Source organism: Mesorhizobium sp. B2-3-12, from assembly GCF_006442205.1.
Taxonomy (GTDB): Bacteria; Pseudomonadota; Alphaproteobacteria; order Rhizobiales; family Rhizobiaceae; genus Mesorhizobium.
The window spans coordinates 1-111,566 of the sequence record NZ_VFVR01000010.1 but is presented as its reverse complement, the minus strand read 5'-3'; the positions used below and the strand labels follow the sequence as shown (position 1 = coordinate 111,566).

Sequence of the window (111,566 nt, the reverse complement as noted above, 5' to 3'; positions counted from 1 at the left end):
CGACCTCGATCTGGTGGCGGTCAACACCGCCATGCTGCTCTTCTCCTCGATCACCTATGGCTTCGCCATGCTGACCATGGACAAGGGCCGCGTGGCGGCTACGCAGGCCTGGCTTGCCGTGACCGGCCTGTTCGGCCTGGCTTTCCTGTCCATCGAACTCTACGAGTTTTCCCACATGATCCATGAAGGCGCGACGCCGCAGCGCAGCGCCTTCCTGTCGTCCTTCTTCACCCTGGTCGGAACGCACGGCCTGCACGTCACCTTCGGCATCGTCTGGCTGGTGACGCTGATGACGCAGGTCGCGAGATTTGGCCTCATCGAGGCCAACCGCCGCCGGCTGATGTGCCTCTCGATGTTCTGGCACTTCCTCGACGTCGTCTGGATCGGCGTCTTCACCTTCGTCTATCTGATGGGGATGTTGCGATGAGCGCTCATGATCATGCCGAGGGTCACGCAGACGTCCATGGTGGAGCGGCACATGGATCGTTCCGGGGCTATCTGACGGGCTTCCTTCTGTCGGTGATCCTGACCGCCATCCCATTCTGGCTGGTCATGACCGGCGCCATCGACGACAAGCAGGTCGCGGCCATCGTCATCATGGCCTTCGCGGTCGTGCAGATCGTCGTCCACATGATCTTCTTCCTGCATATGAACACCGCCTCGGAAGGCGGATGGTCGATGCTGGCGCTGATCTTCACGCTGATTCTGGTCGTCATCGTGCTGACGGGTTCGCTCTGGGTGATGTATCATCTCAACGCCAACATGATGCCGGGACTACACGACATGCGCGAGATGCCATGAACCTGACGTCGGGCTCGGGGAGGACCATTGCCGAGGCGGTCGGAGAGGCCGGCATCGCTCGGCGCCCCGCGCGGCAGGAGAGCGCAGGCAGGTCGTCCGCGTCGCGCATCTTCCTGGTGCTGCTCGGGCTCCTCGGCGCGCTGGTGTTTGTCGGGCTTGGCATATGGCAGTTGGAAAGACGGGTCTGGAAGCTCGACCTGATCGCCCGTGTCGACCAGCGCATCCATGCCCCGGTTGTCGACGTACCCGGTCCGGAGAACTGGAAAGCCATCAACGCGACCGGTCATGAATACAGCCATGTGCGATTGGCCGGGCGGTTCCTCGGCGGTGCCAACACGCTGGTGCAGGCGGTGACGGAGCTTGGCGGCGGCTACTGGGTGCTGACGCCGATGCAAACCGACCGTGGCTTCGTCGTGCTGGTCAATCGCGGCTTCATCCCGCCGGAACGCAAGGCGGAATTTGAACGGGAGCGCGCAAGCTCCGCCACGCCGTCCGTGATCGATGGTCTCTTGCGCATGAGCGAGCCCGGCGGTGGCTTCCTGCGCAAGAACGACGTGACGGGCAATCGTTGGTATTCGCGAGACGTCGCCGCCATCGCAACCGCCCGTGGCCTGGCAAAGGCCGCTCCCTATTTCGTCGATGCGGAAGCATCAGGTACCGATAGCTGGCCGCGCGGCGGGCTGACGGTCGTGACTTTCCGAAACACCCACCTGGTCTATGCTTTGACCTGGTTCACGCTCGCCGCGATGCTCGCCATTGCCTTGGCCAGGCCGATGATCGGCCGCCGGCGGCGGCCAGCAAGATGAGCCTGCCCACGCAAACGTTTCGCCATAACATGTCCCTGGGCGCCGCATCCCTTGCTGGCAACAACGGCGCGGCCCCCAATCCCGAAGCGACGAACAGGAAGAACCTGTTATTGCTCATCCAACTGCGTTGGCTGGCGGTGGCGGGCCAGGTGCTCACCATCCTGGCGACGCAATACTGGTTCGCCATTCCGCTGCCTCTGGCGGAGATGGCCGGCGTGGTGCTTTTCCTGGTCGGCTTGAACATCTTCAGCCTGCTGGTCCTGGGCGGCATAAGGCCGATCACCAACACCCAGCTCTTCGTCGCGCTCATCTTCGACATGGCGGCATTGACGACACAGCTTTACCTGAGCGGCGGCGCGTCCAATCCGTTCGTGTCGCTCTATCTCCTGCAGATCACGCTCGGCGCGGCGCTGCTGACGCCACGGTCGACCTGGATCCTGGTGGCGGCGGCCTCCGCCTGCTTCGTCTTCCTCATCTTCCTCTTCCAGCCGATCGCCATCCCGCATCATGGCAGCGATCTCTTGTCCCTGCATATCAGGGGCATGTTCATCTGCTTCGTGCTGGCGGCCGGGCTGATCGTGATCTTCATGACGCGCATCAACCGCAATCTGCGTGAGCGCGACGCCTATCTTGCCGATCTGCGCCAGCGTTCGGCCGAGGAGGACCACATCGTGCGCATGGGCCTGCTGGCTTCCGGCGCCGCGCACGAACTCGGCACGCCGCTTGCCACCATATCCGTCATCCTGTCCGACTGGCGCCAGATGCGCAGCCTTTCGCGCAACCGCGAACTGGCGGCCGATGTGGCCGAAATGCAGGCCCAGATCGAGCGCTGCAAGCACATCGTGTCCGGGATACTGATGTCTTCCGGCCAGGCCAGGGGCGAGGGAACGATACGCACGACCATCCGCGGTTTCCTCGACGATCTGGTCGAGGAATGGCGCACCAGTCGCCAACCCTTCAGGCTGGAATACAACAACGATTTCGACCCGGACGAGCAGATCGTGTCCGACACGGCGCTCAAGCAGGTCATCTTCAACGTGTTCGACAATGCCCAGGAAGCATCGCAGCATTGGGTCGGCGTCACCGCCGAGCGGCAGGGCGACAAGCTGGTGATCTCCGTGCGCGATCGCGGGCCGGGTTTCGACGAAGGTATTCTGGCGGCGCTCGGCCAACCCTATATGTCGAGCAAGGGGCGGCCTGGCGGCGGCCTTGGTCTTTTCCTCGTCGTCAACGTGATGCGGAAACTGGGAGGCGATTTTTCGGCGCGCAACATGGAGCAGGGCGCCTGTGTTACGCTTTCGCTGCCGCTTGCGGCGCTGACCGATGGAGATGACCATGAGGCCTGATCGATCGCTGTTCATCGTCGAGGATGACGTAACCTTCGCCAAAACGCTGAAGCGTTCCTTCGAAAAACGCGACTACGACGTCATGGTCTGTCACGACAGGGAGGAACTGCTCCGTGCCCTCGAAACAGCCGTTCCGGCCTATGCCGTCGTCGATCTCAAGCTCGGGGCCGGCGGCTCCGGGCTGGAGTGCGTCAAGTTGCTCGGCGCCCGCGATGCTTCGATCAGGATTGTCGTGCTGACCGGGTTTGCCAGCATCGCCACGGCTGTCGAGGCGATCAAGCTCGGCGCCAGCCATTACCTGGCCAAACCCGCCAACACCGATGATATCGAAGCCGCCTTCGGCAGGGCCGAGGGCGATGTTTCGGTGCCTCTTTCCTCGCGTCCCACCTCGATCAAGAATCTGGAATGGGAGCGCATCCACGAAACGTTGGTCGAAACCGGCTTCAACATCTCCGAAACGGCGCGCCGCCTTGGCCTGCATCGGCGCACCTTGGCCCGCAAGCTCGAGAAGCGTGTCGTGAGATAGCGGGAATTCGAGTCGAGCCGCGGTCTTCTTCGCGGCGTCTACCATCGTTCCTCGGTCTCATGGTGCGGCAGGTCTATTCCGCAGCAGACCCAGCCAAGGCGCTGGCTCGATCCATAATTGTAACGAGGCTGCAATGGCGCCGGATCATCGAATGTGCCGACATGCAGCGCGATTTCATGGGGCGATGCGTCATAGGCGAGGCTGAGCGGCGAACCGCAACTTGAGCAGAATCCCCTCAAGGCGATCGGCGACGATCTGCGATAGGCCGGTTCGGCGGCGGTCCAGGCCAGGCTCTGGGACTGTACCCACGCCAGAACCGCGAACGCGCTCCCGGTTGCTCGCCGACACATGTCGCAATGGCAATAGTGAACCCTTGGCTCGCTATCGACAGTGAAGCGAATCCGACCGCAGAGACAACCGCCACTTAACGTCATCCCGGTGACATCCCTGGAATAGCGCGGCCCGATAGTCCCGACAGTCTCATGCCAGCCCTCCCTTCAACGCAGCCGAAACGTCAACCAGCTGCGTCGGTTCCAGCGAACGGCCAGGAACGAGTTCCTTGATCCCACGTTCCAAATCCGGGATGGGAATGCGAGAGGTCACGATGAACTACCGTTGGTCGGAAATGCCCTGATGTCCATGCCGGGACTGGCATATGGCCCGCTGGGGCAGCGATGCATGCATGTCTGCGTGGATATGCAGAAGCTGTTTGCCGAGCCGTCGCCTTGGGCGACGCCTTGGATAACCCGTGTCCTCCCGCGGATCGAGAAGCTTGTGGAAAGGCGGGCGGAACAGACGGTCTTCACGCGCTTCCTGCCTGCGCAAAGACCAGGGCAGGGCGTTGGTACATGGAAGCGCTATTATGAGCGCTGGGCTTCGATGGCCATCGACAACATCGGGCCGGACATGATCGAATTGTTGCCGCCACTGGCCGCTTACTGTCCACCCGCATCAGTTATCGACAAGCACATCTATTCCCCCTGGTTTGAAGGTCGCCTCAGGGCTTTTTTGATGGAGCGCGAGATCGACACGCTGGTCGTCACGGGAGGCGAAACCGACGTGTGCGTCCTGGCCACCGTGCTCGGCGCCATCGATTTCGGCTATCGCGTGGTTCTCGTCACCGACGCCCTGTGCAGTTCTTCCGACGCGACGCATGACGCGCTGCTTACCGTCTATCACCAGCGTTTCGCACAGCAGGTCGAGACGGTCGATATGGAAACGGTTCTCTCGAACTGGGCTTGAGACGCCGGCCCCGGGTGCAGCACCAGCCTTCCCTGCGGGGCTCGTAGTGCTTATCTGTCACCAATCGCGGACACTGGAGCAGGCAAAGGCGTGGCGCAACGATCGGGCAGTGCGGATCTTCCCCTTCACGGCGGACGCGTGCCGAAATGGCTGGGCGACCGCATGACACGCCTTGGCGCCGTCATGTGCGAGGCGATCATCCATCACTATGGCCGCAACGAACTGCTGCGGCGCCTGGCGCATCCGTTCTGGTTCCAGTCCTTCGGCGCCGTCATGGGCATGGACTGGCATTCGTCAGGCATCACCACCAGCGTCGTCGGTGCCTTGAAACGCGGCCTCACGCCGCTGTCGGGCGAACTCGGCATCCATGTCTGCGGTGGTCGTGGCGCGCATTCGCGCAAGACCCCGCACGAGCTCGCGGCAATAGGCGAGCGCATTGGCTTCGACGGAGCGCGCCTGGCTACCGCCAGCCGGCTTGTCGCCAAGGTGGACAGCGCCGCCGTCCAGGACGGTTTCGACCTCTATCTGCATGGCTTCATCGTCACCGATGACGGCGACTGGGTGGTGGTGCAGCAAGGCATGAATGGCGACAGCAAGGTGGCGCGTCGCTACCATTGGCTGTCCGAGGGTTTGAAGAGTTTCGTCGACCAGCCGCATGCGGCCATCGAGGGCGCCAACCAGGGCGAGATCGTCAACCTGACCGACCGGCGCGCCGAAGCCTCGCGCCGGGGGCAGCTGGATCTTCTGCAGGATCTCGGGCCGGACCGTATCCTGCGGGAATTCGCCGCTCTGGAACCCGGTGCCGCGCCGGCTCCGGCGCAGCCGCTGCTGCCGCATCTGGTCATGCCGGCCCACCACGATGTCCGCGAGAGCGATGTCGTGATGCATCGCCTGCACGGCAACATGGCAGCCGCCGCCGAGCGGGGCCCAGCCGATTTTGCCGAGCTTCTTCTGGTCCCCGGAGTCGGCGCCCGCACGGTGCGCGCTCTGGCCCTCGTCGCCGAAGTGGTGCATGGCGCGCCGTGCCGGTTTTCGGACCCCGGCCGTTTCTCGCTGGCGCATGGCGGCAAGGACAGGCATCCGTTCCCTGTTCCGCTCAAGGTCTATGACGAGACGATCGGCGTGCTGAAATCCGCCGTGCAGAAAGCAAGGCTTGGTCGCGAAGAGGAAATCGGCGCCTTGAGGCGGCTCGACGATCAGTCGCGCCAGGTCGAGCGATACGTCACCGGCCCCAGTCTCAAGGAAATCGTCGCCGGCGAATTCGACCAGTCGCATCTGTTGGGTGGCCGTAGCGTCTTTGGTTGGGAACCGGCACCGGACAAGATGCCCGCCGAGCAGAACAAGAAGGCATGACGGTCCGCTGACGGCGATCACGCCACGCGACGGTACCTGTGGTGGTCCTTGATGAATTTATTGAAGAAGCGGCCTTTCGAAGGGGCGCGCATGAACGCCGCATAGGTGGCCGGGGCGACTTCCTCATAGTCGTAGCGGTTGCCGTGCGGCACGAACCAGACCGAGAGGATCCTGGTCGCGGGATCGTATTGCGTGTTGCGAATAACGGTCGACGGCATGGTGGCACCTGACGGGTCATCCGGATAAACCCGCCACGCATGGCCCGGTTCCGTACCGCCCGAAGTCGCTACCTGTCGCGTGGATTGCCGAACTTCGCGTCGCGCTGCCTCGAATATCGATCGATGCGCGGCAGCTCGTCGGCAAAGTCGACCCAAGGCAGCCTGAGGTCCCAATAGGCGTGCGCCTGGGGCCGCAGCCCTTCGGGTTTGTCGAAGAAACCGATCGTAAGATAAAGCTCGTCAGGCAAGCCTTCGTCGCTATAGCCTATCGAACTCCCGCAATCGGAGCAGAAAGTGCGGACAACGCCCGGTGTCCTGGAAAAGGCCTTTGGCGTGCCCCTCAAAAGGCGGAACTGGCTCGGCCGATATCCGACCCAGATGGTCAGTGGACCGCCGATCGCCTTGCGGCAATCATCATCGTGATCATAGCATATCCAGAAGGGCTCACCGTCCATGGCGGCTGCAATCGCCCCGCAAAAGCAGGCCCCCGTTTCAACGCGCAGCATCCGGTACTCCAAGGCTAGACCATGTCCGACGGCATCCGACGGGGCCGCCCTTTCCTAAACTTTCACGCCGCTCCGGCGTTCCGTTGCGCCGTTTGGCGACGTGTCCAGGAGGCAAGCGCGGTTCCTATATTGCCTTGTGGTCCGGCCCTCACCATCTAGGCACAATGTCGCCGCTCAAACCGAAAACCGCCGGCCGTGTGGCCCAGCACGATCTCTTCGGCGCCGTTCAGGATGAGCTGCCGGAGGGTTTCGCCTACCAGCCGGAACTGATCACGCCGCAAGAGGAAATCGAACTCGCCCGGCATATTGAGGAACTGCCCTTCAAGGCCTTCGACTTCCATGGCCATCTAGCGAACCGGCGTGTCGTCGGTTTTGGCCTTCGCTACGATTATGACCGGCGAGAAGCGGTCGAGGCGCCGCCGATACCTGATTTTCTTTTGCCCTTGCGCGAAAAGGTCGCGGCTTTTGCGGGCCGGCCCGTCGAAACTTTTGCGCAGGTCCTGATCAATGAGTACCGGCCCGGCGCCGGTATCGGCTGGCACCGCGACAAGCCTCATTTCGAGGACGTCGCGGGCGTTTCCCTGCTGGCGCCCTGCGATTTTCGCCTTCGGCGCAAGAACGGGTCTAAATGGGAACGTCGGACCATCACCGTCGAGCCGAGATCGGCCTATCTCATGACAGGGCCGTCGCGGTCGCAATGGGAGCACAGCATCCCGCCGCTCGCCGAGCACCGCTACTCGATCACCTTGCGGACATTGCGGCCTCACAATCCCTGAGCATGCGCTGAGGTTTGCACCGGGAAGCTTTCCGCATCATCTCGACATCAGTGCTCAACCCGACCCGCGTGCAACGGGGCGGGTTGAACGATCTTGTGCTTTAACCCTTGTTAGTGGACAATAATTTAGCGGAAGCGCTACGCACTCTTCCGTGGAATTGCCCTAGGTCAGTACCAGCACGATCTTGTATGTATCCGGATCCACGATGACGATCCGGCCGTCGGCGAGGACGAAATACTCGTATGCCTCGTAAGCCGGGACGAGCTTCACGATGCGAGCCGGCAAGCGATGCAGCCTGACCTTATGACGCGGAACTTCGATGCCGACGGAGACGTCGAAGTCGATGTTGGTCACCGGTTCGACCTTGGTTTCCCTGATCACATGGGTGATCTCGGTCTTCTGTTCGACCGTCACATTGTTGATGGACGCGGTCGAGGTCTTGTCCTGCGTCGAGGTTTTGCCCTGAGCCTGCTGGTCGGTCTGGACCTTGGTCTTGTCCCGGGCCTGCTGGTCGGTGGTGGCGCCGGCCTTGCCCTGGGCCTGCTGGTCGGTCTGGACCTTGGTCTTGTCCTGGGCCTGCTGGTCGGTCTTGGTGCCAGCCTTGCCCTGGGCCTGCTGGTCGGTCTGGACCTTAGCCTTACCCTGGGCCTGCTGGTCCGTGGCGGCGCCGGCCTTACCCTGGGCCTGCTCGTCGGTCTTCATCTTGGCCTTGCCCTGAGCCTGCTGGTCAGTCTGGGACTTGGTACCCTCTGCCTGGCTCTTCATCTTCGAACCGCTCTGGCAGTTGGTCGCCCCGGAAGCGCAATTGGTGTCCGCTCCCGATTGGCTTTCGGCGGGCTGCTGCGTCTGAGCCATCGCCGCCCCGCAGCCGAGTCCGATCGCCAGCATGCTGGTCATGAGAACATGTTTCATAGGAAATCTCCTTCGGAGAGTTCGTCCCTTCAAGGGGGAGAACTTCGACCAAAAAAGATTGTTCCGAACTGGATGCGTTGATGTCACCACGCCCGATGGAGCAGAGACCGGACTTCATGGCCCTATTTCACGCCGATGCCGGCGGTGAGGCCGCCATCAATCTTGTAGTCGGCGCCTGTGCAGAAGCCGGCCTTCGACGAGCACAGGAAAGCGATGAGTTCCGCCACTTCCTCCGGTTCGCCTATGCGGCCTAGCGGATGGGCCGCGCCGAAGCGCCTGTAGGCTTCTTCGACATCGGCGTCGCTGCCGCCGGCCCCACGCGCGGCCTTTTCGAGGATCGGTGTACGGATCGAACCCGGGCTGACCGAATTCACCCTTATGCCTGATGCCGCGTAGTCGAGCGCCAGCGACCGCGTCAGCGTATGGATGGCGCCTTTGGTCGTGGCATAGGCGGCGACGTTCTGCTGGCAGGCGAAGCCCTGCACCGAAGCGACGTTGACGATGGCGCCGCCGCCGCGTTTGATCATCTCCGGAATGCCGAAATGGGCGGTCAGATAGATCGAGCCGACATTGACCGTCATCGCCCGGTTCCAAGTGTCCCAGTCGGTCGTCGTCGCGGTCCCGTAGGGATGGACCGCGGCGGAATTGACGATGACATCGATGCCGCCGAATTTCGCTACACCGGCCGCGACAGCATCGCGAACCTGCTCGGAAACGGAGACGTCAACCGTCTGCACGAGCGCATCCGCTCCGGATTTGGCGAGGCTCTCCTGCATGGCGGCATTGGCTGCCCGGTCGATGCCGCAGGCGATGATCGCAGCACCCCCAGCCGCCAGGCGTTTGGCGGTTGCCAGGCCGATACCGGTCGTCCCTGTCACCAATGCCACTTTGCCGTCAAAATCGTGCATCGCGGAAGCTCCTTCATTCGCTATCGAAACCAGCTCTCAGTTTGACACTCATCGTGGTCGAACAATAGGTTGCCGTTCTCTCGTAAGAAGGAAAAGCTGCAATGGAACAGTGCTGGCGCTGGTACGGACCTGACGACCCGGTGACACTCGATTATGTCAAGCAGGCCGGCGCCACCGGCGTGGTTTCAGCCCTTCACCAGATCTATGACGGCAGGGCCTGGCCTGAAGCCGATGTGCTCGAACGCAAGAGGATCATCGAGGCGGCTGGGCTGACCTGGTCGGTTGTCGAGAGCATCCCGGTCCACAATTCCTTCAAGATCGGCGCGCCGGAGCGCGAGCGCTATGCCGGCTATTATCGCGACAGCATCCGCGCGCTCGCCAAGGCCGGCATCCAAACCATCTGCTACAATTTCATGCCAGTGGTGGACTGGACCCGCACCGATCTGGCCTACCGGCTGCCGACGACCGGTTATGCCTTGCGTTTCGACGCCATCGACTTCGCCGCCTATGATCTCTTCGTGCTGCGGCGCAAGAACGGCGCGGCCAGCTACGCGCCGGCGCGCATCGCCGAGGCCGAGCAGCGGCTGAAGGTGCTGACGCCGGAGCGGATCGACGAGATCGAGCGCAACCTGATTGCCGGCCTGCCGGCAACCGAGCGCAAATATGACCGCGACAGTTTTCGCGAAGCCCTGGCGGAATACGATGCGATCGGGCCAAAGGAATTGCGCGACAACCTGGCCTGGTTCCTGCGCGAGATCATTCCGGCGGCTGAAGAGGAAGGGGTGCGCATGTGCATCCATCCCGACGATCCGCCGTTCTCGCTCTATGGCCTGCCACGCGTCGTTTCGACGGCCGAGGATGCGCGTTTCATCCTCGATGCCGTCGACAGCCCCGCTAATGGACTGACCTTCTGCACCGGCTCCTATGGCACGCGCGCCGACAACGACATTGTCGCCATGGTCAAGGAATTCGCCGACCGTATCCATTTCGTCCATCTGCGCAACATCACCATCGAGGCGGACGGCTCGTTCTATGAGGCCGAGCATCTCGAAGGCGGCACGGACATGGCGCATGTCATCCTCGCCTTGATGCAGGAAGAGAAGCGCCGCCGCGAACAGGGGCGGGCCGACTGGCAAATCCCGATGCGGCCCGACCATGGCCATCTGCTCGCCGACGACATCGGCAAGAAGAAGATCAACCCCGGCTATTCGCTCATCGGCCGGCTGAAGGGCCTTGCCGAATTGCGCGGCATCATGCGTGCGGTGGAGCGATTCGGATTGGCCTGAAGCCGTGAAGCAAGCTGCCTATCGCTGCCGTGACCTGGGTCTCGAAGGCTGCGTGCGGCGACGAGAAGCTGCCCGACGGTGGTCAACAGTTTGATCGAGCTGGCACGCTGGATTTCGAGGCTGGCCGTGTAGTGCTCGTCGACACATCATGGCTGGCCAGCCTCCCATGAAAGCGGGCGACTTCGCGCCCCCGGGCATGGGCGAAGGGTAATGCTTATGGAAAAGGACATCCTTTGACGACCTTCCCTTTCACTGAAGCCAGTCCGATCCAGTTTCAGGCTCCGCTGCCGAAGACGTCGGATGTGGTGATTGTCGGCGGTGGCGTCATCGGCGTCACCACGGCGCTGTTCCTGGCCCGGCGCAACATATCCGTGACATTGCTGGAAAAGGGCCGCATCGCCGCCGAGCAATCCTCGCGCAATTGGGGCTGGATCCGCCAGCAGGGCCGCGATGCGGACGAATTGCCTATCGTCATCGAGGCACAGCGTCTATGGCGCCAACTGGCCGAGGAATGCGGCGAGGACATAGGCCTGAAGCAGACGGGCGTGACCTATCTCGCACGCACCGACAAGGAGATGGCTGATTTCGCCAAGTTCCTGAAGATCGCACAGGCGCATGGCGTCGACACGCGCCTCCTCGACCAAGGCGAGACCGCCAAGCTGATCCCGGCCATGTCCCGCCCCTTCAAGGGCGCCATGACCACGCCGTCGGACATGCGTGCCGAGCCCTGGGTCGCCGTGCCGGCCCTTGCCCGCCTGGCCGCGCGTGCGGGTGTCACCATCATCGAGAACTGCGCGGCACGCATGCTCGACATCTCGGCCGGACGCATCAGCGGTGTCTGGACCGAGAAAGGCCGCATCGCGACGTCGAGCGTGCTTGTCGCCAGCGGCGCCTGGACATCGCTGTTCCTGCGCGCGCACGGCGTCTCGATCCCGCAGCTCAGCGTCCGCACGACCGTCGCGGCGACGGCGCCGATGCCGGAAATCCATGCCGGTGCCGCCGCCGACGAGCGCATCGCCTTCCGGCGCAGAAAGGATGGCGGGTACACGCTTGCCGCGGGAGGCAGCCACCTGCTCTATGTCGGGCCGGATGCATTGCGCCACGCGCCGAAATATCTGCCCGCCCTGAAGGCAAATCCCTTTGGCACACGCTACCTGCCGGTGGCGCCGCGTGCATTTCCGGACAGCTGGTCAACGCCGCGCAAATGGGACGCGGACAAGGAAAGCCCGTTCGAAAGGATGCGCGTTCTCAATCCCGCCCCCGAGGCCAAGGCTCTTCGCGCCATCGACCGTGGGTTCAAAGGGCTGTTCCGGCAATTCGCCGCAGTGCCGCTCAAGGCCAGTTGGGCGGGCATGATCGATGCGATGCCGGATGTCGTGCCCGTGGTCGATCGCGCCGCCACGGTTCCGGGTCTCGTTATCGCGACGGGAATGAGCGGCCATGGCTTCGGCATAGGCCCTGGCTTTGGCCGCCTCCTGTCCGATTTGATCCAGGGCAACGAGACGGGACACAAGCTTCACAGGTTCCGCCTATCCCGGTTCAGCGACGGCAGCCCTATCCTGATGGGGCCATCGCTTTAGCGAGATTGCCCTGCCGCCGGTTGGGACGGCAGGTCGGGTCGGGAGGCCTAATGCAGGGGCCATGTAAATGGCCGCGATCTTTCGATCGAGGCGCTACTGCAAACCGGCGTGCTGCCGGGCATGAAGGCGGCCTTTCCCGTGATCGGCGTCGATTGCGGTCCGACCCGCGCGGATGGCGCTGGCGGGTCCCGATGCCGAGCATCGCATGCGCGCCGTTCTCGCAGCCCGGCGATCAAGAAGTGGCTGGCGTGAGCCGCGGCTTCGTTACCCATCATGCGAGCGCCGCGCTGATGGCGAGAAGCGCGGCTTGCCGACCTACACGATGGTCGCGGCGTCACGTCCACGCCGGCTGAGATGCCTCCGCTTCATGCGCGGGCAGTGCCGCCACCAGCCGGTCCGCCCATTCCTCGATGCCGGAGCGGTTCGCCAGCAGATCCTGCCTTATCTCGACAAGCACGGCTGGGATGCCGCGATCATCGCCATGGATGGGCACGGCGTAATCGGCGTCGCGGCTGATCACATAGGGCACGTTGGCTTCGACATTGAGTGACGCGTCGGTACGCAGGCCCGAAAGGATCGCCGCGGCGAGATCGGCCGCATGGTCATGCAACACGCCCGCATGCCATGGCCTGGCGACACCGAGGAACACGGGCGTGAAGGAGTGGATGGTCACGATCCGTGTCGGCCTGGCCTCGGCCATCCGACGGTCGAGAAATGCCGCCACCCGGTCATGGAACGGCGAAAACATGATTTGCGCGCGTCGGTTTCGTTCCGCCGCGCCGATGCCGGCATTGCCGGGAATATCGGTATCTTCCGACAGCACAGGGATGCTGCCCGGGCTGCCCAGCGGCCGGTTGAGATCGATCAGCAGCCGGGAATAGCCGCTCAGGAACGCCGCCGCATCGAGCCGGGCCGACAGCAGACGCGTCACCTCCGCGGCACCGATATCCCAGGCGATGTGGCGTTGCAGATGGCTGGCATCGAGCCCGAGCTGGTCATACTCGGTCGGCATATGATTGGACGCATGCTCGCACAACAGCACGATGTCGCTGCGGCCATGCTCGTTGAGAACCTCGACGGCGTCGGGCCAATCTTTTTCAGTCCGCGCGGTCATCAATAAAGCGTCCGGTAGAGATCGCAGATGGCAGCGGGATCAAGGCCGGCCAGGCGGTCGGCTTCATGCCGCTTCAGCCCGACGAAGGTCTCGATGAAGATCGGCGCGAACCAGCCCGTGACGGTGTTGTCGGCCAGCAGTGCGTCCAGCGCCGCCGGCAAGGTCTCGGGCAGCCGCACCAGACCGAGCTTTGCCCGTTCCTCCTCGCTCATCAGCGTCGGGTCGTCGGTGACCATCGGCGGCGAGGGCAGATCCACCTTCATCCCCTCCAGCCCGGCGCGGATAATCGCCGCCAGCGACAGATAAGGATTGCCGGTGGCGTCGGCCGCCCGGTACTCGACATTGTACTGCCGTGCCGGATCGCGCCCGCCGATCGTCACCGTCGGACAGATGCGCAGCGATGCCTCGCGGTCGCGGTCCGCGAGCCAGGTATAGGACGAGCTCCAGCTATGCGGCTTCAGCCGGTAGAAGGACGACACGCTCGACGCCGTCATGGCGGTGATCGCCGGCAGGTGACGCAGCACGCCGGCGCAGAAGGTGCCGGCCTTGGTGGACAGGCAGCCGGGTTGCGCCGCATCGTAGGTCACCGGCTTGCCGTCTTGATCGACGAAGCTGAAATGGATGTGCACGCCATTGCCGACGGCATCGGGGGCGATCTTGGGCGCGAAGCTCGCGCGCCAGCCGACGTTGCGCGCCACTTCGCGCGTGATCTCGCGGATGGCGACGGCACGATCTGCTGCGGTGAGCGCATCGGCCGGCTCGTGCGTCACTTCGAACTGTTCACTGCCGAATTCGGCGATGACCACTTCAGGCCCGACGCCTGCCTCTTCGAGCGCGGCCATCAGATTGGGGGCGAACGGATCGGTGCGGCGCAGCGCGGCGAAGGACATCGAATGCGCCGGCGCGAAGCTGCCGTCGGCAATGTGGAATTCGTGCTCGAAGGCAGCGATGACGGAAAGGCCGGTGGCCGCCTTGAGTTCCGCCAGCGCATCCCGCAGCATGGTGCGCGTGCAGCCGAGCCAGGGGCTGCCGTCGAGCTCGACGATGTCGCCCACCACCATGTCGAACGGCGTCGCCGCTCCCGTCCGTTCGGTGCGGAAGCGCGCCTTGAGGTCGGGGATCAGCCGCAGGTCGCCGGACGAGCCCCAGGGATTGGGATCGACGATCGAATTGAACGGCGTCATCGACAGATTGGCCTGCAGCCAGCCGACGCCGGTCGTGGCGGTCTTCTGCAGCCTGCTTTCGACGACGAAGCGGCCCCGTGTGATGGCGGCGAGATCCGTGGTGACGACGGCGACGAGGGGCTCGACGGCAGATGTCATGCAATTTTTCCCAAAGCGTTGAAGCGGTCGACGACGGTATCGGTGTCCGTGACCCAGCAATAACCGCCGAAGGCCTTCAGCGCGATGTTGTGGCGCTCCTGGGTGATGGTGGCGCAGGCGTCCGACACGCAGGTGACGAGGTAGCCGCGGTCGGCGCCGTCGCGCACCGTCATGTCGACGCACTGGTCGGTCAGCACGCCGACCACGACGAGGTAGCGGATGCCGAGGTTCTTCAGGAGATAGTCGACATTGGTCGAGTTGAAGATGCCCGACGAGGTCTTCGGTAGCATGATCTCGTCGCCGACCGGCGCCAGCGAAGCCACCGGCAGGCCTTCGGGAAGGCTGGGCGCGACATGAATCGGCGTCAGCTTGTGGTCGAGCGAGCGGTCGCGGCCGTCTTCGGTCAGGCTCTGGATGATGGTGTGCAGCACTTCCACGCCATTGGCCCGCGCCGCCGCCAGCAGGCGCTCCTGGTTGGGGATCGTCCGCGAGGCTGTCTGCCGATAGAAATAATGATCGGGGCCGCGCTCCGGATGCGAGGGGTCGGCACCCGGCTCCAGCCAGATACGCTGCATGTCGACCAGCAGTAGCGCCGTCTCGCCGGCACGGAAGGCTTCGTCTCGCTTGGGTAGGGCCTGTTTGGATGAGGCTTGGGTCATGCTTTGTCGTCCTGCTTTGCTGCTTTGGGTCCGGGTGTCTTGCGTGGGCCAACTGTCTGGCGTGCGCCGTTCCCATCCGGATCGTTGTCGAGCGTCACCGCATTGGCGTGTCGCACTTTCTCGATCCGCTCGATGCGAGCCCGTGCCTGGTCGTCCAGCGTTGAAACGATATGGGCGGTCAGCGCCTCCATCTGTGCGATCGCCGGCGCCAGTGTGTCATAGGGCGATGCGACTTCGAGCGGGCTGACGATGTTGACTTCGGCGAGATCCGATATCGGCGACAGCCACTGGTCGGTGAAGAGAAGAATGCGCACGTCGAGTGCCGAGGCCTGGCGTGCGTAAGCCATCACGTCGAGCTGGTAGCGGCGATAGTCGAAGACGACGAGCACGTCGCGGCGGCCGAGATCGGCCAGCGTGTCGAACGCCTGGGGAGAGAGCACGCCGAGATCGCGGACCCCGGAGCGGAATTGCCCGAGATATCCGGCCAGCATACCGGCGATATGGCGGCTGAACCGGCCACCAACCAGCACGATCTCGCCCTTGGCCTCCATCAGCAGGCGCGCGGCCCGCTCGTAGGTCCGGACCGGTGTCGCTGCGGTGGCTTTCTGCAGGGCCGCGGTGACGGAATCGAGATAGGCGAGCACCGCGCTGTCGCTGGAGCCGCTTTGCCGCTTTGCCTCCATCATCAGCAGCGGTGAATGCAGCCGGGCCTCGACCTCGGCGAGCAGCTTTGCCTGGAAGTCCGGAAACCCCTCATAGCCGAGTTTGACCACCAGCCGGACCACGGTCGGATCGCTGACGCCGGCGCGTCGGGCAAGCGACGAGGCGGTGCCGAGGCCTGAGGTCGGATAGTCCGTCAACAGCAGCCGGACGATCTTTTCCTCCGACGGTGTCAGCGCCAGATCCCCGCGCATCAGAACATCGCGTATTGCCATTGGCCTCCCCGAAAAGCGTGTTGGGTTCTCAGCCTCGTTGTGTCGAGTCTATTACAGGGATTTTAAATCTGGTCAACAATGAAGAGATGTTGACATAGTTGGAAGAGTAGCCTTAGCTTGTCGGAAAGCAGCCAAGAGGACCGCTGGCGCATGCGCGAGCTCGGCCCCGGCGGCATGGAGCGGCGCATACCTCACATCCTCGGCTTCGACCTGCCGATCGAACGCCTCGAAGCCAAGTTCAAGATGGGGCAGGATGAGCGCCGCTGCGACACTTCGGGCGCGATCGACGCGCTGGAGCACGACGATCCGGCGCTCGCCGCGATGATGAAGGCGCACAACGCGCATCGCCAGGACTGACTGGCGCGGCAATGCGGGCAAGGACCAAGACATGATTCCCAATCTCAACATCGTGCCGTTCGTCAGCGTCGACCATATGATGAAGCTTGTGCTGAAAATCGGCGTCGAGCGGTTCCTGGTCGAACTCGCCTTCTATATCGAGGACGATTTCCGCCGCTGGGAACTGTTCGACAAGACGCCGCGCGTTGCTTCGCACAGCGCCGAGGGCGTCATCGAGCTGATGCCGACCAGTGACGGCGAGGTCTACGGCTTCAAATACGTCAACGGCCATCCCAAGAACATGCGCGAGGGCCGCCAGACCGTGACCGCTTTCGGCATGCTGGCCGACGTCCACAACGGCTATCCCGTATTGCTGTCCGAGATGACCATCCTGACGGCGCTGCGGACGGCTGCCATGTCGGCCCTTGCGGCAAAACACCTGGCGCCGGCCGGTTCCCGCTGCATGGCGCTGATCGGCAACGGCGCCCAGGCAGAGTTCCAGGCGCTGGCGTTCAAGGCACTGCTCGGCGTCGACAGGCTGCGGCTTTACGACATCGGTTCGGCGACACAGAAATGTATTCGCAACCTTGCCGGCCTCGGCTTCGAGATGGTCGCCTGCACCACCGCGCAGCAGGCTGTCGAGGGGGCCGACATCATCACCACCGTGACCGCCGACAAGCAGTACGCCACCATCCTCACCGACAACATGGTCGGCCCGGGCGTGCACATCAACGCCGTCGGCGGCGACTGTCCGGGCAAGACGGAACTGCACCGCGACATCCTGCTGCGCTCCGGCATCTTCGTCGAATACCCGCCGCAGACGCGTATAGAAGGCGAGATTCAGCAGCTTGCGCCGGATTATGAGGTGACCGAGCTGTGGCAGGTGCTCACCGGCGCCGTCAAAGGCCGCCGCGATGCCGGCCAGATCACGCTGTTCGATTCCGTCGGCTTCGCCATCGAGGATTTTTCGGCGTTGCGTTACGTCAGGGACCAACTGACCTCGACCGGCCTCTATCAGGAACTCGACATGCTGGCCGACCCCGACGAGCCGCGCGACCTCTTCGGCATGCTGCTCAGGGCAGCCCAATAGGCCGGAGCCGCGCGCCTGCCGGTGGTTCATATCTGCCGAATGATCGGGGTCATTGTCGGCTTGCCGGCGCGCGTGGAAAAATTGTTCGTCGCGGCCGCTTCGAAGGGCCGATCGTTTCTTTCTTGGCAATCTGGAGTCGATGAGACTTGCGGGCATTGCTGGCGGTTGTGACCGCCGAAAAGTGCACGCATGTCCAACAGGCCTGGTTCGCGGATGGGCACACATCCGCAAGAAACCGGGAAAGGAGCCTGATATGCCCAGAATAGTACCCGTGCTCGATTTGAGCCGCTTTGAACAAGGCGTGTCGGAACGTCGGACGTTTCTGGCGGACCTGCGCTCCGCCTCGCGCGACATCGGCTTTTTCTATCTGGCCGGACACGGGATCTCCTGGGCGGAAATCAGCGAGGTGCTGACCGCGTCCCGCCGCTTCTTTGCCTTGGCCGAGGCCGACAAGCTGGCGATCGAAATGGTCAAGTCGTCGCAATTCCGTGGTTATACCCGGGCCGGCGGCGAATTGACCAAGGGCAAGGCGGACTGGCGCGAGCAGCTCGATATCGGCGTCGAGCGCCAGCCCATAGCGCAAGGCCCCGGAATTCCGGCCTGGACGCGGCTGCAGGGGCCGAATCAGTGGCCGGCTGCGTTGCCGGAGCTCAAACCCGCCCTGCTGGCATGGCAGGCCAAGGCAACGGCGGTGGCCATCCGGCTGTTGAAAGCCTTCGCGCTGTCGCTCGACCAGCCCGAGGATGGCTTCGACCCGATCTACCGCGGAGAGCCCAACCACCGTATGAAGATCGTGCGCTATCCCGGCCGCGAGGCGACAGGCGGCGACCAGGGCGTCGGCGCGCACAAGGATGGCGGATTCCTGACGCTGTTGCTCCAGGACGACAATAAGGGGTTGCAGGTCGACTATGACGGAAGCTGGGTCGATGTGGACCCCATTCCCGGGACGCTGGTCGTCAATATCGGCGAATTGCTGGAGCTGGCCTCGAACGGCTATTTGCGTGCGACCGTGCATCGCGTCGTGACGCCGCCTCCCGGCATCGAACGCATCTCGGTGCCGTTCTTCTTCAGCGCCAAACTCGATGCCACGATACCGCTGCTTGAACTCCCCGAGGAATTGGCGGCGCAGGCACGCGGACCGGCCAGCGAACCGGACAATCCGCTGTTTCGCGATGTCGGAACCAATGTGCTGAAAAGCCGGCTGCGCTCGCACCCCGACGTCGCGCGACGTCATTATGCGGACCTGCTTGAGCCGCAGATCCGGGCTGGCTGAGTCTTTTGGGAGGGAAAGGACAGGATTTTCGCTGTCCTGCCTCATCTTTAGAAAATCGTTCGTCGTATCTGTCCGAAAATCGGCCCAAAACAGAAAAATCCGTTCGGTGTTTTCCTCCCATTTCACTGAGCGGTGTTCCCCTCTGAAGGTTGTGACCTTCTTTTTTGGCCGGGCCGCTTTCGCGCCCGGCCATTTTTCTTGCCGCCGAGCGCGTTGCCGGCGCCGCTCTGATCCGGCAAGCTTCAATGGGGGCGGCGCCAGTCTTTGGCTGCAATCAATGGAAGAAGGAGAGATCCCATGACATCCAACGTTGCCGTCATTGCGGGGGCGGGCTCGGGATTGAGCGCCGCGCTCGCGCGTCTTCTCGCCAGGGAAGGCTTCCAAATCGTCCTGGCCGCCCGCAACATCGAGAAGCTCGGGGCATTGCAGGCGCAGACAAGCGCGCAAGCCGTGGCGACGGATGTCTCGGACCCGGCGTCGGTGGAGCAGCTGTTTGATGTCGCCGACAAGGCCGGTCCGCTTTCCCTGGCGGTTTTCAATGCCAGCGGCCGCGCTCGCGGCCCGATAGCAGAGCTTGATCCCGAGGCGGTCCGCCAGGCGCTGCTGGTTGGGGCCTATGGCGGGTTCCTGGTGGCCCAGCAGGCGGCCCGCCGGATGCTGGCCCTGGGCTCGGGATCGATCCTGTTCACCGGCGCGACGGCAAGCGTGAAGGGGTTCGCCGGCTCCGCCGGCTTTGCCATGCCCAAATTCGGATTGCGCGGGCTGGCGCAATCCATGGCCCGTGAACTGGCGCCCAAGAACATTCACGTCGCGCATTTCATCATCGACGGCGCCATTGCCTCGGCCGCGTCAGGCCAGGACGCCGAGCCGCGGGATCGCCGGCTGTCGCCGGACGCGATCGCGGAGGCCTATCTTGCCATCCATCGCCAGCAACGCAGCGCCTGGACCTGGGAAATGGAGCTCAGGCCCTGGGTCGAGACCTTCTGACCTCTGGTGATCGATGTGACTTTCGCATGGCTCGTATGCACGACCTCGAGGAGAGTCGACATCGCATGAGGATATCACTATATACCGGCGGCTTCGCGGGCTCACGCCTTGAAGCGCAACGTCACAAGGCGGCTGTAGCGACAGCCATTGAGATTAAGAAACGGACTGGAAGCCGTAACAGGTAGAAGCAATTGCTCGGAGCGGGCCGATCCCGCCAACGGTACAGTCCTTCAGAATCAGAAAATGTTCTTTACCCCTCGATTTCCTTCGGCTCTGTGGACCCTGGACGGCATTGACTTGCCGGCTGGCCGCGACTCGGCTGGAATGGGAGCATGCATCCTTTGCGGGATGCCGACGTTTATGATTACCAACCGGCTTTGCCGCCAGGGAAAAGCAGTATGAGTGAACATGCGATCGAGTTCTTGCGGGGTTGGATCGGCGAAAAGGTCCATTGCCAGTCCCACGCCAGAATCGAGAAGCAGGCCGAGACATTGGCCCGCGAATGCGCCGCCAAGGCGGCCGAGGTCGGCATACCGCTGGAGGACATCCAGGAGGAAGTCGGCGATATCCAGGAATTGATCGCTTCCCGGCTCGAGGAAGCGGCCGAGGCCGACGAAAACCAGCAGGCTTCCAGCAAGGCCGCGGAATAGATTTTCAGGGCAAACCCTGTCTGAATGCGCGGGCCTTTCGGCCCGCGTTTTCGTCTCAGCCGAATTTTTCTTTCAGCCACGCCTTCGGCAGCGCCGGCACGAAGTTGCCGTCGCGCCCGATCATGTCTTCATTGGCGACCAGAGCGTTGAGGATCGATTCCTCCACGGTCCGGATCACGGCGTCGAAGAACGGATCGATGTCCGTATCGGGAATGAAATCGGCACTGGCGATTCGACCCGACGGGGCCAGCGCCGCGGCGGGATTGGCTGTCGAGAAGGCGAGGAAGATGTCGCCCGAACTGTGATAGCCGAAGCCGCCGGTCATGGCGACGCCGAGCGGCACGCGGCGTGCCAGCCGCTTCATCTGGTGCGGCAGGAACGGCGCGTCGGTGGCGATGACGGCGATGATCGAGCCCTTTTCCGCGCGCGCCGTGGCTTCGCGGATCGCTGGTTCGGTGAGTTCGGGATCGGCGCGCCGGCCACGAATGGTGAAATTGTGCCGCTTGCCGAAATTCGACTGCACGAAGGCGCCGACCGTGTAGGCGCGCCCTTGCCATGCGACGATGCGCGAGGCCGTGCCAGAGCCTGCCTTGAAGCCGAAGGTGATCATGCCTGTGCCGCCGCCGACACTGCCTTCCTCGACCGCTCCGCCGGCCGCGCCGTCAAGCGCCTCGGCGACATGCTCCGATGTCAGATGATGCCCGTTGATGTCGTTGAGGAACCCGTCATAGGTCTCCGCCGCCACCGGTAGCCCCCAGGCGCTGTCGAGCGCGGCCGGCAGCACCCGGTTCATCCATCGCAGCGTGCCGTCGCGCGAAACACCGCAGGAATGCGTGTTGGTGATGGTGATCGGGAAGTTGAAAGCGCCGGTTTCCTCGATGATGTGCGAGCCGGTCAGCTCGCCATTGCCGTTCTGGCTGAAGATGCCGGCAAAGACTGGCGTCGCCAGCTCGGCGCGCGGCCTGGGCAGGATGGCGGTGACGCCGGTGCGCACTGGTCCCTTGCCGACGACAAGCGGACCATCGCCTGATATCAGCGTCGCATAGCCGACCGCGACGCCGGGCACGTCGGTGATCGCGTTGAACGGCCCGGGCGTTCCGTCGAAGCCGATGCCGAAATGTCGTGCGCGCGGCTTGCCGGATGGCGTTGCCAGATGGTGCGGATTGTCGGTCATGCTCTTAGAACAAGGATCCCTGATTGCCGGGTTCTCTAGCCTTGGCCGCGGTCCTGGCGGCGGGCTTTGGCCGCGCCGCGCCGCTGGTTGCCACCGCATCGGCCGTGCCGTCGGCGAACTCCAGCGAAAGCGCCATCCCCGACGCCACGTCCGTGGCCTGCTTGATGACGGCGCCGTCGGCATCCTTCACCAGCACGAAGCCGCGCGCCAGGACGGCCTTGTGCGACAGTGTCGCCATCAGCCGCTCGGCCTGGACGATGCGGCCGCGCAACCGTTCCAACCTGAGCAGCATCGCTTGGCCGCCGCGTCTCGTCAAAGCCGTCAGCAGATCCCTCTGGACACGTTGCCGCCGGGCTGTCGGCTCGATCGTGATGCGGCCCTGCAGCAAAGCCAACTGCTGTCTGTGCCGCTGCAATGACGCCTTGGCGCATTTTGGCAACTGATCCGCGGCACGATTGAGCTCCGCGCGCCGGGTTCTCGCCAGAGTGCGCAGAGCCCCCTGCGCCCGCAAAAGATTACGGTCATTGGTGCGCCGTGCCTCGGCAATCCGTTGCGAAAGCATTGTCGGGGTCAATTTTACGGCGAAGAATCGTGCCCGCTTGCGCTCGGTGGAGACCATCAGGCCACGTCCGAGCCTCGATGTCGCCTCGTCGAGACGCCGGCGCGGCAGCGCCAGCAATTGATCGGGCGAGGGCAGCGCGCGCGCCGCCGCACGGGCGGCCTGCCGCTTGCGCTCGAAATTGCGCAGCACGGCGGCCTTGAGCCGCGCGCCGAGGCTGGCCAGAGTCGCTTCGAGGTCGGCTTTGACCGGCACGGCGATTTCGGCCGCGCCTGTCGGCGTCGGCGCCCGTACATCGGCGACAAGGTCGATCAGCGTCCAGTCGGTCTCGTGGCCGACCGCGGAGATCACCGGAATGCCGGAGGCGGCGACGGCACGGGCGAGTGCCTCGTCGTTGAAGCCCCACAAATCCTCCAGGCTGCCGCCGCCGCGCGCCACGATGAGCAGATCGGGGCGCTGGATGGGGTTGTCCCATGCCAGCGCGTTGAAACCGGTGACGGCATTGGTCACTTCCGCGCTCGCCGTATCGCCCTGTACGCGAACCGGCCAGACCAGCACATGCAGCGGAAAGCGGTCCTTGATGCGGTGGATGATGTCGCGGATGACCGACCCGGTCGGCGAGGTGACGACGCCGATGACGCGCGGCATGAACGGCAGCCGGCGTTTGCGGCCGGCATCGAAAAGCCCTTCCGCCTGCAGCCGCCGCTTGCGCTCTTCCAGCAACGCCATCAACGCGCCGGCGCCCGCCGGCTCCAGATTGTCGATGACGATCTGGTAGTTGGACTTGCCGGGATAGGTGGTGAGCTTTCCGGTGGCGATTACCTCCATCCCTTCCTCGGGACGGAATTTCAGCCGGCTCATCGTGCCTTTCCACACCACGGCGTCGAGCCGCGCGCGGTCGTCCTTCAGCGCGAAATAGGCGTGGCCTGAGGAATGCGGCCCGCGATAGCCCGATATTTCGCCGCGCACCCGCACATTGCCGAAGACGTCCTCGACCGTGCGCTTCAGCGCGCCCGATATTTCGCTCACCGTATATTCGGCGGCGTTGGTGCGTGATTCGGATGCTGCTTCGCTCATTGGCCGATTGGGGGGTGGTTGGGAGCCTACGTCAAGGCGCCCGTGTCGGGCTTCATGACCTCGCTACCAGCCCGGCAGGATCTGATTGGGCCTTGTCCGCTTCATCTTGGCGAAGGCGAGGGCGGCGAAGTCGAACGTTCCCGTCTCCTCGCCAAGCGGCACCGAGATGTTGTCCAGGCTTTCCGAGATGTGGCGGGCAAGCGCATCGACGATCTCCGGCCGCGAGGTCTGGCCGCGCATGATGCCGATGCGGCAATCGGGCAGGGCGCCGAAGCCGTCGGCCTCGCCCAGCACCCGCATGCCGGGCCTGAGCGCGCATTCCGGCAGCACCGAGATCGCCAGGCCGGACAGCACGGCCGCGGTGATCACCGTCGCCGAGAAGCTGGTGAACAGGATACGGTAGTCGCGGTTCTGCTGGTCGAGCACGTCGACGGCGGCGCGCCGCCAGATGCAGTTCGGCCGCCCAAAAGCCATCGGCAGGATTTCCTGCTCGTGCGTCGCATGATTGGCCGAGGATACCCACAGCAGCGGTTCGCGCCGCACGACCTCCGACTGGCCGCGCACATCATTGTGCGTCACCAGCGCCAGGTCGAGATTGCCGCGCTTGATGTGTTCGACCAGCCCCGGCGTCGGCTCGCAGATGACGGTCAGTTCGACGCGCGGATTGGAGCGGGTGAAGCGTGCCATGATCTCGGGCAGGAAACGGTCGGCATAGTCGTCCGGCGTGCCGATGCGGATCGTGCCTTCGAGACGCTGGTCGTCGAAGGCGGCGAGCGTCTCGCGATTGAGATAGAGCAGCCGCCTTGCGTAGGAGAGCAGCTTGTCGCCTTCTTCCGTCAGCCGGTTGGTGCGCCCCTCCTTCTCGAACAGCGGCTTGCCGATCCGCTCCTCCAGACGGCGCATCTGCATCGACACCGCCGACTGGGTCCGGTGCACCTCTTCCGCGGCCCGGGTGAAACTGCCGGTGTCGGCGATCGAGACGAAGGTCTGCAACTGATCGAGATCGAGCGGCGCTTTCATCGGCGTGATCCATCACTAGTGTTGATGCCAAAGATTAAAAACATTCGTTGGATTAATCAATCCGGCGATGGCAAATTGGCATTGTCCACATGAAGGCATGTGTATTGAGACCGGAACGGCGCTTCTCCCGGGCGCCGATTGCCTGGTTTCGTCCGCTCGACTCCGAAGGAGAGACTGACATGACCACGATCGATTTCGCCACCGAGACCTCGCGCATCACCTCGCGTCCGGCCGTTGCGACGCGCGTGGTCAACGCCGCCTTCAACATCTACCGCGCCTGGAAAAACCGCCGTGCTTTCTACCGCCTGGGCGAGATGTCGGATGCCGAGCTTGCCGATATCGGCCTGACGCGCGCCGACCTGCATGTTGCCATCGACGTGCCGTTCGGCCGCGATCCGACGGCAATCCTGCGTAAGATCGCCAGCGACCGCGTCGAAACGATCGAGGACATAGCCCGCAAGGTCGCCTGATTGGCTCGTTTTCGGTCCTGTTGAACCTTTCTGCGGTTCAGCGCGACCAAGGTTCATGCAGGCTCCCACTCCCTGCCGGTTCCCCGCCGGCCAGCCTGCACGCTGCCCGGTCCTCCCAAGGACCGGGCTTTTCTTTTGTGGTTAGGCAAAAGCCAACTTGCGCGACGGCCTTGGTATCGATCTGCCGAGTTCGTGCGCAGCTTCTATCCAGGATGCAATGGCGTCTTGAACGTTTGCGATGGCTTCTTCGGGAGTTTCACCGTCGCTCAAGCAACCGGGAAGGTCCGGTACAAGGGCGGAAAACCCACCTCCGTCCTCCATCGCAAGCGGCGCGATGATGACCGGATATTCAAGTCTGGCCGTCATGTCTCTTTGCCTCGTCGATGAATGTTACCAGGTTGAAAGGCGCGGTGGCTCGGACGCTTGAACTGCTATCGCCGGTCCATGTCCCGCTTGAACTGGTCGAAGATCGTTTCCACGCCCTTCTGGTAGTCGTCGCGCTGTTGGGCGCCGGTCTCGAACATCTTGCCGAAAATGTCGTCGAACGGGTTCCTTGGCCGGCCGCTCGGATTGGCCTGCGGCTGTGGCGCCTGGCGCGGCTGCGGCTGCGGCGCTTGAGGTTGCGGTGCCGGCGGCCCGCCCGGCATCCCGAAGCCGCCTCCGCCGCCTTGCCGCAGCATCTCCTCGAAGATTTTCCCCAGCGGGTTGTCGCCGTAGGGGCTCTGTGTCTGCTGGGGCTGGGGTCGGCTTTGTGGCTGCTGCGGCGCGCCGCCGCCGAACATGTCCTGCAGCACCTTGCCGAGCGGATTGTCGCCATAGGGATTTGGTGCCGGTCGCGGCTGGCTTTGTGGTTGCGGTGAGCCGCCGCCGAACATGTCCTGCAAGACCTTGCCGAGCGGGTTGTCCATGGGGTTCTGAGGCGGCGGTGCCTGGCGCTGTTGCGGCGCCGGCGCCTGCATGCCGCTTTGCCGCATCATCTGCTCGATGATCTCGCCCAGTGGATTGTTGCCGCCGCCGAAGGCCTGCATCTGGCCCCCTGTCAACTGGTTTGTCGTCTGCTTGGACAGGCCGCCCATGACCATCGAGGCGATCGCGGGCAGCATCTGCTGCAGCACCTGCTGGCTGACGCCGCTCGCCTGGGCCGCCTGGCTGGCCACGGCGCGCGACAGATCCTTCGAACCGAACAGGTGGCCCAGAATGCCGTTGCCCTCATCGACGCCTTGCGGGGAGAAGGCGCGCGTCGCGTCCTCGAAATATTTGGCGTGCTGGCCGCTCGCCATCGCCGTCATGAAGGCGCCGAGCCCGTAGGGATCGGCGGTGTTGCGTTGCAATCCTTGTGAAAAGGCAGGCAGCAGGGCCGCGACCGCCGCCTGCGTCTGCTGCAGCGAAAGCCCGTATTGCTGGGCAAGCGCCTGCATGCCGTTGCCGTTCTGGGCCTGCGTCAGCATGTCGAACAAGGTGGGCATCGGCTTCTCCTCCGGGAAATCCTCGAAGCGAGCCTAATTCGTTTCAACGCCCGATTGAAGCGGCTTTTGCCGCTCCTGGTGCGCGGGGTTAATAGGCGTATTCCATGAACACCGGCTCGATCGAACCGCCCCAGCGCGTGTGGTAGGCCGACAGCATCTCCTCGGCGCTGGTCGTGCCGCGCGCAACCACTTCGTCCAAAGTGTTCAGGAACGAGGTTTCGTCGTAGCCGTCGCGGTTCTTCTTGCCGCGGTTCTTCAAGCCGGTGCGCGAAATGGCCATGACGTCGCGGGCGACCTCGCGCAGCGTGGTGTTGCGGAAGGGCGCGGAAATTCCGAGCTCAGGCACGGCATTACGCATCGCCAGCGTTTCTTCATAGGTCCAGCTCGAGGTCAGCGCCTCGGCCGCGTCGAGCGCCGCCTCGTCATAGAGCAATCCAACCCAGAAGGCTGGCAGCGCGCAGATGCGCCGCCAGGGCCCACCGTCGGCGCCGCGCATTTCCAGGAAACGCTTCAGCCGCACGTCAGGGAACAAAGTCGACAGATGGTTCGCCCAGTCGCCCATCGTCGGCAGCCCGTCCGGCACTTCATTGCGCGCGGCCCCGGCCATGAACTGGCGGAAGGTGACATGCGTCATGTCGTGATAGTGGCCGTCGCGAATGACGAAATACATCGGCACGTCGAGTGCCCATTCGACATAGTCGGCGAAACCGAAATCGGGCGAAAAGCAGAATTCGAGCAGGCCCGAGCGCTGGTTGTCAGTGTCGCGCCAGATGTCGCCGCGCCAGCTCTGCAGCCCGTTTGGCCGGCTGTCGGTGAAAGGCGAGTTGGCGAACAGCGCCGTCGACAGCGGCTGCAGCTTCAGCGACACCTGCATCTTGCGGCGCATGTCGGCCTCGCTCTCGAAGTCGAGATTCACCTGGATCGTACAGGTGCGGTACATCATGTCGAGACCCTTGGTGCCGACCTTGGGCATGTAGCGCGTCATGATCTCATAGCGCGACTTCGGCATTTTCGGCGTCTCGGCCAGCGACCATTTCGGGCTGCCGCCGAGGCCGAGGAAGCGGATGCCCATCGGCTCGGCGATCTCGCGCACCTGCGCCAGATGGGCATTGCCCTCGCGGCAGGTCTGGTGGATCGTTTCCAGCGGCGCGCCGGAAAGCTCGAACTGGCCGCCGGGCTCCAGCGAGATCGCGCCCTGGCCGGTTGGCTCGACCAGGCCGATGATGCGGCCGTCGTCGATGATGGGATCCCAGCCGAGCTTGTTCTGCATGCCTTCGAGGATGGCGCGGATGCCCCGCTCGCCGCCGTAAGGCACCGGCGCGTTGCCATCGACATAGAACGGAAACTTCTCGTGCTCGGTGCCGATCCGCCATTTTTCGCGCGGCTTGTTGCCCTCGGCCAGGTGCTCGACGAGTTCGTCTACGCCTTCGATGGGCCGGAAATCGGTTGTATCGCGCGCCATTTTTCAAGCCCTCAAAGGCGGTTGGACCACCGCCGGCGCTAAATGGACGAAATGTCAGGAGACGATCAAGCGAAAAATCCTGAGCCAGAGGTCAAGAGGAATTGAACGGCTTCTTCGCTACCAGTCGCCAATTGTTGCCTGCATCACCGCGAGCGCTGCCACGGCCGCCGTGTCGGCACGCAGGATACGCGGCCCGAGCGGAATGGCGCTCACGAAGGGGAGCGCCCGCAGCATCATCCGCTCCTCGTCGGAAAAGCCGCCCTCGGGCCCGACCAGCAAGGCGAGCCTCTTTCCCTCTACCGCCTGCAAGGCTGGCAACGGATTGTTGGTCGAGGCATCCTCGTCGCAGAAGATCAGCCGCCTCTCCTTGTCCCAGCCGGTCAGCAGGCGTTCGAACTTTTCCGCCTCGCGCACTTCCGGCACCGCCAGGATGCCGCACTGCTCGGCGGCCTCGACGACATTGGCGCGCAGGCGCTCGATGGACGGCTTCGCTACCTGTGTATGCTGGGTGATGACCGGCTGCAGGACGCCGGCGCCCATCTCGACCGCCTTCTGCACGAGATAATCGAGCCGGCCCTGCTTCAGGGGCGCGAAGCAGTAGATGAGGTCGGGCAAAGGCGGCTGCGGTCTTTGCGGCGCCAGAACCTTCAGCCGCACCGACCGCTTTGACTTCGCTGATATGGCCGCCGACCACTCGCCGTCGCGACCATTGAAGACAAGGACCTCGGCGCCTTCGGCGAGCCGCAGCACATGCAGGAGATAATGGCTCTGCTGCTGGCCGGGCTCGAACTCGATGTCTGGTCCGAGGTCGTCGGGCACGAACAGGCGTTGCATCTTGTAGTTGGCGCGCATGGCCGAGGAATGGGCGAGCCGGCCGCCGCCGTCAAGCCTCGGCCGAAGGATGCCACATGGGTTGAAAGCCGTGACGCAGGACGGCAAGGGTCGTTTCCGGGGTCAGCAGCACAAGCGACTTGGCCTCGAACCGATCAAGGCTGGTCGGCGGGCCGTATCCGGCAAAAGCCCACGGCAACATCTTGCCGTGGCGCCAGGCATAAGCGCTGCCGCCATCCGCGATCATCGCGCCGTCCGGCAGGCGGGCAAGCGCATCCGCTGCGATGGCGGGCCGTCTGCCGCCGGAAGCCAGCCGCTCCTTGTGCAACCGCTTGTCGACGTGCGGGGCGCGCGGCTCGGCAATGCCGAAGGCTTCGCCGAAACGGCCGACAAAATCCCTGGCCCGTTCGCGCTGGCAAAAGAAGCAGGGCCGGTGCCCGGCGGCGAGCGCCGTCACCTCGTCGAGGAAGAACAGTTCGGTCCAGCCGGCCTTGCCACCGGGCCGGTTGCGGCCCATCGGCTCGCGCCGCACGTCGCGGAATTGACACACGCAGATGATCCAGGCCTGGAGCGCCCAGCGCTTTCTCAGGAGCGTCTTCGTTGCCGGGTCGTGGATGATGCCGCGATTTCCGGTGAACAGGCCGCGTTCCGGCACGGCGTGAATGGCGCCGAACGGATCGACCCGGTTCCGCAGTGGCATAGTTTTCTCCTGGGCACGCATCTTGGCTGAAATGCTGGCGCCATGATATCGCTTGTCGCATCGTTTTCATGTCAGCAGCGTTTTTCCATGCGGGTGCTGGTGGTCCAGAACTACGACAATACCGGGCTCGGCCAGGTCGGCGCGGCACTGGCGGAAGCCGGTGCCGACCTCGATATACGCCTGCCCTACAAGGGCGATCCGCTGCCGCGGGACGCGGCCGGCCATGATGCCATGGTGGTTCTCGGCGGCGGCCAGAATGCGCTGGCCGACGATGAATGTCCCTATTTTCCGGCGCTGCTCGAACTGACCCGCGATTTTGCCGGCAAGGACCGCGCCGTGCTCGGCATCTGCCTCGGCAGCCAGCTCGTCGCCCGCGCCTTTGGCGGCGAGAACCGCATCGGCGGCGCCAATGAGTTCGGCTGGCGCGGCGTGTCGCTGACGCCGGATGCCAAGGCCGACCCGGTGATGGCCGAGCTGCCGGAAAAGTTCCCGATCTTCCAGTGGCACGACGACACGTTCGAACTGCCGGAAGACGCCGTGCGGCTCGCCGGCAACGACATCGCCGAAAACCAGGCGTTTCGCGTCGGCCGCGCCGTCTACGGTTTCCAGTTCCATTTCGAAGCCGACCGGCCGATGGTGCAGGACTGGAGTTCCTCCTTCGCGCCCACCATTGCCGCGCGCCATCCCGACTGGGCTGGCAAGCTGGACGGCGAAATGGCCCGCAACGGACCCGACGCCGATGCTGCTGGCCTTGCCATTGCCCGTGCCTGGGTAGCGACGATCTAAGCGTCCGTTGATGCTCTGCGTGGCATAATTGGCACGCGGCCAAGAATCCGTCCGGGAAAACCCCTTTCATCCTTGGCTTGTGTCCGCCCGCTATCCTAGAAGGCGCGCGCCCTGCATCGGCTGTGCAACCGCGGTGAACCTTTTGTGTGACCCGTGCGACACACCGCCGATACAGAACGCGCCTAGAAGCGCGAAATCTTCGAAACTTTGAAGCGAATTATCCATTTCAACGCATTGGTAACCGCCTGGTGCACAGATGCAGAGAGCTCAACAAGAGATGACGTCCGTGAAAGCAGCGCTTCTGTCCTTTGCCATGTTGTCCGCAATCGTGCTTTGCGGCCTGGGTATCTATGCCGCCGACGCCGCCAACAACCACAATGCGGTCGACGGCTACGGCGTCACCGCCTCCCTGCGCTGAGCCAGGGTATCCTCGCGTCCTCGGACCGGGGGCTCAAGGCTCCTTTATCGACATTTCCAGGATGCGTTTGTCCGCGCCGTCCACGACGAGCGCGGTGAGCATGCCTGATTGCCAGGCGAGCGTGTCGACATTGACGCGGTTGGCCATCACTTCAGCCTCGGGGACCGGCGTGTGGCCGTGCACCACGATCTTCGGGAAGAGACCTGTGTGATCGTGGAAGACGTCACGGATCCAGATCAGATCCTGCGGGTTCTGCTTCTCCAGCTCAATGCCCGGCCTGATGCCGGCATGGCAGAAGAAGAAGTCGCCCGACGTCACCGAGAACGGCAGCGACCGCAGGAAGTCGACATGACTTTGCGGCACGGCCTCGAGCAGGGCCTGGTGTCCCTTGCGCATGGCTGACTCGGCCTTGCCGAACCAGACGCCGCTGCCGTTGTTGATCGCCACCCCATAGGATTGCGCGGTCTGGATGCCGCCGTAACGGATGAAGAGCCCTTCAGGGTCGGGCGTCTTGAGAAAGTCGAGGAAGCCGATGTCGTGGTTGCCGGCCAGCATCAGGTTTCGCGCATCGCGTTCACGCGCCTCGATCAGGAAGTCGATGACGCCTTTGGAGTCCGGTCCGCGATCGACATAATCGCCAAGATGGATGATGCGCCAGTCCGCGACACGGTCCCTGGCGATCTCGGCCGCGATCTGGCCGTGCATGGCGGCCAGCAGGTCGAGCCGGCCATGCACGTCGCCGATTGCGTAGAGACGCACGCCTTCCGGCCCGTATGCGTCGAGGAAATGGATGCCTGGTTCCGCCAACGTCTGGATATCTCCATGGTCAGATGTCACGGATTTAGCGCCTGAGCTGGTCCTTGCCCATGTCGGTGACCAGACGCTTTCCGCACAGCGCCAGCGTGATGTCCATCTCCTTGCGGATGATTTCCAACGCTTTGGTAACGCCTTCCTTGCCGAGTGCGCCCAGGCCGTAAAGAAATGGCCGGCCGATATAGGTGCCCTTGGCGCCCAGGCAGAGCGCTTTCAACACGTCCTGGCCGGAGCGGATGCCGCCGTCCATATGCACTTCTATTGTGTCGCCGACCGCGTCCGCGATCTCTTCCAGCGCCATGATCGAGGACGACGCGCCGTCGAGCTGGCGCCCGCCATGGTTGGAAACGATGATCGCGTCGGCGCCGGTCTTGGCGGCCATCAGCGCATCCTCCTTGTCGAGGATGCCTTTCAGGATCAGCTTGCCGCCCCAGCGTTCCTTGATCCAGGCGACATCCTTCCATGACAGCTGCGGATCGAACTGCTCCGTCGTCCAGGACGACAGCGAAGAGACGTCGCCAACGCCCTTGGCGTGGCCGACGATGTTGCGGAAGGTGCGGCGCTTGGTGCCGGCTATTCCCAGGCACCAACGCGGCTTGCTGGCCAGGTCGATGATGTTGGCCAGCGTCATCTTGGGCGGCGCCGACAGCCCGTTGCGGACGTCCTTGTGGCGCTGGCCAAGGATCTGCAGGTCGAGGGTGAGCACCAGCGCCGAGCACTTCGCCGCCTTCGCCCGGTCGATCAAATCGAGCACGAACTCCTTGTCGCGCAGCACGTAGAGCTGGAACCAGAACGGTTTCTTCGTCACCGAGGCGACATCCTCGATCGAGCAGATGCTCATCGTGGAGAGCGTGAACGGCACGCCGAATTCCTCCGCCGCCCGCGCCGCCAGCATCTCGCCGTCGGCATGCTGCATGCCGGTCATGCCGGTCGGCGCCAGCGCCACCGGCATCGACACTTTCTCGCCGATCATGGTCGATTCCAGCGAGCGGTTGCTCATGTCGACCAGCACACGCTGGCGGAACTTGATCTTCTGGAAGTCTTCCTCGTTCGCCCGGTAGGTGCTCTCGGTCCAGGCGCCCGAATCGGCATAGTCGAAGAACATCTTGGGCACGCGCCGGCGCGCGAGATCCTTGAGGTCTGCGATGGTGAGAATGTCGCTCATGATGGTCCCCGCTTGATCGAATGATTAGGAGCGTCCGCGCGCTGGTTCGCTGTCGCCGGCGTCCGAGCGCTGCCGCAGCCGCAGCCGCGACACACGTTGCCAGTCGCCGCTGCGTTCGGCTTCCGCCATCGAACGCTCGACATAGGTCATGTGCTCCATGGCCGCCTGGCGGGCGCCGGCCGGGTCGCCGGCCTTGACCGCGGCGTGGATCGCCCGGTGCTGCGCCAGCAGCGCCTCGCGCGCGCCGGGCACGGTGAACACCAGCAGCCGGTTCTGGAACACGCCTTCCGACAAGAGCCGGTAGCAGGAGCGCAGCGTGTGCAAGAGCAGGATGTTGTGCGCGCATTCGCAGATCGCGTGATGGAATTCGACGTCGATCTCGGCCTCGTCGTCGAAATTGCCGGTGCGATGCGCCTCGTCCATGCGCGCCATGATGCGGTCGAGCAGGGCGATGTCTTCCGGTGTGGCGCGCCGCGCCGCGTATTCGGCCGCTATGCCTTCCATTTCGCGGCGATACTCCAGATAGTCGGCGACCGCCTTGCGATGCGTCGAGATCAGATCCGCCACCGGCTTGCTGAACAGCTGGCCGATAATGTCGGCGACATGCGTGCCGCCGCCGGCCTTGGTCGTCAGCAGCCCGCGTCCTTCGAGCGCCTTCAGCGCATCGCGCAGGATCGGCCGCGACACATCGAACTGGCGCGCCAGTTCGCGCTCGCCCGGCAGCCGGTCGCCGGTGCGCAGCACGCCTTCGAGGATGAGGCTTTCGATCTGCTGCACCACCTCGTCGGCGGTGCGCGAATGCTCGATCCTGGAGAAAATGTCGCTCAAGGGAAGCGCCTGGGGAACGGAATGAATGTCGCGCAGATTAAAGCCACTGTCGCCAACTGGTCAAATTATTTATCCAATTCGTCTCGACCCGTCGATTTCCGCGCCGCGCCGGCATATCGCCCGGCGCTAAACTTTGCTGTTTACCTCCCTTGCCGATTGCCGCAAGACGGCGCGATTGCACGAAGGGTCGAAACCAGGGGGACCAGACGTGTCGGACGAGCCGTCCAATCTTGAATTCCAGCCGCGCAGCCAAGGCAGCGTCATGGGCTTTCCGGCGCACGAAGGCCGGCCCGGCGCGCTCGGCGAGGTTCACGCCCGCCCGCATCCGCTGGTCGAGAAGCCGCGCGTCCTCGTCCAGCTCTCCTTCATGACCGAAGGCGGCTCCGCGGTCGACCATGCCGTGCTTTCGGAACTGTCGCGCCGTCTTGGCATCGCCGCCCCCGAGCGGCATGCCCGCCACCACGCCATGAAATGGGGCAAGGGCACGCTGCGCTGGGAGCGGCATACGGAGTTCTCGACCTACCTTTGGGAAGGGCCGCTGGCCGAGAACGGCCGGGGGCAGGAGGATTCGCCCTTCGGCAACGGCTTTTCCCCGCCGGGAACCGTCATCTCGGGCATCCGGCTCGAAATCCGCAAATGGACCCAGACGAGTGAGAGGCAGGTCGCCGGCTTCGACCCGACCAGCCTCTGTTACTCGCTGGTCGAGCGCGGCAGCGCGGCCATCGTCACCGACTTCCGCCAGGATGGCGACGGCATGACCCGCATGCTGGTGCTCGACCGGGGTCTGACGCCGGCCAGCACCGGCGCGCTGTCGCAGCGGCTGATCGACATCGAGACCTACCGCACGCTTGCCATGCTCGGCCTGCCGCTGGCGCTTACCTTGTCCGGCCGCGCTCGCCGCATCGAGGACCGCCTGGCGCAGACGACACTGGAAATGAAGGTCGCCGAGACGCGCGACAACCAGACGCTGCTCGCCGGCCTGACCGAACTCGCCGCCGAGCTGGAGGCGGACGCCGCTTCCAGCCTTTACCGCTTCGGCGCCAGCCGCGCCTATGACGGCATCGTCACGGAAAGGCTGGAGGCGCTGGATGAGGAGCCTGTGCAGGGCTACGACACCTGGGCGGGCTTTCTGCTGCGGCGCATGGCGCCAGCTATGCGCACCTGCCGCTCGGTCGAGGAGCGCCAGGCCAACCTGTCACGCAAGCTGACCCGTGCCACCACGCTGCTGCGGACCTGGGTCGACGTCGAGGTCGAGAAGCAGAATCGCGACCTGCTCGCCTCGATGAACAACCGCGCCCGCTTGCAACTGCGCCTGCAGCAGACCGTCGAAGGGCTCTCGGTCGCCGCCGTCTCCTATTACGTTGTCGGCCTCATCGGCTATGTCGCCAAGGGGGCGTCGGTCTTTGGCCACGCCTTCGCGCCCGAGGTCGTCACCGCGGCGTCCGTGCCGGTTGCCATCCTGCTGGTCTGGTGGGGCGTGCGCAGGGTGCGACGGATGCATTCCGAGCCGGCCAGACATCCGGGCGAATAGTCCGCGCCATGTTTCGGGCGCGACAGATGTGTAGCGGCAGATTGCCGCTGCGGAAGCTTTGCCTGCGTCCGCAGCCTGGCCGCCACCAAAGCAAGGTTTGCAACAAATGCCGCTAGCTGGTAAATCATTTTTACCAGTTGAGTGGAGGAAGCGCCGATGTCCGGCCTTGCCATGCCCAAGCCAGACGCCGAGACGCTGCGCCGGCGCAGCGAAATCGTCGCCGACATGCGCATCATCGTGCCGGGCGAGGGTGTCGTCGACGCCGCCAACGCCATGCGCGCCTTCGAGAGCGATGGCCTGACCGCCTACCGCCAACTGCCGCTGGTCGTGGTGCTGCCCGAGACGGTCGCGCAGGTTTCGCGGGTGCTGAAATACTGCAACGACCGCAACATCCGCGTCGTACCGCGCGGATCCGGCACCTCGCTGTCGGGCGGCGCCCTGCCGCTCGAAGACGCGGTGCTTTTGGTGATGAGCCGTTTCAATCGCATTATCGAGATCGATTTTCCCAACCGCATTGTCGTCGCCCAGCCCGGCGTCACCAATCTTGGCATCACGTCAGCCGTCGAGCAGGAGGGCTTCTACTACGCCCCCGATCCATCCTCCCAGATCGCCTGCTCGATCGGCGGCAATGTGGCGGAGAATTCCGGCGGCGTGCACTGCCTGAAATACGGCCTCACCGCCAACAATGTGCTGGGCATCGAGATGGTGCTGATGAATGGCGAGGTGGTGCGGCTCGGGGGCAGCCACCTCGACGCGGAAGGCTATGATCTGCTCGGCGTGATGACCGGCTCGGAAGGTCTGCTCGGCGTCGTCACCGAGGTCACGGTACGCATCCTCAAGAAGCCGGAGACGGCGCGCGCCTTGCTGATCGGCTTTCCGACCAGCGAGCAGGGCGGCCAGTGCGTCGCCGACATCATCGGCGCCGGCATCATTCCAGGCGGCATGGAAATGATGGACCGGCCGGCGATCCACGCTGCCGAGGATTTCGTCCATGCCGGCTATCCCCTCGATGTCGAGGCGCTGCTGATCGTCGAACTCGATGGCCCCGGTGTCGAGGTCGATCATCTCATCACCGCGGTCGAGACGATCGCTATTCGCAACGGCTCGACCACGTGCCGCATCTCGCAGTCCGAGCAGGAGCGGCTGAGTTTTTGGGCCGGCCGCAAGGCGGCCTTCCCCGCCGTCGGCCGCATCTCGCCCGACTATTACTGCATGGATGGCACCATCCCGCGCAAGGAGTTGCCGCGCGTCTTGGCCGGCATGCGCGAGCTGTCGGAAAAATACGGTCTCGGCGTCGCCAACGTCTTTCACGCCGGCGACGGCAATATGCATCCGCTGATCCTCTACGATGCCAACGTGCCGGGTGAACTCGACAAGGCCGAAAGCTTCGGCGCCGATATTTTGCGGCTCTGCGTCAAGGTCGGTGGCGTGCTCACCGGCGAGCATGGGGTGGGAGTCGAGAAGCGCGACCTGATGCCGGAAATGTTCAATCAGGTCGATCTCGACCAGCAGATGCGCGTCAAATGCGCCTTCGACCCCAACCATCTGCTCAACCCCGGAAAGGTGTTCCCGCAACTGCGCCGTTGCGCCGAGCTAGGGCGCATGCATGTGCATCGGGGGCAGGTGGCGTTTCCGGACATTCCGAGGTTTTGAGTTGCATGTTGGTGCCTGAACACCCCCCTCTGTCCTGCCGGACATCTCCCCCGCAAGGGGGGAGATCGACTCCGATAGCCCCCTTCGCCAACTACCTACGTTGGGCAGCGGGCGCGACATTGAAGCGGCCAATCTCCCCCCTTGCCGGGGAGATGTCCGGCAGGACAGAGGGGGGTGTGAAGGAACTCGACGTCTCTGCACTTGCAAGTGGCATGTCACGCCAATGACCACCTTCACCCCGACCACGTCAGACGAAGTCCTCTCCACCGTTGCCTGGGCGGGGGCGGAGGAAACGTCGCTCGAAATCGTCGGCCACGGCTCCAAACGCGGCATCGGCCGTCCGTTGCAGACCGAGCACACACTCGACCTGTCGAAACTCTCCGGCGTGACCCTCTACGAGCCGGCCGAACTGGTGCTGTCGGCCAAATCAGGCACGCCGCTGGCCGATATCGAGAAGCTGTTGGCGCAAAACAGCCAGCAACTGGCGTTCGAGCCGATGGACTACGGCCCGTTGCTCGGTGGCGAGCCGGGCAAAGGCACCATCGGCGGTGTACTTGGCGCGAACCTGTCCGGCCCACGTCGGCTGAAGGCGGGCGCCGCGCGCGACCATATCCTGGGTATCAACGTCGTCTCCGGCCGGGGCGAGGCCTTCAAGTCCGGCGGCCGCGTGGTCAAGAACGTCACCGGCTACGATCTCTCCAAGCTGATGGCCAACAGCTGGGGCACGCTGGCCGTGTTCACCGACGTCACCTTCAAGGTGCTGCCGGCCGCCGAGACGGAGGTGACGCTCGCCGTCCGTGGGCTGCTCGACGATGCCGCGGCAAGTGCCATGGCCCTGGCGCTCGGCTCCAGCGCGGAAGTATCGAGCGCGGCCCATCTGCCGGAGCGGATCGCCGCGCGCGTCGCCGGTGGAAGTCTTGGCAGTGAAGCCGCCACGCTGCTGCGCGTCGAAGGCTTTGGCCCGTCCGTTGCGTACCGCATCGCGGCGCTGAAGGCACTGCTCGGCAGGGCGGGGCCGCTGGAGGAGATTTCCGGTGAGGCCTCGAAGGCGATCTGGCGCGACGTGCGCGATTGCAAGCCATTCGCCGATGGCAGCGAGAAGCCGGTCTGGCGCGTGTCGATGACGCCCGCGCAGGGGCACCAGATGGTCCTGACGCTGCGCATGCAGGCTGCCGTAAGCGCGTTCTACGACTGGCAGGGCGGGCTGGTGTGGCTGCGCATGGAGGAGGGCGATCCCGAAGCCGGCCTCCTGCGCGGGCTGTTGCGCAAACATGGCGGCGGCCACGCGACGCTGGTGCGCGCCGCGCCGGCCCATCGCGCCGCGCTGCCGGTGTTCGAGCCGCAGGCGCCGGCGCTGGCGGCGCTGAGCCAGCGGCTGAAACAGGAATTCGACCCCAAGAACATCCTCAATCCCGGCCGCATGGCCTAGAGCAATTCCAGGAAAAGTGTGAAACGGTTTTTCGTCCGGAATTGCGTCTAAACAGAGCGTCAGAGATGCAGACCAATTTTTTGCCCGAGCAGCTTGCCGATCCAGATGTCGCCGAGTCCGAAAAGATCCTGCGCAAATGCGTGCATTGCGGCTTCTGCACCGCTACCTGCCCGACCTATGTGACGCTCGGCAACGAACTCGATTCACCGCGCGGGCGCATCTACCTGATCAAGGACATGCTGGAGAACGGCCGTCCCGCCGACAAGGAAATCGTCACCCATATCGACCGTTGCCTGTCGTGCCTCGCCTGCATGACCACCTGCCCGTCGGGCGTCAACTACATGCATCTGGTCGACCATGCCCGTGCCCATATCCAGGAAACCTACAAGCGCCCGCTGCTCGATCGGCTGATCCGCGCCATGCTGGCCTTCGTGCTGCCCTATCCCCGGCGTTTCCGCGCCGCGCTCAAACTGGCGAAGCTGGGCAAGCCATTCATAGGCCTGTTCGAGAAGATCCCGGCGCTGAAGCCGCTCGGCGCCATGCTCAAGCTCGCGCCGGCATCCATTCCGGCGGCCTCGCCGATGGCCTTGCCGGGCGTCCATGCCGGACAGGGAGCAAAAAGAGGACGCGTCGCGATCCTCACCGGCTGCGCCCAATCGGTGCTCGATCCCGGCATAAACGACACCACCATTTCGTTGCTGACCCGGCTCGGTATCGAGGTGGTGGTGCCGCCGGCCGAGGGCTGCTGCGGGGCGCTGGTCCATCATATGGGGCGGGAAGAAGCCGCCCTTGCCTCGGCCAGGCAAAATGTCGATGCCTGGACCCGCGCCGTGGAACAGGGCGGGCTCGACGCCATCATCGTCACCGCGTCCGGGTGCGGCACGACGATCAAGGATTACGGCTTCATGCTGCGCCTCGATCCCGCCTATGCCGACAAGGCCGCGCGCGTGTCGGCGCTGGCCAAGGACGTCACCGAGTATCTCGCCGCCATCGATCTGCCGGAACCAATGCGCAAGCCGGGCACGATCGTCGCCTATCACTCGGCCTGCTCGATGCAGCACGGCCAGAAGATTACGCGCCAGCCGAAGGAACTGCTCGCCAAGGCCGGTTTCATCGTGCGCGAGCCGCGCGAGGGGCACCTCTGCTGCGGTTCGGCCGGCACCTACAACATCATGCAATCGGAGATCTCGGCCAGGCTGCGTGACCGCAAGGTGAAGAACATCGTGGCGACGGGCGCGTCGGTCGTCGCCACCGGCAATATCGGCTGCATCACGCAGATCGCCTCCGCCGCCAGCATGCCGGTGGTGCACACGATCAAATTGCTCGATTGGGCCTATGGCGGGCCAAGACCGGACGGCGTTGCGGAAGACGGCCTGATCGCGGCGGAATAGCCGTCCGTTCCGGCGCTATTCCGCCGCCAGCCTGTCGGCCGTGCCGTAGGTCGCCTCGTAGAGCGCGCGCTGGCGGCTGAGCGCGACCATCGTGTTGCGCAGCAGGATCGCCACCGTGATCGGGCCGACGCCGCCCGGCACGGGTGTGATCCAGGAGGCAACCTCGCGCACGCTTTCGGTGTCGACGTCGCCGACAATGCGGCTCGCCCCGTCTGGTCCGATCTCCGAATTGATGCCGATGTCGATCACGGCGGCACCCGGCTTGACCATGTCGGCCTTGATCAGCCTGGGCTTGCCGACGGCGACGAACAGCGCGTCGGCGCGCCGCGCATGGGCGGCGACCGAGCGCGTCATGTGATGGCAGACAGTGACCGTCGCGCCTTCGCTCATCAGCAGGAAGGCGATCGGCTTGCCGACGATCTCCGAATGGCCGACGATGACCACTTCCAGCCCCTTGAGGTCGAGGCCGGTTTCCTTGAGCAACTCGACCGAGGCAGCGGCCGTGCAGGGCGCCAGATCGAGCTGGTTGTAGACGATGTTGCCGATCGAGGCCGGGTGCATGCCCTCGACATCCTTCAGCGGATGTACGGCCGCCTGCAGCGTCTTGATCGGGATATGCGCCGGAACCGGCCGCTGGATGATGATGCCGGTGACACGCGGATCGGCGTTCAACCCGTGGATCGCCGCTTCGAGTTCGCCGGAGGTGATGGTGGCGGGAAAGCGCCGCTCCTCGAAATCGATGCCGGCGAGCTGGGCCTTGGCGCGCTGGTTGCGCACATAGACATCGACCGCGTCGGTATCGCCGACGGTGATCGAGATCAGCTTGGGCGGAAAACCCTCGGCTTTGGCAATGGCCGCATCCTCGCGCACGGCGGCGATGATGCGCTGGGCAACCGGGCCGCCCTTGAGATAGCGGCTGTCGTCGGTCAGGGACATGGAGGGACTCTTTCGTTCATTGGCGCCGACATAGCAAAAGAACGTCGAAAATGTCAGCACGAAAGCGAACGGCGATACCTCCTGCGCGACGCAACGACGCGGGCCACATCCGACACCAGCCAAAAAGAGAGGGCAGCGCGGTTTCCCGCGCTGCCCTTCCTGACCGACCGCATCCCCATACGGCCCGTCCCCCGTTATCCCTGTCCTGGCCTCGAAAAGCGAAGTGCTTTGCCGGCCAGTGATTCGCGTAAGCTATTATATCACCTCGACCGTGGTTCCGACATTGACCCGCTCATAAAGGTCGACCACGTCCTCGTTGCGCATGCGTATGCAACCCGACGACACCGCACCGCCGATCGTCCAGGGCTGGTTGGTGCCGTGGATGCGGTACTCCGTCGTGCCGAGATAGAGTGCACGCGCGCCGAGCGGGTTTTCCATGCCGCCGGCCAGATAGGTCGGCAGATAGCGGCCCTTGGCCGCCTCGCGCTTGATCATCTCGGCTGGCGGACGCCAATCCGGCCAGACGCGCTTGTTGGTGATCTTGTGCGTGCCCGACCATTCGAAGCCGGGCTTGCCGGTGCCGACGCCGTAACGCCGCGCCTTGCCGTTCTTCTCGACCAGATAGAGGAAGTTCTGCGTGGTATCGATGACGATGGTGCCTGGCTTCTGGCCGCCGTCATAAGCGACTTCCTGCGGCAGGTAGACCGGGTTGATCTGCGGCCGCATGACCGTGCGCTTGGCCGGCGCCGGCACGCCCGCCGTCTGCACGCGGTCGGGCTGCGCGGTGCGCTGGCGCGGCTGCTGTTGCACGGCCTGCCGGTTCTGCCGCACGATGCCGGGCGCTTGGCCAAGCTGCAGCACCCAGGGCGCGGAAAGGTCGGGGCTCACCATCACCGGCGGCCTGTCGGCATAGCGGTCATTGGCAAGGGAGGGCATGGTACTCGCGGCAAGCACTGCCGCGCTGAACAACGGAAGCAGGAATTTCATCGGGAGCGCACCTTGATCGCCTGATACACCGGGCAAGAACGCTCCCGGTTTTCGCGATCATTGGCGGCGAGCAGCAACCGAAACATGAATCGGAATGCGTAAAATGCGGTTCTGTCGGTAAACCTTTTGGTGTGGTTACCGCCGGGTTCAGGAATCTGGTAAAGCCACGGTAAAAGCGGCGCGCAAGCGCATTAACGAATGGATTTCTTGAGATGAGCAATGAAAATACCGGCCTGCTTGCCGGTCCCGACGGTGTCGTGCGCTGCTTCTGGCATGGCAATCTGCCGGACTATCTGCACTACCACGACCATGAATGGGGCCGGCCGGTGGCCGACGACCGCAGGCTGTTCGAAAAGATCTGCCTGGAAGGATTTCAGTCGGGGCTGTCGTGGCTGACCATTCTGCGCAAGCGGGAGAATTTTCGTGAGGCCTTCGCCGGCTTCGACTTCGACAAGGTCGCCGCCTTCACCGATAGGGATGTCGAGCGCCTGCTCGGCAATGCCGGCATCATTCGCCATCGCGGCAAGATCGTCTCGACCATCAACAATGCCAAACGCGCCCGCGAGATGGTCGACGAGTTCGGCTCGCTGGCCGCCTGGTTCTGGAAGTTCGAACCCGGCAAGGAGGAGCGGCCGCAAACCGTCGACCTCGCCCATCTGCGCGCCAACCCGACCACCGCGGTCTCGGTCCGGATTTCGAAGGAGCTGAAGAAGCGCGGCTGGACCTTTGTCGGCCCGACCACCGTCTACGCCTTCATGCAGGCCATGGGCCTGGTCAACGACCATCTCGAAGGCTGTGTGTGCCGCAAGGAGATCGAGAAAGAGCGGAAGGCTTTCAAGCGGCCGAAATAGCCACTTTTGCCTTCTCCCCGTTCACGCCGTTCACGGGGAGAAGGTGGCCAGAAGGGCCGGATGAGGGGCGGCGCGAACCTCCGAATGCTCGCGCTGCCCTCACTTCTCGAACCGTCCCTCGTGCCCGCTGCCATTGATGTCCCACACCAGGCTGCGGCCGGAAATGGTCAGCACAAGGCCGCTGAAACCGCTGTCGTCGGGCGTATGATGGGTCGATGCCGCGCTGCGTCCGGCGGGAATGACCTCGACCGTCGAGCCCTTCTTCACCCAACAGCCCTTGCCGTACTGGTCGTTGGCGCCATAGGCGAGCATGAATTCGAAGCTGCCGTCTTTCCTGAGCAGCAGTTCGGAGCCGACCTCCATGACGCCGCGCAGATAGTAATGCCCGGCAAGGCCCGCGTCGCCGGGCTTGCAGCCGGCAGCATCGGCCGGATTGGCCGCTCCAAGAAGAAGTGCGCAGCCAAGCGCGTATGCGTAGCTCAGGCGCATGCTCAATCCCCCGATCAAGAATGAAATCGCTTCCGTGAGGCGGGTGCTTTCAGGTGCCGTTGGCGCCGGCCAGGAACAGACCGGCGACGATTGCCGCCACGGTGGCCACCGTCGGATAGATCACCAGCAGCCCGGTCACCAGGGCGTCGCGCAGGGAAGGCCCCTTGCTTGTGCCGGCCGGCACATCGAACGGCCCGGCCGTCTGGCCAACCATTTTCGGTGCATGACTGCTCGCCGGACGCAGGCGTGCCGGCAGTTCACCGGCCTCGCTGTTGGCATGGAATTCCGTTGCGCTGCTCATGTCCCGAACCCCTCGTTTCGGTGCGCTATATCGGCCGCGATTGTGTCGGCACGATGCCGCGCTCATGGCGGCATTGTTTCATTCCTGGTGCGTTTTTGTTTCGGCGAACGCCCGCGCTTGCTCTCTCGCAATGCATGGACGCCATGCCCGCAGCCGGCCTTGCCGGGTAGAGCCTCATAAGTTAGGACACGCGCGTTGCGAAAATCGCAACACTCCAACACAAGACACCGAGCGAAACTCATGGCCGACAAATCCGAAAAGACGAAAGCGCGGCTGCCGCGCGGATTTGCCGACCGCGGCGCCGAGGACATCCGTGCCGTCGAGAAGATGATGGCGACGATCCGCTCGGTCTACGAGCTTTACGGCTTCGAGCCGGCTGACCAGCCGCTGATCGAATACACCGATGCGCTGGGCAAATTCCTGCCCGACCAGGACAGGCCGAACGAAGGCGTGTTCTCCTTCCAGGACGACGACGACCAGTGGCTGTCGCTGCGTTACGACCTGACGGCACCCACCGCGCGTTTCGTCGCCGAGAATTTCGAACGCCTGCCCAAGCCATACCGCAGCTACCGGTCCGGCTGGGTGTTCCGCAACGAAAAGCCCGGCCCCGGCCGCTTCCGCCAATTCATGCAGTTCGACGCCGACACGATCGGCACGCCGGGCGTCGCCGCCGATGCCGAGATGGCGATGATGATGGCCGACGTCATGGAAGCGCTCGGCATCAAGCGCGGCGACTACGTCATCCGCGTCAACAACCGCAAGGTGCTGGACGGCGTGCTGGATGCGATCGGCCTCGGCGGCGAGGAGAATGCCGGGCGCCGGCTGACGGTGCTGCGCGCCATCGACAAGCTGGACAAGCTTGGTCCGGAAGGTGTCCGGCTTCTGCTTGGCCCGGGGCGCTGGGACGGCGGCAAGGAAGGCGAAGGCGACTTCGCCAAGGGCGCCGGGCTGGACGATACGCAAGCCGAGGCCGTTCTTCTGGCGACGGCGCGCAATGCGCAGGCCGGCCAGGACGCCAGTGTCAGCGGCAACGCGACCTACCAGGAAGGCGTTGGTGAACTCGCGACGATCGAGGCCCTGGTCAGGGCCGCTGGATATGCCGAGGACCGCGTCGCCATGGACCGTTCCGTCGTGCGCGGCCTCGAATATTACACTGGCCCCGTCTTCGAGGCCGAACTGCTGGCCGAAATTCCCAATGAGGATGGCCAGATCGTACGCTTCGGTTCGGTCGGCGGTGGCGGCCGTTATGACGGTCTGGTCTCGCGCTTCCGCGGCGAGCCGGTGCCGGCGACCGGTTTTTCCATCGGTGTTTCCAGGCTGATGACGGCGCTGAAGAATCTCGGCAAGCTCGACAGCGCCGACGTCATCGCGCCGGTCGTCGTGCTGGTCATGGACAAGGACACGGAAAGCCTTGGCCGCTACCAGAAGATGGTCTCGCAATTGCGCGCCGCCGGCATCCGCTCCGAAATGTATCTCGGCGGCGCCGGCATGAAGGCGCAGCTCAAATATGCCGACCGGCGCGGCTGTCCGGTCGCAATCATCCAGGGCGGTGACGAGCGCGCCAAGGGCGAACTGCAGATCAAGGACCTGATCGAAGGCGCCCGCATGTCAGCCGAAATCACCGACAACGCCGAATGGCGCGCCGCACGCCCGGCGCAGGTGACGGTGGCGGAAGGTGAGCTGGTCGCCGAAGTGAAGAAGATTTTGGCGGCGCAGGCTGCCGATCGCGCGAAAGGTGGCGCTTGAGCGCCCCCCTCTGGCCTGCCGGCCATCTCCCCCTCAAGGGGGGAGATCGGATGTCTCTGGGGCTTTCGCCAATCTTCAGCGATGAAGAGGCGCTGAGCATCAAGCTGCGTATCTCCCCCCTTGAGGGGGAGATGTCCGGCAGGACAGAGGGGGGTGCCTCGCGCCCATCCTGTCCATGACCTCCCGCTACCCCGCCATATCAGCCGACATCACCAGCCTCTTCGCCACCCGCGACACCCACGCCGTGGAAGTCGCCGTGTTGCAGCCGGCCGATCCGTTCCTCGACATGGCCGGCGAGGATCTGCGCCGGCGCATTTTCCTTACCGAAAGCGAGACCGGACAGACACTCTGCCTGCGGCCCGAATTCACCATTCCGGTTTGCCTCGATCATATCGCCAGCCAGGCCGGCACGCCGCGCCGCTATTCCTATCTTGGCGAAGTGTTCCGCCAGCGCCGCGAGGGCGGCAACGAGTTTTTCCAGGCCGGCATCGAGGATCTCGGCGATCGCGACACGGCTGAAGCCGATGCCCGCTCGGTGGCCGACGCGCATGCGCTGCTGTCGCTCGTCCTGCCCGGTCAGCCGCTGTCGGTCACGCTCGGCGACCAGGGTATCTTCGAGGCGGTGCTGGCGGCACTCGGCCTGCCGCGCGGATGGCGCATGCGGCTGGCCCGTGCCTTCGGCTCGGCGCCGATGCTGGAGGCGGCACTCGCCGATCTCGCCAACCCGCCGCGCAACGGGCAACTCTCCGGCGATGTCGCGGCGCTTGTGCTCGACGGGGATCTCGAAGGTCTGTCAGCTCATATTGCCGGCGGCATGGAGGAGGCTGGCCTGTCGGCATCGGCCGGGCGCGCGCCATCGGACATTGCACGGCGATTGATCGAGAAGGCCGAATTGCGCAGCGTGCGGCTGTCGAACGAGGCCTTCGCGGCGCTGAAGGGTTTTCTGGCCATCGACGTGCCGCTGGATAGCGCTACGCGGGCGCTGGAGTCTTTCGCCGCAGGCGCCGGACTTTCATTGGGTGCGGCGCTGGAAAAATTCGCGGCCCGCGCCAAGGCGATCGAGGCGCATGGCTTGCCCTCGGGAAAAATCCGCTACGACGCAGCCTTCGGCCGTCCGCTCGATTATTACACCGGTGTGGTCTTTGAAATCGCTGCCAGGGATGGCGAGCGTCCCCTGGCCGGTGGCGGCCGCTATGACAGGTTGCTGACGCTGCTTGGCGCCAAGACCGCGATACCCGGTGTCGGCTTCTCCGTGTGGCTCGACCGCATCGAGGCGTTGCGGGAGACGGCATCATGATCACGCTGGCGATCCCGTCGAAAGGCCGGCTGAAGGAGCAGGCGCTGGAGCTGCTGGCCAGGGCCGGCCTCGCCGTCAGCCTGCCCGGCGACGAGCGCAAATATCACGCCCGCGTCGGGGGCATGGACAATGTCGAAGTGGTCTTCCTGTCGGCCTCCGAAATATCGGGCGAAATAGGGCAGGGCGCGGTCGATCTCGGCATCACCGGCGAGGATCTGGTGCGGGAAAATCTCGCCGAATGGGAAGCGCGGGCCGAAATCGTCGCTCGTCTCGGCTTCGGCCATGCCGATGTCGTGGTCGCGGTGCCCGAGATATGGCTCGATGTCGACACCATGGCCGATCTCGATGACGTCGCCGCCGATTTCCGCCAGCGCCATGGCCGGCGGCTCAGGATCGCCACCAAATACTGGCGGCTGACGCAGCAGTTCTTTTCGCAGAAGCACGGCATCCAGGTCTACCGCATCGTCGAGAGCCTCGGCGCCACCGAGGGCGCGCCGGCGGCAGGGCTTGCCGACGTCATCGTCGACATCACTTCGACGGGCTCGACGCTGCGCGCCAACCATCTCAAGGTGCTGGGCGATGGCGTCGTGCTGCAGTCGCAGGCCTGCCTGGTGGCCTCGAGGAAAGATCGTTCCGCTGCCGACGAGGTCGTCTTGCGCGATATAGCCGCGAAAATGGCGGCGGCGGTCGGATAGTCCGGTTTCCCTCGAGGGGAGGGACGCCTCGACCATCGGCGGGATTTCCACCGTCCCGGCAGGCTGATAGGCTCGGTCCGTGCTGGGAGGAGACAGCGATGCCGGTCAATCTCGACGAGCTGAAGAACGCCACCAATCTGCGCGGACGCGGCGCGCGCTCCGGCATTGTGTTTGTCGCGCCCGTCGACGGCAGGGCGCATGTCTCCGGCGAGCGCAAGGTTCCGTTGCTGGAGCAGACCATTCCAGCCCTTTTCTCCGATACCGTCAGCAAATACGGCACGCTCGATGCCGCAATCTTCGTCGGCCAGGACAAGCGCTTCACCTGGAGCGAACTGTCGGACACCGTCGATGCGCTGGCCGCCGGCTTCCTGGCACTAGGCCTGCACAAGGGCGACCGGGTCGGCATCTGGTCGCCCAACCGCTGGGAATGGCTGGTGACGCAATTCGCCACCGCCCGCATCGGCCTGATCCTGGTCAACATCAATCCAGCCTACCGGCTGACCGAACTGGAATATGCCCTCAACAAGGTTGGCTGCAAGGCGCTGGTGACGGCGGCGAGCTTCAAGACCTCTGACTATCTCGGCATGATCGAGACGCTGGCGCCGGAAATCGTCACGGCGACACCCGGCAAGCTGAAGGCCGCGAAATTGCCGGCGCTCAGGATCGTCATCCGCATGGGCGAGGAGAACTCGCCAGGCATGTTCAATTTCGGCGACGTGCTGGCCATGGCCGGCCGCGACGAGCATGACAGCCTCGACCGCATCTCCGGGGGCCTGAAGCCTGGCGATGCGATCAACGTCCAGTTCACGTCGGGCACGACCGGCGCGCCCAAGGGCGCGACGCTCACCCATCTCAACATCGTCAACAACGGCAATTTCGTCACCTCGGCGATAAAACTCACCGTCGACGACCGGCTCTGCATCCCGGTGCCGCTCTATCACTGCTTCGGCATGTCGATGGGCACGATGGGCTGTGTGTCGAAGGGCGCGACGATGGTTTTCCCCTGCGAGGGTTTTGATCCCGGCCTGACGCTGAAGGCGGTCGCGCAGGAGCGCTGCACGGGCCTCTACGGCGTGCCGACCATGTTCGTCGGCATGCTCGAACATCCGGATTTCCCGACCTTCGATCTCTCCAGCCTGCGCACCGGCATCATGGCCGGCTCGCCATGCCCGATCGAGGTGATGAAGAAGGTGGTGTCGCTGATGCATATGTCGGAGGTGACCATCGCCTATGGCATGACCGAGACCAGCCCGGTCTCGTTCCAGAGCAGCACCGACGATCCGCTGGAAAAGCGCGTCTCGACCGTTGGGCGCATCCATCCGCATGTCGAGGTCAAGGCGGTCGACGCCGAGGGCGCCACCGTTGCCGTCGGCGAGCCGGGTGAGCTTTGCACGCGCGGCTATTCGGTGATGAAGGGCTATTGGGACGACGACGAAAAGACCCGTGAGGCAATCGACACCGACGGCTGGATGCACACCGGCGACCTCGCCACCATCGACGCCGAGGGCTATTGCAACATTGTCGGCCGCGTCAAGGACATGGTCATTCGCGGCGGCGAGAACGTCTATCCCAAGGAGGTCGAGGAATTCCTCTACCGCCACTCCAAGGTTCGGGAAGTGCAGGTCTTCGGCATTCCCGACGCCAAATATGGTGAGGAGTTGTGCGCCTGGATCGTGCTGAAGCCCGGCCAGGTCGCCACCGAACAGGAGATCAAGGCCTTCTGCGCCGGCCAGATCGCCCATTACAAGATACCGCGCCACATCCGCTTCCGCACCGAGTTGCCGATGACGGTGACCGGCAAGCCGCAGAAATTCCTGATGCGTCAGGCGATGGTGGAAGAGTTGGGACTGGTGGCACAGAAGACGGCGTGAGGCGGGATCAGCCGCGTCGCGCCATTGCGCCGATGCTGTCGAGCAGCGCCTGCTGGTCGCCGGCCCAGAACCAGTGGTCGTCGCCGTCGACTTCGATGAACCGGGCGCCGGGAATGCTGGACGCGAGGAACCGCCCGGCTTCGATGCGCACGGCGCGGTCGCCGGAGCGGTGGAGGATCATCGTCGGGGCGGAGACTTTTGCCAGGAGGTGACGGATATCGGCATCCCGTAGCGCCTCCAGCAGGCCCGCGACCGCGCCCGGGCTGGAGGCCGCCCTGAGCAATCCGGCCCACCATGTCCTCGCCTGGCGGTCGTCAGCGAGGCTCGGGGCGAAGGTTTCGATTTCGGCCGGGCCGCCCCAGCCGGCGAGCAGGCGTTGCTTCCACAGATCATACTGCGCGACGGTCAAGGCGAAGGGATAGTCGGGTGCGCGGCTGCCTTTGGCAAGCGAGCCCCACAGGACGAGGCCGGTCAGGCGATCGGGATGCTCGACGGCAAAGCGAATACAGCCAGGCCCACCCTCCGACGCGCCGACCAGCAAGGCCCGGCGGCTGCCGGCCGCGTTCATGACCGCCAGAATATCCTGCGCCGTCGCCTCGACCGTGGGTCGGGCGCCGACGCGGTCGGAAAGCCCCATGCCGCGCCGGTCGAAGAGGATCAGGCGACCCAGGCGCGAAACCGCGGTCAGCCAGGCGCGGCAGCCTGGGTCTTCCCAGATACGCTCGACATGCGAAATGAAGCCGGGAACAAGCACGATGTCCGTCGGGCCGCTACCGACGATCTGGTACGCGATGTGAATGCCGTCCACCGCGACGTAGCGCGTCCTGGGCACGTCCAAGGTAGCGTCCTGAGTTGGCTCGCGCAGCATGGCTAGCGTGGCGGGGTCCGGCGCGACGCCGAGTTCGTCCCGCAAGAGCCGGATGCACGTCTCGATCTGGCGCTCGGCCGCCGCTCTGTCCCCGGCCGCCAGGTGAGCGCGGATCAGATGGCGGTGCGCGCTTTCGCTCAAGGGGTCGAGTGCCGCCAGCCGTGTCGCATGAACGACCGCGCCACGCGGCTCGCCGCCGCCGATCTTGGCTTCGACGAGCCGCTCCAGCGCCTGCACCAGCCGGCCGCGCAAGGTCTCTCGCCGGAAGAAGACCCACTCCTCGAATTCCGGACAGTCCGGCAGCGAGAAGCCGACGAGATAGTCGTCCATGTAGATCCCGGCTGCCTCGTCGAGAGCGCCGCAATTGCAGGCCTGCTCGAAAACCCTGGTGTCGATCTCCGCGGACAGCGCCGGGTGCAGGCTCAGCGAGGCGCCCGTGACGGCGATGATCTCGCTGCCGAAGGCGATGCGGATTTTATAGAGCGTACGCCGCAGTCGCGCGCGTGCGGCCTGCTCATCGGCTTCTGGCCACAAAAGCGTGGCGACGACCTCGCGCGCCACCGGTCCGCTGGCCTCGACGAGATAGATGAGGAGCGCCGCCGCCTTGCGCAGGGCGAGATCCACCCGCCGGCCGTTCAAGCGGAACTCCGGAAAACCCAGAAATCGGAATTCCAGTCGTTCCATCGATCCGCACACGGCCATGCAGGGACGTTGAGGGGACGCCGGCCTTCTATCCATCCCCACGACATCGGGCCGATCGGACCCGATCATGAGACTCCTTGGAGCGAGAAATGTCACTGGTCAATACTTTCACCCACTATTGCACATCAGGGCCCCTTGCCGGCGGTGGCGCCCCTTTCGGTGCTGCCGACGCAGGGCAAGGAGGCTGAGACATGTGCCAATCCTGTCTCTCCTGGTACGCGCGCTGCATTGCTCCCTACCTGGTCCACGCCGGCTGTTCGGCCAGCGCCTTCGCTGACATGCGCAGGCGCCTGATTCCACGGGCAGGGGGCGTTGTCGTCGAAGTCGGCTTCGGGTCCGGCCTGAACCTTCCCTATTACGACGCCGGCAGGGTGAAGCGGCTCGTCGGCGTCGATCCCGACGGCACGATGCTCGGCCTGGCCGAACCGAAGAGCCGTTCTTTGCCATTCAATGTCGACTGCATCCGGGCCAGCGGTGAAAACCTGCCCTTGGCCGACAGCGTCGCCGACACGGTGGTCGTCACCTATGCCTTCTGCACCATTCCGGACCCCGAGGCGGCGCTGACCGAGATCCGGCGCGTGCTGAAGCCCACCGGCCGGTTGATCTTCATCGAGCACGGCCAGGCCGAGGGGCCGCGTTGCCGCCGGTGGCAGGAACGTCTGAACCGGATATGGAGCCGGCTTGCCGGCGGCTGCCATCTCAACCGCGATCCATTGCACCTGATCGATGCGGCGGGTTTTCATGTCGTGGAAGCGGAGCGTGAGCGGTTCCGGCTGCCCTTCTGGCAGTTGGGAAGCCACCATGCCGGTATCGCGATACCCCTAACGGGTTGAGGCGCGTTCGTGGTCTCCTATCGCCCGCCCTTAATCTCCGACGGCCGTGGTGCTGAACCCCGCTCCTGCACCAGCGGCCCGAGCAGCACTTCGCCGAACAGCGGCTGGTAGCTGCGGCGCACCGCCGGGTCCTCCTTGAAGGACAGCGCATATTGGCCGATCTGGTGGAAATAGGTGATGCGGGCCCTGACCAGGCTCTCGTCCGGGGGATAGCCCATGGCGCGGAAGGAGCGCATCAGGAGTTCGACACGCAAATCGTCGATATCCTTGACCTCCCGCGCCAGCTTTTTCGACGTTCGCGACCAATCGCGCACGGCGAGGTCGAGCAGCGGGCTGAACGGTGCCTCGTCGACCCAGACATGCACGATGTCGGTGAAGAACTGCAGGCCGTCCACGTCGTGCATCTCGCGCATCGCCCAGAAGGGCTGGCAATTGATGTCCCGCCATTCCTGCAGCAGGCCGTCGCGAAGATCGGCCAGGCTGGTGAAGTGGAAATAAAAGCTGCCGCGCGTCACCTTGAACTGCTTGGCGAGGCGGTCGATCTTCACCTCGCCGATGCCGTGCTTCTCCAGCACCTTGCGCGCCGCCGCGATCCAGGCCTCGCGGCTCAGCGTCTGCCGCGCCGCCTTCGCGGGCGCGGCAGGCTTGGACGGTCTCTTGCCTTTGGCCGGCGCGCTATCGGCTTTCATGTGATCAAGACCTTCATCGCCTTGCCCAACGCCTGCAATCCGTTTGCCGGCTCCCATGCGCTTGGCGACTCATCAACTCTCCATTATCGCGGAACGTTAGAGCAATTCCAGCAAGAGTGTGTAACGGTTTTCGTCGGGAATTGCGTAAAAACAAGGAGATAGAGTGGCCCGGCGTTTCTATGAGCGCCGGGCCGCGCCAAGCTCAGGGCAATGCGCTGATCCGCTCTAGCATGAGTTTGAAGAACGGCGCCGGATCGATGCGCCGCAGGACGTTGCAGTTCTTGCGGCGTCCGGTCACATGCCACCAGTCGACGACCGTCATGCCGATCGTCTCTGGCGAGACGATGTCGATCGTCACCGCGCACTGGCGCTGTTCATAGATTTGCGGCGCCAGGAGATAGCCGGTGACGCAGGCATCGTGGATCGGGCGTGCCGGCGTCTCGAATTTGTGGGTGCCGTACTGGCGGTAGAAGTCCGCCAGGTTCGCGGCCTCGATCGCGGCGCGGCTGCCGGTGGCGCGCAAGCGGTCCAGCCATTCGGGCGTCATCAGCGCGGTGTAGGTGCAGTCGATGCCCGCCATGGTCACCGGCACGCCGCTGTCGAACACCTTGTGCGCGGCATGCGGGTCGACGAAGATGTTGAACTCGGCGGCTGGCGTGGCGTTGCCGCCCTGGAAGAAGCCGCCGCCCATCAGCACCACTTCGCGCAGCCGAGATACGATCCTCGGCTCCATGGTCATGGCCATGGCCAGGTTGGTCATCGGCCCGAGCGTGCAGACGGTCAATTCGCCTTCCGGCGCATCCATGATGGTGCGCACCATGTAGTTGACCGCGTGTTCGCTTTGCAGCGGCGTCACCGGCTCGGGCAGGTCGGCGCCGTCGAGGCCGGTTTCGCCATGGACATATTCGGCGGTGATCAGCTTGCGCACCATCGGCGCCGGACATCCAGCATGAACAGGCACATCGGGCCGCCCGGCAAGCTCCACGACCTTGAGGGCGTTCTTCGACGTCAGTGCAAGCGGCACGTTGCCCCCGACCGTGGTGATGCCGACCACGTCGAGCTCATCTGGCGATCCCAATGCGAAGAGGATGGCGAAGGCGTCGTCCTGGCCCGGATCGGTGTCGATGATGATCTTGCGTGGTGCCATGATGCCGCGTCCTTGTTTTTGCGATCGAAAGCCTATTGATGAGGCCGTTCGGATGTGTAGAAATACAGTACTGTATCTTATGTTCAAGACAGGGTGTTCGAAAATGGATGCACAAGAGCGCGGCGATTTTTCCGAAATTCCGATCCTCGACGTCTCGGCGCTCTATGGCGACGACGAAGCCGGGATCCGGGCAACGGCAGCGACCTTGCGCCGCTATCTCGAGACGATCGGCTTCCTCTATGTCACCGGCCACGCCATTCGGCGCGCCGACGTCGAAGCGGTCCGCGAAGCTTCCAAGCGCTTCTTTGCCTTGCCCGAGGAGGAGAAGGCGAAGCTGAAGATCGACAAGAATTTTCGCGGCTTCCTGCCCTTCGCCGGCTCGACCATCGTGACCTCGTCGGTGGCGACCGTCAGCAAGCCGAACCAGAGCGAATCGATCTTCTTCATGCACGAGGTCGGCGCCGATGATCCGCGGGCCTTGGCCGACAAGCCGTTGCAAGGCCCGAACCAGTGGCCTGACGAGGCGGCTCTTGCCGGGTTCCGGGAAACGATCGAGCGCTACGTCCAGGAAATGAGCACGCTCGCCCGCAAGATGGTGCGCGCCATCGCGCTCTCGCTCGGGCTGCCCTCCGGCAGCCTCGACCGCTATTTCGAGCAGCCGACGACCTTCCTGCGGCTGCTGCACTATCCGACGCAGCCCCAGGAAGAGGGGCTTTTCGGTTCGGCGCCGCATACCGATTATGGTTTCATCACGCTGCTGGCGCAGGACAATGTCGGCGGCCTCGAGGTCAAGAACAAGGCCGGCGACTGGGTTCCAGCACCTCCGGTCCCGGATTCCTTCGTCATGAATGTCGGCGACATCCTGGCGCGCTGGTCGAACGACCAGTTTGTCTCGACGCCGCATCGCGTCATCAACCGCTCCGGACGCGAGCGCTATTCGCAGCCCTTCTTCTTCGATCCGTCGATGGACGAGACGATCGCCGCGCTTCCGGTCTGCGTGCCGGCCGGCACACAGCCGAAATACGAGCCGGTGCTCTATGGTGATTATCTGATGGAGCGCATCGACAAGAATTATCACTACCGCAAGAAGAAGGCGGCCGAGGCAGCCGCCTCGTAAGGCATGCCGAGCCCAGGCCGGGCACCGGCCCGGGCTTTGCGGCAAGACTGCAATCAAGGACAAGAAAGGGGAACAGCAATGAACAGATATCTGCAAATGACCGGCCTCGCGCTGGCGCTTTCCGCCACCGTCTGGGCCGGGGTTTCCAAAGCCGCCGATGTGCCGAAATCGGCTGAGGTGAAGCAGAGCGGAACGCTCGCCGTCGCCAACACGCTGGACTTCGCGCCGTTCGAATATCTCGACGCCGACGGCAAGCAGACCGGCATCATCGTCGAACTCGCCGGCGAAGTGGCCAAGCTCGTCGACGCCAAGCTCGATATCCAGCGCACGCCGTTTCCGTCGATGATCCCGGGCCTCGCGGCCGGCCGCTTCAAGATCGCCTGGGAGACCTTCTCGGCCACGCCGGAGCGCCTGAAGCAGGTCGATTTCGTCATGTTCCTGAAGGCGGGCCTGGCCGTCTCGACGTCACCCGACAAGAAGGCGAGCTTCGGCGGCGACACGCCGCTTTGCGGCAAGCGCATCGGTGTCTCGGCCGGCAGCGCCTCGGATTTCCTCGTCGACAAGCTCACCAAGGAGTGCACCGACAAGGGCCAGAAGCCCATCGAGAAGTCCGTCTTCAACTCTTCGACCGATATCGTCCAGGCCGTGCTTTCGGACCGCGTCGACGCGCGTATGGACGATGCCACGGCATCCAGCTATTTCGAGGTGACCAGCAAGGGCCAGTTGGTGGTGCTGCCGACGCTTTATGAGGTGGCGCCGCTCGGCATGGCGATCGCCAAGGACGACAAGGAAACCGCCGACATGATGGTGGCGGCCCTTGCCGAGCTGTTCAAGAACGGCACGTACAAGACTATCCTGGAGAAGTATGGCATGGGCGCTTACGCGATCAAGGAACCTTACTTCGTCGGCTCCATGGACGCGCTTCGAGCCGAATAAGGATGACCCGGCGCCTGACCACGGGCCAGGCGCCGGCCAGAAATCAGGAGACCGTTGATGGGCGTGGCCCACCCGACCGAGATCGGCATCGAGCCGGGCGCTGCCGCCGCCGTATCGCGCCTGACCGTTGTGCCGCAGCGCCGCTATGGCATCTGGATCGGCACCGCGCTCGCGCTGCTGCTGGCATTACTGATCATCCGCGCCTTCGCCAGCAACCCTGCTTTCGCCTGGGGCACGGCCGCCGGCTATCTTTTCCACCCCTCGATCATGCGCGGCCTGGGCAACACGCTGCTGCTCACCGTCGTCATCATGGTGCTGGGCATCGTGGTCGGCACCGTCATCGCCATCATGCGGGTATCGCCAAGCCCGGTGCTGCGCGCCTTTTCCGGCGTCTATGTCTGGTTCTTCCGTGGTGTGCCGGCGCTGATCCAACTGATTTTCTGGTTTAACCTGTCGCTGCTGGTGCGCGAAATCTCGCTGACTTTGCCGTTCATAGGCACGCTGTTTTCGGTGCGCACCAATGATTTCATGACGCCGTTCTTTTCCGCCGTCGTCGCGCTGTCCCTGTGCGAGGCCGGCTACATGGCCGAGATCATCCGCGCCGGCATCAAGTCGGTGCCGTCAGGCCAGTCGGAAGCGGCAAGCGCGCTCGGCATGCCCTACCGCATGATCCTGAAACGCATCACCTTGCCGCAGGCCATGCGCTTCGTGCTGCCGCCGACCGGCAACGAGGCGATCAACCTCCTGAAGATGACCTCGCTGGTGACGTTCATCGCCGTCGATGACCTGTTCTACACGGCGCAAAGCATCTACGCGCGAACCTTCGAGACCATCCCGCTGCTGATCGTGGTCGCCTTCTGGTACCTCGCCGTGGTCAGCATCATGTCGGTCGGGCAGCATTTCCTGGAACGCCATTTCGGCCGCAGCGATGTCAGACGCGACCCCCTGACGATGCGCGCCTTGCGCAACGCCATCAGCCTGCGCGGCGTTGCCCGATGACCGATGTGAAATCCGAAAATCGTGCCCGCTTCGGCGTGCCGGCCAACTCCATGGTGTTCGCGCGCGGCGTGCGCAAGACCTATGGCCAGCTCGAAGTGCTCAAAGGCGTCGACCTCGATGTGCCGGAGGGATCGGTCGCCTGCATCATCGGCCCGTCGGGGTCCGGCAAGAGCACGTTCCTGCGCTGCATCAACCATCTGGAAAAACTCAGCGGCGGCATCCTGCTGGTCGACAGCCAGTTCGTCGGCTACGACCTACTGGGCGACAAGCTCCAGGAGGTGAAGGACGATCTTCTATGCCGGCGCCGTGCCGAGATCGGCATGCTGTTCCAGTCGTTCAACCTGTTCTCGCACATGACCGTGATGGAGAACCTGATCGAGGCGCCGACGCAGGTGCGGCGAATAGCACTGGACCAGGCGAAGGCCGAAGCGGAAGTGCTGCTGCGGCGTGTCGGCCTCGCCGACAAGGTCGACCGCTATCCGCGCGAATTGTCCGGCGGCCAGCAGCAGCGTGTCGCGATCGCGCGCGCCATGGCCATGAAGCCCAAGGTGCTGCTTTTCGACGAGCCGACCTCGGCGCTCGATCCGGAACTGGTTGGCGAAGTCCTGCAGGTCATGCGCGACCTGGCCGAGAGCGGGATGACGATGGTCGTCGTCACCCACGAGATCGGTTTCGCCCGCGAGATCGGCGACCAGCTCGTCTTCATGGACGGCGGCGTGATTGTCGAACGCGGCACGCCGCGTGAGATGATTGCCAATCCGACATCGCCGCGCACCCGGGAATTCCTGTCACGGGTGCTGTAGCCCGTGGTTTGGCCCGCTCTCAGCCCGCCAGCACCGCCGCGCCGAGGCCCCGGATAATCTTCGCCAGCTCGACGCATTCGCCATGCCGTGCATTGTTGCGCCGCCAGGCAAGGCAGATCATGCGCTGCGGCATCGGCTCCTGGAACGGCACGATCTTGAGGTCGGGGATGGTGCCGGCGGGCCCAGCCGCCATTTCCGGGATGAGGGTGACGCCGAGCCCGTGCGCCACCATCTGCAGCAGCGTGGTCAGGCTGGTGGCGCCGTAGCTTGCCATCGCCACCGGCCGCACATTGCCACAGACGGCCAGCGCCTGTTCGCGCAGGCAATGGCCTTCTTCCAGCAGCATCAATCTTTCCAGCGCCGGGCTCTCGGGTGGGACCGGCGGCGAGGCGAAAGCCGGATCGCCTGATGGCACGGCCAGGAAGAACCGATCGGGAAACAGCGCCTCGGTGATCAGCCCGGGATGGTCGAGCGGAAGTGCGGCGATGAAGGCATCGAGTTTTCGCGATGCGGTGTCGTCGACCAGGGAGGTGGTGACCGCCTCGCGCAATTCGAGCAGCAAGGCCGGGAAGTGCTTCTTCAATTCAGGCAGGGCGAGCGGCAGAAGATAGGGCGCGATGGTCGGGATGATGCCCAGGCGGAAGCGTCCCTCCATCGCCGTGCGGCCTCGCCGGGCTGTCGTTTCCACGTCACGTATATCGGCCAGGATGCGCTCGATGCGCGGCAACAGCGCAATCGCGTCATCCGTCATGCGCACCGACCTGCCGCCGCGCTCGAACAGCCGGCAGTTCAGCCGTTGCTCCATTTCGGCGATCTGGGAGGACAGCGCCGGCTGGCTGACACCGGCAAGTTTCGCCGCACGCCCAAAATGCAGCGTCTGCGCCAGCGCGTCGAAATAATGCATCTGGCGAACCGTCAATCCGATCATGTGGTCAAGCCCGTCATAAGAAAATCCTATCGAAATAAACAGGAAAGACAATTTGTTTTTATCGTCGGTGTGTCCTAGTCTGGAACCGTTCCAGATTGGCGTGCGCCGCTGGCCGCCCCCAAAATCTCGGCAAAAATCAAGCTCGGCACAATCAAACCTCGGCAAAATTGGAGTGAGACATGGACGCGAAAACCGACGATAACAGCGCGGGCAAATGCCCTGTGGCGCATGGATCCGCCGGCCGGACCAACCGTGACTGGTGGCCGAACCAGCTTGACCTCGGCGTTCTCCACCAGCAGTCGAACCTGTCGGACCCGATGGGCGAGGACTTCGACTATGCCAAGGAATTCGCCAGCCTCGATCTCGATGCGGTCATCAGGGATCTGCACCATGTGATGACGGATTCGCAGGATTGGTGGCCGGCTGACTTTGGCCATTACGGGCCGCTGTTCATCCGCATGGCCTGGCACAGCGCCGGCACCTACCGCATTGGCGATGGCCGCGGCGGCGCAGGCGCCGGCCAGCAGCGTTTCGCGCCGCTCAACAGCTGGCCTGATAACGCCAATCTCGACAAGGCGCGCCGCCTGCTCTGGCCGGTCAAGCAGAAATACGGCCGCAAGATTTCCTGGGCCGACCTCTTGATCCTCACCGGCAACGTCGCGTTGGAATCGATGGGTTTCAAGACCTTCGGCTTCGCCGGCGGCCGCGCCGACGTCTGGGAGCCCGAGCAGGACGTGGACTGGGGGTCGGAAACCAAATGGCTCGGCGACGAGCGCTATTCCGGCGACCGTGAGCTTCGCGGCCATCTCGGCGCCGTGCAGATGGGCCTGATCTACGTCAATCCGGAAGGGCCGAACGGCAAGCCCGATCCGCTGGCCTCGGCCCGCGACATCAGGGAAACCTTCGCGCGCATGGCCATGAACGACGAGGAAACCGTGGCGTTGATCGCCGGCGGTCACACGTTCGGCAAGACCCATGGCGCCGGCGATGCCTCGCTGGTGGGCGCGGAGCCCGAAGGTGCCGGTATCGAGGCGCAGGGCCTCGGCTGGTCCAGCAAGCATGCGTCAGGCATTGCCGGCGATGCCATCACGTCAGGCCTCGAAGTCACCTGGACGACGACGCCGACCAAGTGGAGCAATAACTTCTTCGACAATCTGTTCAACTTCGAATGGGAATTGACCAAGAGCCCGGCGGGCGCCCATCAGTGGACGCCGAAGGGGGGCGCCGGTGCTGGCACGGTGCCGGACGCGCACAACCCTTCCAAGCATCATGCGCCGGCCATGCTGACCACCGATCTCGCGCTGCGGGCCGACCCGGCCTACGAGAAGGTCTCGCGGCGTTTCCATGAGCATCCGGAGCAGTTCGCCGACGCCTTTGCCCGCGCCTGGTTCAAGCTGACCCATCGCGACATGGGTCCTGTCGTGCGCTATCTCGGCCCGTTGGTGCCGAAGGAAGAGCTGATCTGGCAGGACCCGATCCCGGCGATCGATCATGAACTGGTCAGCGAGCAGGACATCGCCTCGCTGAAGGCCAAGATCCTGGGCTCCGGCCTGTCGGTTTCCGAACTGGTCTCGACCGCCTGGGCCTCGGCTTCGACCTTCCGCAACTCCGACAAGCGCGGCGGCGCCAACGGTGCCCGCATCCGGTTGGCACCTCAGAAGGACTGGGCTGTCAATGAGCCGGCCCAATTGTCGAAGGTGCTGGCCAAGCTCGAGGCCATCCAGAAGGAGTTCAATACCGGTGGCAAGAAGGTATCGCTGGCCGACCTGATCGTGCTCGGTGGTGTCGCCGCGGTCGAGAAAGCCGCGAAGGACGGCGGCAACGACGTGAAGGTGCCGTTCACGCCCGGCCGCATGGACGCTTCGCAGGAGCAGACGGACGTTCACTCCTTTGCCGCGCTCGAGCCTAAAGTCGACGGCTTCCGCAACTACGTCAGGGGCAAGCAGCCCATGTCGGTTGAAGCCATGCTGGTCGACCGGGCGCAGTTGCTGCGCCTGACGGCGCCGGAGTTGACGGTGCTTGTCGGCGGCCTGCGGGTGCTTGGCGCCAACACCGGGCAGTCAAAGCACGGCGCGCTCACCGACAGGCCGGGTACGCTGACCAACGACTTCTTCGTCAACCTGCTCAGCATGAGCACGGTGTGGGATCCGGCCGCCGGTTCTGTTCCGGGTTCGGAAGAGGTGTACGAAGCGCGCGACCGCAAGACCAAGGCGGTCAAGTGGACAGGCACCCGCGCCGACCTGATCTTCGGTTCGCACGCGCAACTGCGAGCGCTGGCCGAAGTCTACGGATCGGCGGACGCTGGGCAGAAATTCGCCCGGGACTTCGTTGCGGCATGGACCAAGGTGATGAACGCCGATCGCTTTGATATCGCTGCCTGATTCGAACTTAAGGCCTACGAAAAAGGCGCGGGCCACGGCCCGCGCCTTTTGCATTCAGGCTCTGGAAATCAATCCTTCTCGAAGACGCGCGCCTTGGCGACGACGCCGGCAATGGCGCCACCGATCAAAGGCGCGACGATGAACAGCCAGAGCTGGCTGAGCGCGGCACCGCCGGTAAACAGCGCCGGACCGATGGAGCGCGCCGGATTGACCGAGGTGCCGGTGACCGGGATCATGGCGAAGTGAATGCCGGCCAGCGTCAGGCCGATGACCAGCCCGGCAAAAGCCGTCGAGTGCTTCTCGGCGGTGACGCCAAGGATAACCGTGACGAAGGTGAAGGTGCCGATCAGCTCCCACAGGAACGCCGAGCTCATGCCCCATTTCGTCTCGTCCCAGCCATTGGCGCCGAAGCCGCCGGTGTGGCCACCGGCCTGGCCGGAAACGATGATCCACAACGCCAGCGAGGCGATGATGGCGCCGATGATCTGCGCGATCCAGTAGGGGATGACGTCCTTGGCCGGCAGCCGGCCGGCAAGGAAGACGCCGAGCGTCACCGCCGGATTGAGATGCGCGCCCGAAATCGGGCCGATCGCATAGGCCGCCGCGATGAGGCCGATGCCGAATGCCAGGCCGATGCCCTCCTGACCAAGCGGCAGCGCGCCGCCGAAGCCGCCCGTCACCACGGACGCCGTACCGATGAACACCAACAGAAATGTGCCTAGAACTTCCGCCAGATAAGTCTTCATTGCCCTCTCCTCGTGACGATTCGCCGGTCCACGGTTTCCGCGCCGCGAATCATGGCGACAAGAGTATTCCCAACCGAAAAACTTGGAAAGCAGAGCGGTTGCGCCACAAGCCGTGCTTGCAGTCCCCAGTTGCGAACATTAGAGACCTTTCATCTATTGATCGATCTGCTTTCGCCGACCGGGGAGATTTATTGGTCGGCTGAATCCGCTGGCGTGGTCGGCGGCGTCTCGGCGGTGTGCGATGGAGCGGGGTTCAATCCGGACGTGAAAGGCTCTAAGAGCAGGCCCTGGGATCAATGTGCTCGATTTGATGGAATGACGAATGCGACTGGGCGGACGGCTGGCTGCGGCCATCGAAGTGCTGGAGGACATCGGTCGGCGTCACCGGCCGGTGGCCGATGCGCTGAAGGATTGGGGCCTGTCACATCGCTTCGCCGGCGGTGGTGATCGCGCCGCGATCGGCAACATCGTCTACGACGCGCTGCGCCACAAACGCTCCGCCGGCTGGTTGCTGGGCGAAGACACGCCGCGCGCCATCGGCTTCGGGGCGCTGCTGCTCGAATGGAGCCAGACGGCGCAGTCGCTCAACGCCACGCTCGAAGGTGACAAGTTCGCGCCGCCGCTGCTCAGTGCCACGGAACTCCAGGCAATCGCCGAACGCCGGCTCGTCGACGCGCCGCCAGCCGTTCGCGCCGACATACCCGATTGGTGCGAACCGCTGTTCGAACGCGCCTTCGGCGAGACATGGGTCGAGGAGGGCGCCGCGCTGGCCACACGCCCGCCGCTCGACATCCGGGTCAACACGCTACAGGCCGATCGCGCCAAGGTGCTTGCCGAACTGGCCCAGACCGGTGCAAGCGCCGCGCGGATCGCGCCCTATGGCATCCGCATCCCGCCGATCGATGGCGACGGCAGGCATCCCAATGTCCAGGCCGAGCCGGGCTTCCAGAAGGGCTGGTTCGAGGTCCAGGACGAGGGGTCGCAGATCGCGGCGGCACTTGCCGGCGCGACGGCCGGCATGCAGGTGCTCGACTTCTGCGCCGGCGCCGGCGGCAAGACGCTGGCGCTGTCGGCGGCGATGGACAATCACGGTCAGATCTTTGCTCACGATGCCGAAAAGGCGCGGCTGGCGCCGATCTTCGACCGCATCCGCCGTTCGGAAAACCGAAATGTGCAGATCGCCATCAAGCCGGCCGAGCTTGCCCCGCTCGCCAACCACATGGACATCGTGCTGGTCGACGCGCCCTGCACCGGCAGCGGCACCTGGCGGCGGCGTCCCGACGCCAAATGGCGCCTGACGCAGAGACAGCTCGACGCCCGCAAGGGCGAGCAGTCGGCGATCCTCGATGCTGCGAAGGCCTATGTCAAACCTGGCGGCCTGCTGGTCTACATCACCTGCTCGGTGTTCGACGAGGAGAATGGCGAACAGGTCGCCGCGTTTCGCAATCGGCACGGCGGCTTTGCCCCGGTCGACCATCGCCAGCTTTGGGACAGCCATTTTCCAGGCAATGCCGCCGCGATGCGGATCGGTGCCCAAGGTGGCATTTCGCTCTCGCCGGCGCTGAGCGGCACCGACGGATTTTATTTCTGCGCCATGCGGCGGGCGAACTGACGCCGTTGACAGCTTGGGGCTGCGCCCCAGTTCGTGATGCGCGGCGTCGCGCCGCCATGGGGTAAAGTCTTGCAAAAATATCTGTCGCTTCTGCTTTTCCTCGTCCTCGTGCTGGGCGGGGGCCTTCTGATCGGCTACGCGACACTGCCGGGTGCTTGGTATGCGTCGCTGGCCAAGCCTCCCTTCAATCCGCCCACTTGGGTTTTCGCGCCGGCCTGGACCCTGCTCTATGTGCTGATCGCGGTGGCCGGCTGGCGGACATGGCAGCGGGAGCCGTCGGGCACGGCGATGAAGATCTGGGGCACCCAGCTCGTCCTGAATTTCCTGTGGTCGCCGACTTTCTTCGGCGCAAAAATGATGGGGCCGGCCCTGGTCGTCATCGTGCTTCTTCTCGCGAGCATCGTGCTGTTCATTGCGAACGTCTGGAACCGCGATCGGGCTTCCGGCTGGCTGTTCGCGCCCTACGCGGCATGGGTGGCGTTCGCCACTCTGCTCAACGCTTCGCTTCTCTGGTTGAACTAGGACGCCTCGATGTCGTTTTGTTGCAGTGCAGCAAAAGCATTTGCCTGCCGCTCATGCCTCTGCGATAAGCTTTCCCGGCAAACGTGAAGGCAATGGTGATGGCAGCGAAGATCGTACCGGCTCCAGACTATGAGGATCGCGTCAGGGCATCCTTCGCACGCCAGCAGGCGATGGCGACGATCGGCGCCGAACTGACATTGGTCACACCAGGCATCATCGAGATCGAGATGCCCTATTCGGCCGCACTGACCCAGCAGCACGGTTTCCTGCATGCCGGCGTCATCTCGACGGCGCTGGACTCGGCCTGCGGCTATGCGGCCTTCTCGCTGATGCCGGAAAATTCCGGCGTGCTGACCATCGAATTCAAGGTCAACCTTCTGGCGCCGGGCAGGGGCGAGCGCTTTCTGTTCCGCGGGTCGGTGACCAAGCCCGGCCGCACCATCATCGTTGCCGACGGCCAGGCCTATGCCTTCGCCGCCGACGGGGAGGCCAAGCTGATCGCCACCATGACCGGGACCATGATGACGGTGGTCGGCCGCGACGGCATAGCAGGGTGAGGAGCGGTCCGCGCAGCGGACCCCCAAATGGGCTTTTCGAGCGACGAACGCCCGGAGCCATTGGCGAAGGGCCGGGACAGGGAGAAGCAGATCATGACCGGTAACGTCGTGCGCATTGGCGGCAAGGATGTCCTCTTCGTCATGGCGGCGCAGGCCGAATACGGCCCGCATTTGCAGCGGCTGTTCACGCCGCTGATGACCGGCGTCGGCCCGGTCGAAGCGGGCGTCAGGCTCGGTGCCGAGCTCTCCTGGTTGAAGTCGCAAAAGGCATTGCCCGATCTGGTGGTTTCGCTCGGCTCCGCCGGCAGCCGGACCCTGGAGCAGACCGAAATCTACCAGGCCATCTCGGTGAGCTATCGTGACATCGATGCCTCGCCGCTGGGCTTCGAGAAGGGCGCCACGCCGTTTCTCGACCTGCCGGCGACCGTACCGCTGCCGTTTCGTATTCCCGAAATCAAGCAGGCGACACTGTCGACCGGCGGCGCCATCATTACCGGCTCGGCGTACGAAGCGATCGCCGCAGACATGGTCGACATGGAAACCTTCGCCTGCTTGCGTGCCTGCCAGCTTTTCGACATCCCGCTCATCGGGCTGCGCGGCATTTCCGACGGCGCGGCTGATCTGAGGCACGTCGGCGACTGGACCGAATATCTGCACGTCATCGATGAAAAGCTAGCCGGCGCCGTCATGCGCCTCGAACAGGCGATCGGTTCGGGTTTGCAGCGGGCGGCTTCGGCCAACGATCAGGCCAGACCTGTCTGAAAGTCAGGCACCGCAACCCATTGCGCCGACTCGTTTCTTTCTCTAAACGCTCGCCATGACAACAGCCAATCACCCTGACACCGTCCTGATTGTCGATTTCGGCAGCCAGTTTACCCAGCTCATCGCCCGCCGCATCCGCGAGGCCGGCGTGTTTTCCGAGATCGTGCCGTTCCAGTCGGCCGAGGCGGCGTTCCAGCGCATCAATCCGAAAGCGGTGATCCTGTCCGGCGGCCCGGCCTCGACCGGTGATGTCGGCAGCCCGCGCGCACCGCAGATCGTCTTCGACGCCGGCGTGCCGGTGCTCGGCATCTGCTATGGCCAGATGGCCATGTGCGTGCAAATGGGCGGCGTCGCCGAAAGCTCCAACCATCGCGAATTCGGCCGCGCCTTCGTCGAGATCGAAAAGGACAGCCCGCTGTTCGAGGGCCTGTGGGCCACCGGCCAGCGTCATCAGGTGTGGATGAGCCATGGCGACCGGGTCATCGCCCTGCCGCCGGGTTTTCAGGTGTTCGGCAAGTCGGAAAGCTCGCCCTTCGCCATCTTCGGCAATGTCGAGCGCAAAATGTACGGCATCATGTTCCACCCCGAGGTGGTGCACACGCCCGACGGCGCCAGGCTGCTGAGAAATTTCGTCCACAACATCGCCGGCATCGAAGGCGACTGGACGATGCGCGCCTACCGCGAACACGCGGTCGAGGCGATCCGCAAGCAGGTCGGCAAGGGCAAGGTCATCTGCGCGTTGTCGGGCGGTGTGGATTCCTCGGTCGCTGCCCTTCTGATCCACGAGGCGGTCGGCGATCAACTGACCTGCATCCTCGTCGACCACGGCCTGATGCGCAAGGACGAGGCGGCGGGCGTGGTGGCGATGTTCCGCCAGCACTACAACCTGCCGCTGATCCTGGTCGATGCCTCTGAAAAATTCATCTCGGCGCTGGAAGGCGAGTCGGACCCGGAAAAGAAGCGCAAGACCATCGGCCGGCTGTTCATCGAGGTGTTCGAGGACGAGGCGAAAAAGCTCGGCGGCGCCGATTTCCTGGCGCAGGGCACGCTCTATCCCGACGTCATCGAGAGCGTTTCCTTCACCGGCGGCCCGTCGGTGACCATCAAGTCGCACCACAATGTCGGCGGCCTGCCCGAGCGCATGAACATGCAACTGGTCGAGCCGCTGCGCGAACTGTTCAAGGATGAGGTGAGGGCGCTGGGCAAGGAGCTCGGTCTGCCCGAAAGCTTCATCGGCCGCCATCCTTTCCCGGGCCCCGGCCTCGCCATCCGCTGCCCGGGCGGCATCACGCGCGAAAAGCTGGAGATCCTGCGCGAGGCCGACGCCATCTATCTCGACGAGATCCGCAAGGCCGGCCTTTACGATGCGATCTGGCAGGCCTTCGCCGTGCTGTTGCCGGTGCAGACCGTGGGCGTGATGGGTGATGGCCGCACCTACGAATTCGTCTGCGCGCTGCGCGCCGTCACTTCGGTCGACGGCATGACGGCTGATTTCTACCACTACGACATGGCATTCCTCGGCGCCGCCGCCACGCGCATCATCAACGAAGTCCGCGGCATCAACCGCGTGGTTTACGACGTGACGTCGAAGCCGCCGGGGACAATTGAGTGGGAGTAGGGGGAAAACGGCGACGGTAGCTCAGGTTTGTCGGGTTCTCGCCCTCTGTCCGCGTCTATTCCCCGGTCGGCCTTAGTAGTCGGTTCGTGTCCTTCCAAGCAGCTTGTTGATCTGAACGCGCTGGTCCGCGAATGTAAAGCGCCATCGGGAGTGCTTAGGGAATTGGCGTGCAATGGCGTGTAAATCGGCGGCAACATGGAGCACCATAGCCACCACTCTCGGCCTGACAATCCTTGGTCGAATCGTAGCTGGGAGCAATTGTCGGCCCGTGGTCGCTTCCGGCAACGCGCCGATCACCGGCGGCGCGCTTTGGGAACGAAGTCTGCGGTGGCTTGATCGCTTCGCTTCGTTCCCAGAAATAATCACCACGGTCCGTGCGATCCAGCGCGCCCCCACACTTATGTCACGACGAAGGAATTCCTTCTGATTTTTTCCCTCGACACGTTGTGCGATCTGCCAGACGTCGAGGCGACAGAAGTCGCCGCACTGCCAAGCAGGACAAACCGCTCAGGGGAACCAACGGGAGGGATCCAAAATAGGTCGCCAAGTTCATTTGTATGAACGCTCGCGCCTGGCCATGCCTGTAACGACCGCTTTGGTCTTAAACGGCAGGCGCCTTTACGATGGGACGCTCTAGGCCTATATTGTTCTTCACAAGGAGAAGAATTATGGGAGCACCCACTCGCGTCTATACCCCCGCAGAGGCGGCCGCCGTAAGCGGGATAGGCATCAAGGCCGTTCACAATGCGATCGACAAACACATTGTCGATGCGGTGCCAAGCGCTGTCCAACGCGCTGGCGGGATCGTTCGACGGGCATTGACCGGTGAGGATTTGCTGCGGCTCAAGCTCTGGTACGGCGTGGGTGCGACACTTACCGCTGATCGCCGTCGCCGACTGTTCGAGGAAATCAAAGCTGCCCCAACTGCTATGACCGTAAGGGCTGATGACCTGTTGATAGTCGACATCGCCGAGGCGCGTAAACAGCTGAAAGCCCGCATCGTCGATCTCGACGAAGCGGAGGCAGCAATTGGTCGCGTCAAGGGAGTTGTGGCGGAGAGCCGGTCTTCAAAGGAACCCGCATCCCTGCGCGAATGATCGCGGCGATGCTGGCGCAGGGCGCAGACGAAGCGGAGGTTCTCGAGGGATATCCCAGGCTAACGTCGCGGATGATCGAGCTCGCCAGGATCTGGGTTGCCGCTCACCCGCTGCGCGGGCGGCCCAAGAAGCTCTCCCAGCAGGGCGTGAAAGTAAAGTCTTCGAAGCGTGTGATCTTGAAGGGTGACCCACGGCAGTTGACCAATACGAAACGCGTGTGACCTCGTGAGAGAGGGAGCTCTTGGATGGTCTTCTTGCCGATCTCGGACCGGAGGACTTTCTCATCAATGAGATCGTTGAAATAGAGATCAATAACGGCGTTGCCGTCTTCACGGGATATGAGTTGCATCTGCCTGGCAGCGGGGTCGATTAGAGACCAACATGCGGCTTTCCCGATCGGGCGAAGCGGTGGACGTCAGTTCTTTCGCCATCGCTGGGTGAGCGCTCTGACGTCACGGCCAGAGCGCTCCTATAATGCCAAGCCTCCACTAAAGGGCTAACACTCGTTCCTTCGAGGTCGCTTCATCCGAGATTTGCAAGTCATAAGCGTCCATTATTGCGTTGTGGAGAGCTGTTATCCGCATTTCTCCGCCTTTCAACCCGACAGCGAACAACCCCCATTCGTCGGCCGTCCGCGTTTGAAGGGCACTCAAAAGGCGATCAGGATCGAAATCAGGATTCGGCGGGTCATGATCCGAACAAGACCGCCGAAAATCGCTCCGCCGTGCGTCATCTTCTGGCCGGGAAAAGCCACAGCCATATTCGTGAGCACAGCCGAGGTAATTGCCGGACCGAACCTTCTGATCGCATGTGCGATAGATGAGGTGAACGCAACCTCACCTGGCCGCCATGCTGTCGATGACGTGTTGCGGGCAACGCTTAGCCCCGCATCAGTGACGAGCTGCTGCATTTCCAACGCATCTTCGTCCGCAGCTGCAAGAGCTGCAAAATAGTCATCGAGGCGGTTCATTGGCTTTCGCGCGCGGTTGGCTAGGATGAACATGCGAGCCTCTTCCTCCCTATTCTCGTACCTAAAGACGCAACATGGGAGTTGGGGGATATCGTCCCTCCGGCAGGCAGCCATCCATCGATGTTGGCCGTCGATGATCGTGAGCGTATCGTCGGCACGTCGGGACACCACCAGCGGCGCACACAGGCGCCAGTCGAACTTGGCGGCTATGCTTGCGATTAGCCTACGCGAGGCCTCGTTGTCGGTTGATCTTTGGTAAGCGCTGTCGACCGAAAGCCGATTCAAACGGATCCACTCAATCGATGGTTGCGAACCCACCGGTGGGGCATATCGAGGGCGGCGATCGATCGCCTTGGAATGGTTCTTTCTCGCCTTGCTCTTCGTCCCTTTGCTCGCTCCAAACTGGCGCCCCTTTCCGGGGCCGATATTGGTGATCGTCGGCTCCGCTCTCATCTTTAGCTTCTCTATGAAGTCGACGGCCTCCTCAACCGCCCGAGCCCATACGCGGCCACTGCTCTCTATGACGATGTTCCCGAGATGGACACGAGCTCGGCCGAATTCCGTCTCCAGCGCGAAGGTTCCATTCGCTTCGATGCCTCCTGCCATATATTGCGGCACCCAATCCGGCATGGGAAATTCGCCATGCTTCCAGGTTCGTATATTGCCACCGTCTGCATTTGCCGAAAGGCGCTGATTATATGTCATCGTTATAACCTGTGATCTGCCGGCTGCGGAATTGCGGACCGGTGGGAGGACAATGACTGGGAGAAAGGACGTCTCAATGAAGGTTGAGGAGGTACAATCTTAGCAGAGGTTAGCGCATGCCAATGCGTCAGAGGCCTATCATGCCGAGCCAGCGGGATGCGGCACGGTCCTCAGCGCAACGGGAATAGGATTGATATCTTTCCTGGGATCATGCGCATTGGTGTTCGAGGCTTTTGCTCGTCTCTCGATATGGCCTGTCAAAGGCATCCGTACAGCGGCAGATAGTGCTGGTTACGCTGCCCTTTTTCTTCGCAATCTTGACTGACGCTTGCCTTTCTTGCCGCCCTGAGAATGCGCTATTCCTTGAAGGAGGAGGCTTATCGATCGTCAAGATCGTGCAACAATGAGGTTGCCAAGGCCTCTTCGGCGATGGCGATACCGTGTTCACGCATGGCGAGCGCCAGCGCCCTATCCCATGATGCCTGAAGCCGCAACGCCCGCCGGCTTGCGGCACACAGGCTTGCGGCACGCAGGCCGACGGTGTGTGTCGCACCTTCCTCCCGCAATACACAAGGGGCCGACGGTGCTTGGCCGCTCCCTCGATAAAGCAGGTAGCCAACATAACTGATATTCCATGGACAGGTCTGTCTCGGCCTCTCCAAAAAAGGGATGTTCGCTCCAGCTCGATGCCGATCGCGCAGGTTCGCATCCGCGGATCGGCATCGGCCGGTCTGGGAGGTCCGGAATGGGGAAGGCGCGATTGTCGCAAGAGAGCGTGGTGTTCGCACTCGCCGTTGTGATGTTCGCCGTCTTCGCGGTCTCGCTCAACAATTTCCTGACCGCCGGCAATCTTATAGCGCTTGTGCGCAGCGTCTCGATCCTCGGTATCCTCGGGCTCGGCATGGCCCTGGTGGTGATCGGCAGGGGGATAGATCTCGCAATGGTCGCCACGATGGTGGTCTCCCTGTCGTGGGTCCTGTCCATGGCGCAGGCCGGAACGCCGTTCGATACCGCCCTGTCATACGGCTTCCTGCTTGCCGTCGCGATTGGCCTGGCCAGCGGCATCCTGATTGCCTATGCCGACATCCCCGCGATCTTCACCACCCTGGCCATGGGCCTGGTTATCTACGGCTCCGGGCGCGCCTTCTTGTTTGAGATCGACGTGCAGAATACCCCGGCCGGTGTCGAATGGTTCGACTTTCTCGGACAAGGTCTGTTGTTCGGCCTGCCGATGCCGATCGTCGCCTTCGCCGGGCTAGCCGCGCTGGTTGCCCTCTTGCTCATGCGCACGCGCGTCGGCCGTTTCATCTATGCGGCCGGAGACAATCCGCTGGCGGCCCGCATCACCGGTTTGCCGCTGCGGCCGCTGATCGTGGTGCAGTATGTCGTGAGTTCGCTGATAGCCTTCCTTGCCGGCATCGTCATGGCGGCGGCTGTCTCGGGCATGAGCACGCGTGTCTACAACTCCACCATGATCTACGATGTCCTGCTCGTCGTGGTGCTAGGCGGCATCAGCCTGAGCGGTGGCCGCGGCGGCGTGCGCAACGTGCTGGTGGGGACGCTGCTGGTCGGCGTGCTGCTCAACGGCATGACCATCCTCGACATCACCTACACCACCCAAAACCTGATCAAGAGCCTGATCCTATTGCTCGCGATCATGGTCGACAGTTTCATCAACCCCAGGGACGAGCAGACCTCGCAACAGAGCCAAGGGGATATCTGAACCAAATCTTGTTTGCGATTCAACGGGAGGAAACCATGAAATTTCGCACTGTTCTGGCCGCAGGCCTGATGGCCCTTGGGCTGGTGGGCGCCACGCATGCCGATGACGGGCTGGACAACCCGTCACGCAATCCATTCTATGAAGGGCTGAAGGGAAAGCGCGTGGTCTTCATCCCCCTGGCGATGGGTTTCGACCTCACCGAGGGGTGGGCCGCGATCATGCGCAAGCAGGCGGCCGATCTCGGCTATAAGCTTGAGATCCGCGATCCGAACTGGAGCACGGATGCGGGTACACGGGCGCTAACCGCGCTGATCGCCGAAAAGCCCGATCTCATCATCGCGCACAACCCGGATGTGCAATCCTACGCCCGCTTGCTGAAGCGGGCCATGGATGCCGGCATCAAGGTGGTCCAGCTCAATCTCGAATCCGTGGTTCCCACCGACGCCTATGTCGGCGCCGACTGGTCGCGGGTCGGCTACATCGAGGCCGACGCGCTGGTCAAGCAGTGCGGGGCCGGGTCCGGCAAGTCCGGCAAGATCGCCATCATCCGTGGCCAGCCCACGGCCGCCTCCGACCTTTATGAGCTTTATGCCTACAAACAAACCTTCGCCAAGGATCCGTCGATCAAGATCGTGTCGGAACAGGCCGCTCAGTACGACCCGGCGAAGGCGCGCGCGATCATGGAAACGGTGCTGCAGCAGCATCCCGACCTCTGTGGAGTCGTCGGAAACTGGGACAATCAGGACGTCGGCGCGGGCGCCGCGATCCAGGCAGCCGGGAAGGCCGACGACGTCTATGTCGTCACCTCCGGCGGCGGCAACCAGATCGGTTGCGACAACATCAAAAAGGGCCTCCTCGACCTGATCGTCAGCTACGATGTCCCGCTCCAGGGCAATGCAATCAACCAGCAAATCGTCCAGTCGTTGCTATCGCCGGCCAAGGCCGGGGAGGGCAAGACCTCCTACTACACGCCGCTTACGCTGCTGACGAAGGACAATATCGGTCCGCGCACCTGCTGGCAGTTGGACCAGCTGAAATAGGCCAATCGAAAGATATCGCGGATCATCATGGCCAGTAGCGACACCTTTGCTTATCTGCGTTCGCGCTATCTTCCCGATCACCTGGTCGGGGAGATCTTGTCGAAGCGCTGGATCGACAATGCGATCCCGTTTTCCGCCCTTATGCTCACGATCGTGGTGCTGGGCTCGGTCATTCCCGACTTTCTCTCGCTGTCTAGTCTCTCCGACCTCGCCAGGCAGTTCGCGGAATTCGGGCTTGTGGTGCTTGCCCTGACAGTCGTGATGATTTCTGGTGGCATCGACCTTTCGGTCGCTTCCGTCTTCTCGCTGGCAGTCCTGTTCTCGCTGATCGGCGTGAACGTCTACGCATTGCCGATACCGGCCGTCCTGGCCGGCATCCTGGTCCTGGGTATGTGCTGCGGCGCCATAAATGGCTTTCTGGTCGGTTACCTGCGCTTGCGCGCCTTCCTGACCACCCTTGTCAGCCTGATCATCTTCCGCTCCATCTATGAAATCGTCTTCGTGAAGATGTCCACGTCCATGATGTCGGGCTTTTCGATGTCCGATCTCTGGCTGTTCATCGGCGAAGGCACGGTGCTCGGCGTTCCGACCTCACTGGTGATCACGCTGGTCATCGCCTTGGCCTGGCACCTCGTCTTGTCGCGGATGCGTCCCGGCTGGCGGCTCACCGCGGTCGGTGGGGCGCGGCGTTCGGCGTTCAACGCCGGCATCGACGTGCGCTTCATGGTGTTCCTCACTTATGTCGCCTCGAGCACGATGTGCGCACTGGCCGGCTTTCTGTTCGCCGCCCGGCTGGGCAGCACGGGATCGGATACGGGCGTCGGGCTCGAAGTCCAGGCGCTTACCGCGGCCGTTCTCGGCGGAACGGCGATCGGCGGCGGCCGGGGCTCGGTGGCGAAGGCGATCATCGGCAGCCTGCTGGTGCTGATGCTCACCAACGGCCTGATCAACCTCGGCATCAGCGGCCCGATCACCTCGACCATCCTGGGTGTGATCCTACTCACCGCCGTCTTCGTCGATATGCGCTGGCAGAAGCATCGCCACCGTATTCTCGCCAAGGTCTATGTCTCGCCCGCCTACCTTTCCCTGCCGCCGGCTCCGAAGGTCGACGCCCCTGGCTCGCCCTATGTGCTCAACGACCGCCTGCGCTCCGTGGAGATCATCGGGCTCGGACAAATCGAGGGCCCCGAAGACGTCATCCTCGACCGTGACGACAATCTCTATTGCGGTACCCGGCATGGCGATATTGTCCGGTTCTTCGGCCCCGACCATAAACGCTCCGAGGTGTTCGCGCATATCGGCGGCCATCCGCTGGGCATGGCATTCGACCGCACCGGAAACCTGCTCGTCTGCATCGGCGGCATGGGTCTGTTCCAGGTCGCGCCCGACAGGACCGTCACCAAGCTCACCGACGAGACGAACAGGAGTTGGACCTCGGTTGTGGACGATTCGCGGCTTCGCCTGGCCGACGACGTTGATGTCGCACCTGACGGCCGCATCTACTTCAGCGAGGCGACCATCCGTTACGAGCAGGAGGACTGGGCGACCGACGCGCTGGAAAGCCGGCCGAGCGGACGCATGATTTGCTACGATCCAAGAACGGGCAAGACGCATACCGAGATTCCGAAACTGGTGTTCGCGAACGGCGTCACGATGTGTCTCGACGGACAGTCTTTCATGTTCGCGGAGAGCTGGACCTGCTCCATCAGCAGGTACTGGTTCGACGGACCCAAGAAGGGCAAGACCGAACGCGTCATCTCCAGCCTGCCCGGCTACCCCGACAACATCAACCGATCCTCCGATGGCAATTACTGGCTGGCACTGCTCGGCATGCGCGGGCCGGCGCTTGATCTGGCGATGCGCATGCCCGGCTTCCGCAAGCGCATGGCCCGCCGCGTCGCTCCCGATCAATGGCTCTATCCGAACATCAACACCGGCTGCGTGGTGAAGTTCAACGAGAAGGGAGAGATCCTCGACAATCTGTGGGATCTCGGAGGTCGCAACCACCCGATGATCACCTCGATGCGCGAGCACAAGGGATGGCTCTATCTGGGAGGCGTTTCGAACAATCGGATAGGCCGCTACAAACTGCCCGATGCCGATCCCAATTGGTGCGCGCAGGATGCCTATTGGGGGCCGCGTCCATGATCGGTGCCATCAAGCAGGCCTGGGCCAACTTCCGCGGCTTCGATCTGACCGGTAGTACGGTGCCGCCGATGGATGGCCCGCTGCGGCCCAATGCGAAGCTTGACGCGGCTCCGGTGCTGCTGGACCTTGCCGATGTCGACAACCTTGTGCTCTGGGGGCAAGAGGTCGTTTGTTCTGTCGGTCGCGAGATCCACACGCTGGCGCCAACCGCCGGCGATGGCACGCAGGGGCTTTCCATCAGCCGATCTAGAGCCGTGGGCAAACCGGTGACCGGCATGGCGGTGGGCACAGACCTGCTGGCTGTCGCCGTCGAAGGCGAGGGCATCCACATCGAGAGCCCGGACGGCGCATCCTCTGAGTTGATCGCCCCTGGGGCACTCGATGCGCGTTGCGTCACGGCGATGGCTTTCGCCGACCGCTCCACCTTGCTCGTCGCGGTCGGATCCGACCGCAATCCAGCGCACGGCTGGAAGCGCGATCTGATGACCAAGACGGCGGCAGGGTCGGTCTGGCGTATCGACATCGGCTCGCGCACCGCCGTCTCGATCGCTTCGGGGCTTGCATTTCCATCCGGGATTATCGTGTCGAAGGATCAAGTCTTCGTCTCGGAAGCTTGGCGCCATCGTGTCCTTTCAATGGGCATCGACGGGTCGAGGCGGCGGATCGCCCTCGGCTCGCTTCCCGCCTATCCGGGGCGCATCGCACCGGCATCGGAAGGCGGCTTCTGGCTGGCCATGTTCGCGCCGCGCAACCCGCTTGTCGAATTCGTCCTGAAGGAGGATGAGTATCGCAGGCGCATGATCGAAACGATCGATCCCGACTATTGGATCGCGCCCTCGCTGGCCACCGGGAGGAGCTTCCTCGAACCCATACAGGGCGGTGCGCGCAAGAAGCTCAACATGCTGAAGCCATGGTCGCCAACCTGGTCAACAGGCCTCGTCGTGCGCTGCGACAAGGACATGGCCATGGTGCGAAATTATCAAAGCCGTGCCGATGGCGATGTGCACGGCGTGACCTCGCTCTGCGAAGCCGGTGGCCGGCTTCTTGTTGCTGCGAAGGGATCGGGAAAGATCGTGGCGATCCATGAACTGGCAGGACATATAGCATGACACCGCTCGTCCAATTGCGCGGCGTTTCCAAGGATTTCCGTGGCGTCATGGCGATCTCCAACGTGGATTTCGAAATCCGTCCGGGCGAGATACACGCCATTCTTGGCGAGAACGGCGCGGGAAAATCGACGCTGATGAAAGTGCTGGCAGGGGTTTACCAGCCAAGCTCCGGCGAGATGCTGCTTGACGGTCAGCCGGCAAGGCTCAATTCGCCGTCCGACGCGCTGAACCGCGGGATAGCGATGGTCTTCCAGGAGACCAATCTGGTGCCGTCCATGTCGGTGGCCCAGAATATCTACCTGGGCGACGAGAAGCTGTTCAACCGGCTACGCGGGTTGAACATCCAGGCCCAGCGTTATCTCCTGTCGCTCAATTTCTACGTTGATCCCACCGCGCAGGTTTCCTTTCTGGGGGCCGGCAAGAAACAACTGGTCGAAATCGCGCGCGCCGTTCACCACAACGCCCGGCTCATCATATTCGACGAACCGACCGCCACGCTGACGCCCGAGGAGAAGTTCCACTTCTTCAACCTTGCCCGCCGCCTGAAGGAGGAGGGGATTGCAATCATCTTCATCAGCCACGCGCTCGAGGAGGCGCTGCACCTGTCGGACCGCATCACGGTGATGCGCGACGCCAAGGTGGTCGTGACCGACGAAACGAGCAAGTTCGATCGCGACCGGATCGTGCAGGCGATGGTCGGCCGGAGCCTGTCCGGCGAACTCTATTCCGGCCAGACACGCGTGGCGCGCCCGATGGGCAGAAAGATTCTGAGCGTCGAAAATCTGTCGATGGGCAATGCGGTGCGCAACACCTCGTTCTCCGTGTTCGCGGGACAGGTGACGGGCCTGTTCGGGCTGGTCGGTGCGGGTCGCACGGAAACGATGAAGATCGTCGCGGGCGTTCTGAGGCGCGATTACTTCCACGGCGGCACGGTTCGCTTCGAAGACCGGCCCGTCCGCTACCGGACGCCGCGGCCGGCGGTGCGTGACGGCATCGTCTATGTCACCGAGGACCGCAAGATCGAGGGCTTCTTCGAAACCATGACGATCGCCGGCAACATTCAGCTTGGATACCTCGCCAACGGTGACAATCCGCTGACGCCAGTAGCTCCGCAGCAAGGCCGGGAACTGGCCATCGAATGGACGAAGCGGCTAGGCGTCAAGGCGATCGATGCCGACGCGCGCATCATCGAACTCTCCGGCGGCAACCAGCAGAAGGTGGTCTTGGCCAAGGCGCTGGTCCAGAAACCCAAGCTGGTCATTCTCGACGAACCCACGCGTGGCGTCGATGTTGGAACGATCGTGGAGATTCACAACTTCATCAACGAGCTTGCCGAAAGCGGCATGGCGGTGGTTGTCATTTCGTCTTACCTGCCCGAGATCATGACACTTTCAGACCGGATCCTGGTGGCAAGGCAGGGGCGCATCGTCGAGGAGATGGACGTCACCGAGGCGACGGAAAGCCGCATTATGTATGCGGCTGTCCACTGAGTTCGCCATGGCTTGTCGGTTGACAAGAAAAGGCGCGCGCTCGCGTTGCCGTTGATGTTCGGTGTTGTCACCACCTGTTGGTGGGCACGACGAACATCTGCGCGATCTGGACGTGAGGGGGCTGATCCAGGGCGAATGAGACACACCGGGCAATGTCTTCCGGATCAAGCGCCATTCCGAACCGCTCGAAATACTCCCGGGCCGCTTCCTCGTCCCCGCGAAGGCGGGACGCGACGATGTTCGTGCGGGTGAGCCCCGGCAAGATCTCGATCACGCGGATGGGGGTCTCCGCCAATTCGCCGCGAATGATATCGCTCAGCATATGCACGCCGGCCTTGCTGGCGGAGTAGGGCGCCTGGTCCGGCACCATGCGGATGGCGCTGATGGAGCTCATGTTGACGATGTCGCCGCGGCCGCGCTCGATCATTCCCGGCAGGATCGTCCGCGTCACGCGCATCAGGCCGATGAGGTTGGTCTCGATGATCGCAGACCAATCGTCGGCCGAGCCGATGTCGAAGCGGGTCCGCCCGCCAATGTCATGACCGGCATTGTTCACCAGGACGTCGATGTCCCGGAACTCCGGCGGCAACCGGTCGAGGCAGTTGGCGACCGCACTGCCGTCGGTGATATCAAGGGCGAGCGGGAAGACGTCGGCGCCGAGTTCGCCGGCCAGGACAGCGAGGCGATCTTCCTGGCGATCCACCAACACGATGCGGCAACCCTTGCCCTGAAGGCTCAGGCAAACCGCCCTTCCGATGCCACTCGCGGCGCCGGTGACGAAAGCGATCCTTTGCCGATCGGTCATGGTCGAGCTTCAGCGCTGCACGAACGGGTTGGGCACGCTGCCACTGATGTCGATCCAGACGCTCTTTTCCTGCAGATACTCCCGAATGGCCGACAGGCCGCTCTCGCGGCCGATGCCGGAACGCTTGAAACCGCCGAATGGCGACATGTAGCTCACCGCCCGGTAGGTGTTGATCCACACCGTGCCTGCCTTGAGTTTCTGCGACATGGTCAGGGCGCGCGTTATGCTTTGCGTCCACACGCCTGCCGCCAGCCCGTAGATCGTGCCGTTGGCGATTTCGATCGCCTCCTCGTCACTGTCGAAGGGAATGATGGCCAGGACAGGACCGAAAACCTCCTCCTGGGCGATGCGCATCTTGGGGCCGACATCGGTGAAGATTGTCGGCTCGACGAACCAGCCGTCGCCGCAGGCCGGATCGGTGGGCCGCTTGCCGCCAAGCGCCAGCTTGGCGCCCTCCGCCTTTGCGATCTCGATATAGTCGAGGATCTTGGCAAGTTGCGGCCGGGTCGTGATCGGCCCGACCTGCGTGTCATTGCTGGAGGGGTCGCCGATCCGCGCGGTTTTGGCGAAAGCCACCAGCGCATCGACGAAAGCCGGATAGATCGAGCGGTGAACGAGCGCCCGCGATCCCGCGATGCAAGTCTGGCCGCTCGCCGCGAAAATGCCGGAGACGACACCCTTGACGGCATCGTCGAGCACCGCGTCCTGGAAGACGATGTTGGCGGATTTTCCGCCAAGTTCGAGCGTGACCGGCTTTATCGAACGCGCCGCGATCTGGTAGACGCCCTGACCGGTGCGATCGCCGCCGGTGAAGGCAACCTTGTCGACGCCTGGATGAGACACAAGGTGTTCCCCAATCTCGTTGCCGAAACCGGTGACGATGTTGACGACCCCTGGCGGGAAGCCGGCCTCTTCGAAAAGCGCCCCGAATTCGAGGGCCGAAGCGGAAGAGAACTCGGAGGGCTTCCAGACGATGGTGTTGCCGGCAGCCAGCGCCGGGGCCAGTTTCCAGGTCGCCAGCATCAATGGCGAATTCCACGGGGTGATGGCGGCTACCACGCCCAGCGGCTCCTCGCGGGTGAAGTTGAACACGCCGGGCTTGTCAATCGGGATGACACGTCCTTCGACCTTGTCGGCCAGCCCGGCGAAATAATAGTACCATTGCGGCATGTATCTGAGCTGGCCGCGCATCTCGGCGATCAGCTTGCCATTGTCACGGGTTTCGATGTCGGCCAGGCGATCGGCATTGGCGGCCAGAAGATCGGCGAAGCGCCGGATCAGGGCGCCGCGGGCGCTGGCGCTCAACGCCGACCATGCCGGTGCGTTGAACGCCTGCGTGGCTGCCGTGACCGCACGGTCGACGTCCCCCGCACCGGCGCGGGGGATTTGCGCCCAGGCTGTGCCGGTGAAGGGATTTTCGGTGTCAAACGTCCGACCGTCCAGGGCGTCCGCCCATTGGCCGCCGATCAGCATCTGGTATTTTTTCATGTTGATCCCGTCCGCCGCGTCAACGGCCAAGAAGACGTTGGTCAGGCTTTTTCAGCATCGAACTCGGCGAAGGCCTCACGTGCGATGCGGAACGAGTCCACGCCCGCGGGCACGCCGGCGTAGATCGCCACCTGCAGGAGGACTTCGCGGATCTCTTCGCGGCTGACACCATTGCGCAGGGCGCCTTTGGTGTGCATCTTGAGCTCGTGCGGCCTGTTGAGGCAGCTGAGCATGGCAAGGTTCAGCATCGACCGCGTCTTGCGTGGCAGTTCTTCGCGACCCCAGACCGCACCCCAGCAATACTCCGTCACGAGCTCCTGCATGGGACGATTGAAGTCGTCGGCCGCGGCAAACGACTTCTCGACGAACTCCTTGCCAAGCACTTCCTTTCGGATCGCCAAGCCGCGTTCGAGGACTTCCTTAGACATATGAACTGCTCCTGTTGGGACTGTTTATAAACTCTGCCTCGACGCCAGACGCTTGCCTTTGCCGGACCCTTGTGCCGGCGTTCGCGTCGCTTGTCTTCTGGCTACCCGCTTTGCCGCGCAAAGCGGCAGCAGCCGACCGGCATCTTTCTTGGTGTCCAGCCTGTCGACAAATTCTTCAATAGCCTCGGCCTCGGCACCGCCGAGGATGTTCACCGCCGCCAGGCGGAAGCGCTCCCGCACCTGCGCCTCTGTAGCGGGCACGACGTCTGGCAGGCCCATCGAAAGCTGGCGGCCGTCGCCGAGAACCACGTCGATTGCCGCGCCCTGCAGGCCGGGGAACCGCGCGGTAAGGTCCGGGTTGGCCACGAGTTCGCTCACCCCGATTAGGCGCAGGGTCTCGGGATCGGCGAGATTGCTGTAGATATCTTCCGACAACCGGCCGTGCGCAAACACGGCTCCGACGCCGAACGGAATGCTCATCTTCGCCTGGAGGGCTCTGTCGAATGGTCCTGTCCGATCGCATCCTGGATATGCGGCGGCGGCGGCAGGCACGCTGATACGGATGCGTTCGACCGGTGCAGCGTCGGAGCCGATCATTTCGACAAGCTTCAACGCGGTTTGACAGGCCGTCTGGGCAAAATTACAGGCCGGTGCTGCCTTGTGATAGACGGTGAGAATGTCCGCCTCGCCATTGGGAAAGAGCTCGATCCGACCATGCATCGGCCGCCGTGCGAGCGCGGCAAAATATCCAGACTGACCTTCAAATATGTCGGGGCTTCCAAAGGCACCGGCTTCGGCCAACTGAACCGCCATCCAGGCGTTTCGAGCGGCAAAGCCGGGATGGAAGAACATGTCCGAGCCGCCGCTGTGCGGCCACTGGTTCAACCCGGACGCTGTGTTCGCGGCCACGGCAATCGTTGCGGCCATCTGCTGTCGATCGAGCTTCAGCATCAAGGCGCCGCCGCATGCCGATCCAATGGGAGTTACCAGTCCAGTCGGGCGGAAAAGCGCGGACACCGTCGGGTCGATCAGCATCCGTCCAAGACGTCCGCCGACCTCATAGGCCACCACCGCCGACCGGAGCAGGTCGGCGCCTGAAACCGCGTTCGTCTCCGCCAGGGCCAGGAGCAGCGGCCAGACCACCACACCGTGGTGACAAACCGATGCGGCGTGCATGTCTTCCCTGACAAGACCGTGGCCCATCACCGCATTCACGAATGCGGCGTCCGCGGGTGTCGTCGTCGCACTTTCGCCAATCATGTGGCCGCCAGAAGCCGCGGGCACCGCGGCGACGGCCTGCCGGCTAGGCTCCAGTCCGGATGCCTCGAACGCACAGCCGAGGAAATCGAGCAGGCACAGCTTGGCCTTGCCGATGGCCGCCGAAGTGAACACCGCCGGGGCAAGGTTCACCAACGCATCTGCCAGTTCCATCGAGCGCGTCGTCATCTGCTGCTCTCCACAAGGCGGGCTCTAGGCGCGTATCTCCACTCCGGCCCATTCCTCGACGATGCGGACCATCGAGGTGAAATCGGAATCGGGCCCGAAGCGTGCGTTGGTGGCGGCAAGCATCTGCCGCACGAGAGAACCGCCAACCATGGGTACACCCAAATTCTCGCTTTCATCGACACACATGCGCACATCCTTGTACGACAGGGCAGTGGAGAAGCCGAAATCGAACGTTCCCGGCAGGACGGCGCGCGGGAACTTGTCCTGCGTCGCGCTGTTTCGACCGCTCGAAGCATTGATGATATCGCACATGACCTGGGGATCCAGGCCGGCCTTGACGCCCATTGCGAGAGCTTCCGCCGACAGCAGGATGACGCCGGCGGCAATCATGTTGTTTCCAAGCTTGGCGACCTGGGCGCTTCCAGGCGTTTCGCCGCAATAGAACCTGCGACCAAAATTGGCCAGGACCGGCTCCACTTCTTCATAGGTCTGCTTGGGGCAGGAGATCATCACGGCGAGCGTGCCGTTTCGCGCGCCGGCGATCCCTCCCGATATCGGAGCGTCCACCCAGGCGACGCTTTTGTTCGCCAGGGATTCCGATATGACCTTTGCCATGGTCGGTCCCGTGGTCGACACGTCGACGACCGTCTTGACCTTCGAGCCGGCCGCGATTCCGTTCGCACCTAAGACCACCTCCTTGACGATCGGCGGTGTCGGCAGGCTGCAGAACACGATGCCGGCCTCATCGCCGACCGCCTTGGGGGATGGGGCAAATGTCGTGTGTTCCGAAGGCAGTTCCTTCGCAGCGTCCGGCCGCGTGTCATAAACAACCACGTGGTGACCGGCCTCGGTCAGTCGGCGTACCATCGGCGCACCCATGCGGCCGAGGCCGATGAACCCAAGCGTTTGACGCTGCACGACTTTTCCCCTCGAATCTATATTGGATTTGGCCAGCTTCGGATTGGCTGAGAGTAGGCCAATTCCTGACCTTGCGATAATGCTCGCCGCGCGCATAACAGCTTTGCGACCGGCCAGCCAAACGCTTGTCAATGGTTTCGATGTATCCCAAACTCCCGAATTCGTTGCATGCCAACGGAAATTCGATGTTCCGCATTTGCGACGAGGCACAGCCATGTTCGACCTAAGGCAGCTCCAACTGTTCATAGCAGTGGCGGAATTCGGCAGCTTTTCCCGGGCCGCCGTTGCGCTATCGGTCAGCCAGCCGGTTCTCAGCAGGCAAATCAAGTCGCTGGAGGAGAGCGTCGGCATCGCGCTTCTCTACCGCAACGGTCGCGGCATTGTTCTGACGGAGGCGGGCAAGCTTCTGCAGAGTTATGCGACCGCAATCCTCGAGCAGGCCTCGCGCGCCACGAGCGAACTCGGAGCACTGCGGTCGAATCCGCGCGGTGCGATCGTGCTTGGGATGCCTCCATCCGTGGGCGTTGTCCTGACCGCGCCGCTCGTCCAGCATTTTCGCGAGCAGTTCCCACAGGTGAGCATGCGGGTGGTCGAAGGATTTAGCGGCCATCTTCTGGAATGGCTCGTCATGGGAAAGATCGACGTGGCGGTGCTCTACAATGCGCCGCGCATGAACAATTTGCTGGCGGAGCCGATCCTGCGCGACGAGTTGTTTCTCCTCGGCGCCAAGAACGATCCGTGCAATCTCGGTTCGTCGCCCGTCGATGCCGCGGTCGTTTCAAAGATACCGATGATCCTTCCCGCCCGGCCGCATGGACTGCGGGTGCTGCTGGACCATATCTTCGGCTCGGTCGGCATCGAGCCGAGGATCGAGGTCGAGGTCGAGGCGATGCCTTCGACGTTGCGCCTCGTGGAGGCCGGAATGGGCTATACGATCCTGTCCTATTCGAGCTGCCACAATTTGGTGGCGGAGGGCAAGATCAGCTACTGGCGCATCCAGAATCCGTCCATCGAAAGGGAGCTCTTGCTCGCGACGTCGAGCCAGCGGCCGACCACCACCGTCATCCGGGCGCTGACAGGGCTTATCAGGGACGAGGTGCGCGCTCTGCGCAAAATGGGGATCTGGGAGCCGAAGCCGTAAGGCGTCTTCCAGTCACCGGTGTCGCGTCATGCCGGATGCGCTATATCTGTTATCCCGAACCTGACCAGTGAGTTCGCTTCACTTGGCTGCGCGCCGGCGTCACATTGTAGCGAAAGGCGAGGAGGATCCGTGCGCGGACGCCTTCTTCTGGAGGAGGACAACCCATGACCGACGAGCCAAGAAGGCAGACACCCGGCGTCTACAGACGCAAAGTCGGCGACGCCATGGTCACCGTGATCAACGATGGCTTCCTCGATATCCCGATGGCCATTCTGCGTGGGACGGAACGTGGCGACATGGAAGCCTTGATGCGGGAGCATTTCCACGAGGGCGGCCCCCGTCTCACCGTCAATGCATTTGTTATCGAGACCGACGCGAACACGATGCTCGTGGATGCCGGTGGCGGATCGACGACGGTGTATTCCATGGGGCAACTGCCGCGCAATCTGTCCGCCGCCGGCTTCAAGCTCTCGGACTTCGATACGGTTCTTCTGACCCACATCCACCCCGACCACTCGAGCGGGCTGATGGACGAATCCGGCAAGCCGCTCTTCCCGCGCGCCGACATCATCGTCCACAGGGATGATTTCGACTTCTGGTCCGATACCGAGCGGCGCGGCCGCTCGGCGGCCGCGGTACCCTACACAGGTTCCGCCGACGCCCTGCTTTCAAGCCACCGCGGGCGCTTCCACACCACGCAGGGAGGCGAAGTCATGCCGGGCATCACCCAATTGCCACTTCCCGGCCACACGCCGGGCCACAGTGGTTATCAACTGGAGTCCGCCGGGCAGACATTGGTGATGTGGGGCGACACCGTGCACGTGCCGGAACTCCAGATTCCCTTGCCTCAGATTACCAGCGAGTTCGACGTCGATGAGGCGTTGGCCGCCGAAAACCGCCGCAAGATTTTCAATCATGTCGCGAGTGGGCGGCTGCTCGTCACCGGCGGCCACCTCCATCTGCCAGGCTTTGCTCATCTGGTGAAGGCGGGCGACGGCTTTCGGCTTGTGCCCGAGGCCTGGCGGGTCCAACTCTAGGGCAATTCCAGGAAAAGTGTGTAACGGTTTTCCCGGGAGAAGCGCGTAGCGCTTCCCCTTGGGAACTGCGTGAAAACAAAAGAGCTGGAGCGGGTCGGCGATTCTATCAAACGCTGAGCCGTTCTAGGCGGCTCATCGTCTCACGGAAATGCTGTCTGTTTTGTTTCGTGAAATGCCGAGGGCCGGCTCCTGGGAGCCGGCCCGTTCTGTTCGCGCTTGGAAGGTGCGGCAGATCGATCAGTCGGTGACTTCAACCCAGGTCTTGCTCTTGGCGTCGTGCTTGACGAGCGTGACCTGGGCCGCGGTGATGGTGATGTGGCTCGTCTCCGAGAAGCCGATATTGCCCGTCATGCCCTTGAAGTCCTTCACGGCGTTGAAGCCCTTCTGCAGATCCTCGGGCGTCGTCGACTTCACGTCCTTGATCACCTGTGCCAGCATTTTGATGCTGTCATAGGCGCCTGCCGAGAAAGGCGTGGCATCGACGCTGAATTTCTTCTTATAGGCGTCGCGGAATGCCAGGAGTTCCGGACTGGGATGCAGTTCGGTGGTCAGCATGGCGGTGATCATGCCGTCGGACAGGTCGCCCGCAAGGCTCGAGAAAGTGTCGTCGGCATTCGTTTCGTCATTGCCGTACACGATCGCCTCGTAGCCTATCGAGTGAAGATCTTGCATGAAGGCGGCCTGGTCCTGGGGCGTCAGCCACACATCCACGCATTTGATGCCTGCCGCCTTGATGGCGTTCACTTCGGGCATCAGGCCGGCGGTGGCTCCTGTCGACCAGTTCTCGGTGATGGTGTGATCCATCGCGATCTTCTTGCCGGCCTTGTCATAGGCCAGCTGTATGCCGAAGAGACCGCCCTGGCCGTAGGTCGAGGGATCGTGCAGCACGGCAAGGCCGTCGGGGCAATGCTTCAGGGCATGCTCACCGATCTTCTCGCCCCAGGCGAATGTGTTGAGACCGAAGTCGAACACCCACGGATTGGGCGGGCTCGTCGGACCCTTCGGGTTGACGGTAAGTCCGCCGTCGTCGACCACGCCGATGGTCGGGAACTTGTGACGCTCGGCAAGCTGCGCGGTCACCGGGCCGGTGTCCGGCGAGCCCGCGATGACGATCGCGCCGGCCGACATCAGCTTTTGGTAGAGCTGACCCGACAGTGTCGCCGACGCGTTGTCGTTGTGCGCGTCAAGCTTGAACATATGGCCGTCGACGCCGCCGGCGGCATTGACCTCGTCGACCGCCATCTGCGAGCCATTGACCGTGGCAACGCCTGTCGACCCATAGGCACCGGTGGTGCCGGCGATCAGGCCGACAAGATAGTCGTCGGCGGCATTCGTCTGGATGGTTGCACCGCATAAGGCCGTTGCGGCCAGCAGCAAGGTAGACGTCGTGGCGAGCTTGTTCATGTGGTTCCCTCCCTGCGATCGGCGGGCCTGTCTCCGACAATCCGATCGCTCTTTTTTGCCCTGCGCCTCACTGGGACGCGCGTGTCTTCGCCCGGAATTTTGCCACCCACGACCCCCATCTTGTCAACGCGGGGCAAGCTGCTCGGGACGGGCTGAGAACTCTCCCAAAATGCAGCCCCGGAACGAATTCCATTGGCGCGATCGCGGCGGGCGAGGCTCACAAGAGAGCGCTCTTCCGTCAGATTAGAAGATTGATATAAAAAGGTTTTTTCCCTTGTCTGCGATTGATACGGAAATCAGTCATGCGTTTTTCATCAGCGCGCAGCGCTTCTGTTATCGGTCGGGTCGGCGCACCGTTCGTCGCGTTCCTCATAGCTGTTATGTCGCCGACATCAGCTATTTCCCCGCGGCCTTTTTCGACTAGGTGTTCGGCATCGGCTCAACGTGCCAAATCCGGACGTTGCGCGACAGGAAGCCCGGCCCGACAGATCCGTGAGCCGTGGTAGGGTCGACCGGACGGATGCGACTTCCGCGGTGCTGTTGAAGCGACGAGAAGCCGGTGATGGTCGGATGATGGGGGAGCCAACAGTGCTGCAATTCCTGCTGAGTGGCATTGCCATAGGATCGATCTACGGTCTCATCGGCATGGCCTTGGCAATCTCGTTCTACGTCACTCGCATCATCAATTTCGCCCAGGGCCAACTGATGATGGTGACGGTGATGATCACCGCCGAGCTGGTATCGTCCGGCTACCCCGTCTGGCTGGCTGCTGCCGCCGGGCTGGCCGCTTCGTGCATCATTGGCGTTCTGTCTTATCTGATCGCCGTGCGGCCAATCCTGCTGTCGAACCGCTTTAGCTTCGGCTGGCTCGTATCAACGCTGGGCTTCGCGGTGATCGTCGAGAACGCTGCCGCCTACGTCTGGGGTCCGACGTCGCAGGCCTTCCCACCAATCCTGAACAACATCAGCGTGCCAATCGGAAACGCCGTGCTCACCGGCCAGCAGCTTCTCGCGATCGCCACCGCCGCCATTCTCGCCGCCGGCTTCGAAATCGTGCGACGGTATACGCTGTTCGGCAAGCTCGGCATGGCGACGGCGGCGGATCCGGAAATGGCATCCGCCATCGGCGCCAACACCACCGTGGTCGCCATTGTCGCTTTCGCCGTCTCCGCCGCCTTTGCCGGCATTGCCGGACTGCTCATCGGGCCGACGACCTTTGCCAACCCTTATCTGGGCGACACGTTCGGTACCTATGGCTTCATCGCCATGATGATTGGCGGCGGCACGGAACGGCCGATCGCTGCCATGTTCGGCGGTCTTGTGCTGGGCGTCTGCGCCGAAGGTGCCAACGGGCTCATCAATTCGCAGGCTTCGGACTGGTTTCCCTTCATCGTGCTCGTCGTCATCCTGATCGTCTCGCCCAAGGGATTGTTCAGCGCCAGCAATCCGCTCTTCCGTCCGCGCCGTCCGGCCGCGGCGAGCCGCTGAGGAGCAGGGTATGAATTCGACGACCGATCGCCAGGCAGCGGCGGCCATCCCGGGATCGCAAGCTGGCGGCTGGCGCGCCGTGGCGCCTCTTGCCGTCATTCTCGCTTACCTTGCAGCCACGGCCTATGTGGCGCAATCCGATCTCGGCCTGCAGAACCTCGTGCTGGTGGCCGCCGTCTTCGGCATCCTCGCCATCAGCCTGGATCTCGTAGCGGGCATGCTCGGGCTCTATTCGCTTGGCCAGGGTGGTTTTTTCGGGATCGGCGCCTACGCGACGACAATCCTCGCCAACGACTACGGCTGGAATGTATACGGACTGTTGGTGCTTGTCCTTGTTGCGGCCGGCCTCGTCGGCGTGGCCGTCGGCGCCATGTCCCTGCGCGTCAGCGGCCTCTACTTCGCCATCACCACCTTTATCTTCACGTTGGTGCTGACCGTCCTCGCGACCGACATGGTCAATGTCACCGGCGGGCTTCAAGGTTTGCTCGGCCCGGCCTTTCCGGACTTCCCAAGCGGTCTGCGTTGGCTCGGCTCGCCGCTGGTCTGGTGCACGATGGCCGGGCTTTTGCTCTGCCTGGTGCTGGTCTGGAACATTCGCCATTCACCGTTCTATCCGATCCTTCTCTCGATCCGTGACGCCGAACCGTTCGCGGAGGCGGCGGGCGCGCGCACCGCGGCGATCAAGGTGGGCGTTTTCGGGGTTTCGGCGGCGATGGCCGGCGGAGCGGGTTGGCTGTTCTCCTTCCTCGGCGTCGTGTCTCCCAGCCAGTTCGACTGGTCGGTATCGCTCAACGTTCTGGTGATGGTGCTGATCGGCGGCATCAACACGACGATCGGTCCTGTGATCGGCGCGATGTTCGTCTCGATGTTCCCGAACGTCGTCAACATCAATCCGTGGCTGCAGGAGATCGTGTACGGCGCGCTCTCCATTCTCGCCATCACGCTTCTGCCGGATGGAGTCGTTGGAGTGGTCAAGCGCCTGCTGGCGCCGCTCATTGGTGGGGCCGCGCCGGTGACCGGGATCGTAACCATCGAGGAACCGTCAGCTACGGCAATTGTTCCGGCTCCGGCGATCCCATCCACCGGGTCCGAGATTGTCGTCGAATGTCGCGGCATCGAATTCGGCTATGGGCTCGGGCCGAAGGTGCTGCGCAATGTCGACCTCGCCGTCCAGCGTGGCCACATTCATGGCCTCATAGGTCCGAACGGCTCCGGAAAGAGCACGCTCGCCAACGTCATTTCCGGCCGCCTTACACCTCATGCCGGCCAGGTTCTGGTCAAGGGGACACGGGTCGACGGCATGCCTGCGAGCAGCCGCTCCAAACTCGGGCTCCGGCGAACCTTCCAGGCCGCGCAACTGGTCAAGGAACTGACACCGACGCAGAACGTCATGGTCGGTCTGTTCGATCGTGTGCCGCGCATCGTGGGCCGTGCCGCGTTCTGGCCAATGCTTGCGTCCGGCCGCCGCGATATGGCGGCAATGCATCGTCGCTCTGCCGAAACACTTGCCCTTGTCGGGGCCGGCGAATGGACGTCCCGGCAGGTCGGAGACGTTCCGCACGGCATCGAACAGCTCACTCAACTCGCGTCGGTCTGCGTGGCGGGGCCGGATGTCATCGTTCTCGACGAGCCGGCGACCGGCCTCTCGGCGAAGGAGGTGAGGCATCTGGCCACGATCCTCGCCAATCTCAAGAGCCAGGGCGTCACGATGATCATCATCGAGCACCAGACGCGTTTTCTGTTTCCGCTGTGCGACCGCGTCACCGTGCTCAACGCCGGCGAAGTGATCCTAACCGGTTCGGCCGACGAGGTGCGGGCCGATCCCGTGGTCAGACAGGTTTATCTCGGCGAATGAACGAACAATCGTCCCCCGTACTGGAAATCAGCTCGCTAAGTGCTGGCTATGGCCGCTTCGACGTCGTGCGCGACATCGGACTTTCGGTTGGCAAGGGTGAAGCGGTGGCGCTGCTTGGCCCCAATGGCGCCGGCAAGACAACGGTGCTGCGCGCCATCATGGGCTTGGTCAAGCAGCGGCGCGGCCTGGTCCGTATCGGCGCGACCAACGTGTCCGACCTGCCAACCCATCGCATAGCGCGAGGCCTGGCCGCTATAGCGCCGGAGGGACGGCGCCTGTTCCTTGACCAGTCGGTGGAAGACAATCTTCTGTTGGGCGCGCTGCATTTGCGGCGCGACCAGGCCAGGGTCGAGAGGCTTCTGACCTCGGTCTACGATCTTTTCCCGGTACTCAGGAACTATCGCCACCGGCTGTCGTCGTTCCTCAGCGGTGGGGAGCAGCAGATGGTTGCCATCGGCCGCATGCTTATGAGCGACCCCGAGATCATGCTGCTCGACGAACCCTCCGTCGCGCTGTCACCGGTCGCCGTCGACATCGTGGTCAAGGCGATGCTTGAGTTGCGCAAGCGCGGTGCGTCGCTGCTTCTCGTGGAACAGCGCATCGATGTGGCGACCCGGGTCTGCGACCGGCTCTATGTTATGACGCATGGCGAGATCGTCGAGGAAATGACGCCTGACACGGTTCGTGCAGGCGGCATGTCGATACTCAGCAAATATCTAGGCTAAATTAGAATCCGGGAGCAGCCCGGAAAATCGCCGCGCCCGGCTTTCGGTCAGGCCGAAGCGGCATAGCGCCGGGCGAGCGCGGACATCCCTACTGCCAGCACCAGGATCCCGCCCTTGAAGATCGGCTGGAAATGGGTGGGCGCGCCGAAGATGCTGAGTCCGTTGAAGCCCACCGCCAGGATAAGCACGCCGATCAAAGTTCCGGAGATATGGAATTCGCCTTCCCTCAACGTAGCGGAGCCCAGGAAGACGGCGGCGAAGGCATCAAGAAGATAGCCGTCTGCCGCGGCCAGTGTGCCGCTGCCGAGCAACGAGGACAGCAGCGTCCCGGTCAGCGCGGCGCAGAAACCGGCAGTGGCGAAGGCAAAGATCTTGATGCGGTCCACCCGGATTCCGGAGAGCCTCGCTGCCTCCAGATTGCCGCCGACAGCCTGCATCTTCTGGCCGATGTCGGTCTTGTTCAGAATGACCCACAGCGCAATCAGCACGATCACCATGATGATCACCGGATTGGGCAGGCCGAAGACGAGCCGGCCGAGCGAAATATCGGTGAAGGCACGAGGGATGCCGGTCGCGATCGGGAAGGAGCTGTAGGTGAAGCCGATGCCCGTCAGCATCGTTCCGATGCCCAACGTCGAGATGACGGCATTTATTCTCACCTTTGTCACCAGCACACCGTTGAAGGCACCGATCGCGGCACCGAGCAGCAGTGCGCAGACGATGCTGAGCCAGATCGGAAAACCCTGGTAAGCCATGAGGCCGGTGACGATCAGGCCGACGAAGCTCGCCACATAGCCGATGCTGAGGTCGAACTCTCCCACGACGAGTGTATAGGTCAGCCCGGAGGCGATAATCGCGGTGAGGGACGCCTGGCTGAGGATGTTGAGGAAGTTGGCGCGCGACAGGAAGATTCCGGGTGCGTTCGCCGAGAAGAAAACCACCATCAGCAGGAGCCCGACAATGGTGCCGTAGCGGGAGAGCCAGATCAGCGCGGTCCGCTTCCACGAGGATTTTCGCAGCGGCGCGTCCTTCGCCGCGGTTCCGGCCTGGGCCATCATGCGATCTCTCCTTCTGCGTCATTGGTGTCGTGGTAGCTGAGCTCTATGATCCGGGCCTCGGTGATGTCGGAGCCGGTCAACTCGCCGGTAATGCGGCCTTCGCGCATGACAAGGACGCGGTCCGCCAGAAGCGTGAGTTCCTCGACATCCGATGAAATCGCAAGGATGCCGACGCCGGACCGGGCGAGCGCGCGGATCGCGTCGTGTATCTCTTCGCGGGCGCCGACATCGACACCTCGCGACGGCTCGTCGAGAATGAGGAGCCTGGTTCCGGCATTGAGCCAACGGGCGATCAGCGCCTTTTGCTGGTTGCCGCCTGAGAGACCGCCGATCTTCGTCTCGATGCCGGGGGTCTTGATGCCCAACTGGGCCACGAGGCCCTCCGCCTGCCGGCGGGCCTTCCGGCCGGAGACGAACGGCAGACCTGGAATGGCGCGCAGCTTCTTCAAGGTGGATATGTTGATGTTGAAGCCAACCGACTGCTGCAGCATCACACCCTGCGATCTGCGCTCCTCCGGAACCAGCGCTATGCCGGCGCGGACGGCTTCGGCCTCGTTGGCGATGTCGAGCCGTTTGCCGTCGAGCTCGAAATGGCCGGCATCCGGCCGGGCCACGCCGGCCACGAGATGGGCAAGTTCGGTCCGTCCCGCGCCGACGAGGCCGCCGAGCGCAAGCACCTCGCCCTTGTAGAGGTCGAAACTCACGCCTTTCACGGCACTCTTCCAGGCAATTTCGCGGACGCGGAAGATCGGCTGCCGGGCGCGGTCGGTCGCGAAGCGGGCGCGCTCGTCCGGTGGGCGTATGTCATGGCCGATGATGGCTCTGACCAGGCCCTTCTTGTTGAGTGCCCCGCGCTCGGCGGCATCGACGATGCGCCCGTCGCGCAACACCGTGATCCTGTCGCAGAGCTGAAGCACCTCTTCCAGCCTGTGCGATACGTAGAGGATGGCCACGCCCTGGGCGGAGAGATCGCGGATGATGGCGAAGAGTTGTTCGCTCTCCGGGCCAGACAGCGACGCGGTGGGCTCGTCCATCGCGATCATGCTGGCGTCGCGCACGAGTGCCTTGCTGATCATGACGAGCCAGCGCTGGGCCATCGAGAGTTCCGAGACCTTCGTCTCGAGCGGAAAACGGATGCCGACGCGTTCGGCGGCCGCGCGGGCGGCGACGCCGGACCGCTGCCAGTCGATCATGCCCAAACGCGTGACCTTGGGGGCACCGAGCAATATGTTCTGCAGCGCGTTGAAATGCGGGATCAGGTTCAGTTCCTGGTGGATGAAGGCAAGCCCGGCCTGCTCCGAAGCCTGGGGTGACCCCTTTTGCAGGTCCTCGCCGGCCACCGTCACGCTGCCTTGATCAGCCACCGTTACCCCGGCGAGACAACGGATCAGCGTGGACTTGCCGGCGCCGTTGGCGCCGACCAGGCCATGGACCTTGCCGCGCTCGATGTCGAGATCGGCATGGTCCAGCGCAAGCTCTCCAGCGAAGGATTTGGTCAGGCCACGGATTTGCATCCAGGGCCCGACTGAGGCGGCGGGCGCCATCTAGGCGCGCCGCTCCGCCAAGTACCGCGAACTGGTCTCACATTCCATTGGGATGGTCGGCCATGAACTTGTCGACATTGTCCTTGGTGACCACGATACCGGGGATCTGGATATCCTTCGGCTGCCAGGAAGCGCCGGCCTTGATCGAGTCGAGCACCGCCTGGAACACTTCCTTGCCTTCTTGGAAGGCCGGCTGCCAGACGGTCGCCGTCAGGTCTCCTTCCTTGACCAGTTGCAGCGCTTGCGGGCTGCCGTTGATGGAGACGGTGGTGACGTCGGTTCGCCCGGCCTGGCGCATCGCCGCGACGGCCCCTTGCATCGGCTCGTCCCAACAGGCCCAGATGGCCAGTGGCTTGTCCCCGCCAGCGGGATGCGCGGTGAGCCATGCGGCGGCGGTAGCGTTGCCGAACTGGACCTGTCCGGGTGCCGTCACTTCGCTGTAGTCGACCTTGACGTCGGCCTTGCCCTTCACGCCCTCGTCGAAGGCAATGCCGCGGTCGATGCAGAGCTTTCCGGGGTGGAAGGTCATTGCCAGGACGTCGGCCTTCTCGCCGACCTTGTCGGTCAGGAATTTCACCGAATCGTCGCCGACCTGGCGACCGCTCGTCGTCACCACGATGCCGGGAACGATCTCGCCGCCCCACGTGGCGACGGGAATGCCTGCGTCGCGCGCCGCGGAGAGACCGGAGCCAATGGAACTGCTGGCAAAGGCAAGCACGAAGATCGCGTCGACTTTTTGCGCGGCGAAGGAATTCATCGCGGCATTGGCCTGGTCGGCGCTTGCCTGGGTATCAGTCACCTTGACGTCCCAGCCAGCGGCCTTGGCGGCCTCGGTGGCACCGCCAATGACGGCTATGTTGAGGGCATCGTTGGCCAGAAGTGCAACGATGCCGAGCGTCTTCGCCTCAGCGACGGTGGCGACCATCATGGCACTGGCCGTCAGAGCGGCAAGCAGTATCTTATACATTTGGGAAATCCTCCTCTCCCTGTCCAACCGTCCCCACGACGGGGCCGGCGCCTTCCTCCCGCGAGGTTTCAGCGAATTCGCCTGGCCTCGGATTTCAAAGACCACCACTCCGGCCAAAAAGAGCCTGGTAGCGGTAAACCCATCCAGTTTCGAGCAGCGCCAAAAGATCACGTCCTACGGTTTTTGCTCAGAGTTGGTCACTCGTATTTGATAGCGGTATCATAAATTTCACTCGGAAGGGTGGCCAGCGGGAGCCATAAATCGCCAGAAAACCAGCTTTTTACCCAAAAACCAACAGCCCCTATCGCCTTCCTTCCGTCTTTGCTTATTTTCGCTTGTTAGCGGTATCACGTCAAGGCTATGGATGGCGAGGGCATAGCTGAATTTTGCCGCGAGTATCTGCGGTCGCGGCTATAGGAGGACCAACCATGCAAGTGAAGTACGATTTTTCCGGCAAGAACGTCATCTTGATCGGTGGCACGACTGGTATTGGCCGCGCCACCGCGCTGGCCTTCGCCCGGGCGGGGGCCAATCTCTATGTTTCCGGGATAGGCGCCAAATTTGGAGAGAGCCTCAAGGAGGAGGTGAGGCCGCTGGGTGTCGAGATCGAGTTCTTGGAAACCGATGTGCGCGACAGCAAGGCGATGGCCATGCTGCACCAGAAGGCCTTCGACCGTTTCGGCAGGATCGATGTCGCCTTCAACAATGCGGGGGTGCCGGGCAAGACGGCGCCGGTGCACGAACTCGACGACGCGGACTATGATTTCCTGATGGACGTCAATTTGCGTGGGATTTTCAACGGGCTAAGACATCAGGTCCCGCATATGACGGCGAAGGGCGGAGGCGCGATCGTCAACACGTCTTCGCTGTTCGGTGTCATGGGTTTCGCCACCACCGCCGTCTACTGCGCAAGCAAGTGGGGCGTGATCGGGCTGACCAATTCGGTGGCGCTGGAAGTGGCGCGCAAGAACATCCGCGTCAACGCCATCGCGCCCGGCTCGGTCATGACGCCGCTGTTGAGCGGCATGTTCGGCAGCGAGCAGAGCGCGAAAGATACCGTTCTGCCGATGATTCCCATGGGGCGTATCAGCGATCCATCGGAGATAGCCCAGCTTGTGCTGTTCCTCGCATCGGATGCAGCCTCGTTCATCACCGGCCAGGCGATCGTGATCGATGGCGGCGGCTTCGTCGCTGGCGCGGATCAACTTTGAACAGCCAGGCAACGGTGCCGGATATCATCCAGCTTCGGAGTTGAAAATCCGCCACGCGGACCGCCGCCTCCGAGGCCATTGGCAATCCGGCCTCGCCGGTGGGTTGGTCCCATTTGGGCGGGGCGCCTGCGCGCCCGCCCGCCTTGGCTCAGCCGACCCGACTTTCCTCGCCCCTTGCAAGCGCGATCTCCACCACCTGCAAGCCCCTGTCTGTGAGCCGCGAAGGAAATGTGGTGCGCAGCCGATCCTCGTGGACGGGAATCACCCGCCGCACCTCGCCACCCACCGACTTCAGCATTTGCGCGCTGGCGAATATCAAATTGTGCTGGCTTCCGACGGCGAGGCCAATCGGCACGATCTGCGGCGCTTCAGGATCAAGGCCGGTCAGGTTGTCGTATGTGTAGATGAGGTCGCCCGCGAAGATCCACTTGTCCTCGCCATCCTTGGCGCCGTCGTTGCGGACGGTAACGTACATGCTGCCGTAGGTATGGGTATCCGCGGCCAGATGGACGTCGATGCCCGGCAGGACATCTTCCTGGTCGCCGTCGATGCAGATCATCCGGCCTTCCTTCGCCGCCTCGACGGCGCGCACGATGTCGGCCGGATCGCCGCCGCCGGTCAGGAAACGATATTCCGGGCTCAAGGTCAGAGCCCAGACCCACTTGTCCAGTTCGCTCTTCTGAACATAGAATTTTGCCTTTGGGAACAGATGGATGGCTCCCATATGATCGAAATGAGCGTGGGTAATGAAGACGCTGGTCACGTCTTCTGGCCTGACGCCGCACGATGCCAGAACTTCACGTGGGCCGTGATAGTTCGAAACCCCATAGGCGGTCGCCAATTGTTCGCCATAGGCAACGTGATCGTAGCCGGTGTCGATCAGGATCGTCTCGCCCTTTCCCTTGAGCAACACATAGGCATAGGGCAGCTTGCGCGTGCCTTGGTGTTGGGGGCCGTACATCATCACGCTGAAAGGGAACTTCTCCACCGCCGCGTATTCGAGCACCCAAATCGAGTAATCCGCCATATCTTCCTCCCTGTGCCATTGGTCTAAGTGACGTCCTGCGGCAAGCGCTTCGGCGCGTGTGTCGCGCAGCAGGCCTGCCCGAAATCGACAAGTTCGAAGCCTGGCAACAGATGGGCCGTCGTTCGAAGGTGGTCGCTTGACGCCCGCAATGTCCGCACGAGTGCGTCGCCTTGCTCGGAGGCGTCGATGCGGCTGTAAGCCAATGCCGCGACACAGGCCTGGAGGAGCGTTTCGGCGGCGCCACGCAGGTGATGATGATGATGCGTGGCGATGTCTGGAGCCACAAGTGCGCGCACCTCCTCGGATGCCCGCATCGCTGCTTCGCGTGCGCTGGCGAGCGCGCCTTCAGCGAGCGCCGCGCGGCTGCGTGAGATCATCAGCAGCAGTGCATAACCCCCGACCTGCGTCAGTGTCTGGCTGATCAGCTGCTGCACCGGCCGGGTGGTCTCCACATAGCGCAGCACCGCCTGGTCCGCTTGGCTGTCCGCTTTTTTGTCCATCGCGATCCCTGCAGCGTCCCGAATGCGCAAATCCTGTCAGCCAATACTCGGTTTTGGTAGCGGTAACAACAAAATTGCACGGTATTCTCCCGCGAAGGCTTGTTTGTGTGTCCGTGCAATGGTTTGATTTCCGCCACCACGTCGGACTGTGACAGGAATGCCGAAAAGACTATCTGGAGACGGAAACCCGCAGACTGGCAGCGCCAGGATGCGCGACGTCGCCGCTCGCGCCGGCGTCTCCACCATGACCGTTTCAAGAGCGCTGAATGAGCCCGGAAAAGTCTCCGAGGAGATGCGCGAAAGGGTGCTTCGGGCGGTTCGCGAGATCGGCTATTTACCGAACCATCTGGCCGGCAGCCTCTCTTCAAACAGGTCCACGACGATCGGCCTCATCGTGCCGAGCATCGACAACTCGATCTATACGCAGACGGTCAAGGGCCTGTCGGAAGTGCTCAAACGCTCCGGCTTTCAGCTGATGATCGCCGAGTCTGGCTATGACCCCAACGAGGAGGAAGAACTGATAACGATCTTCCTCAGTCAGCGGGTGAGCGGCCTGGTCCTGCACAGCACCGAGCATACACCGCAAGCGGCGGAGAAGATCCGGAAATCAGGCATACCCGTGGTCGAGAACGGCAATATACCGGAAGAACCACTGGATATGGTGGTCAGTTTTTCCAACCGCGAGGCGTCCTATGCGATGACGATGCATCTCGGCCGGCTTGGATACCGCAAGATTGCTTTCGCCAGTCTTTACTCGGTGCACAACGACCGATCGCAGGATCGGCTGCAAGGCTATCATGCCGCGTTGAACCAGCTTGGGCTCGATCCCGACCCCCGCATCGTACTGGAGACCGAGCGAGGTCTCGCCGCGGGGGCGGAAGTCATGGCACGCGTTGTGCAGAGCGTGCCGGAAGTCGACGCGCTGTTTTGCGCCGGCGACGTGCTGGCCGTCGGCGCCCTCTTCGAATGTCAGAAGCGCGGTTGGCCGGTCCCGGGCCGGATCGCTCTGGCAAGCTTCGACGACGTGGACCTTCTGCGTCACGTCAGCCCATCGGTCAGCACGCTGAGGCTGCCGCGGTATGACATCGGCGAACGGACGGCACGCATCCTGCTGAGTCGAATCATCGACGGCGCCGAGCATCTGCGCGGCAGCGTGATCGATCTGAAATTCGAATTGATCCAGCGCGAAAGCACCTGACTTCAGATATACGGTATCACCCGTTGCATCGCTGGCATCGCTGTTCTAAACTCGAAATCTGTTACCGGTAACAGATTAAAATCGCCGCATAGCCCTGTATTCGGCCAAGGACGAGGACGTTGATGATGCTCACAAACCAGCGGAGCAGGGTATGAACGTGGAGGAGACGCCACCGCCGGCGCTTCCTGTCCCGGCAACGGCCTTGGGCGGACGCCGCGCGCTGATCACCGGTTCCACCGCGGGGTTGGGGCAGGCGATCGCCGCCCGGCTTGCCGAGGCCGGCTGCAGTGTCATGCTGCATGGGCTTGAAGCGCCCGAGGCGGTTGAGCCGCAGCGTGAAGCACTTGTCCGCAGGACTGGCGCGCGGATTGCCTATCACAGGGCCGATCTGGCCACGCCCGCGGGCGTGGAGTCGCTTGTTGCGGCCGCCAATGCCGAACTCGGCGGAGTCGATATTCTGATCAACAACGCGGTCGTAAGGCACTTTGCCTCGATCACGGAGTTTCCGCCAGAACAATGGGATCTGGCGCTGGCCGTGAACCTCTCGGCCATTTTTCATGCCGTCCGGTTGTTGCTGCCACGGATGCGGGCGCAGAACTTCGGTCGCATCTTCAATATAACCTCTGTCTATGGCATGCGCGGCACGGCAGGCCGCGTCGGCTATGTGACGACGAAATCGGCTATCCTGGGCCTGACCCGAGCCGTGGCCCTGGAGAACCTGGACGTCGATGTCACTTGCCACAGTCTCTGTCCGGGTTCGGTCCTGACACCCGGCACAGAAAGCCGGGTGGAAGAATTGATGGCGGATCGAGGCATTGACCGCGGTGCGGCAGAGCGCCTGTTTCTGGAGGGCAAGCAGCCTGGCGGCAGCTTCGTCTCGCCGCGGAGCGTTTCCGATCTTCTGGCTTTTCTCTGTGGGCCGATCGGCCGGGACATGACCGGAGCCATGCTTCCGGTCGAGGGAGGATGGCTTGCCAGCTGATCGGATCCGGATCGACGTGATCCGGCACCACGGCGGCCTGGCGGCGAAAGGAGCCACACATGGATGATATCTACGAACTCTACGCCGTTCGCTACGGTCACCACGACCGCAATGCAGCCGCGAATTTCATCGGCGGCGATCCGCATGATGGTCCGATGCCTCTCGACTATTTTGTCTGGGCCATTGTCGGCAAGACGCGGACCTTCGTCTTCGACACCGGCTTTGACGCCAAGGTGGCGCGGATACGGCAACGGCATCTGCTGCGGCCGGTCAGCGAGGGTCTGAAGATGATCGGGATCGAACCTGACAAGGTCGAGGACGTCATCCTGTCGCATATGCATTTCGATCATGCGGGCAACCACGACCTGTTTCCGAATGCCCGCTATCACGTCCAGGACGTGGAGATGGCTTATTGCACCGGGCGTTGCATGTGCCACGACTATCTACGCCACCCTTTCGCATATGAGGACGTGGCGAGCATGGTCGCCAAGCTCTTCGCCGGGCGGGTGACCTTCCACGATGGGGTCAGCCAGATCGCCCCGAACCTCACGGTGCATCGCGTCGGCGGCCACTCGAAGGGATTGCAGGTGGTCCGGGTGAAGACGGCGCGCGGCTGGGTGGTGCTAGGCTCCGATGCTTCGCACTTCTACGCCAATTTCGAGCAGAACCGACCCTTTCCGGTGCTGGAGAGCGCTACCGACATGCTGGAGGGCTACGCCACGATGCGCAGGCTAGCGAGTTCGCCGAAACATATCATCCCCGGCCACGACCCGCTCGTCCTGACGCGCTATCCGGCCACATTGCCAGGGGTCGACGATATCGTGCGCCTGGACCTCGATCCGATTGCGGGAGCGCCCTGAGCGCGGACACGAGCTGCACCAAACCTACAAAGCGGAGATCACGATGACCAACCTTAAACTGGGTTTTGCCGGTATTGGACGCATGGGAATGCCGATGGTGAAGCGGCTTGCCGCGGCCGGCTACACGGTAAGCGTCTATGACACCAACGACGCTGTCGTCTCGGCGTTGACGAGAGAGGGCGCGGGAAGGGCCAAGACCCCGGCGGAGCTGATGGGCCTGTCCGATGTGATCCTCTTGTCGCTTCCCACGCCAGAGATCGTGCATGCCGTGGCGCTTGGGTCCAATGGGCTTGTCTCGGGCAAGGGCGCGAAGATCGTCATCGACCTGTCGACCACCGGCCCGCGCACCGAGCGGCAGGTGGCCGAAGGCTTGAGGGCCGCTGGCATCACGACGGTTGACTGTCCGGTAAGCGGCGGCGTCGGCGGCGCCGAGAAGGGCACGCTCGCCATGATGGTCGCCTGCGACGTGTCGACGATGGAGACGGTGCGACCGATCCTGGAGACGCTCGGCAAGCCGATCCATGTCGGCGCCGAGCCGGGCATGGGGCAGATGATGAAGGTGATCAACAATCTGATGTCCGTCACGGCGCTGTCCATTGCCTCCGAGGCGCTGGTGCTCGCCACCAAGGCCGGGCTCGATCCCGATATACTGATCGAGGTGATCAATTCGGGCAGCGGAAGCTCCAATGCGACGATGACCAAGATTCCGAAATTCGTCCTGACGCGCGGCTTCGATTTCGGCTTTTCGATCGGTCTGTCGGCAAAGGATATCCGTCTCTGCCTCGAGGAAAGCGATGCGCTCGGCGTGCCCATGATCGTGGGCGGCGCGGTACGGCAACTGCTGACGGTGGCAAAGAGCGATCTCGGCGCGGATGCGGACCTTACCGAAATCATCAAGCCGATAGAGGGTTGGGCCGGCGTTACGGTCGCCGGTGCGAAGGCGAGGGGCTGACCCCTGGCGTCGCATCGGAGACACGGCTCATGACCGCCAATATTCTACAGCCTTCCGCGGGCCTTTCGCGTCGGCTCGCGGCTTTCGTGCATCACTCTCGCTGGGACGACGTCCCGGAGCCGGTGCGCGTGCATGCGATGAAGGCCGTCTTCAACGGCTTTGGAACGGCTCTTGGTGGCTCGTCAGATCAGGCGGTGCTGCGGCTGACCAAAAGCCTCGCGCCTTTTTCGGCCGGCGAGACCGCGACCGTCATCGGCCATAGCCAGCGGCGGGACGCGTTGACGGCCGCGTTCCTGAACGCCGCGGCGATAAATGTCTTCGATTTCGACGACACCCATGCGGGGACGATCATCCATCCCACCGCGCCCGTCCTGCCCGTCGTGCTGGCACTCGCGGAAACGCGCCCGGTCAGTGGTGCGCAACTCCTTCATGCCTTTACTCTTGGAGCGGAGGTCGCCTGCCGCATCGGCGACGCAGTTTCGCCCGGCCACTACGACCGCGGCTGGCACATCACATCCACATGCGGGATCTTCGGCGCCGCCGTGGCCGCCGCGAAGCTCCTCGATCTTGGCGAGGACGAGGTACTCTGGGCACTCGGCAATGCCTCGGCACAAGCTTCAGGTCTCGTCGAGACCCTCGGTTTCATGGCCAAGAGCACCGGCGTCGGCAATGCGGCGCGCGGCGGTCTCGTCTCGGCCCTGATGGCGCGGTGTGGGGTCGAAGGGCCGCCGCAACCGCTCGAAGGACCGCGCGGTTTTCTCAAAGTCTGCTCCGACCACCCAAAGCCCGAACGGATCGAAGAAGGGTGGGGAAGGGATTGGGAAATTCTGCGCAATATGTTCAAGCCTTATCCCTGTGGCGTGGTGCTGAATCCTGTGATCGATGCCTGCCTGGCTGCTCGTGGCAACCTCAATTTCTCCACCGGCCAGATTGCAGAAATCGTCGTGCGCGGTGCCCCCTTGCTCAAGGCCCGCGCCGACCGGCCCGAAGTCACCACGGGGCGCGAGGCGCAGGTCAGCGCCCAGCATGCCGTGGCCGTCAGTCTGCTGCGTGGTCATGCTGGTGCCGAAGAATTCAGTGATGCCGCGGTGAACGATCCCCAGATCAAGGCTCTTCGTGCCAAGGTCGGCCCTGTTCAGATTGATGCCGGCTCGCCGGTCGAAGCCGCGCATGTTTCGATCCGATACGCGGATGGCTCTTCTGTGGTCGTGGTCGAAGAAGTTGCCACTGGCAGTCTCGCTCGGCCTATGTCGGACAAAGCGCTGCGGGAGAAATTTGTCACCCTGGCGCGATACGGTTGCCCGACACTTGCCGCGGATGCACTTGCAGACAGGCTCTGGACGCTTGCCGATCAGAAAAACGCCGGTGATCTCATGATGCTCGCTCGGCCTCCTCACTGAAGAGGCGCGTGCATAGCCAGTTGCCCTAAGCGCCGTGAAAAAATGTCCTGGTTGGAGCAGTGACGGTGCTTTTCGAGACGACGGACACGCCCTGTCGGAAGGCCAAAAAGCGCAAAAAATAGCCCGATTGGTCCCGATGGTTGGTGCAAGCAGACTGGGCTGCCTTGCGCTGCACTAGAGGCGCCTGCGCCATATGCGATCGTCGTCGATCCGCTCACCGAGTTGAAAGGTGCATCGGCCTACCTCTCTGAATCGATGGCTTCGTCGCCGACAGCGAGTACGCAAGTTCAGTGTTGGCCTCTCCGTCCGGGTGACCGTCAGCGAGCCGCGCGATGAAGTCCATGTCGGCACGGTCCAGGTGATCGACCGGGTGTTGGACGCGGCCAGCAGGATGTTCGGCGTACGCATTATGCTGCCCAATGCCGGCAACCGTTTGCTCGCCGGCCAGCGATGCAAGGTCGAATTCGACGCCAAATCGAACTGAAGCCTAGAGCAATCCAGGAAAAGTGTGTAACGGTTTTCTGTCCGGAATTGCGTGAAAACAAAGAGTTAGAGCGGGTCGGCGATTCCGTCAAACGCTGAACCGCTATAACGGCGATACCTCAAGGCCCGCCCCGGTTATCGTCCAAAAAAATCAGGCCGCGCCAGGTTGAGCCTCTGCACGGTGCGTAACACTTCGCGCAGATGCGCCGTCATACGGGCGCCGGCCTGCTTGGCTTCGCCAGCCTCCAGCGCTTCGAAGATTTCCACATGCTGGGCTAGCAGCGTCTCGAGATGCCCGGGCTCGGGCAAACTGAGATAGCGCACGCGGTCCATCTGCAGCTTGACCACCTGGATGACGCGCCAGCTTCTGGGCAGGCCCGCCTCTTCGCAGAGGCGGCGATGAAATGCCTCGTCGAGCTCCAGGAACAGCTCGCGATCGCCCTCGGCCACCGCTTTCCGCTGCATTTCGAGATTGGCCCTGACCGAGGCGATGAAGGCCTGCGAAGCGTGGCCGGCGAGCCTCTGCACGACGGAAACCTCCAGCGCCTCGCGGATGAATTGCGCTTCCTCGACATCGCTCAGCCGGATCGGCGCCACGAAGCTACCGCGCTGCGGCAGGATGTCGATCAACCCTTCGTCGGCCAAACGGATCAGCGCCTCGCGCACCGGCGTGCGGCTGACGCCGAGCTGCTGGGCCAAATCCTGTTCGCTTAGCGCTTCCGACGGCAGCATGACCAGCGTGGTGATGGCGCGGCGCAGCCGCTCGTAAATCTGTGGCGAGATCGGCATGCGGTTGTTGACCGGCTCCAGCGCGCGCGAGGGCTCGCGCTGGCCAGCGCCCTTGCCGCGGCCGACGTCCGAAAGCCCCTTCTCCATCAAAAGCTTGCTTGCCATGGCAGGTCCTGCCGCTGATTGTCATCGCCCCGCTCAGGCATGACACCGCCAGCGGCGCAACTCAAGCGGTAAAGGGCAATTCACTCATGATTGACACACTACCATGGTAGTGTGTATCACATCCCTGTCTGATGAGTCAGGGGCCTGCATGAAGATCACGAACATCAGGGCGACCACGGTCACCGTGCCGCTGGAAGCGGCACTCCGGCATAGCAACGGCACGCATTGGGGCCGTTTCGTGCGCACCGTGGTCGAGGTCGAGACCGACGAAGGCATCACCGGCCTGGGCGAAATGGGCGGTGGCGGCGCAAGCGCGGAAGCGGCTTTCGCCGGCCTGAAATCGTATCTCATCGGCCACGATCCGTTCGATCTCAACCGGATGCGCTACGCCATCTGCAACCCGACGGCGTCGCTCTACAACAACCGCACCCAGTTGCACGCCGCGCTGGAATTCGCCTGCCTCGACATCATCGGCCAAAAACTCGGCGTGCCGGTCTACCAGTTGCTCGGCGGGAAGGTGCGCGACAGCGTTGGCTTCGCCTCCTACCTCTTCTTCCGCTATGCCGACCGCCGAACCGGCAAGGGCGAGGTGCGTACGATCGACCAACTCCTCGACCATGCCCGTGCCCTGAAAGCCGAGCATGGCTTTCGTGCCCACAAGCTCAAGGCCGGCGTCTTCCATCCAGACTACGAGCTCGAATGCTTCCGGGCGCTGGCGGCGGAGTTTCCCGGCGACACGTTGCGCTACGATCCGAACGCCGCGCTCTCGGTCGAACAGGCCCTGCGCTTCGGCCAGGCGATCTCCGACCTCAACAACGACTATTTCGAGGATCCAACCTGGGGGCTGGCTGGCATGCGGCGGCTGCGCGAGAAGCTGTCCATCCCGCTCGCCACCAACACCATAGTCATCGACTTCGAGCAACTCGCCACCAATGTGCGCGACCCGGCGGTCGACGTCATCCTGCTCGACACCACTTTCTGGGGTGGCATTCGCGCCTGCGTGCGCGCCGCCCAGACCTGCGACACGTTCGGCCTCGGCATCGCGGTGCACTCGTCAGGCGAGCTTGGCATCCAGCTTGCGTCCATGCTGCATCTGGGCGCCGTGCTTCCCAACCTCGTCTTCACCGCCGACGCGCATTACCACCACCTGACCGACGACATCATCGCCGGCGGTAAGATGCGCTACCGCGACGGCGCGCTTCCCGTGCCGGACAAACCCGGCCTCGGCGTCGAGCTCGATCGGGACAAGCTCGAGACTTATGCCGAACTCTACCGCTCGCTCGGCGGCTATGCCTATGATCGCGATCCCGGTCGTCCCGGCTGGTATCCGCTCTTGCCCAACACCGATTTCGCCGACCACAAGGACGCAGCCGTGCCTGATCTCGGGCTCGGCTGACGATTTCGTTCGAAAGGGTCGGCGGGAGGACGCTATGACTGTCAACCGGAGGAAAACGATAATGATAAGGACCAAAACAGCCCGCACCGCCTTGTTCGTCCTGGCCATGATGGGATGCACAAGCATCGCGACGACGGGCGCCGGCGCCGCCGACGGCATCGCCAAGGCAGACACGTCGGGCAAAAAGATCGCCTTCAGCAATTCCTACGCCGGCAATTCCTTTCGGCAGGTGATGATCAAGAGCTTCGAGGAGATCGGCGCCAAGGCGGCGGCCGACAAGCTCATCGCCTCGACCGCCGTCGTCAGCTCCAACAATTCGGTGACCGAGCAGGCGGCGCAGATCGAGAACATGATCCTGCAGGGCTATGACGCCATTATCGTACTCGCCGGCTCAGACACCGCGCTCAACGGAGCCATCAAGGACGCCTGCAATGCCGGCATCACCGTGGTCGCGTTCGCCAGCGGCGTCACCGAACCATGCGCCTATGTCGTCGACTACAACCTCGATTCCTATGCCAAGGCCGAACTCGATTTCATTTCCAGCAAGCTGGGCGACAAGCCGGCAAACATCCTCGAAATCCGCGGCATGGCCGGAGACGGCTTCGACAAGCGCCTGCATGAGGGCGTGGCGAAGGCGCTGAAGGACCATTCGAACTACAAGAGCGTCGGCGAAGTCTACGGTCAGTGGACAGCCACCGTGGCGCAGAAAGAGGTGTCGGGCATCCTGCCCTCGTTGCCGCGGATCGACGCCGTCCTGACGCAGGGTGGCGACGGCTATGGTGCGGCGCAAGCCTTCAAGGCCGCCAATCGGCCGCTGCCGATCATCATCATGGGCAACCGCCAGGACGAACTGGCGCTATGGAAGCAGGAGCACGACGCCAGCGGCTACCAGACCTTCTCGCTCGGCGCGACGCCGAGCGTCTCGCAGGTCGCCTTCTGGGTCGCGCAGCAGATTCTTGCCGGCAAGCAGGTGCCGAAATTCGTCGAAGTGCCGCTGCTGCAGATCAACCAGCCCGACCTCGACGCCTGGCTGAAGACCGTTCCCGAAGGCGGCGTGGTCAACGCCGAATACCCACAGGAGTTGGTCGCCAGGATTATCGACGCCAACATCAAGAAGGAAGCGCTGCCGGGCGTGCCGGCGCCGAAGTGAGCGGAGCATGACGCCCACGCCGCCCGAAGCCGCAAATCCTGGCAGTCCCATCATCGAAGTGCTGGACGTTCGCAAACACTATGGCTCGGTCAACGCGCTGGGCGGCGTGGATTTCAGCCTCAGGGCCGGCGAGGTCGTCGGCCTCGTCGGTCATAATGGCGCCGGCAAATCGACGCTGATGAACGTGCTGGCAGGGACCGTCGCGCGCAGCAGCGGCGAGTTTCGCCTTGACGGACGCGAGATCGACGCCTGGAGCGCGGCAGCCGCCCAGCAGGCCGGTTTGCGCTGTGTCTTCCAGGAACTGTCGCTATGCATCAACCTGACGGCGGCGGAGAACACGCGCATCGTGCACAAGCCGTTGCGCGGGCCGGGCTGGCTCAAGCGGGCGCGCGCCGTCATCGGCCCGGTATTGGATGAAATATTTCCGGGGCACGGCATCGATCTCGACCGGAAGGTGGCGGATCTTTCGATCGGCGAGAGGCAGATGGTGGAGATCGCGCGCGCCTTCACCGGGACCGACATCAGGCCGCGCTGCGTCATCCTTGACGAGCCGACCTCGGCGCTCGGCCATGAGGCGACGGAGCAACTGCTCGCCTATATAGGCAGAGCGGCAAGTCGCAACACCGCGCTCATCCTGATCACCCACCGCCTCAACGAAATTCTCGCGGTCTGCGACCGTGCCGTTGTCATGGTCGACGGCAAGATGGTTGCCGATCGACCCGCCAAGGGCCTGTCGCACTCGGCCCTTGTCGAGTTGATGGGCAGCATCGAGCGGCCACGCGAACGCAGCGTCGGCAAGGCTATCGCGCGGCCCCCGATTGTCCGACACGAAGGCCGCGACGCCGGCGATCTGACGATCGAAGTCGGCAAGGGCGAGATCATCGGCTTTGCCGGGCTCGACGGCCACGGCCAGCGCGAGCGGCTGCGCGCAATGTTCTATGCCGCGCGCCGGAGCAAGGCCGCGCCGCCCGGCGCCTACGTCGCCGGAGACCGCGGCACGGAGGGCGTATTCTCGCTCTGGTCGATCGCCGACAACCTGACCATCCGCAGCCTTGCCGCGTTGAAGCGCGGCGGCATGATCTCTTCCGAAGCGACGCGCAAGCTCGCCGAGACCTGGTCCGCCAGGCTCAAGATCAAGGCGCCGTCCATCGACACGCCGATCCTGTCCCTGTCCGGCGGCAACCAGCAGAAGGTTCTGTTCGCACGGGCCTTGGCTTCCGATGCCGAGATGGTCTTCCTCGACGACCCGATGCGCGGCGTCGATGTCGGCACCAAGCAAGAGGTCTACCGGCTGATCCATGCCGAAGCCGAGAACGGACGCTCCTTCATCTGGTACACCACCGAGCTGGACGAGCTTACCAATTGCGAACGCATCTATGTTTTCCGCGAAGGCCGAGCCACGACTCGGCTGGAAGGCGATGCCATCGAGACAGGGCGTATCCTGCAGGCCTCGTTCGGAGGCGAGCATGGCTGAGATTGCGGCACCGCACGCCCCCCGTCCCGCCGCCTGGCGCCGCTCCCTTCTCAGCGCCCTGCAGATCGGTCTGCCGGCGATCGCGCTTTTGGTGATGCTCGCCGTCATCTTCTCGATCCGCCCAGCGGCGATGAGTTATTTCGGCTTCAACCTCTTGTTCAAGCTGTCCGTGCCACTGGTCCTGGCCGCGCTGGCGCAGATGATGGTGATCATGCTGGGCGACATCGACCTCTCCAACGGCGCCTTTGTCGGCCTGATCACCTGCGTCACCGCGCTCTATCTGCAGGATTGGCCGGCGTTGACGATACTCGCCTATCTCGCGGCGGTGGCCGCCTATGCCGGCTTCGGGCTGCTCATCCATATCCGGCAACTTCCGTCGATCATCGTGACGCTCGGCATGTCCTTCATTTGGCTTGGGCTGGCGGTCATTCTTTTACCAGCGCCTGGCGGCCTGGCGCCGGCCTGGCTCTCCGGCTTCATGAGCTGGCAGCCGCCGCTGATGCCGTTGCCGATCTGGCTTGCGCTGATTGCCGCGGCGATCGGGCACCTCGTCATAACGCGCTCGTCCTATGGCGCGGTGCTGCGCGGCGCCGGCGGCAATCCGCGCTCGGTCGAGCGCGCCGGCTGGTCGATCACCGGCATTCGCGTTGCCGTCTATGGAGCGGCCGGCCTGCTCGCTTGCCTTGCGGGGCTGACGCTGACCGGCCTCACGACATCAGGCGATGCCAATGTGGCGCCGGCCTATACGCTGCTTGGTGTCGGCGCAGTCATCCTCGGCGGCGGCGCCTTCACCGGCGGCATCGTCTCGCCGGTCGGCACGGTGACCGGCGCGCTGACGCTGTCGCTCGCCGGCTCGCTGCTGTCCTTCCTGCAGGTGCCGCCGACCTGGCAGATCGGCGCCCAGGGCGGCATACTGTTCCTTGTGCTCGCCGGCCGCGTGCTGCTTTCCCAGAGCGCACGATGACCCGAAGGCTCAGTCTCGCGCCCTGGACCTACGGCTTCATCGTGGCGTTGGCCATGTGGATGGCCACATCAGCCTATTCAGGCCTGGCAAGTGCCGGTGCGACGCTGACCGGGGCGCTGGCCTTTGCCGCCTTCAGCGTCGTCGTCGGCACTGGACAAATGCTGGTCGTCGCTTCCGGGCCTGGCAATATCGACCTCTCCGTGCCTTCGGTGCTGACCTTGGCCGCCTATGTGTCGATGTCGGTGATGCAGGGCGCCGACGGCATGCTGCTGCCTGGCCTCGTCGCGGCACTTGTCGTCGGTGCCATTGCGGGCGCGGCGAACTTCCTGGCGATTGCCGCGCTTAGGCTGCCGCCGATCATCGCCACACTTGCCTGGAGTTTCGTGTTCCAGTCGCTGGCTTTCAATCTCGGCGGCCAGACGACGTTGAAGCCGCCGGCGGCGCTCTCCCGCTTCACCGCGATGAGCATAGCCGGCGTGCAGGTCATGCCGCTGGTGGTGATGGTGCTGACGCTGCTGGCGATGCTTGTCTTGAAGCGCAGCGTCTGGGGACGGCAGCTTCTCGCCACGGGCCAGAGCGAGCCGGCGGCACGGCTTGCCGGCATCCATGTCGGCCGTGTGCGGCTCGTTGCCTATATGCTCTGCGGCACGGCGGCCGCCTTCGCCGGTTTCCTGCTTGCTGGCTTCAGTGGAGGCGCGGCGCTCAATATGGGCGACACGTATCTGCTGGAATCGATCGCCGTCGTGGTACTTGGAGGCACCAGCGTTGCCGGTGGACAGGCCAATGCTATCGGCATATGGGGAGCGGCACTGTTCTTCAATCTGATGTCCACCATGCTCAACACCTTCGGCATACAGGCGGGCGTGCGCTTCCTTTTGACCGGCGCGCTGATCATCCTGATCGTGGCGCTCGTGCCCAGGCCAAGTGCAAGATGAGCGACACGCTTTCCCAACTGTTCGACACCAGGGCGGTGTCCTTCATCGACCTCACGCATCCCCTGAAAATCGGCATGCCGGTGTGGCCCACGCATCCACACTACTGCCAGGAGATGGTCGAGAGCTACGACCGCGGCGATCCCGCCTGCAACCACGCGCTGGCGATGAGCGAGCATACCGGCACGCATTTCGATGCGCCGATACATTTCATCCGCGGCGGTGCGACGATTGCCGAAATTCCCATCGAGCGCTTCTTCGGCCGCATGGCAAAGGTCGATGCGCGCGACTGCGGGCCGCGCCAAGCCGTGGACCCGCGGCGCATCCTCGCCTTCGAGGCCGAGCATGGTCCTATCCGCGCCGGCGACGCCGTCTTCTTCCTTTCGGCTGGGACCGGTTCTGGGACGCCGACCCTGCCTCGTTCCTGGCCGACTGGCCCGGCCTGTCGCGGGCGGCTTGCGATCTCTTGATCGAGCGCGGCGCGCGCATCGTCGGGTCGGACTGCCTGTCGGTCGATAGCTTCGGTACCGATGAGTTCCCGGCGCACAACGCGATGCTTTCGGCCGGGATTCTGATCGGCGAGAATTTTGCTCGGCTCGGCGAACTGCCGCCGCGTTCGTTCCTGATCACGTTGCCGCTGCCGATCGAAGGCGGCACCGGATCGCCGATGCGAGCGGTGGCTTTGGTCGAGGCGCGCTGAGCCGGTTCAGGAAAAGTGCAGTTGCACCTTCAGCGTGCGCTGCGGCTCGTTCTCGATCAGATCGAAAGCGGCGCGCGCATCCTGCGCGGCAAAGACCTGCGTGACCATGCCTTGCGGGTCGAGGCGCTTTTCGGCCAGCCATTCGACGACCCGCGGCAGCAGCCGGCGGTTCAGGCGCGAGCCGACGATGGTCAGTTCCTTGCGCACCACCTCCTGCTGGCTGAGATTGGAAGGCGCGTTCGAGAAGCCCAGCAGGCCGATGCGACCGGCCGGGCTGGCCACCAGGCAGGCCTCGTCCAGAAGTGCGGGGATGCCGGCGCCGTCGATGACCAGCGTCGGACCGAGGCCGTCATTTTCGGCGCGCATCGCCGCCGACACCGGCTCGCTGGCGGAATGGATCACACGGTCCGCGCCAAAACATAACGCCCGCTCGAGGCGGGCTTCGTCGATATCGGCGACGATGCAGCGCGCGCCAAGCAGCTTGGCGACCTGCAGCACGGTGACGCCGACCGTACCGGCGCCATAGATCAGCACGGTGTCATCCGGCCCGCAGCCGGTGCGGTCGAGGACATTGGCGGCGATCGAGAAAGGCTCGGCAAGGGCAGCCAGGCCGAACGGCATGTCGGCCGGGACCGGGACGGCATTTTTCGCCGGCACCGCCACATAGTCGCGAAACCCGCCGTCGCGGTGAACGCCCATCACCTCCAGGTTGGCGCAGACATTGGAGCGCCCGATGCGGCAGGGATAGCAGTGGCCGCAGGAAACGACTGGGTCGATTACTACATGATCGCCGATGGCACAGCTGCTCACGCCATCGCCCAGCGCCGTCACCGTGCCCGCAAACTCATGCCCGATGATGCGCGGATAGACGGCGAACGGGTTGGAGCCATGCAAGATATGGATGTCGGAGCCGCAGATGCCGGCCCTGCCGACATGCACCACGACCTCGCCCGGACCGGGTTCAGGCATCGCCGCTAGCCGGACTTCCAGCGCCTGCGGGCCACGGACAAGGATTTCGGGCATCGGGCATCCCCGTTGTATACTAGTCGACAATTGCCCCATGGCCGCGCGCTCGTCAAGGTCCGGACTTCAGTATGCCGGCGTTTCCGGCGTGTGCTCGTTCGATCTCACGACCCGATTCGGACGGCTGTGGCTCCCTTATTTTCAACTATTAACTGTTCGGCCAAGTTGGGCGTTGACGCTCCTCTCCAGTAGAGTTAATTATCTCCTAATATAAGGGGCATCTAAAATTCGTGGTCTAGAAACACGAGTGGATGATGTGATTGGGTAGGAAACGCAACGCGACGACAAGTGCCGTCCGTCCACCAGCATCGATTCAATATCCGCCCTGAATGGCCGGCTTAGGCGGCCGTTCTAAGCGCGACGGCGTGCCTGGATGACGGCTGGAAGCAGCCGGTCGTTCAGGATTGTCAATGAAGCAGATGGTTGGGCGTCTGCATTCTAATAACCAGGGGGTTGAAAATGGCTTCTAAAATCGCCGATGCAGGTGGAACTACAGCGTCGTTTTCAAACACGCCGCAGGCGAACGATGACGTTTTCAACTACACTGAGGATACCGTAGTCCTGGCTTCAGGGTCCCAGACCATCATAGTTCTCGACGTGATGGCGAACGACCAGGGTGGAAACGCAAAGTCCCTGTTTTCGGTCGACGACGGGATTTCCGCATCGACGGCCACGAAGCAGTACGCCCCCGTCGACCTGACAACCCAGGACGTCCAAGCTACTGGCATTTCAGCCTGGGAAAGCATCGGCGGCGGGGTTTCCATCCGCATCAACAACGGCAAGGTCGAGATGGACCTTAGTGGATACCTGGCGGCGCATGGCTTCGCGAGCCTGCAAGCCATGGGGGCGGGCGACCAGATCAACGAGACTTTCACCTATGCGATCAAACTCGGCAACGGAACGCTGAGCTGGGCCAGCGTCTCGGTCAATATCCAGGGCACCAATGACGGCGCGATAATCACGGCCATCCCGGGGGCGGACACCACCGTGGTGGAAGCGGGCGGCGTCGCCAATGGCACGCTGAACGATCCCAACGCTCATGGACAGCTGTCCATCACCGACCCCGATGCCGGCCAGAACCATTTCCAGGCTCCCCCCAGCCTGCAGGGCACCTATGGCACCTTCACTTTCGATACGACAACCGGTGTATGGGCCTATACGCTTAACCAGACTCTCGCCGACCCGCTGACCCAGGGCCAGCATGTCACCGACACTCTGACGGTGAAGTCGGCCGACGGAAGCGCCAGCTACAATATCGTCGTCAATATTACCGGCACCAATGATGCGCCAATCGCGGTCGCTAACACCAATTCGGTGAAAGAGGACACAGCGCCCAATCCGGTCAGCGGCAATGTGCTGAGCAACGACATCGATGTCGACACTGGCGATACCCACAGCGTCACCGCCGTCAACGGTTCGGCCGCTAATGTCGGCAACAACCTCGTCGGCACTTATGGCACGCTGCATCTCAACAGCGACGGCACCTACACCTATACGCTCAACAACGCCCTGGCCTCGGTGCAGGCTCTGGCTCAAGGCGCCACGGCCACCGACGTCTTCACCTACACCAACGCCGACAACCATGGCGGCACGTCGAACTCCAGCCTGACTATCACCATCAACGGCACCAATGATGCCCCGATCGTGGTTGCCGACACCAATTCGGTGAAGGAGGACACCGCTCTCAATCCGGTCAACGGCAACGTGCTGTCCAATGATACCGATGTCGACGCTGGCGACACGCACAGCGTCACCGCCGTCAATGGTTCGGCCGCCAATGTCGGCAACAACCTCGTCGGCACTTATGGCACGCTGCATCTCAACAGCGACGGCACCTACACCTACACGCTCAACAACGCCCTGGCCTCGGTGCAGGCGTTGGCCGAAGGCGCCAGCGTCACCGACGTCTTCACCTACACCAACGCCGACAATCATGGCGGCTCATCGAGTTCCAGCCTGACGGTGACCATCAACGGCACCAATGACGGCCCGGTGATCACCTCGGGCGTCCAGACCGGCTCGGTCACGGAAGACACGCAGCT

Annotated in this window: 108 protein-coding genes and 1 pseudogene (1 of these 109 running past the window's edge); 65 read left to right on the top strand and 44 right to left on the bottom strand. The window is 63.5% G+C overall.

What is annotated here, in order from left to right; all coding sequences use genetic code 11:
- The 5 genes in view from cyoC to FJ948_RS25265 are tightly spaced (each overlapping or abutting the next) and all read left to right on the top strand, a layout consistent with a single transcriptional unit that may run on beyond the window.
- Positions 1-427, top strand: the 3' portion of a protein-coding gene (gene cyoC, locus FJ948_RS25285; RefSeq protein ID WP_210242288.1) for a cytochrome o ubiquinol oxidase subunit III. Its footprint begins 206 nt before the window's first position; the window shows 427 of its 633 coding nt (coding positions 207-633); its start codon lies beyond the left edge, outside the window; its stop codon occupies positions 425-427.
- Complete coding sequence (cyoD, locus tag FJ948_RS25280; RefSeq protein ID WP_140709299.1) at positions 424-801, top strand: cytochrome o ubiquinol oxidase subunit IV; 378 nt, start codon at positions 424-426, stop codon at positions 799-801. The genes cyoC and cyoD overlap by 4 nt, the downstream gene beginning before the upstream one ends.
- Positions 798-1,607 (top strand): SURF1 family protein, encoded by an 810-nt coding sequence (locus FJ948_RS25275; RefSeq protein WP_140709298.1) that lies wholly within the window; start codon positions 798-800, stop codon positions 1,605-1,607. The genes cyoD and FJ948_RS25275 overlap by 4 nt, the downstream gene beginning before the upstream one ends.
- Entirely contained in the window at positions 1,604-2,953 is a 1,350-nt protein-coding gene (locus FJ948_RS25270) for an ATP-binding protein (protein WP_140709297.1), read from the top strand. The genes FJ948_RS25275 and FJ948_RS25270 overlap by 4 nt, the downstream gene beginning before the upstream one ends.
- Positions 2,943-3,479, top strand: a complete 537-nt coding sequence (locus FJ948_RS25265) for a response regulator transcription factor (RefSeq protein ID WP_181173813.1) — start codon at positions 2,943-2,945, stop codon at positions 3,477-3,479. The genes FJ948_RS25270 and FJ948_RS25265 overlap by 11 nt, the downstream gene beginning before the upstream one ends.
- 38 nt (positions 3,480-3,517) lie before the next feature.
- On the opposite strand, the gene FJ948_RS25260 is transcribed toward FJ948_RS25265, so the two are convergent.
- Positions 3,518-3,913 carry a GFA family protein gene (locus FJ948_RS25260; protein WP_140709295.1) on the bottom strand — a complete coding sequence of 132 codons (396 nt, stop codon included), beginning with the start codon at positions 3,911-3,913 and terminating at the stop codon, positions 3,518-3,520.
- A gap of 199 nt (positions 3,914-4,112) precedes the next feature.
- Here FJ948_RS25260 and FJ948_RS25255 point away from each other — a divergent pair, with 199 nt between their 5' ends.
- Together FJ948_RS25255 and FJ948_RS25250 are read left to right on the top strand one after the other, a co-directional pair.
- Positions 4,113-4,721 carry an isochorismatase family cysteine hydrolase gene (locus tag FJ948_RS25255; protein ID WP_140709294.1) on the top strand — a complete coding sequence of 203 codons (609 nt, stop codon included), beginning with the start codon at positions 4,113-4,115 and terminating at the stop codon, positions 4,719-4,721.
- Positions 4,722-4,811: 90 nt separating this feature from the next.
- Positions 4,812-6,074, top strand: a complete 1,263-nt coding sequence (locus FJ948_RS25250) for a DUF763 domain-containing protein (protein ID WP_140709292.1) — start codon at positions 4,812-4,814, stop codon at positions 6,072-6,074.
- A gap of 17 nt (positions 6,075-6,091) precedes the next feature.
- On the opposite strand, the gene FJ948_RS25245 is transcribed toward FJ948_RS25250, so the two are convergent.
- On the bottom strand, positions 6,092-6,292 hold the full coding sequence (locus FJ948_RS25245) for a KTSC domain-containing protein (RefSeq protein ID WP_140709291.1): 201 nt from the start codon (positions 6,290-6,292) through the stop codon (positions 6,092-6,094).
- A 68-nt stretch (positions 6,293-6,360) separates the two neighbouring features.
- Positions 6,361-6,798 (bottom strand): GFA family protein, encoded by a 438-nt coding sequence (locus tag FJ948_RS25240; protein ID WP_181173812.1) that lies wholly within the window; start codon positions 6,796-6,798, stop codon positions 6,361-6,363.
- 164 nt (positions 6,799-6,962) lie between these two features.
- Here FJ948_RS25240 and FJ948_RS25235 point away from each other — a divergent pair, with 164 nt between their 5' ends.
- The gene (locus tag FJ948_RS25235; protein WP_140709289.1) at positions 6,963-7,574 is read left to right on the top strand and encodes an alpha-ketoglutarate-dependent dioxygenase AlkB; all 612 of its coding nucleotides are present in this window, start codon (positions 6,963-6,965) and stop codon (positions 7,572-7,574) included.
- A gap of 162 nt (positions 7,575-7,736) precedes the next feature.
- On the opposite strand, the gene FJ948_RS25230 is transcribed toward FJ948_RS25235, so the two are convergent.
- Positions 7,737-8,486 carry a DUF1236 domain-containing protein gene (locus FJ948_RS25230; protein ID WP_140709287.1) on the bottom strand — a complete coding sequence of 250 codons (750 nt, stop codon included), beginning with the start codon at positions 8,484-8,486 and terminating at the stop codon, positions 7,737-7,739.
- Positions 8,487-8,608: 122 nt separating this feature from the next.
- Positions 8,609-9,394 (bottom strand): SDR family oxidoreductase, encoded by a 786-nt coding sequence (locus FJ948_RS25225; protein ID WP_140709285.1) that lies wholly within the window; start codon positions 9,392-9,394, stop codon positions 8,609-8,611.
- 101 nt (positions 9,395-9,495) lie between these two features.
- Here FJ948_RS25225 and uxuA point away from each other — a divergent pair, with 101 nt between their 5' ends.
- Together uxuA and FJ948_RS25215 are read left to right on the top strand one after the other, a co-directional pair.
- Positions 9,496-10,680 (top strand): mannonate dehydratase, encoded by a 1,185-nt coding sequence (gene uxuA / locus FJ948_RS25220; RefSeq protein ID WP_140709283.1) that lies wholly within the window; start codon positions 9,496-9,498, stop codon positions 10,678-10,680.
- A 233-nt stretch (positions 10,681-10,913) separates the two neighbouring features.
- Complete coding sequence (locus FJ948_RS25215) at positions 10,914-12,260, top strand: FAD-binding oxidoreductase (RefSeq protein ID WP_140709282.1); 1,347 nt, start codon at positions 10,914-10,916, stop codon at positions 12,258-12,260.
- A gap of 334 nt (positions 12,261-12,594) precedes the next feature.
- On the opposite strand, the gene FJ948_RS25210 is transcribed toward FJ948_RS25215, so the two are convergent.
- Genes FJ948_RS25210 through FJ948_RS25195 form a run of 4 tightly spaced genes read right to left on the bottom strand, consistent with a single transcriptional unit; the run spans position 12,595 to position 16,290 of the window.
- Positions 12,595-13,374 (bottom strand): N-formylglutamate amidohydrolase, encoded by a 780-nt coding sequence (locus FJ948_RS25210; RefSeq protein ID WP_140709280.1) that lies wholly within the window; start codon positions 13,372-13,374, stop codon positions 12,595-12,597.
- Complete coding sequence (locus FJ948_RS25205; RefSeq protein WP_140709278.1) at positions 13,374-14,696, bottom strand: glutamine synthetase; 1,323 nt, start codon at positions 14,694-14,696, stop codon at positions 13,374-13,376. Before FJ948_RS25205 ends, FJ948_RS25210 begins: the two co-directional genes overlap by 1 nt.
- The gene (locus FJ948_RS25200; RefSeq protein WP_140709276.1) at positions 14,693-15,355 is read right to left on the bottom strand and encodes an isochorismatase family cysteine hydrolase; all 663 of its coding nucleotides are present in this window, start codon (positions 15,353-15,355) and stop codon (positions 14,693-14,695) included. The genes FJ948_RS25205 and FJ948_RS25200 overlap by 4 nt, the downstream gene beginning before the upstream one ends.
- Positions 15,352-16,290: a MurR/RpiR family transcriptional regulator gene (locus tag FJ948_RS25195; RefSeq protein WP_140709274.1), complete on the bottom strand. Its 939-nt coding sequence runs from the start codon at positions 16,288-16,290 to the stop codon at positions 15,352-15,354. Before FJ948_RS25195 ends, FJ948_RS25200 begins: the two co-directional genes overlap by 4 nt.
- A gap of 150 nt (positions 16,291-16,440) precedes the next feature.
- Here FJ948_RS25195 and FJ948_RS25190 point away from each other — a divergent pair, with 150 nt between their 5' ends.
- The 5 genes from FJ948_RS25190 (at position 16,441) to FJ948_RS25170 (ending at position 20,626) form a co-directional block, all read left to right on the top strand.
- A complete protein-coding gene (locus tag FJ948_RS25190) occupies positions 16,441-16,647 on the top strand; it encodes a hypothetical protein (protein ID WP_246677616.1) in 207 nt (68 codons plus the stop codon).
- A 31-nt stretch (positions 16,648-16,678) separates the two neighbouring features.
- Positions 16,679-17,716 (top strand): ornithine cyclodeaminase, encoded by a 1,038-nt coding sequence (locus tag FJ948_RS25185; RefSeq protein WP_140709272.1) that lies wholly within the window; start codon positions 16,679-16,681, stop codon positions 17,714-17,716.
- Positions 17,717-17,969: 253 nt separating this feature from the next.
- Positions 17,970-18,989, top strand: a complete 1,020-nt coding sequence (locus FJ948_RS25180; protein ID WP_140709270.1) for an isopenicillin N synthase family oxygenase — start codon at positions 17,970-17,972, stop codon at positions 18,987-18,989.
- A gap of 297 nt (positions 18,990-19,286) precedes the next feature.
- Positions 19,287-19,976, top strand: a complete 690-nt coding sequence (locus FJ948_RS25175; protein ID WP_140709268.1) for an SDR family NAD(P)-dependent oxidoreductase — start codon at positions 19,287-19,289, stop codon at positions 19,974-19,976.
- Positions 19,977-20,374: 398 nt separating this feature from the next.
- Entirely contained in the window at positions 20,375-20,626 is a 252-nt protein-coding gene (locus FJ948_RS25170; RefSeq protein ID WP_015316487.1) for a DUF768 domain-containing protein, read from the top strand.
- 55 nt (positions 20,627-20,681) lie between these two features.
- On the opposite strand, the gene FJ948_RS25165 is transcribed toward FJ948_RS25170, so the two are convergent.
- From FJ948_RS25165 to FJ948_RS25155, 3 genes are all read right to left on the bottom strand, one after another.
- Complete coding sequence (locus FJ948_RS25165) at positions 20,682-21,800, bottom strand: P1 family peptidase (protein ID WP_140709266.1); 1,119 nt, start codon at positions 21,798-21,800, stop codon at positions 20,682-20,684.
- Between the two features lie 4 nt (positions 21,801-21,804).
- A complete protein-coding gene (xseA, locus tag FJ948_RS25160) occupies positions 21,805-23,436 on the bottom strand; it encodes an exodeoxyribonuclease VII large subunit (RefSeq protein WP_140709264.1) in 1,632 nt (543 codons plus the stop codon).
- Positions 23,437-23,499: 63 nt separating this feature from the next.
- Positions 23,500-24,456, bottom strand: coding sequence for a LysR substrate-binding domain-containing protein (locus FJ948_RS25155; RefSeq protein ID WP_140709262.1), 957 nt, complete (start codon positions 24,454-24,456; stop codon positions 23,500-23,502).
- Positions 24,457-24,635: 179 nt separating this feature from the next.
- Between FJ948_RS25155 and FJ948_RS25150 the strand changes: the two genes are divergently transcribed.
- Entirely contained in the window at positions 24,636-24,926 is a 291-nt protein-coding gene (locus FJ948_RS25150; protein WP_140709260.1) for a DUF1127 domain-containing protein, read from the top strand.
- 141 nt (positions 24,927-25,067) lie between these two features.
- Here FJ948_RS25150 and FJ948_RS25145 read toward each other — a convergent pair whose 3' ends face one another.
- From FJ948_RS25145 to FJ948_RS25125, 5 genes are all read right to left on the bottom strand, one after another.
- Positions 25,068-25,292 carry a type II toxin-antitoxin system HicB family antitoxin gene (locus tag FJ948_RS25145; RefSeq protein WP_140709258.1) on the bottom strand — a complete coding sequence of 75 codons (225 nt, stop codon included), beginning with the start codon at positions 25,290-25,292 and terminating at the stop codon, positions 25,068-25,070.
- A gap of 65 nt (positions 25,293-25,357) precedes the next feature.
- The gene (locus tag FJ948_RS25140) at positions 25,358-26,392 is read right to left on the bottom strand and encodes a DUF937 domain-containing protein (RefSeq protein ID WP_140709256.1); all 1,035 of its coding nucleotides are present in this window, start codon (positions 26,390-26,392) and stop codon (positions 25,358-25,360) included.
- Between the two features lie 88 nt (positions 26,393-26,480).
- Positions 26,481-27,854 carry a glutamate--cysteine ligase gene (locus FJ948_RS25135; protein WP_140709254.1) on the bottom strand — a complete coding sequence of 458 codons (1,374 nt, stop codon included), beginning with the start codon at positions 27,852-27,854 and terminating at the stop codon, positions 26,481-26,483.
- A gap of 117 nt (positions 27,855-27,971) precedes the next feature.
- A complete protein-coding gene (locus FJ948_RS25130) occupies positions 27,972-28,706 on the bottom strand; it encodes a 16S rRNA (uracil(1498)-N(3))-methyltransferase (RefSeq protein ID WP_140709353.1) in 735 nt (244 codons plus the stop codon).
- Between the two features lie 31 nt (positions 28,707-28,737).
- On the bottom strand, positions 28,738-29,385 hold the full coding sequence (locus FJ948_RS25125) for a hypothetical protein (protein WP_140709252.1): 648 nt from the start codon (positions 29,383-29,385) through the stop codon (positions 28,738-28,740).
- Positions 29,386-29,472: 87 nt separating this feature from the next.
- Here FJ948_RS25125 and FJ948_RS25120 point away from each other — a divergent pair, with 87 nt between their 5' ends.
- Together FJ948_RS25120 and FJ948_RS30950 are read left to right on the top strand one after the other, a co-directional pair.
- Positions 29,473-30,171, top strand: coding sequence for a type 1 glutamine amidotransferase (locus FJ948_RS25120; protein ID WP_140709250.1), 699 nt, complete (start codon positions 29,473-29,475; stop codon positions 30,169-30,171).
- Between the two features lie 286 nt (positions 30,172-30,457).
- Positions 30,458-30,589, top strand: a complete 132-nt coding sequence (locus FJ948_RS30950) for a hypothetical protein (RefSeq protein ID WP_013893872.1) — start codon at positions 30,458-30,460, stop codon at positions 30,587-30,589.
- Positions 30,590-30,622: 33 nt separating this feature from the next.
- Here the strand turns inward: FJ948_RS30950 and FJ948_RS25110 are convergent, their stop codons facing one another.
- From FJ948_RS25110 to FJ948_RS25100, 3 genes are read right to left on the bottom strand one after another with little or no spacing between them, the layout of a single operon-like run.
- Positions 30,623-31,396, bottom strand: coding sequence for a metallophosphoesterase (locus tag FJ948_RS25110; RefSeq protein WP_140709352.1), 774 nt, complete (start codon positions 31,394-31,396; stop codon positions 30,623-30,625).
- A 34-nt stretch (positions 31,397-31,430) separates the two neighbouring features.
- On the bottom strand, positions 31,431-32,567 hold the full coding sequence (locus FJ948_RS25105) for an alpha-hydroxy acid oxidase (RefSeq protein ID WP_140709246.1): 1,137 nt from the start codon (positions 32,565-32,567) through the stop codon (positions 31,431-31,433).
- 24 nt (positions 32,568-32,591) lie between these two features.
- A complete protein-coding gene (locus FJ948_RS25100; protein WP_140709244.1) occupies positions 32,592-33,395 on the bottom strand; it encodes an FCD domain-containing protein in 804 nt (267 codons plus the stop codon).
- 208 nt (positions 33,396-33,603) lie between these two features.
- Here FJ948_RS25100 and FJ948_RS25095 point away from each other — a divergent pair, with 208 nt between their 5' ends.
- The 4 genes from FJ948_RS25095 to glcF all read left to right on the top strand — a co-directional run bounded on the left by FJ948_RS25095 (position 33,604) and on the right by glcF (position 39,399).
- Entirely contained in the window at positions 33,604-34,926 is a 1,323-nt protein-coding gene (locus FJ948_RS25095) for a DUF3422 family protein (RefSeq protein WP_140709242.1), read from the top strand.
- 156 nt (positions 34,927-35,082) lie between these two features.
- On the top strand, positions 35,083-36,579 hold the full coding sequence (locus FJ948_RS25090) for an FAD-linked oxidase C-terminal domain-containing protein (protein ID WP_140709240.1): 1,497 nt from the start codon (positions 35,083-35,085) through the stop codon (positions 36,577-36,579).
- Between the two features lie 223 nt (positions 36,580-36,802).
- Positions 36,803-38,008, top strand: a complete 1,206-nt coding sequence (locus tag FJ948_RS25080; protein ID WP_140709238.1) for an FAD-binding protein — start codon at positions 36,803-36,805, stop codon at positions 38,006-38,008.
- 65 nt (positions 38,009-38,073) lie between these two features.
- Positions 38,074-39,399, top strand: a complete 1,326-nt coding sequence (gene glcF / locus FJ948_RS25075) for a glycolate oxidase subunit GlcF (protein ID WP_140709236.1) — start codon at positions 38,074-38,076, stop codon at positions 39,397-39,399.
- A gap of 15 nt (positions 39,400-39,414) precedes the next feature.
- On the opposite strand, the gene FJ948_RS25070 is transcribed toward glcF, so the two are convergent.
- Both FJ948_RS25070 and FJ948_RS25065 read right to left on the bottom strand, forming a co-directional pair.
- Complete coding sequence (locus FJ948_RS25070) at positions 39,415-40,335, bottom strand: bifunctional 5,10-methylenetetrahydrofolate dehydrogenase/5,10-methenyltetrahydrofolate cyclohydrolase (protein WP_140709234.1); 921 nt, start codon at positions 40,333-40,335, stop codon at positions 39,415-39,417.
- 255 nt (positions 40,336-40,590) lie between these two features.
- Positions 40,591-41,322: a L,D-transpeptidase gene (locus FJ948_RS25065; protein ID WP_140709232.1), complete on the bottom strand. Its 732-nt coding sequence runs from the start codon at positions 41,320-41,322 to the stop codon at positions 40,591-40,593.
- Positions 41,323-41,534: 212 nt separating this feature from the next.
- Between FJ948_RS25065 and FJ948_RS25060 the strand changes: the two genes are divergently transcribed.
- Positions 41,535-42,173 carry a DNA-3-methyladenine glycosylase I gene (locus FJ948_RS25060; RefSeq protein WP_140709230.1) on the top strand — a complete coding sequence of 213 codons (639 nt, stop codon included), beginning with the start codon at positions 41,535-41,537 and terminating at the stop codon, positions 42,171-42,173.
- Between the two features lie 99 nt (positions 42,174-42,272).
- On the opposite strand, the gene FJ948_RS25055 is transcribed toward FJ948_RS25060, so the two are convergent.
- Positions 42,273-42,662 (bottom strand): hypothetical protein, encoded by a 390-nt coding sequence (locus tag FJ948_RS25055; protein WP_140709228.1) that lies wholly within the window; start codon positions 42,660-42,662, stop codon positions 42,273-42,275.
- Positions 42,663-42,711: 49 nt separating this feature from the next.
- Positions 42,712-42,963 carry a hypothetical protein gene (locus FJ948_RS25050; RefSeq protein WP_140709226.1) on the bottom strand — a complete coding sequence of 84 codons (252 nt, stop codon included), beginning with the start codon at positions 42,961-42,963 and terminating at the stop codon, positions 42,712-42,714.
- A gap of 240 nt (positions 42,964-43,203) precedes the next feature.
- Between FJ948_RS25050 and hisS the strand changes: the two genes are divergently transcribed.
- The 4 genes from hisS (at position 43,204) to FJ948_RS25025 (ending at position 48,572) form a co-directional block, all read left to right on the top strand.
- A complete protein-coding gene (hisS, locus tag FJ948_RS25045) occupies positions 43,204-44,709 on the top strand; it encodes a histidine--tRNA ligase (RefSeq protein ID WP_140709224.1) in 1,506 nt (501 codons plus the stop codon).
- 175 nt (positions 44,710-44,884) lie between these two features.
- On the top strand, positions 44,885-46,006 hold the full coding sequence (locus tag FJ948_RS25035) for an ATP phosphoribosyltransferase regulatory subunit (RefSeq protein ID WP_140709222.1): 1,122 nt from the start codon (positions 44,885-44,887) through the stop codon (positions 46,004-46,006).
- Positions 46,003-46,701 (top strand): ATP phosphoribosyltransferase, encoded by a 699-nt coding sequence (gene hisG / locus FJ948_RS25030; protein ID WP_140709220.1) that lies wholly within the window; start codon positions 46,003-46,005, stop codon positions 46,699-46,701. Before FJ948_RS25035 ends, hisG begins: the two co-directional genes overlap by 4 nt.
- Before the next feature lie 98 nt (positions 46,702-46,799).
- Positions 46,800-48,572, top strand: coding sequence for an AMP-binding protein (locus FJ948_RS25025; protein WP_140709218.1), 1,773 nt, complete (start codon positions 46,800-46,802; stop codon positions 48,570-48,572).
- 7 nt (positions 48,573-48,579) lie between these two features.
- Here the strand turns inward: FJ948_RS25025 and FJ948_RS25020 are convergent, their stop codons facing one another.
- Positions 48,580-50,124: an alpha/beta hydrolase gene (locus tag FJ948_RS25020; protein WP_140709216.1), complete on the bottom strand. Its 1,545-nt coding sequence runs from the start codon at positions 50,122-50,124 to the stop codon at positions 48,580-48,582.
- A gap of 209 nt (positions 50,125-50,333) precedes the next feature.
- Between FJ948_RS25020 and FJ948_RS25015 the strand changes: the two genes are divergently transcribed.
- Positions 50,334-50,975, top strand: a complete 642-nt coding sequence (locus tag FJ948_RS25015) for a class I SAM-dependent methyltransferase (RefSeq protein WP_140709214.1) — start codon at positions 50,334-50,336, stop codon at positions 50,973-50,975.
- A gap of 17 nt (positions 50,976-50,992) precedes the next feature.
- Here FJ948_RS25015 and FJ948_RS25010 read toward each other — a convergent pair whose 3' ends face one another.
- Positions 50,993-51,664, bottom strand: a complete 672-nt coding sequence (locus FJ948_RS25010) for a TetR/AcrR family transcriptional regulator (RefSeq protein ID WP_140709212.1) — start codon at positions 51,662-51,664, stop codon at positions 50,993-50,995.
- Positions 51,665-51,866: 202 nt separating this feature from the next.
- The gene (locus FJ948_RS25005) at positions 51,867-52,811 is read right to left on the bottom strand and encodes a nucleoside hydrolase (RefSeq protein WP_140709210.1); all 945 of its coding nucleotides are present in this window, start codon (positions 52,809-52,811) and stop codon (positions 51,867-51,869) included.
- Positions 52,812-52,914: 103 nt separating this feature from the next.
- Between FJ948_RS25005 and FJ948_RS25000 the strand changes: the two genes are divergently transcribed.
- The 4 genes from FJ948_RS25000 to FJ948_RS24985 all read left to right on the top strand — a co-directional run bounded on the left by FJ948_RS25000 (position 52,915) and on the right by FJ948_RS24985 (position 56,666).
- Positions 52,915-53,928, top strand: a complete 1,014-nt coding sequence (locus tag FJ948_RS25000) for a 2OG-Fe(II) oxygenase family protein (protein WP_140709208.1) — start codon at positions 52,915-52,917, stop codon at positions 53,926-53,928.
- A gap of 78 nt (positions 53,929-54,006) precedes the next feature.
- Positions 54,007-54,864 carry an ABC transporter substrate-binding protein gene (locus tag FJ948_RS24995; RefSeq protein WP_140709206.1) on the top strand — a complete coding sequence of 286 codons (858 nt, stop codon included), beginning with the start codon at positions 54,007-54,009 and terminating at the stop codon, positions 54,862-54,864.
- Positions 54,865-54,921: 57 nt separating this feature from the next.
- Positions 54,922-55,863 (top strand): amino acid ABC transporter permease, encoded by a 942-nt coding sequence (locus tag FJ948_RS24990; RefSeq protein WP_140709204.1) that lies wholly within the window; start codon positions 54,922-54,924, stop codon positions 55,861-55,863.
- Positions 55,860-56,666, top strand: a complete 807-nt coding sequence (locus FJ948_RS24985; RefSeq protein ID WP_140709202.1) for an amino acid ABC transporter ATP-binding protein — start codon at positions 55,860-55,862, stop codon at positions 56,664-56,666. Before FJ948_RS24990 ends, FJ948_RS24985 begins: the two co-directional genes overlap by 4 nt.
- Positions 56,667-56,685: 19 nt before the next feature.
- On the opposite strand, the gene FJ948_RS24980 is transcribed toward FJ948_RS24985, so the two are convergent.
- Positions 56,686-57,594 (bottom strand): hydrogen peroxide-inducible genes activator, encoded by a 909-nt coding sequence (locus FJ948_RS24980; protein WP_140709200.1) that lies wholly within the window; start codon positions 57,592-57,594, stop codon positions 56,686-56,688.
- Positions 57,595-57,773: 179 nt separating this feature from the next.
- Here FJ948_RS24980 and katG point away from each other — a divergent pair, with 179 nt between their 5' ends.
- On the top strand, positions 57,774-59,975 hold the full coding sequence (gene katG, locus FJ948_RS24975) for a catalase/peroxidase HPI (RefSeq protein WP_140709198.1): 2,202 nt from the start codon (positions 57,774-57,776) through the stop codon (positions 59,973-59,975).
- A gap of 68 nt (positions 59,976-60,043) precedes the next feature.
- Here katG and FJ948_RS24970 read toward each other — a convergent pair whose 3' ends face one another.
- A complete protein-coding gene (locus FJ948_RS24970; protein WP_127277877.1) occupies positions 60,044-60,721 on the bottom strand; it encodes an MIP family channel protein in 678 nt (225 codons plus the stop codon).
- Between the two features lie 322 nt (positions 60,722-61,043).
- Between FJ948_RS24970 and FJ948_RS24965 the strand changes: the two genes are divergently transcribed.
- The 7 genes and pseudogenes from FJ948_RS24965 (at position 61,044) to FJ948_RS30945 (ending at position 67,262) form a co-directional block, all read left to right on the top strand.
- The gene (locus tag FJ948_RS24965) at positions 61,044-62,333 is read left to right on the top strand and encodes an RsmB/NOP family class I SAM-dependent RNA methyltransferase (protein ID WP_140709196.1); all 1,290 of its coding nucleotides are present in this window, start codon (positions 61,044-61,046) and stop codon (positions 62,331-62,333) included.
- Positions 62,334-62,369: 36 nt separating this feature from the next.
- Complete coding sequence (locus FJ948_RS24960) at positions 62,370-62,855, top strand: TspO/MBR family protein (protein ID WP_140709194.1); 486 nt, start codon at positions 62,370-62,372, stop codon at positions 62,853-62,855.
- A gap of 98 nt (positions 62,856-62,953) precedes the next feature.
- The gene (locus FJ948_RS24955) at positions 62,954-63,412 is read left to right on the top strand and encodes a PaaI family thioesterase (protein WP_023686843.1); all 459 of its coding nucleotides are present in this window, start codon (positions 62,954-62,956) and stop codon (positions 63,410-63,412) included.
- A 93-nt stretch (positions 63,413-63,505) separates the two neighbouring features.
- A complete protein-coding gene (locus FJ948_RS24950; protein ID WP_140709192.1) occupies positions 63,506-64,174 on the top strand; it encodes a 5'-methylthioadenosine/S-adenosylhomocysteine nucleosidase in 669 nt (222 codons plus the stop codon).
- A 55-nt stretch (positions 64,175-64,229) separates the two neighbouring features.
- Entirely contained in the window at positions 64,230-65,792 is a 1,563-nt protein-coding gene (guaA, locus tag FJ948_RS24945) for a glutamine-hydrolyzing GMP synthase (RefSeq protein WP_140709190.1), read from the top strand.
- 668 nt (positions 65,793-66,460) lie between these two features.
- Positions 66,461-67,110: pseudogene (locus FJ948_RS24935) on the top strand (DUF433 domain-containing protein).
- A 20-nt stretch (positions 67,111-67,130) separates the two neighbouring features.
- Entirely contained in the window at positions 67,131-67,262 is a 132-nt protein-coding gene (locus FJ948_RS30945) for a hypothetical protein (RefSeq protein WP_263491685.1), read from the top strand.
- A gap of 276 nt (positions 67,263-67,538) precedes the next feature.
- Here FJ948_RS30945 and FJ948_RS24925 read toward each other — a convergent pair whose 3' ends face one another.
- Together FJ948_RS24925 and FJ948_RS24920 are read right to left on the bottom strand one after the other, a co-directional pair.
- Positions 67,539-68,564, bottom strand: a complete 1,026-nt coding sequence (locus FJ948_RS24925; RefSeq protein WP_140709188.1) for a ParB/RepB/Spo0J family partition protein — start codon at positions 68,562-68,564, stop codon at positions 67,539-67,541.
- Positions 68,565-68,941: 377 nt separating this feature from the next.
- Positions 68,942-69,352, bottom strand: coding sequence for a DUF2399 domain-containing protein (locus tag FJ948_RS24920; protein WP_140709186.1), 411 nt, complete (start codon positions 69,350-69,352; stop codon positions 68,942-68,944).
- Here FJ948_RS24920 and FJ948_RS24915 point away from each other — a divergent pair.
- From FJ948_RS24915 to FJ948_RS24895, 5 genes are read left to right on the top strand one after another with little or no spacing between them, the layout of a single operon-like run.
- Complete coding sequence (locus tag FJ948_RS24915; protein WP_140709185.1) at positions 69,310-70,287, top strand: ABC transporter permease; 978 nt, start codon at positions 69,310-69,312, stop codon at positions 70,285-70,287. The genes FJ948_RS24920 and FJ948_RS24915 overlap by 43 nt on opposite strands.
- A gap of 35 nt (positions 70,288-70,322) precedes the next feature.
- On the top strand, positions 70,323-71,327 hold the full coding sequence (locus FJ948_RS24910) for a sugar ABC transporter substrate-binding protein (protein ID WP_140709183.1): 1,005 nt from the start codon (positions 70,323-70,325) through the stop codon (positions 71,325-71,327).
- Between the two features lie 27 nt (positions 71,328-71,354).
- The gene (locus tag FJ948_RS24905; RefSeq protein WP_140709181.1) at positions 71,355-73,475 is read left to right on the top strand and encodes an SMP-30/gluconolactonase/LRE family protein; all 2,121 of its coding nucleotides are present in this window, start codon (positions 71,355-71,357) and stop codon (positions 73,473-73,475) included.
- Complete coding sequence (locus FJ948_RS24900) at positions 73,472-74,584, top strand: strictosidine synthase (protein ID WP_181173811.1); 1,113 nt, start codon at positions 73,472-73,474, stop codon at positions 74,582-74,584. Before FJ948_RS24905 ends, FJ948_RS24900 begins: the two co-directional genes overlap by 4 nt.
- Positions 74,581-76,074 (top strand): sugar ABC transporter ATP-binding protein, encoded by a 1,494-nt coding sequence (locus FJ948_RS24895; protein ID WP_140709177.1) that lies wholly within the window; start codon positions 74,581-74,583, stop codon positions 76,072-76,074. The genes FJ948_RS24900 and FJ948_RS24895 overlap by 4 nt, the downstream gene beginning before the upstream one ends.
- A 67-nt stretch (positions 76,075-76,141) precedes the next feature.
- On the opposite strand, the gene FJ948_RS24890 is transcribed toward FJ948_RS24895, so the two are convergent.
- From FJ948_RS24890 to FJ948_RS24870, 5 genes are read right to left on the bottom strand one after another with little or no spacing between them, the layout of a single operon-like run.
- On the bottom strand, positions 76,142-76,879 hold the full coding sequence (locus FJ948_RS24890; RefSeq protein WP_140709175.1) for an SDR family oxidoreductase: 738 nt from the start codon (positions 76,877-76,879) through the stop codon (positions 76,142-76,144).
- Between the two features lie 9 nt (positions 76,880-76,888).
- Entirely contained in the window at positions 76,889-78,367 is a 1,479-nt protein-coding gene (locus FJ948_RS24885) for an aldehyde dehydrogenase (protein ID WP_140709173.1), read from the bottom strand.
- Between the two features lie 41 nt (positions 78,368-78,408).
- On the bottom strand, positions 78,409-78,795 hold the full coding sequence (locus FJ948_RS24880) for a carboxymuconolactone decarboxylase family protein (RefSeq protein WP_140709171.1): 387 nt from the start codon (positions 78,793-78,795) through the stop codon (positions 78,409-78,411).
- A gap of 24 nt (positions 78,796-78,819) precedes the next feature.
- Positions 78,820-80,241, bottom strand: a complete 1,422-nt coding sequence (locus tag FJ948_RS24875) for an MmgE/PrpD family protein (protein ID WP_140709169.1) — start codon at positions 80,239-80,241, stop codon at positions 78,820-78,822.
- A 24-nt stretch (positions 80,242-80,265) separates the two neighbouring features.
- On the bottom strand, positions 80,266-81,291 hold the full coding sequence (locus tag FJ948_RS24870) for an NAD(P)-dependent oxidoreductase (protein WP_246677615.1): 1,026 nt from the start codon (positions 81,289-81,291) through the stop codon (positions 80,266-80,268).
- A gap of 82 nt (positions 81,292-81,373) precedes the next feature.
- Between FJ948_RS24870 and FJ948_RS24865 the strand changes: the two genes are divergently transcribed.
- Positions 81,374-82,300, top strand: a complete 927-nt coding sequence (locus FJ948_RS24865; RefSeq protein WP_140709165.1) for a LysR substrate-binding domain-containing protein — start codon at positions 81,374-81,376, stop codon at positions 82,298-82,300.
- A 164-nt stretch (positions 82,301-82,464) separates the two neighbouring features.
- Complete coding sequence (locus tag FJ948_RS24860) at positions 82,465-83,337, top strand: MBL fold metallo-hydrolase (RefSeq protein WP_140709163.1); 873 nt, start codon at positions 82,465-82,467, stop codon at positions 83,335-83,337.
- 237 nt (positions 83,338-83,574) lie between these two features.
- Here the strand turns inward: FJ948_RS24860 and FJ948_RS24855 are convergent, their stop codons facing one another.
- Complete coding sequence (locus FJ948_RS24855; RefSeq protein WP_140709161.1) at positions 83,575-84,741, bottom strand: ABC transporter substrate-binding protein; 1,167 nt, start codon at positions 84,739-84,741, stop codon at positions 83,575-83,577.
- Between the two features lie 588 nt (positions 84,742-85,329).
- Here FJ948_RS24855 and FJ948_RS24850 point away from each other — a divergent pair.
- The 3 genes from FJ948_RS24850 to FJ948_RS24840 are packed head-to-tail and all read left to right on the top strand — an operon-like array spanning position 85,330 to position 88,809.
- On the top strand, positions 85,330-86,229 hold the full coding sequence (locus FJ948_RS24850) for a branched-chain amino acid ABC transporter permease (RefSeq protein ID WP_181173810.1): 900 nt from the start codon (positions 85,330-85,332) through the stop codon (positions 86,227-86,229).
- A gap of 10 nt (positions 86,230-86,239) precedes the next feature.
- Complete coding sequence (locus FJ948_RS24845) at positions 86,240-88,084, top strand: ATP-binding cassette domain-containing protein (protein ID WP_140709157.1); 1,845 nt, start codon at positions 86,240-86,242, stop codon at positions 88,082-88,084.
- Positions 88,081-88,809: an ABC transporter ATP-binding protein gene (locus FJ948_RS24840; RefSeq protein ID WP_140709155.1), complete on the top strand. Its 729-nt coding sequence runs from the start codon at positions 88,081-88,083 to the stop codon at positions 88,807-88,809. The genes FJ948_RS24845 and FJ948_RS24840 overlap by 4 nt, the downstream gene beginning before the upstream one ends.
- A 47-nt stretch (positions 88,810-88,856) precedes the next feature.
- Here FJ948_RS24840 and FJ948_RS24835 read toward each other — a convergent pair whose 3' ends face one another.
- From FJ948_RS24835 to FJ948_RS24825, 3 genes are read right to left on the bottom strand one after another with little or no spacing between them, the layout of a single operon-like run.
- On the bottom strand, positions 88,857-89,867 hold the full coding sequence (locus FJ948_RS24835) for an ABC transporter permease (RefSeq protein ID WP_246677614.1): 1,011 nt from the start codon (positions 89,865-89,867) through the stop codon (positions 88,857-88,859).
- On the bottom strand, positions 89,864-91,411 hold the full coding sequence (locus FJ948_RS24830) for a sugar ABC transporter ATP-binding protein (protein ID WP_140709153.1): 1,548 nt from the start codon (positions 91,409-91,411) through the stop codon (positions 89,864-89,866). Before FJ948_RS24830 ends, FJ948_RS24835 begins: the two co-directional genes overlap by 4 nt.
- A 37-nt stretch (positions 91,412-91,448) precedes the next feature.
- Entirely contained in the window at positions 91,449-92,378 is a 930-nt protein-coding gene (locus tag FJ948_RS24825) for a sugar ABC transporter substrate-binding protein (protein WP_140709151.1), read from the bottom strand.
- A gap of 428 nt (positions 92,379-92,806) precedes the next feature.
- Here FJ948_RS24825 and FJ948_RS24820 point away from each other — a divergent pair, with 428 nt between their 5' ends.
- On the top strand, positions 92,807-93,589 hold the full coding sequence (locus tag FJ948_RS24820; protein WP_140709149.1) for an SDR family NAD(P)-dependent oxidoreductase: 783 nt from the start codon (positions 92,807-92,809) through the stop codon (positions 93,587-93,589).
- A gap of 148 nt (positions 93,590-93,737) precedes the next feature.
- Here FJ948_RS24820 and FJ948_RS24815 read toward each other — a convergent pair whose 3' ends face one another.
- On the bottom strand, positions 93,738-94,616 hold the full coding sequence (locus tag FJ948_RS24815) for an N-acyl homoserine lactonase family protein (RefSeq protein WP_140709147.1): 879 nt from the start codon (positions 94,614-94,616) through the stop codon (positions 93,738-93,740).
- A gap of 23 nt (positions 94,617-94,639) precedes the next feature.
- Positions 94,640-95,116 (bottom strand): hypothetical protein, encoded by a 477-nt coding sequence (locus FJ948_RS24810; RefSeq protein ID WP_140709145.1) that lies wholly within the window; start codon positions 95,114-95,116, stop codon positions 94,640-94,642.
- Positions 95,117-95,324: 208 nt separating this feature from the next.
- Here FJ948_RS24810 and FJ948_RS24805 point away from each other — a divergent pair, with 208 nt between their 5' ends.
- The 6 genes from FJ948_RS24805 to FJ948_RS30395 all read left to right on the top strand — a co-directional run bounded on the left by FJ948_RS24805 (position 95,325) and on the right by FJ948_RS30395 (position 100,992).
- The gene (locus tag FJ948_RS24805; protein WP_210242287.1) at positions 95,325-96,314 is read left to right on the top strand and encodes a LacI family DNA-binding transcriptional regulator; all 990 of its coding nucleotides are present in this window, start codon (positions 95,325-95,327) and stop codon (positions 96,312-96,314) included.
- 151 nt (positions 96,315-96,465) lie between these two features.
- On the top strand, positions 96,466-97,296 hold the full coding sequence (locus tag FJ948_RS24800; protein WP_140709141.1) for an SDR family NAD(P)-dependent oxidoreductase: 831 nt from the start codon (positions 96,466-96,468) through the stop codon (positions 97,294-97,296).
- Between the two features lie 59 nt (positions 97,297-97,355).
- A complete protein-coding gene (locus tag FJ948_RS24795) occupies positions 97,356-98,156 on the top strand; it encodes an N-acyl homoserine lactonase family protein (protein ID WP_140709139.1) in 801 nt (266 codons plus the stop codon).
- A complete protein-coding gene (locus tag FJ948_RS24790; RefSeq protein ID WP_281405376.1) occupies positions 98,140-99,108 on the top strand; it encodes an NAD(P)-dependent oxidoreductase in 969 nt (322 codons plus the stop codon). Before FJ948_RS24795 ends, FJ948_RS24790 begins: the two co-directional genes overlap by 17 nt.
- A gap of 29 nt (positions 99,109-99,137) precedes the next feature.
- Positions 99,138-100,508 carry an MmgE/PrpD family protein gene (locus FJ948_RS24785; RefSeq protein ID WP_140709135.1) on the top strand — a complete coding sequence of 457 codons (1,371 nt, stop codon included), beginning with the start codon at positions 99,138-99,140 and terminating at the stop codon, positions 100,506-100,508.
- Between the two features lie 310 nt (positions 100,509-100,818).
- Complete coding sequence (locus tag FJ948_RS30395; protein ID WP_181173808.1) at positions 100,819-100,992, top strand: hypothetical protein; 174 nt, start codon at positions 100,819-100,821, stop codon at positions 100,990-100,992.
- 134 nt (positions 100,993-101,126) lie between these two features.
- On the opposite strand, the gene FJ948_RS24775 is transcribed toward FJ948_RS30395, so the two are convergent.
- Positions 101,127-101,885: a GntR family transcriptional regulator gene (locus tag FJ948_RS24775; protein ID WP_246677613.1), complete on the bottom strand. Its 759-nt coding sequence runs from the start codon at positions 101,883-101,885 to the stop codon at positions 101,127-101,129.
- 148 nt (positions 101,886-102,033) lie between these two features.
- On the opposite strand from FJ948_RS24775, the gene FJ948_RS24770 reads away from it, so the two are divergent.
- From FJ948_RS24770 to FJ948_RS30760, 7 genes are all read left to right on the top strand, one after another.
- Entirely contained in the window at positions 102,034-103,281 is a 1,248-nt protein-coding gene (locus FJ948_RS24770; RefSeq protein ID WP_140709132.1) for an enolase C-terminal domain-like protein, read from the top strand.
- Between the two features lie 61 nt (positions 103,282-103,342).
- Positions 103,343-104,431: an ABC transporter substrate-binding protein gene (locus tag FJ948_RS24765; protein WP_140709130.1), complete on the top strand. Its 1,089-nt coding sequence runs from the start codon at positions 103,343-103,345 to the stop codon at positions 104,429-104,431.
- A gap of 7 nt (positions 104,432-104,438) precedes the next feature.
- A complete protein-coding gene (locus tag FJ948_RS24760) occupies positions 104,439-105,905 on the top strand; it encodes a sugar ABC transporter ATP-binding protein (protein ID WP_140709128.1) in 1,467 nt (488 codons plus the stop codon).
- 94 nt (positions 105,906-105,999) lie between these two features.
- The gene (locus FJ948_RS24755) at positions 106,000-106,869 is read left to right on the top strand and encodes an ABC transporter permease (RefSeq protein ID WP_246677622.1); all 870 of its coding nucleotides are present in this window, start codon (positions 106,000-106,002) and stop codon (positions 106,867-106,869) included.
- Positions 106,866-107,804, top strand: coding sequence for an ABC transporter permease (locus FJ948_RS24750; RefSeq protein WP_140709124.1), 939 nt, complete (start codon positions 106,866-106,868; stop codon positions 107,802-107,804). Before FJ948_RS24755 ends, FJ948_RS24750 begins: the two co-directional genes overlap by 4 nt.
- Complete coding sequence (locus FJ948_RS30765) at positions 107,801-108,271, top strand: cyclase family protein (protein ID WP_246677612.1); 471 nt, start codon at positions 107,801-107,803, stop codon at positions 108,269-108,271. Before FJ948_RS24750 ends, FJ948_RS30765 begins: the two co-directional genes overlap by 4 nt.
- Positions 108,268-108,501: a hypothetical protein gene (locus FJ948_RS30760; protein WP_246677611.1), complete on the top strand. Its 234-nt coding sequence runs from the start codon at positions 108,268-108,270 to the stop codon at positions 108,499-108,501. Before FJ948_RS30765 ends, FJ948_RS30760 begins: the two co-directional genes overlap by 4 nt.
- Before the next feature lie 6 nt (positions 108,502-108,507).
- On the opposite strand, the gene FJ948_RS24740 is transcribed toward FJ948_RS30760, so the two are convergent.
- A complete protein-coding gene (locus FJ948_RS24740) occupies positions 108,508-109,524 on the bottom strand; it encodes a Zn-dependent oxidoreductase (RefSeq protein ID WP_140709120.1) in 1,017 nt (338 codons plus the stop codon).
- Between the two features lie 600 nt (positions 109,525-110,124).
- Here FJ948_RS24740 and FJ948_RS24735 point away from each other — a divergent pair.
- The coding region (locus FJ948_RS24735) for a VCBS domain-containing protein (protein ID WP_181173806.1) at positions 110,125-111,566 on the top strand (1,442 nt) is incomplete at its 3' end.

What these genes read in the sequence shown, in the direction of transcription:
- cyoD (WP_140709299.1), top strand. Translation starts at nt 424, where the DNA reads ATGAGCGCTCATGATCATGCCGAGGGTCACGCAGACGTCCATGGTGGA.
- FJ948_RS25275 (WP_140709298.1), top strand. Translation starts at nt 798, where the DNA reads ATGAACCTGACGTCGGGCTCGGGGAGGACCATTGCCGAGGCGGTCGGA.
- FJ948_RS25270 (WP_140709297.1), top strand. Translation starts at nt 1,604, where the DNA reads ATGAGCCTGCCCACGCAAACGTTTCGCCATAACATGTCCCTGGGCGCC.
- FJ948_RS25265 (WP_181173813.1), top strand. Translation starts at nt 2,943, where the DNA reads ATGAGGCCTGATCGATCGCTGTTCATCGTCGAGGATGACGTAACCTTC.
- FJ948_RS25260 (WP_140709295.1), bottom strand. Translation starts at nt 3,913, where the DNA reads ATGACGTTAAGTGGCGGTTGTCTCTGCGGTCGGATTCGCTTCACTGTC.
- FJ948_RS25255 (WP_140709294.1), top strand. Translation starts at nt 4,113, where the DNA reads ATGTCCATGCCGGGACTGGCATATGGCCCGCTGGGGCAGCGATGCATG.
- FJ948_RS25245 (WP_140709291.1), bottom strand. Translation starts at nt 6,292, where the DNA reads ATGCCGTCGACCGTTATTCGCAACACGCAATACGATCCCGCGACCAGG.
- FJ948_RS25240 (WP_181173812.1), bottom strand. Translation starts at nt 6,798, where the DNA reads ATGCTGCGCGTTGAAACGGGGGCCTGCTTTTGCGGGGCGATTGCAGCC.
- FJ948_RS25235 (WP_140709289.1), top strand. Translation starts at nt 6,963, where the DNA reads ATGTCGCCGCTCAAACCGAAAACCGCCGGCCGTGTGGCCCAGCACGAT.
- FJ948_RS25230 (WP_140709287.1), bottom strand. Translation starts at nt 8,486, where the DNA reads ATGAAACATGTTCTCATGACCAGCATGCTGGCGATCGGACTCGGCTGC.
- FJ948_RS25225 (WP_140709285.1), bottom strand. Translation starts at nt 9,394, where the DNA reads ATGCACGATTTTGACGGCAAAGTGGCATTGGTGACAGGGACGACCGGT.
- uxuA (WP_140709283.1), top strand. Translation starts at nt 9,496, where the DNA reads ATGGAACAGTGCTGGCGCTGGTACGGACCTGACGACCCGGTGACACTC.
- FJ948_RS25210 (WP_140709280.1), bottom strand. Translation starts at nt 13,374, where the DNA reads ATGACCGCGCGGACTGAAAAAGATTGGCCCGACGCCGTCGAGGTTCTC.
- FJ948_RS25205 (WP_140709278.1), bottom strand. Translation starts at nt 14,696, where the DNA reads ATGACATCTGCCGTCGAGCCCCTCGTCGCCGTCGTCACCACGGATCTC.
- FJ948_RS25200 (WP_140709276.1), bottom strand. Translation starts at nt 15,355, where the DNA reads ATGACCCAAGCCTCATCCAAACAGGCCCTACCCAAGCGAGACGAAGCC.
- FJ948_RS25195 (WP_140709274.1), bottom strand. Translation starts at nt 16,290, where the DNA reads ATGGCAATACGCGATGTTCTGATGCGCGGGGATCTGGCGCTGACACCG.
- FJ948_RS25190 (WP_246677616.1), top strand. Translation starts at nt 16,441, where the DNA reads ATGCGCGAGCTCGGCCCCGGCGGCATGGAGCGGCGCATACCTCACATC.
- FJ948_RS25185 (WP_140709272.1), top strand. Translation starts at nt 16,679, where the DNA reads ATGATTCCCAATCTCAACATCGTGCCGTTCGTCAGCGTCGACCATATG.
- FJ948_RS25180 (WP_140709270.1), top strand. Translation starts at nt 17,970, where the DNA reads ATGCCCAGAATAGTACCCGTGCTCGATTTGAGCCGCTTTGAACAAGGC.
- FJ948_RS25175 (WP_140709268.1), top strand. Translation starts at nt 19,287, where the DNA reads ATGACATCCAACGTTGCCGTCATTGCGGGGGCGGGCTCGGGATTGAGC.
- FJ948_RS25170 (WP_015316487.1), top strand. Translation starts at nt 20,375, where the DNA reads ATGAGTGAACATGCGATCGAGTTCTTGCGGGGTTGGATCGGCGAAAAG.
- FJ948_RS25165 (WP_140709266.1), bottom strand. Translation starts at nt 21,800, where the DNA reads ATGACCGACAATCCGCACCATCTGGCAACGCCATCCGGCAAGCCGCGC.
- xseA (WP_140709264.1), bottom strand. Translation starts at nt 23,436, where the DNA reads ATGAGCGAAGCAGCATCCGAATCACGCACCAACGCCGCCGAATATACG.
- FJ948_RS25155 (WP_140709262.1), bottom strand. Translation starts at nt 24,456, where the DNA reads ATGAAAGCGCCGCTCGATCTCGATCAGTTGCAGACCTTCGTCTCGATC.
- FJ948_RS25150 (WP_140709260.1), top strand. Translation starts at nt 24,636, where the DNA reads ATGACCACGATCGATTTCGCCACCGAGACCTCGCGCATCACCTCGCGT.
- FJ948_RS25145 (WP_140709258.1), bottom strand. Translation starts at nt 25,292, where the DNA reads ATGACGGCCAGACTTGAATATCCGGTCATCATCGCGCCGCTTGCGATG.
- FJ948_RS25140 (WP_140709256.1), bottom strand. Translation starts at nt 26,392, where the DNA reads ATGCCCACCTTGTTCGACATGCTGACGCAGGCCCAGAACGGCAACGGC.
- FJ948_RS25135 (WP_140709254.1), bottom strand. Translation starts at nt 27,854, where the DNA reads ATGGCGCGCGATACAACCGATTTCCGGCCCATCGAAGGCGTAGACGAA.
- FJ948_RS25130 (WP_140709353.1), bottom strand. Translation starts at nt 28,706, where the DNA reads ATGCGCGCCAACTACAAGATGCAACGCCTGTTCGTGCCCGACGACCTC.
- FJ948_RS25125 (WP_140709252.1), bottom strand. Translation starts at nt 29,385, where the DNA reads ATGCCACTGCGGAACCGGGTCGATCCGTTCGGCGCCATTCACGCCGTG.
- FJ948_RS25120 (WP_140709250.1), top strand. Translation starts at nt 29,473, where the DNA reads ATGCGGGTGCTGGTGGTCCAGAACTACGACAATACCGGGCTCGGCCAG.
- FJ948_RS25105 (WP_140709246.1), bottom strand. Translation starts at nt 32,567, where the DNA reads ATGAGCGACATTCTCACCATCGCAGACCTCAAGGATCTCGCGCGCCGG.
- FJ948_RS25090 (WP_140709240.1), top strand. Translation starts at nt 35,083, where the DNA reads ATGTCCGGCCTTGCCATGCCCAAGCCAGACGCCGAGACGCTGCGCCGG.
- FJ948_RS25080 (WP_140709238.1), top strand. Translation starts at nt 36,803, where the DNA reads ATGACCACCTTCACCCCGACCACGTCAGACGAAGTCCTCTCCACCGTT.
- glcF (WP_140709236.1), top strand. Translation starts at nt 38,074, where the DNA reads ATGCAGACCAATTTTTTGCCCGAGCAGCTTGCCGATCCAGATGTCGCC.
- FJ948_RS25070 (WP_140709234.1), bottom strand. Translation starts at nt 40,335, where the DNA reads ATGTCCCTGACCGACGACAGCCGCTATCTCAAGGGCGGCCCGGTTGCC.
- FJ948_RS25065 (WP_140709232.1), bottom strand. Translation starts at nt 41,322, where the DNA reads ATGAAATTCCTGCTTCCGTTGTTCAGCGCGGCAGTGCTTGCCGCGAGT.
- FJ948_RS25060 (WP_140709230.1), top strand. Translation starts at nt 41,535, where the DNA reads ATGAGCAATGAAAATACCGGCCTGCTTGCCGGTCCCGACGGTGTCGTG.
- FJ948_RS25055 (WP_140709228.1), bottom strand. Translation starts at nt 42,662, where the DNA reads ATGCGCCTGAGCTACGCATACGCGCTTGGCTGCGCACTTCTTCTTGGA.
- FJ948_RS25050 (WP_140709226.1), bottom strand. Translation starts at nt 42,963, where the DNA reads ATGAGCAGCGCAACGGAATTCCATGCCAACAGCGAGGCCGGTGAACTG.
- hisS (WP_140709224.1), top strand. Translation starts at nt 43,204, where the DNA reads ATGGCCGACAAATCCGAAAAGACGAAAGCGCGGCTGCCGCGCGGATTT.
- FJ948_RS25035 (WP_140709222.1), top strand. Translation starts at nt 44,885, where the DNA reads ATGACCTCCCGCTACCCCGCCATATCAGCCGACATCACCAGCCTCTTC.
- hisG (WP_140709220.1), top strand. Translation starts at nt 46,003, where the DNA reads ATGATCACGCTGGCGATCCCGTCGAAAGGCCGGCTGAAGGAGCAGGCG.
- FJ948_RS25025 (WP_140709218.1), top strand. Translation starts at nt 46,800, where the DNA reads ATGCCGGTCAATCTCGACGAGCTGAAGAACGCCACCAATCTGCGCGGA.
- FJ948_RS25020 (WP_140709216.1), bottom strand. Translation starts at nt 50,124, where the DNA reads ATGGAACGACTGGAATTCCGATTTCTGGGTTTTCCGGAGTTCCGCTTG.
- FJ948_RS25015 (WP_140709214.1), top strand. Translation starts at nt 50,334, where the DNA reads ATGTGCCAATCCTGTCTCTCCTGGTACGCGCGCTGCATTGCTCCCTAC.
- FJ948_RS25010 (WP_140709212.1), bottom strand. Translation starts at nt 51,664, where the DNA reads ATGAAAGCCGATAGCGCGCCGGCCAAAGGCAAGAGACCGTCCAAGCCT.
- FJ948_RS25005 (WP_140709210.1), bottom strand. Translation starts at nt 52,811, where the DNA reads ATGGCACCACGCAAGATCATCATCGACACCGATCCGGGCCAGGACGAC.
- FJ948_RS25000 (WP_140709208.1), top strand. Translation starts at nt 52,915, where the DNA reads ATGGATGCACAAGAGCGCGGCGATTTTTCCGAAATTCCGATCCTCGAC.
- FJ948_RS24995 (WP_140709206.1), top strand. Translation starts at nt 54,007, where the DNA reads ATGAACAGATATCTGCAAATGACCGGCCTCGCGCTGGCGCTTTCCGCC.
- FJ948_RS24990 (WP_140709204.1), top strand. Translation starts at nt 54,922, where the DNA reads ATGGGCGTGGCCCACCCGACCGAGATCGGCATCGAGCCGGGCGCTGCC.
- FJ948_RS24985 (WP_140709202.1), top strand. Translation starts at nt 55,860, where the DNA reads ATGACCGATGTGAAATCCGAAAATCGTGCCCGCTTCGGCGTGCCGGCC.
- FJ948_RS24980 (WP_140709200.1), bottom strand. Translation starts at nt 57,594, where the DNA reads ATGATCGGATTGACGGTTCGCCAGATGCATTATTTCGACGCGCTGGCG.
- katG (WP_140709198.1), top strand. Translation starts at nt 57,774, where the DNA reads ATGGACGCGAAAACCGACGATAACAGCGCGGGCAAATGCCCTGTGGCG.
- FJ948_RS24970 (WP_127277877.1), bottom strand. Translation starts at nt 60,721, where the DNA reads ATGAAGACTTATCTGGCGGAAGTTCTAGGCACATTTCTGTTGGTGTTC.
- FJ948_RS24965 (WP_140709196.1), top strand. Translation starts at nt 61,044, where the DNA reads ATGCGACTGGGCGGACGGCTGGCTGCGGCCATCGAAGTGCTGGAGGAC.
- FJ948_RS24960 (WP_140709194.1), top strand. Translation starts at nt 62,370, where the DNA reads ATGCGCGGCGTCGCGCCGCCATGGGGTAAAGTCTTGCAAAAATATCTG.
- FJ948_RS24955 (WP_023686843.1), top strand. Translation starts at nt 62,954, where the DNA reads ATGGCAGCGAAGATCGTACCGGCTCCAGACTATGAGGATCGCGTCAGG.
- FJ948_RS24950 (WP_140709192.1), top strand. Translation starts at nt 63,506, where the DNA reads ATGACCGGTAACGTCGTGCGCATTGGCGGCAAGGATGTCCTCTTCGTC.
- guaA (WP_140709190.1), top strand. Translation starts at nt 64,230, where the DNA reads ATGACAACAGCCAATCACCCTGACACCGTCCTGATTGTCGATTTCGGC.
- FJ948_RS24925 (WP_140709188.1), bottom strand. Translation starts at nt 68,564, where the DNA reads ATGACATATAATCAGCGCCTTTCGGCAAATGCAGACGGTGGCAATATA.
- FJ948_RS24915 (WP_140709185.1), top strand. Translation starts at nt 69,310, where the DNA reads ATGGGGAAGGCGCGATTGTCGCAAGAGAGCGTGGTGTTCGCACTCGCC.
- FJ948_RS24910 (WP_140709183.1), top strand. Translation starts at nt 70,323, where the DNA reads ATGAAATTTCGCACTGTTCTGGCCGCAGGCCTGATGGCCCTTGGGCTG.
- FJ948_RS24905 (WP_140709181.1), top strand. Translation starts at nt 71,355, where the DNA reads ATGGCCAGTAGCGACACCTTTGCTTATCTGCGTTCGCGCTATCTTCCC.
- FJ948_RS24900 (WP_181173811.1), top strand. Translation starts at nt 73,472, where the DNA reads ATGATCGGTGCCATCAAGCAGGCCTGGGCCAACTTCCGCGGCTTCGAT.
- FJ948_RS24895 (WP_140709177.1), top strand. Translation starts at nt 74,581, where the DNA reads ATGACACCGCTCGTCCAATTGCGCGGCGTTTCCAAGGATTTCCGTGGC.
- FJ948_RS24890 (WP_140709175.1), bottom strand. Translation starts at nt 76,879, where the DNA reads ATGACCGATCGGCAAAGGATCGCTTTCGTCACCGGCGCCGCGAGTGGC.
- FJ948_RS24885 (WP_140709173.1), bottom strand. Translation starts at nt 78,367, where the DNA reads ATGAAAAAATACCAGATGCTGATCGGCGGCCAATGGGCGGACGCCCTG.
- FJ948_RS24880 (WP_140709171.1), bottom strand. Translation starts at nt 78,795, where the DNA reads ATGTCTAAGGAAGTCCTCGAACGCGGCTTGGCGATCCGAAAGGAAGTG.
- FJ948_RS24875 (WP_140709169.1), bottom strand. Translation starts at nt 80,241, where the DNA reads ATGACGACGCGCTCGATGGAACTGGCAGATGCGTTGGTGAACCTTGCC.
- FJ948_RS24865 (WP_140709165.1), top strand. Translation starts at nt 81,374, where the DNA reads ATGTTCGACCTAAGGCAGCTCCAACTGTTCATAGCAGTGGCGGAATTC.
- FJ948_RS24860 (WP_140709163.1), top strand. Translation starts at nt 82,465, where the DNA reads ATGACCGACGAGCCAAGAAGGCAGACACCCGGCGTCTACAGACGCAAA.
- FJ948_RS24855 (WP_140709161.1), bottom strand. Translation starts at nt 84,741, where the DNA reads ATGAACAAGCTCGCCACGACGTCTACCTTGCTGCTGGCCGCAACGGCC.
- FJ948_RS24845 (WP_140709157.1), top strand. Translation starts at nt 86,240, where the DNA reads ATGAATTCGACGACCGATCGCCAGGCAGCGGCGGCCATCCCGGGATCG.
- FJ948_RS24840 (WP_140709155.1), top strand. Translation starts at nt 88,081, where the DNA reads ATGAACGAACAATCGTCCCCCGTACTGGAAATCAGCTCGCTAAGTGCT.
- FJ948_RS24835 (WP_246677614.1), bottom strand. Translation starts at nt 89,867, where the DNA reads ATGATGGCCCAGGCCGGAACCGCGGCGAAGGACGCGCCGCTGCGAAAA.
- FJ948_RS24830 (WP_140709153.1), bottom strand. Translation starts at nt 91,411, where the DNA reads ATGGCGCCCGCCGCCTCAGTCGGGCCCTGGATGCAAATCCGTGGCCTG.
- FJ948_RS24825 (WP_140709151.1), bottom strand. Translation starts at nt 92,378, where the DNA reads ATGTATAAGATACTGCTTGCCGCTCTGACGGCCAGTGCCATGATGGTC.
- FJ948_RS24820 (WP_140709149.1), top strand. Translation starts at nt 92,807, where the DNA reads ATGCAAGTGAAGTACGATTTTTCCGGCAAGAACGTCATCTTGATCGGT.
- FJ948_RS24815 (WP_140709147.1), bottom strand. Translation starts at nt 94,616, where the DNA reads ATGGCGGATTACTCGATTTGGGTGCTCGAATACGCGGCGGTGGAGAAG.
- FJ948_RS24810 (WP_140709145.1), bottom strand. Translation starts at nt 95,116, where the DNA reads ATGGACAAAAAAGCGGACAGCCAAGCGGACCAGGCGGTGCTGCGCTAT.
- FJ948_RS24805 (WP_210242287.1), top strand. Translation starts at nt 95,325, where the DNA reads ATGCGCGACGTCGCCGCTCGCGCCGGCGTCTCCACCATGACCGTTTCA.
- FJ948_RS24800 (WP_140709141.1), top strand. Translation starts at nt 96,466, where the DNA reads ATGAACGTGGAGGAGACGCCACCGCCGGCGCTTCCTGTCCCGGCAACG.
- FJ948_RS24795 (WP_140709139.1), top strand. Translation starts at nt 97,356, where the DNA reads ATGGATGATATCTACGAACTCTACGCCGTTCGCTACGGTCACCACGAC.
- FJ948_RS24785 (WP_140709135.1), top strand. Translation starts at nt 99,138, where the DNA reads ATGACCGCCAATATTCTACAGCCTTCCGCGGGCCTTTCGCGTCGGCTC.
- FJ948_RS24775 (WP_246677613.1), bottom strand. Translation starts at nt 101,885, where the DNA reads ATGGCAAGCAAGCTTTTGATGGAGAAGGGGCTTTCGGACGTCGGCCGC.
- FJ948_RS24770 (WP_140709132.1), top strand. Translation starts at nt 102,034, where the DNA reads ATGAAGATCACGAACATCAGGGCGACCACGGTCACCGTGCCGCTGGAA.
- FJ948_RS24765 (WP_140709130.1), top strand. Translation starts at nt 103,343, where the DNA reads ATGATAAGGACCAAAACAGCCCGCACCGCCTTGTTCGTCCTGGCCATG.
- FJ948_RS24760 (WP_140709128.1), top strand. Translation starts at nt 104,439, where the DNA reads ATGACGCCCACGCCGCCCGAAGCCGCAAATCCTGGCAGTCCCATCATC.
- FJ948_RS24755 (WP_246677622.1), top strand. Translation starts at nt 106,000, where the DNA reads ATGCTCGCCGTCATCTTCTCGATCCGCCCAGCGGCGATGAGTTATTTC.
- FJ948_RS24750 (WP_140709124.1), top strand. Translation starts at nt 106,866, where the DNA reads ATGACCCGAAGGCTCAGTCTCGCGCCCTGGACCTACGGCTTCATCGTG.
- FJ948_RS30765 (WP_246677612.1), top strand. Translation starts at nt 107,801, where the DNA reads ATGAGCGACACGCTTTCCCAACTGTTCGACACCAGGGCGGTGTCCTTC.
- FJ948_RS24740 (WP_140709120.1), bottom strand. Translation starts at nt 109,524, where the DNA reads ATGCCCGAAATCCTTGTCCGTGGCCCGCAGGCGCTGGAAGTCCGGCTA.